This is a genomic window from Cryptosporangium sp. NPDC051539 (assembly GCF_044454545.1).
In the GTDB taxonomy this organism is placed as follows: domain Bacteria; phylum Actinomycetota; class Actinomycetes; order Mycobacteriales; family Cryptosporangiaceae; genus Cryptosporangium.
Genome location: NZ_JBITDV010000014.1, coordinates 32,887 through 139,111, shown reverse-complemented (window position 1 = coordinate 139,111; position 106,225 = coordinate 32,887). Strand labels below are relative to the sequence as shown.

Below are 106,225 nucleotides of genomic sequence, written 5' to 3'. Positions count from 1 at the left end.
GCCGAGCCGCTCGCTCCGCCGTCCGGCCACGACCCGCACGTGATCGACGCCCAGCGAAGCGCGCAGCTCGAGCGCGATGTCCTCGTCGTAGCGCCGGGTGTAGGGGTCGTCGGAGACGAAGACGACGGCGAGCGTCTTCGAGTCGAGTACCGCCTTCGGGCCGTGGCGGAAGCCGAGCGCACTGTCGGCGTAGGCCACGATGTCGCCCGCGGTCAGCTCGAGCACCTTGAGCGCGCCTTCCTTCGCCAGGCTCTGCAGGGCTCCGCTGCCCAGGTAGACGATCCGCTGGTAGCCGCGGGTGGCGAGCTCGCGGGTATCGGCGTCGCGGGCCTCGAGCACACCCTCACCGGCCAGGGCCAGCGTCTCCATGGGCGCGCCCCCGACCAGCGCGGACCACGCGGCCAGCACCATGCAGGTGTAGCTCGACGTCATCGCGAAGCTGCGGTCGTTGGACCCGGCCGGCATCAGCAGCACGTGCGAGCTCGCCCGCGGCCCGTGCTCGCGGGCCAGCAGCCCGTCCGCGTTGCACGTGACGACCAGGTGGTGGACGTCGGTCAGGTACTGATCGGCCAGCTCGGTGGCCGCGGCACTCTCCGGGCTGTCACCGGATCGTGCGAACGAGACGAGCAGCGTCGGCACGTCCTCGGCCAGGTACCCGGCCGGGTTCGAGACCAGGTCGGTGGTGGCGATCGCATCCACCCGGCGGTGCAGGTGACGGGCGAGCTCGGGGGCGAGCAGCCCGCCGGCGAACGCCGACGTCCCGGCACCGGTGAGGACGATCCGCAGGTCGGGGCGGGCGAGCAGGGGCGCCAGGAACGCATCGGCCGAGGAGGTCTCCACCTCCCGCCACAGCCGGGGCTGCTGCCAGATCTCGCGCTGCGTCGCGTCCGCGCCGGCCGAAGCCTGCTCGGCGCCGATCGTCCCGCTCATGCGACACCCACCGGGGCGGCGAACGAGTCGAGGAACGGCGCGTGGGCGACGACGGCGTCGTCGAGGACGGCGGCGGCCGTCGCCGGGTCGGGCACCAGCGGATCCAGCGCCAGCGCCTGGAGCGCGAGCGCGCGGTCACCGGTCAGCGCCGCCGACACCGTGAGCTCCTGCTGCTCCGCTCTCGCGGTGAGCACCGCGGCGATGGCCGGGGGCAGCGGTCCGACCGCCAGCCCGGTAACTCCGGCCGCGTCTACGACGGCCGGCACCTCCACGACAGCGGTCGATGGCACGTTCGGGATCTTCCCTTCGTTGGGCAGGTTCACCGCGAGCTCGTAGCTCGGTTTGCCGGTGGCGATCGACGCCAGGATCGACGCCAGGCGTTCGGCCTCCTGGTCACGTGAGGTGTCCAGCGGCACACGCCCGTCGGCCTGGGCGTGCAACTGCTCCCAGAGCGACGCCTTCTGGCCGATGTAGCGGATCGTGTCGTCCCGGCCGGGCTGCAGGCCCCAGGGCAGACGGTCGCCGTCGGCGCCGCGCAGGTACCAGGAGAAGAACTCCGAGACGTGCCGGTCGCCGGGCGCCGGATAGAGCCCGAGCGTGCGCAGCAGATCCGCGGAGACCTGCTGGTGGACGCCTTCCCCGGCCTTCGGTTCCCCGGCCCTGGCCGCGACCAGTTCGCGCAGCCGCGGGTAAACGTCGACCGGGCCGTGGCGGAGGTCCAGCAGCCAGCACAGGTGGTTCAGCCCGGCAAACGTCGCGCGCAGCTCGCCGGCCGGGATCTCCAGGTCGCGGGCCAGCGCGCCGAGCGTGTGCATGGTGCCGTGGCACAGCCCGATCACCGGTTGCCCGGTCGCGCGCGCGATGCCGCGGACGTTCGCGGTCAGCGGGTTGCTGTAGTTGACGATCGTGGCGCCGGGGGCGAGCTCGGCGACGTCTTCGGCGATCCGGACCAGCTCGGGGACGTGCCGGATCGCCCGCAGCACACCGCCGGGGCCCACGCTGTCACCGACGGTCTGGGCGATCCCGTGCTTCGCCGGGATCGCGAGGTCCGCGTTCCACCCCTCGGCGCCCCCGACCGCGATCGTCGTCGTCACGAACCGGGCGCCCGGCAGCGCTTCGCGCCGGTCGGTGTGCGCTTCGAACCGCAGGTCGGAGCCGTGTTCCGCGGCGATCCGCCGACCCAGGCGGGCCATCGTGCCGGCCGCGTCCGCGTCGAGGTCGACGAGGTGCACCGTCGCGCCCTCGAACGCTTTCGTCGACGCCAGGTCGGTCATCAGCCCGGGCGTGAAGACGGTGCTCCCCGCTCCGATGAGGACGATGTTCACTTCGCGCTGCCCGCGAGCAGGCCGTTGACGATGTACCGGTTGAAGACGAGCGCCACGACCGCGGGCACCGCGATCGCGATCATGCCCGCCGCGCTCAGCAGCGTCACCGGAACGACGTGCCGTCCCTGCAGGGACGCGATCACCACGGTGAGCGGCTGCGTGGACGTGTCGGTGGTCAGTACGAGCGGGAACAGGAATTGCGCCCACGCGAACAGGAACGTGATCAGCGCGGTCGAGATGATGCCGGGCCGGGCGAGCGGCAGCATGATGTGCCAGAACACCTGGAGCCGGTTGGCCCCGTCGATCAGCCCGGCTTCCTCGATGCTGGCCGGCATGCCGGAGAAGTAGTTGTGCAGCACCCAGGTGGCCAGCGGCAGGAACCCGGAGACGTACACGAGCACGACCCCGGTGTACGTGTTGACCAGGTACAGGTCCGACATGATCCGGTACAGCGGGATCAGCGTCGTGTAGGCCGGGAACGCCATCGTGATCAGCACTCCGTAGAACAGCAGCGTGTGCCCGCGGAACTTCATCCGGGCGAACGCGTACGCGGCCAGTGCTGCCAGCACGACCGTGACGATCGTCGCCGCACCGCACTCGATCACGATGTTCAGCAGCGACGACCGGATGCCGGTCGCCACGTCTCCGCTGCCCGAGAGAAGCGCCTTGTAGTGCTCCAGCGTCGGGTGCAGGGGCACGTACTGGGCGTTGGCCGCGCGGGCGTCGCCCTCGGTCTGCAGGCTGATCTTGAACGCCCAGTAGATCGGCAGCACCGACCACACGACGACGAGCAGGACGCCGATCGGGCGGACCCAGCGCCTCATAGCTCCACCCTCCGGTAGACCGTACGAACCACGCCCAGCGAGATGACCAGCGTCGTGAGCGTGATCAGCAGTGAGAGCGCGTAGCCCTGGCCGAAGTCGAGGTTCTGGAAGCTGATGTAGTACGTCTGCATGGTGACCGACGCGCCGGTCGTCGCCGCCCCGTTGAGCACGAACGGCTGGTCGAAGACGTTGAGCGTCGCGATGACGCCCTGCACCATCGAGACCGCGATGCCCGGCCGGGCCATCGGCAGCGTCAGGTGCCAGAAGCTCCGCCACGGCGAAGCGCCGTCGATGACCGCGGCCTCGTACAACTCGTCCGGGATCAGCTGCAGGGACGCCAGGATGAGCAACGCCGACAGCGGTGTGATCTGCCAGACCTGCACCAGCTCGATGAGGACGATCGTCAGCAGGTGGTTCTGGCCGAGCAGTACCGCACCCTCGTCGGCGCCGAACGTGTGCATGACGCTGGCGATCAGCCCGGCGTTGGGGTCGAAGATGTTCAGCCACAGAATGCCTTCGACGACGCCCGGCAGTGCCCAGGGCAGGATCAGCACCGCGATGACGACGCTGCGGCCCCGGAACGGACGCTGGAGCAGCACGGCCATCCCGATGCCGAGGACGGTCGAGAGCGCCACGCCGATGACGACGTAGAGCCCGGTGTTGCCCATGCTCGACACGACCGCGTCGTTCTTGAACATCCGGGTGAAGTTGCCGAAGCCGTCGAAGCGGGTCGGCGGATCGAGCGCGTCGACCCGGAAGAACGACTGGATGATCGTGAACGCCGCCGGCACCAGCGCCAGCAGGATGATGAAGAGCGTGACCGGCGCGACCAGCGCGTAAGGCAGAAGGTCGAACCTTCTCGACTTCCGCTTCGGGGCCGGCTCCCGGCCCCCCGAGGCGGTCTCAGCCGCCTCGGGGGGCAGGGTCGAGCGCATCGTCACGAGCCGTTGGAGAGGTCGTTAGCGGTGTCGCTCATCGCCTTCACCGCCTGCTCGACGGTCTCGGAGCCGGCCGCCGCCGCGTGCAGGTGCGTGTAGACCGCGTTCGAGAACTTCGAATACCAGGCCGGAGCGCCCTCGGGGAAGACCGGCTTCGAGGTCTTCAGCAGTGCGGCCAGCTGGTCGCCGCCGATGAGCTTCCCGCCGGTGGCGAGCTTCTCCACCGCCGAGAGGTGCGACGGCAGCGCGTAGGACGCCCACGCCTTGTCGGGACCGTTGAGGCCGGCGAACTCCGCCTGCCGGTCGGAGTCGGTGAACCACTCGATGAACTTCGCCGCGGCCTTCGGGTACTTGGCCGTCTTCATGATGCCGACGCCGTCGGGGTTGCTCAGGTTCGCGGCCGGCGCGCTGGTGCCCGGCGTCGCGATGTACTGCACCTTGTTCACCACCGACGAGGAGTCCGGCACGTTGTAGAGCGTGCCGACCAGTCCCGAGTAGTCGGAGAACGTGCTGGCCACGGTGCCCCGCGCCATCAGCGTCTGCTCGCCCTGCGAGTCGGAGACGTTGATGTTGCCCGGGGGGACCAGGCCGTTCTTCAGCGCGTCGACCATCCACTTCGCGGCCTTGTAGCCGGGCGTGCTCGGGTCGGTGAACTGCGGCTTGCCCTTGCCGTCGAGGATCGTGCCGCCGAACGCGTTGGTGGCCTCGTACCAGTAGGTCGAGAGGCCCTCCGCGGCCGCGAACGGGATGTTCAGCGGGTACTTCACCGTGCCCGACGACTTGATCTTCTGCAGGGCGGCGGTGTACTCGTCCATCGTCTTCGGCGCCGGGTCGGCACCGGCCTTCTTGAACAGGTCGGTGTTGACCGTCGTCACCATGAACGACGCGTCGTAGGGAATACCCACGACGTGGTTCTGGTAGGTGAACGACGCCAGCTGCGGCATGTCGGCCTTCAGCGGGTCGGTCTTGACGTAGTCGTCGATCGGGTAGAACCAGCCGAGCTTGCCCAGCTCACCGACGCGCGACCAGTCGACGTCGGTCGCGTCGGCGAAGTACGTCTTGGCCGTGGCCGCGGCCGAGATCTTGGTCTGCAGGCTGTCCCAGTCGATGTTCACCCAGTTGACCTTGATGCCGGTCTCTTTGGTGAACGAGTCGAGCGCGGCCTTCGGCGGCGGGTCGGCGGCCAGCGCGACGTTGATCGTCACGTCGGTGTCCTTGTCCGACGGGGCGTTGCCGCCACCGCCGCAGGCCGCCGTCGCCAGGAGTGACAGGCCCAGCACCGCGGCAAGCGTGGGCGCCCGCCACCGGCCGGCGCGACGGGGGATCGACCTACGCATGGTGCCTCCTGCGATATTTGGCTGCTTCACAGCGTCCGGCTGCCTGGCAGCCCAGCCGAGATGCGCGTTGAGGGTTGCGCATCTGCACGTCATCGGATGCGCGATATTGCGCGATGAGGCCAGAACGTACTGCTGTCGAGCGTAAAGAGTCAACGATCATGTCGGTCCGCACGAAAGTGCGCAATCTCAGTTGCACGAATGCGCAAAGCCGGTCATTCCCTTTACAGTGGCGTAGTGCGGAAGGCTCCCCGACTTAACGCGATCCTCGAGCGGATCAACGACTCCCGCAGCGTCGACGTCGTCGACCTGGCCGGGATGCTCGGTGTGTCCGAGGCGACGATCCGCCGTGACCTGCAGTCGCTGAGCCGCAGCGGGCTACTCGTCCGCACGCACGGCGGGGCGATCGCCAACGACCTGGACGCGGAGATCCCGACGCAGATCAAGGCGGCGCGGCGGCAGACCGAGAAGTCACGGATCGGGCAGGCCGCGGCCGCGCTGGTGCCCGATGGCGCGGTGGTCGGAATGAGCGGCGGCACGACGACGCTCGAGCTCGCCCGGGCGCTGACCGGCAGGCAGCGGATCGCGATCGTCACGAACGCGCTGAACATCGGCTCGGACCTGATCGGCCGCGCGGGCCTGCACCTGGTCGTGATCGGCGGCGTCGCCCGGCCGTCCGGAGAGATGGTCGGGCCGGCCGCGGAGGCCATGCTCGGCAACTACCACCTCGACATGGCGTTCATCGGCGTCGACGGGCTGACCGCCGAGCACGGGTGCACGACCTACGACGAGATGGAAGCGCAGACCGACCGGGCGTTCCTCCAGCAGGCGTCGCGTGCGGTGGTGCTGGCCGACCACTCCAAGCTCGGGCTGGTGCGGTTCGCGCAGATCACCGGGCTGGCGAACATCGATCAGGTCGTCACCGACCGGGCCGCTCCGGCCGATCAGCTCGACAGTCTCCGCGCGGTCGGGGTGGACGTCCTCACAGTCTGACAGTCTCGGCTCATGCATCGCCACCCGACCGCTCACCCGAGCTCTCGCACCGACCACACCCGCACGGTGCCGTCCTCCCCCGCACTGGCGAGATAGTCGCTGCTGGCCCCGAACGCCAGCCCGTACACGGCGCCCTCGTGCCCAGTCAGCGGCGGCACCAACGCCGCGCCGGTGATCGGATCCCACACCTGCACGGAGCCGCTCTCGTCCCCGGTGGCCAGCGTCTGCCCGTCGCGGCTGAACGCCACCGCCAGCACGCCGTGGCCGACGTGCAGCACGTGACGCAGCGTCCAGCCGCCGGGCGCGGGCTGCCAGATCTGAGCCGATTCGTCCGCTCCGCCGCTGGCCAGCAACGGCTCGGTCGGGCTGAACGCCACCGAGTTCACCTCGGCGCCGTGGCCCTTGATCACACCCACGGTGGTCTCCGCCTCCACCACCACGACCGTGGATCCGAGCGCCTGGGCCAGCTGATGTCCGTCCGCGCTGAGCGACAGCGAACGTACCGTCGTACGGCGGGTCGCCGTCCAGATCAGCGGAAAGCCCGGCTTCGACGCGTCCCACAACCGGACCAGCCCGTGCTCGGTTCCCGCGGCGATGAAGGTGCCGACCGGCGAGGCCGCCAGCGCCAGGACGGAGTCCAGGCCCTCCGAGTTCAGCTGCCCGACCGGCCGCTGGTCGCGCACGTCCCAGAGACGGAGCTTGCCGTCCAGGCTCCCGCTGACGATCGTGCGGTCGTCCGCCAGGACGGCGACCGCGGTGACCGCGCTTTCCGGCACCCGGAACGGCACGGACAGTGGCTGTTGGTTCCGCAGGTTCCAGACCCGCACGGTCCCGTCGTCCCCGCCGCTGACCAGCGCGCCGCCCACCCGGCTGAACGCCACCGACCGCACCGGAGCCAGATGCCCGGTCAGCGCGAACAGCTGCCGCGGATCCGATCTGGTCGCCGGCCGCGATACCGGTACCGGCGGCGACCGCCTCAGGCGACCACTGTCGGCCAGGTCCCGAGGTGTCGGACGCCGTGCCGCCGCCCGTTCTCCGGACCGCGGCTCGTCACCCGTCGCCGCCGGCTTCAGGCGACGCACGAACCGGGGGCCGGGCAGGCGCCCGCCGCTCACGTCCTCCCGGTGCAGCCGCCGGACCCGCATCGGCACCGCGCACTCTTCCAGCAGCAGGGGGAACACCACCTTGCGCAGGTCGAGCGCATACTCCAATTCGTCCATCACCCAGTCGGACCCCACCGCCGCCGGGCTCAGTACCACGATCAGCCCGGCACACGCCTCGATCCGGCTCTGGATCACGGTCGAGAACCGCTCACCGACGATCAGCTGGAAATCCCACCACACCGGCACGGCCGCGTCCTCGAGGTGCGCCGCGAGCTTCTCGACATAGGACCGGTCGCTCCGGCTGTAACTGATGAAGAACAACCGTGCCCCCACCCGCCGATCGTCGGGGACTCAGTCTGCCCCCAACCGCGGGTCCGAGGTAGGGCTCACGCCCCGGTCAGGATGACGCTCTTCATCGACTCCAGCAACGCCACCACATCGGCCGGTGCCTTCGCCGGGGAGCCCGCGTCGTACGGCGGCTGGGGGTCGTACTCGATCCCCAACTGCACCGCCTGCGCGATCATGTCGTCCGACACGCGCCCGACCAGCGCCAGCGCACCTCGGCTCCGGGCGCCCGGCTGAGCACCTCGTACGGCCCCACCGCGTCCAGCGCGGTGAACTCCGGGTATCGCACGGCGCGCGAGCGCCTCGACGCTCAGGTCCTCGGCCGGGTGGTCGGCGATCCACTGCTGCACCTCGCGCAGCCGGGGCCGGTCGGCGAGTTGCGCCGACAGTTGTGTGCTGAACTGCGCCTGGTTGCCGGGACGGCGCAGGAACATCACCAGGTGCCGCGCGATCGTCAGCGCGGTCTCCCGGCCCAGGTCCTCCTCCACCAGCGCCAGCGCGAGATCGATCCGGGCGGTGACGCCGGCCGACGTCGACAGCGTGCCGTCGCGCACGAAGATCGGGTCGGGATCGACGCTGACGTCGGGAAACCGCCGCGCGAGCGCACCGCAGACCGACCAGTGGCTGGTCACCCGCCGTCCGGACAGCAGCCCGGCCTCGGCCAGCAGCAACGCACCGGTGCACACCGAGACCAGCCGGGTGGCGGCCGCTGCGTGCTCGCGCAGCCACTCCACGACCTGCGGGTCGGGCTCGCGCGTGCCCTGCCCGCCGGGCACCACCAGCGTGTGCGGCACCGCCGGTTCGCACCGGCGAAGACCTCCAGCGGACCACTCACGTCGATGCTCTGGAGGTCGTCGAACAGCACGAACAGCACGGTGCGCATGTCTTCAGCCTGGCGCCCGGCCCCCACGGCAGCAACGTCCTCCTTCCCACCCTTCCGGACATGCCATGGTGGGTGGATGAGCGTGCTGATCATCGGCGCCGGCCTCGGCGGCCTGTGCCTGGCCCAGGGCCTCCAGCGCCACGGCATCGACGCCACCGTCTTCGAGCGCGACGCCTCTCTGACGGCCCGGCCCCAGGGCTACCGCCTGCACGTCGACAGCCGCGCCGACGACGCCCTCCGGCAATGCCTGCCGCCCGACCTCCACGACCGGTTCCGCGCCACGACCAGTCGGCCGAGCACCCGCATCACGGTGCTCTCCGAGCAGCTGCGCACGCTCAAGGTGATCGAGGCCCCGCCGGGTTTCAGCACGTCGGTCGACCGGCTCACGCTCCGCGAGATCCTTCGGACCGGACTGCGGGACCTGCGCTTCGGCTCCCACTACACCCACTACGAACGTCTGGCGGACGACAGACCGCGCGCCCATTTCGCCGACGGCACCACCGCCGACGGCGACTACCTCGTCGGCGCCGACGGCATCGGCTCGACGGTCCGGGGCCAGTACCTCCCGCACGCGGAGATCGTCGACACCGGCACCCGCTGCGTCTACGGCCGCACGCCGCTGGCCGTCGTCGAAAACGACCTGCCGGCCCCGCTCTGGGACGGCTTCTGCCCGGTCACCGACCGCCGGAAGCTCGGCCTGGCCCTGGGCATCGTCCAGACGATCAGCGAGAACTACGTGATGTGGAGCCTCTCCACCCAGGAAGACATCCCTCGGGGCAAGAGCCCGGCCGAACTGCACGCCCTCGTCAGCGAACGCCTCCGCACCTGGCACCCGACGCTGCGCCGCCTGATCCAGGAGGCCACCGTCGAGGCGACGTTCGCGATCGGAATCCGCACGTCGGTGCCGGTCGAGCCCTGGACACCGAGCCGGGTCACACTCCTCGGCGACGCCATCCACGCGATGCCGCCGTCGCAGGGCTCCGGCGCCAACCTGGCGCTGTTCGACGCCGCGCGGCTCTGCACCCAGCTCACCGCCGAGGATCCCTCGATCGGCGACTACGAGGACGTTCTGCGCCGCGTCGGCTTCGCCGCCGTCCGGGCGTCCCGTGACGCCGCCCGCGGCCGCGGGTTCTACCGGTTCCTCCGCTGGGCGACCAGCGGCAGGTAGACCTCGTCGACGATCTCGATCAGGACGTCGTCCGGCGCGCTGGTGACGCCCTTGGTGACGAACTCGTTCCGTAGCAGGACGATCGCCACGGTCGCCACCCGCGGGTGCAGCGCCTCCGGGGCGGCCTCGCCCCGCGCCACCGCGCGCCCGACGATCACCAGCCAGGTCGCGGCCGGCTCCCCCGTCCGGTCGGGGGACAGCTGCGCCAGGAGATTCGGCGCCCCGCCCGCCGCCGCCATCAGTTCCCGCAGAATCGCGCCGAGCGGCGACGCCAGGTACCGGTTCGCGCGCCGCAGCATCTCCAGTGCGTCGTCACGGAGGCTGCCGGTGTCGGGCGGCTGGATCGCCGCGGTCATCTGCCGGTACGCGGCGACGCCCAGCGCCAGCCGGTCGGGCCAGCGCCGGTAGATCGCGTTCTTGTTCGTGCCGGCCCGCTGCGCGACCCGGTCCATGGTCAGCGCCGCGAAGCCGGACTCGGTCAGCTCCTCCACCGCCGCACGCAAGATCGCCTCTTCCAGCGCCGCACCCCGCCGCCGGGTCTGCCTTTCCATGCTCACCTTCGATCCGTTAAGGTACTGCCAGTACCCTAGTTAGGAGAACTCGTGCGCGCCAAGGGAATCACATACGACACCGGCTGGGTTCGCTACGGAGCCAACTCACTCCCGACGTTCGACCCCGGCCGGGTCGCGAGCGACCTTCAACTCATCCGCGACGAGCTGCACTGCAATGCCGTCCGCATCACCGGAGGGGACGCCGGGCGTATCGACACGGCCGCGAGCATCGCGGTCGACCTCGGCCTCGAGGTCTGGTACTCGCCGTACCCACTGGACCTCCCGCAGGACGAGATCCTGACGCTCTTCGCCGACTGCGCCGAACGGGCCGAGAAGCTCCGCCGTCGGGGCGGCGAGATCGTGTTCGTCGCCGGGGCCGAGCTCACGCTGATGTGCCCTGGCTTCCTGCCCGGCGAGACGTTCCACGACCGGATCGCCCCGCTCGTCGGCCGCGACCCGCAGATGCCTCAGCTCATCGAGACCGCCTCGGCCCGCCTCAAGTCGTTCTTCGAGTCGGCCGTACCGCTCATCCGCGAACGTTTCGGCGGCCAGGTCACGTACGCGTCCATTCAGCTCGATCGAGTCGACTGGGCGCCGTTCGACCTCATCTCGATCGACCTCTACCGCACGGCCGAGATCGCCGACCAGCTTCCGGCCGGCGTCCGCACCTACGCGTCGATGGGCAAGCCACTGGCGATCACCGAGTTCGGTTGCGCCACGTTCGAGGGCGCGCGCGACCGCGGCGCGCAGGGGCTCGAGATCGTCGAGTACGACGACGAGACCGGCGTGCCGCTACGGCTCGACGGCGACTACACCCGCGACGAGGCCGGTCAGGCCGAGACGATCGCCGAACTGCTGGAGATCTTCGAGGCCGAGGGCGTCGACTCCGCGTTCGTGTTCCTGTTCGCGCTCCACGACCACCCGCACCGTCCCGGCGGTCATCCGCGCTACGACCTCGACCTGGCCAGCTACGGTATCGTCCGGGTGCTCGAGAACCAGCCCGTGCCGTGGACGCCGAAAGCGGCGTTCGGCACGATCGCGGACCTCTACGCCAGAGCGTGACGCTCGGCGAACGCCGACAGCTGGTCGAGCTGCTCGTCGAGCTCGCCCGACGGGTTCACGACCAGCCGGGTCACTCCGGCGTAGGCCTCGAGCCGGTCGGGCGTCAGCTCGACGCTGCCCCAGCGCGTGTACTCGAGCGTGTCCGGATCGCGACCGGCCTCTTCGGCCGACGAACGGACGAGCTCCCACCGGGCCGCGATCTCGTCGGGAGGCCCGCCGCCGGGAAAGTACCCGTCGCCCCGTGCGCCCGCGCGGCGGGCCGCCGGGCGGCTCGAGCCGGCCACGTGGATGGGCAGGATCGCCCCCTCGTACGGCTTCGGGTAGACGCAGACATCGTCGAACGCGAAAAACCGCCCGCGGAACGTGACGCCGTCCGCGTCGCCGCCCCAGAGCAGCCGCAGCGCGTCGATCGCCTCGTCGGCGCGACGGCCGCGGCTCGCGAAGTCGACTCCCATCGCGTCCGCCTCGCCGGGCAGTGACCCCAGCCCGACCGTGAGCAGGCGCATCCGTCCCCGCGACAGCGCGTCGATCGTGGCCAGTCGCTTGGCCAGCACGATCGGGTGCTGGTAGGGCAGCAGGAGCACGGCCGTGCCGAGCACGATCCGCTCGGTGGCCGCCGCGACGAACGACAGCACGTCGAGCGGGTCGGCGACCGCCAGCGTCGTCGGCAACTCGTTCCCGTAGACGGATGCTCCCGGGTAGAGGACCAAGTGCTCCGGAACGTACAGCGACTCGAACCCGCACGCCTCGGCGTGCTGCGCGAACCGGATCAATCGTCCGGGATCCATGCCCTGAGCTGCAGTGTTGTAAGCGACGCCGAATTCCACGGCTCGACGCTAAACCCTGCCGTCGGCGTCAACGCCAGGCCAGCGCGTCCCCGACGGCAGCCCCACTCGTGCGCGGCGGCCGGCCACCACGACGCGATCCGGCCCGAGGCTCCGCCCGCCTACAGTGGAGAAATGCGGCGAATAGGCGCCCCGCTCGTGTTACCCGCAGCCGGACTGACCTTCCTGATCGCCGTCGGTTCGGCCATCCGCGGCTTGCTCCTCCTGTTCGACAGCATCGGCCTGGACCAAAGCTCCCCGCTGGGCACGCTCCAAGCCTGGATCCTCGGCCTCGGCCTCGCGGCGGCCGTCGTGGTGACCACCGTGCTCACCGTCGCCGTGGTCAAGCTGGGGGGCAGCTTCTGGATCATCGTCACCGCATTCATCGGGCTGGCCCTGTGCACGGTCCCGCTGTACTGCCGGGACACCACGATCGACGTCACCCGAACCGGCTTCCACCGGGCGCACTACCGGTTCGACAGCCGCGATTTCCGGATCTACAACGGCACCGGCGGGCCGATCACGGTCTGCGTCGGCACGAACGGCCGGTGCGCTGCCGACGCCGACGCGCTGAGAGCTCCGGGCCGCCGCATCGGCCCGGGTGAGGTGGCCCGGATCGACTGGCCGACCGGCCGCACCGGCGACCTGACGCTGACGATCGTGCGGCCACCCGCCTCGATGAGCCGCCCCGGCACCCGCCTGACGATCGACGAGCCCCCGAAGTCCGACAACGATCCGCCCGACTACCAGCCGCCACCGTTCCAGCCCCCGCCACCGATACCGGGCTACCCGATCCCCCTCCGCTGAGTCGCGCCATCCAGGAACTCGAGGCGGTTACCCACCGCGTCGGTCGTGTGGAACCGGCGGCGGCCCGGGATCTCGCGGGGATCGGCCCAGGTCACCGGCTGTCCGGCGGCGGTCAGAACGGCCGCGACGGCATCGACGTCGACGACGAACGCCGGGTGCGCTTTGCGCGCCGGCCGGAAGTCGGGCTCGACGCCGACGTGCAGCTCGCCGCCTCCCGGCACGGCGAACCAGCAGCCCCCGCGCGCCGCCAGCAACGGCGGCTTCGGCAGCTCGTCCCAACCGAGCACGCCGGCATAGAACTCCCGGACCCGACCTTCGCTCCCGGCCGGACACGACACCTGCACGTGATCGATCACAGTACGATCGTACGGCTTCCGGCCCGACTGTCGCGAAGCGAACGTTCCGGCCGTCACCGCGCCGAACGATTCCCACCCCGATCGGCGGCAATCTGATGGCACACGGGGAACACACCCCGACCACGATCTTCGGAGGCTGGACGACATGAGCGGCTGCTACGACTACGACTACTCGTACGACTGCAACGACAACTACGACTACGACTGCCGCCCGCGTCGGCGCCACCACCGCAAGCACTACAACGACTGCTGGGACTACAGCTACTGCAACTGATCTCCCGAGAAGCGAAGGCCCGGAGCGCGAGAGCGCCCCGGGCCTCTTCGTGTGCGGCCTCAGGCACGGACGGCGAACAGCTCGTCGATCCGGCCGAGGAACTCCCGCAGGTTCTGCTCGGTGGTCAGCTCCCGCGCCTCCGCGACGGTCAGCCACCTCAGCGCGGCGTCCGCTTTTTCCGGGCGGACGTCATCCGGGGTACCGGTGGCCAGCACGAACCGGACGTCGGCGTGCTCGTGCCCCGGCTCGTCGCCCCGGGCCGCGACCGGTACCACGACGACGTGCCGCAGCGACGCGTCCGGCCAGGGCGCCAGGTCGGTCAGGCCGGTCTCCTCGCGGCCCTCGCGCAGCACGATCTCGAGCGGATCCGTCTCACCGGGGTCGGCGTGACCACCCACTTGGAGCCAGGCCTGCTGCCTGGCGTGCCAGCGCAACAACACCCGACGGGTCGGCGGATGCACGACCAGAGCCGACGCGGTCACGTGCAGGGCCGACGCCCTCGTCCAGGGGTCGTCACTCCGGGCGACCGCGATCGCGCGCGACACGTCCGCGGTCTGCGGGCGATAGCCCTCCAGCAGCGCTACTAGTGAAGACACCCGCCCGATCCTGCCCTACCGGGCCACGCGCTGCGCGAAGTGCCACCGGTGCCCCTCGACGTCGAGCGCCTCGTACCTCCGGTCTCCCCAGAACATCTCTTCCAGCGGGGCCACGATCCGCGCCCCCTCCTCCCGGGCCCGCCGGTAATGCGCGTCCACGTCCGGCACGTACACGTTGAGCATCGCGGTCGGTGCCCCCAGCTCCGCCGGGCTGTGCAGCCCGTGCCGCTGTTCACCGGAGCGCCCGATCATCACGACCCCGTCACCGATCTCGAGCCACGCCAGCATTCCGTCCGGGTGCTCCATACGTGACTCCCTGCGCTCGACCAGTCCGAACACCCGGGTCAGGAAATCCAGGGCGGCCCTCTCGTCCGCATAGGCCAGACGGGGGTGGATCGACGGCATCGGCCGGTGCACGACCTCGCCGCCGGCGAGCGCCGACAGGAGGCGCGCCTTTCCGCGGGCCAGGACCTCCGGATCCGGAGGATCGTCCGGCAGCACCCGGTCGGGCCGGGACCGGCGCAGCGGTTCCAGGTCATCGGTCACGACTCGACCCCCTCGGTCAGGCGCGCGCGGGCCCGGTTCAGGCGGGAGCGCACCGTCCCGACCGGCACGTCGAGCGCGAACGCGATCTCCTCGTAGCTCAGCTCCTCCCAGGCGAACAGCAGCAACGCCTGCCGCTCGCCCTCGGGCAGCGCTTCCAGCGCGTCGAGCACCCGGGGCCAGAGCGCGTCCGCGTCGGCCACCGCCACGGCCCGATCGGCCGGATCCTCGACCGGCACGGCCGAGAGCCGGGCCATCGCGCGCAGGCGCCGCGCCTCGCTGCGGTGGTGCTTGGCCACCAGGTTCGCGGCGATCCCGTACAGCCACGGCCGGACCTCGCCCCGGCTCGGATCGAACGTCTCACGCCGCTCGAACGCGATGCGGAACACCTCTCCCAACAGGTCTTCGGCCTCGGCCGGCCGGACCCTCCGAGCCAAGAAGCGCAGCAGCGACGACCCGTGCTGGTCGAAGAGCTCCGCGACGTCCATACCTGGTTCTCTCCCGATCGCGGGGTCCCGGTTCGCGAACCCGTCGGACGCTACGGGAAAGAACAATTCATGCGCGTCTTTCGAATCATGCCGAACTTGCCGGTGGCCGACATCGAGGCGGCGAAAAGCTTCTACACGGACTTCCTCGGGCTGACGAACGAGGACTTCAACCTGGGCTGGGTCGCCCGGTACACGTCGCCGGACGGCGAGGCGATCGTCCAGCTGGTCACCCGGGACGCGACCGCGCCGGTGGACTCGGCGGTCTCCGTCCACACGTCCGACGTCGAAGAGGCCTACGCGGACGCGCAGCGGCGCGGCTACGAGATCGTGAAGCCGCTGACGACGGAGCCGTGGGGCGTGCGGCGGTTCTTCGTGCGGGCGCCGGACGGGACCGTCCTGAACATCGCCCACCACGACAGCTGACGCAGAGGGTCAGCTCACGTACCAGGGTCGGCCGGCGGCTTCGCGGGCCAGGGCCAGGCACCGGGTCTGGCGAGCGTCGAGCTCGGGCATCGACGCCGCGTCGAACCACGCGACCTCCACCGACTCGTCGTCGTTCACACGGGCCTCGCCGCTGACGAACCGGCAGCGGAACGCGACGTCGAGCCAGTAGACCTGATCGCCGTTCGGCAGCACCTTGAGCGGCATTCCCTCGACCGACACCAGCCGCTCGACCACCGCGACCACGGCCGTCTCCTCGAACGTCTCCCGCACCGCGCACGCCGCGGGCTGCTCGCCGGGCTCGAGGCACCCGCTCACGAGCGCCCAGGTCCCGTCGTCCGACCGGCGGGTGAGCAGCACGCGGTCGTGCGGGTCGAGCACGACGGCCGTGACCCCGGTCAGCGGCAGCGGATCCTGCCCGATCTTCGAGCGCAGTTCGACGATGAAGTCCGGAATTGGCACGACCCGACCTTACGGCGACGCCCGGGCTCGCATCGGCCGGAATCCGTTGGAAAAGGCGACCCACCCCTGCTTGCATGGGCGCATGGTGTCCACCGAGCATCTCCTGGCGTTCGCAGCGATGTCGTTCGTGCTGATCATCGTCCCGGGGCCCAGCGTCCTGTTCGTGATCGGGCGGGCGCTCGCGCAGGGGCACCGGGCCGCGCTCACCACCGTCGCCGGCAACTCGCTCGGGTGTTACGTGCTGATCGCCGCGGTCGCGTTCGGCATCGGGTCGATCGTCGAGCGCTCGGTGCTCGTGTTCACGATCCTGAAGCTCGCCGGGGCCGCGTACCTGATCTACCTGGGCGTCAAGGCCTGGCGTCGACGCCGCTCGCTGCAGGCCGCGTTCGCCGGGGCCGATGCGCCGCGCGGTGCCCTGCGCACGTTCGGCGAGGGGTTCACGGTCGGTGTGTCCAACCCGAAGACGATCGTGTTCTTCGCGGCCGTGCTGCCCCAGTTCGTCGACCGGGGACAGGGGCACGTCGCCACACAGATGCTGATCCTCGGCCTCGTCTTCACGCTCATGGCGCTGACCTGCGACGGCATCTGGGGCCTGGCCGCGTCCACGGCCCGGGACTGGTTCGCGCGCTCACCCCAGCGCCTCTCCATGATCGGAGGCATCGGCGGTCTGACGATGATCGGCCTAGGAGTAACCGTCGCCGCCACCGGCCGCAAGGACTGACGGCTCCTGCGTGTCCGCGGCCACCTCGAGGGCGGCCCGGACGAAGGCGGCCACGGCCGGCGAGTGGGAGTCGGCCGGCCAGGCGACGGCCAGCGTCGACGGGGCCAGGTCGGTGACCTCCCGGTAGGCGAGACCGGGCCGTGCGTGCCGACGGGCCAGCGACACCGGCAGGAACCAGACGAGGCTCCCGACCTCCACCAGGCTGAAGATCTGAGCCAGGTCGCGCTGCGGCCGCGCCGGCGGGAGCCGCAGCAACCCGCCACCGCCGGCGTCGGTCCCGTCCGGCAGCAGGCGCCCGGCCAGGTCGGCCAGCGCCAGCGACGTCCGGGCCGCCAGCGGATCGTTCGCCGCCAGCACGACCACCCGTGCCTCGGTCAGCAGCGGCTCCAGGTCGAGGCCCGGCTCCTCGGGCGGAAGCCAGAGCAACGCGACGTCGGCCCGGCCCTCGCGCAGGGCGGGCGCCTGCTCTCCGCGTCCGCCCATGAGCAGTTCGACCGGCCGGGCCGACGGGTCACGTTCGAACAACGCGAGCATCCGCGGCAGCAGGCCGCCGTCGTAGTCGGCTTTGAACGCCAGGCGCAGCCGAGGTTCCGACCGGCCCGCGTTCCGCGCCCTCCTGCCGGCCGCCTCGACCGCTTCCAGCGCGGTCCGGGCGTCGCCGAGCAGCGTCTCACCCGCGGACGTCAGCGCGACCTGACGGGTCGTCCGCTCCAGTAGCTGCACGCCGAGCTGCCGCTCGATCTCCCGGATCGCGCGCGACAGCGGCGGCTGCGCCATCCCGAGCCGCTCCGCGGCCCGCCCGAAGTGCAGTTCCTCGGCGACGGCGACGAAGTACCGCAGCTGCCGGACTTCCAGGTCACCCATACCGCCAGGGTATCAATTGCCCCGCCAATCGGTCCTTCAGCACACGATCGAGGACTCCGTCAGCTCAGTGCGTCGAAGACGACCTCGGCCCGGTCACGGCGGCTCGCCAGGTCCGCCGCCGCGTCCGCGAGCTCGTCCGGATCCAGCGTCGGGAGGCCATCGCCGACCGCGGCCACTGCGGCGCGGTGGACGTCTCCGCGCTCGACGAGACCGCCGATGACGATCGCGCCGGCCTGGACGCCGGTGCCGGCCAGGGCCGCGTTGAGCGTGAGCGCGTACGTCCGCACCGCGGCCGACGCGGGTGCCAGCGCCCCGATCATCGGCAGCGGGACGACCGCGCTGAGCCCGGCCACGTACAGCAGGGTCCCGGATCCGCGCTCGATCATGCCGGGCAGCACCAGCCCGGTCAGGTCGACCGCGGGCCGGACCGTCGTGCGGACGGCCTCGTCGAGATCCTCGGCTCCGATCTGGAGGATCGGCGCCGGTCGCGCAGCCGGATCGGCGGCGCCCGGCCCGTAGTACAGCACGCCGATCGGCCCGAGCCGTTCGGTCACCGACTCCACCGCGGCCCGAGCCCGGGCCGGATCGGCAATGTCCGCCGCGACGGCCACGGCCTCGATGCCCTCGGCCCGCAACGAGCTCAGGTAGCCGCCGTGGCGTTCCTGGTTCCGCGAGATCAACGCGACCGGACGTCCCTCGCGCCCGAACCGGTGCGCGATCGAAAGGCCCAGTCCGGGACCGGCTCCGACAATCAGAATGGGTTCCACGAGCACCACTGTCGCCGCCGCCCGAGACGCCCGGAAGAAGGCACTTCGATGTCCGGTAGGAACACCGTTGTTAGTTCCCTGCCTGCGCGGGTTCCCCTCGCCGACTACGAGGCCTGCCCGGTGACGGAGGTCTTCCGCCGCTTCGGCGACAAGTGGACGCTCGTCACGCTGATGCTGCTCTCCCAGCGGACGCACCGGTTCAACGAGCTGCAGCACCGGATCGAGGGCATCAGCCAGCGCATGCTCACCCGGACGCTGCGGGGGCTGGAGTCCGACGGCCTGGTGCTGCGCACGGTGCACCCGACCGTGCCGCCGTCGGTGGAGTACTCGCTGACGCTGTCCGGGCGAGATCTGCTCGGACCCATCTCGGCGATCGCGACCTGGGCCACCACGGGGGCGACCGCCGAAACCCCGGGATGAGTCGCGCTCGGCCCGCCAGCCCGTCGCGAATGGACCGGCGAATCCCGCGGTCCGCCGGAGTCATGCCCCCTCAGTACCCCTGGACGGCCGGCGTCAGTACCTCGATGCACCACTGGCGGAACGTCGTCGGGGTGCTGTTCTCGCGCGTGCGCACGACCGCGGAGTCCAGCCCGTCGTTCTTGGCCAGCGCCATGTCGAGGTAGGCCTGCGCCATCGGCTCGGAGTTCCCGTTCTTCGACATCGTCGCCTTGAACGCCTCACCCGGGACCTGCTGGTAGCGCACCGGGCGTCCGAGCACGTCGGAGATGATCTCGGCCATCTGGTCGAACGTGATGTCCTCGGGGCCGAGCACCGGCACCTCCTCGGATCCCGTCCAGGACTCGTCGAGGAGCAACCGCGCCGCGACCGCGGCGATGTCCCGGGTCGCCACCATCGGCACCGGCATGTCCGGCCGTGACGGCCCGAAGAACGCGCCCTGCGTCGCGATCGCGCCGGCCTGCCGGATCGTGTTGTCCATGAACGACGGCATGGTCAGGGCCCGGTACGGCACGCCGGTGGCCGTGATCAGGTCGTCCATGGCGAGCGTCGCGGTGACGTGACCGGCCCGCCCGGCGACGGCCGTTCCGCGGCCCAGCGCCGAGATGCCCACCACCCGGCCGACGCTCTTCATCGCCGCGATCCCGGCCTGCGCGAAGCCGGAGTACGCGTCGGATACGCTCGCTGCCTGCCTGTCCGCCGGCACCAGCCAGAACACCGCGGAAGCCCGGTCGAACGCCTCGTCCACGACGTCCGCGTCACGATGGGAACCACGGACGACCTCGACCCGGTCGAGAACGCCCGGCGCGAGCCGGGCCGGGTCACGCGCGATGACGCGCACCGGCGCACCGGCGTCGAGCAGGTCTTGCACCAACTGGCCGCCGATGTTTCCGGTCGGAGAAGTAATGACGATCATGCGCCCAGTCAACGTGCGTCCGGCGCGAACCGGAAAGACCGACTTCGACGCCATTGAGACCGTGCCGGTATCAATCCCGCAGGCGGTCGTCGTCGTCCTCACCGCGCTGTCGCTCACCCGGGCCACGCGCTGTTACCGCCGGGTGGCGGCGTAGGACTACGGTTCCCGGCATGGCCAAGAAGACTGTGTTGCTCCTGACCGCACTGGGTATCGCCGCAACCGCCGTCGCGGTGTTCGTCGCGCGCCGGCGGGAGGAGCAGGAGCTCCTCGACAGCGGAGTGCTGCCGCTGGAGTACGGCGCCGAGCCCATTCTGGACTCGGTTTCCGAAGAACGCTGAGAAGCTGCCGATCGGTTAGTGCCAATCGCTGATCTGCGCGTCGTCGGGGGCCGGGCGGCCGCGCCCCACCCAGCGCACGGTCCCGGACGGATCGAGCTCCTTGACCGTCAGGTCGAACCCGCCGACGTCGCCGAACTGGAGGATCAGCCGGCCGTCCTCCGTCGTGGTGTCGCGCGTCCACCAGCCGGCCAGCCCGTCCGTCGTGGCGATCGCGCGGTAGACGTCGTCGAGCAGGGCGACCACGCCGACCCGGTGCAGGATGTCAGCCATCAGAACTCCTTCGTGGAAATCGCCTGACTGCTCCTCGATAGCAACCTTTGGTTGCGCATGAACGTACCCGACACCCGCGATACGCAACCTTTAGTTGCAGAACGCGCGATCGACGTTCGGGGAGCTCGGGCCTAGTCTGCTCGGCATGGTGTTCTGGCAGCTGACGATCAACGCGCAGGATCCTGCCCGGCTGGCCCGGTTCTGGGCCGAGGCGCTGGGGTTCTCGCCGGCGCCCCCCGCGACGCCCGACACCCCGTGGAACCGGCACTACCGGTCACGCCTGGGCGACCGCACCGCGTTCGAAGACCGCATCTTCGACCCCGAGGGACTCCGGCCACCGATCTGGTTCCAGCCGACGTCCGAGGCCGCGCCCGGCCCCAACCGGCTCCACCTCGACCTCTACCCGACCGAGCGGGACGCCTCGCTGCCCCAGCCCCGCCTGGTCGAGATCGTCGACACCCGGGTCGCCGAACTGGTGGCGCTGGGCGCCTCGGTGGACCACCGGGTCAGCTCGGACGACCCCGAAGACCCGTACTACTGGGTCGTGATGCACGACCCCGAAGGCAACGAGTTCTGCGTCAGCTGACGCCGCCGGTCGTCGCTCCGGTCTCGCGTCCGTCGCCTCGGACCGGATTCAACCGGAGAGTGGTCTCCGCCGCCGCGTCCCCCACCATCCGATCCACCGATCCCGGCCCGTAGTGCCCGTACTTGGCCGCGTACGCGTTGTCGACCTCCGCCCGCAGCAACTCCCCGACCTCGTCGACGAGCACGTCCGACACCAGCCCCGGCACCCGGACCCGTGCACGCCCGGCGGCGACCGCGCCCCCGTACCAGCCGGTCGCCCGCCGGTACCAGGTCCGCACGAACACCTGCCCGCCCGTGCTCACGGCCCAGATCGGAACCCACCGCTCCCGAACCGCGATCTCCAGCTCCTGGGCCCGGCCGATCAGCCCCAGCGCCTCCGCGGACCACGTCTGCATGATCAACCGCCTCTTGGTCTACGCCTTGCGTGCCGCGATCTGAATCAGGTTCCCGCAGGTGTCGTCGAAGACGGCGGTCACGACCGGCCCCATGTCCACCGGCTCCTGCGTGAACACCACGCCGAGCCCCCGCAGCCGCTCGAACTCGGCCTGCACGTCGTCGACCCCGAACGACGTGAACGGGATCCCGTCCGCGACCAGCGCCTCCTTGAACGGCCGGGCCGCCGGGTGCTCGCTCGGTTCGAGCAGCAGTTCGACCCCGTCGGACTGCTCCGGCGACACCAGCGTGAGCCAGCGGTGCTCGCCCATCGGAATGTCGTCCTTCACCCGGAACCCGAGTACGTCGGTGTAGAAGTGCTCCGCCTTCGCCTGGTCGTCCACCAACACGCTGGTGATCACGATCTTCACGGTTGCCTACTCTCCTCGGAGTCGAGAGGCCACCGTTCGACGATGGCCCGTAGCGGCGACGTGTCGAGGCGGTGGTACTTGTACCGCCCCTCTCGCCTGGTAGTGACCAGGCCGGCCCCCTCGAGCACGTCGAGATGCTGCGAGATCGCCTGCCGGGTCGAGTTCAACCCGTGTTTCATGGTCAGCCGACCGCAGATCTCGAAGAGCGTCTGATCGTCCCGTTCACGCAGCTCATCGAGGATGGCGCGGCGCGTCGGATCGGCCAACGCCTTGAACACGTCCGCCACGCGGCCCACGATAGGCAAGCACCCACTTGCCTGTCAACGGGAGGCCCTGCTGGCGACCCTGCTAGCCCTCCGAGACGATTCCCAGTTCCCGCAGGCTCGTTGCCGAATCGACGATCGTCGATTCGAGCTCGCGCGGACGCCAGCCGAGCGCCCGGGCGCGGTCGTTGTGGATGATCGGGCGTGGCAGGTCGTCGCCGGGCGCCTCGGACGCGGGCACCCGCGTGGCCCCGAGCCGCCGCGCCAGCACCTGGCCCACCTCCAGGAAACTCGTCGTCGGCCCGTCCGCCACGGCCAGGATGCGCTTCCCGGCCGCCTCCGGCGCGGCCATCGCCAGGATCTCCAGCGACGCCACGTCCCGCACGTCGACGACGCCCATCCGCGCCCTCGGCGCCACCGGCATCGTGCCCTCGAGCATCGCCTTGATCAGGTACATCGACGACCCCAGCCGGGTGGTCAGCGTCGGCCCGAGAATGAACGTCGGGTTCACCACCACCAGCTCCGTGTCGCCCAGCTCGAAGTCCCACGCCGCCCGTTCCGCGACCACCTTCGACCGCGGATACACCGCCAGCCCGGGCTGGTCGGGGTCGGTCCAGTCGTCTTCGGTGAACTCCGCGCCGGGCTTCGGCGTGTATCCGACCGCCGCGAACGACGACGTCAGCACGACCCTCCTGGCACCCGCGTCGCGCGCGGCCCGCAGCACCCGCACCGTGCCCTCCCGCGCCGGGACGATCAGCTCGTCCGGGTCGTCCGGCTGCTCGACCGGGATCGGCGAGGCGACGTGATAAACCTCGTCGCACCCGGCCACGGCGCTCGCCCAGGCGTCGTCCGACTCCAGTTCGGCCACCACGACCGGCAGGTCGTGGTCGGCGACGCCACCGCGGCGGATTGCCGCGCGCAGGTCCGCCGACCGGTCCGACGACCTGACCGTGGCGCGGACCGGCTGCCCCTTCCGCAGCAGGGCAGCGATCAGTTGCGTACCGACATAGCCGGATCCACCGGTAACCAGTGCTGTGTTCATACCGAAAGAATTCGCCGCTCCCCGCCGCACAGCGAGTGGCCCGCTTGTCGTAGGACTGCCAGGACCAGGGAATTCACCCCCGGTCGGCGATCATCACCGGGCTGTGACGCAGCGACAACTCCCGCCGCACGACCAGGCCCAGCTCCGCCGCGACCTCGACCAGATCGATGTCGGCCACGGCCCCGAAACCGTGACGCGAGAGCAGCGACGCCATCTCCGTCGGCGTCCACGTCGATCGCCACGGTTCGTCCCGCCAGACACTCGCCCGCCCGGTCGACCGGGCCACCGCCCGCGCCACCAACCGGCCCAGCGCCATCCCGCGCCCGGGCGTCTGGAAGTTCACCACGAGCCGGCTGCCGGCCGCCGAGCATCCCGCGATCACGCCCACGGTCGCCTCGACCTGTGCCGGGGTGAGGTACGGCACCACGCCCTCCCACACCCAGACCGTCGCGAGTTCGGGCCGGTGCCCGGCGGCCGCCAGCGCCGCGTCCAACCGGTCGGCCCGGAAGTCGACCGGGACGAACACCGGCGGCTCGCCCTCCAGCGGCGCGCAGCGACGCCGCTTGTCTTCCTGCGACGCCGGCTGATCCACCTCGTACACCGCGCGCCCGGACAGCAACCGCCAGGCCCGCCCGTCCAGCCCCGCGCCCAGGATCACCACCTGAGGCGCCTCGCAGGCCCGAACCGCGTCGTCGATCGCCACCGTCCGCGCCGCCATCAGCTCCGACGTCCCGAGCACGGTTTCGTAGTCGATGCGCTGCGCCCACGGCCGCGGCACGGCACCGTCGCGCACCCACTGCACCGGCTCCCGCTCGTCCGGGCGGAGCAGCACCCACGCCGTCGGATCGGCGAACCGGCCCACCGCGAGGCGACCGTCCGCGGCGGCCCGGCCCTGACAGACCTGCACCGCGGTCCGGCTCGCCTTCAGCGGCTCCGCCACGAGCACCTACCCCTGTGAATTGAACTTCGAGCCCGCACGTCCGTCGAGTCCCTACGGACGAGGTACACGACACAGGGGACTCGAATGCCTGAATTCGACTATGTCATCGTCGGCGCCGGCACCGCAGGCTGTGTGCTCGCCGCGCGTCTGTCGGAGAATCCGGCCAACGAGGTCCTGCTCGTCGAAGCGGGCAGACCGAGCGGCCCGGAGGCGATCAAGACCTGGTACCTCTGGCCGACGCTCGCGGGCTCCGACATCGACTGGTGCCATTGGACCGAACCCCAGCCCGGCCTGGCCGACACGCGCCTGCTCCTGTCGCAGGGCAAAGTGCTCGGCGGATCCAGCGCGACGAACGGCACGATGCACGTCCGGGGCAGGCCCACCGACTACGACGCCTGGGCCGGTTTCGCCCAGGGCTGGGACCACGCGAGCCTGCTCCCGTACTTCCGCCGCAGCGAAACCGCGTCCACCGGCAACCCGGAGCTCCGGGGCACGGACGGTCCGATGCGGGTCGCGGCCCTTCCCCTCCGCACCGAGCTGGGCGAGGCCCTCCACCGCGCCGCGATCGACGCCGGTTACCCGGAGACCGACGACCTCAACGGTGCCCACCCCGACGGCGTCGGCCGGAACGAGCACAACGTCGTCGCGGGCGTCCGCCAGAGCGCCGCCGACGCCTACCTCGGCCCCGCACGCGACCGGAAGAACCTCACGGTGCTGACCGACGCGACCGCCCGCTGGCTCCAGTTCGCCTACCGGCGGTGCACCGGCGTCCTGCTGCAGACCGCCGACGGTCTGCAGAGCTTCAGCGCCCGGATCGAGGTCGTCGTCGCCGCCGGTGCGATCGGGTCGCCGCACCTGCTGATGGCGTCCGGCATCGGCCCCGCCGATCACCTCACCGAGCACGGTGTCCCGGTCCTGGTCGACGCTCCGCAGGTCGGCAGCAACCTCTACGACCACGTGCTCTCCGGAGTCGTGTACCAGTCGCCGGACGAGTCGAGCCCGCAGCCGCCGCAGACGTTCGTCGTCCGGCCGCCCGGCGACGCCGGCGGACCGCACCACGGTGACGTCCTGATGGTCTGCGTCTCGGTGCCGAACCACTCACCGGCGCTCGCCGGACCGATCAACGGGTACACGATCGCGTTCGGCCTGATGCGGCCGCTGAGCCGCGGCACCGTCCGCCTCGCGAACGCCGACCCCACCCAGCGCCCGCTGGTGAATCCGCGCTACCTGAGCGTCCGGGAAGACATCGACCGGATGATCCAGGGGCTCCGGATGGCACGCGAGGTCGGCGACCAGCCGGCGCTCGACGCCTGGCGCAAGGAGGAGGCCCTCCCGGGCCCCGACGTGCAGAACTACGACGACTGCCTCCGCTACCTGCAGCGATCGGCGACGCCGTTCTTCCATCCGGCCGGTACCTGCCGCCTCGGCGACGACCCGAACTCCGTCGTGGACGGTGAGCTCCGGCTCCGGGGCGTCGAGGGCGTGCGGGTGGTCGACGCCTCGGTCATGCCTGCGCCGATCTGTGCGAACACGAACGCCACGGTGCTGGCGATCGCCGAGCGGGCCGCCGACCTCATCGACGACTCCCGTGTCCGGCCCGGACCGACCCCAACCCGGCATTAAAACGTTTCAATCGACGGCCGCGAGGCCGTTCCGCAGCGCCCGTAACGCATAGTGAGCGCGAGATTTCACCGTCCCGACCGGCACGCGCATCCGCGCCGCCAGTTCCTCGGCCGTCAGCCCTCGCATGTGGAGATCGACGAGAACGCTGCGGTGCGCATCCGACAACCGGCCGAACGCGTGCTGCACGGCGTCGTTGACCACGGCGGCGTCGGAGGTGTCCTCGGCTCGCCCGAGGTGTTCCAGATCGAGGACCGGTGTCTCGGTCGGACGGATCTGCCGAGCCCGGACCGAGTCGATGAAGAGTCTTCTCGCCACGGCAAACAACCATCTGCGCTGATTGTTCTCGTGTTCCGGCAGGCGGTCCACGTGCTGCCACGCGCGGAGCATCGTCTCCTGCAGCATGTCCTCCGCGGTCTGCCGGTCACCCCGGTTGAGCTTGAGCAGATACCGCAGGAGGTCACTCGAGTGTGTCGCGTGCAAGGCGTCGATCCGCGTATCGGGGAGGGACATGCGGCCGACGCTAGAAAGGCCCACTGCGTTGCAACTGACACGGAACTGACAGAGGAACTGGCGCCTTCGGCCCTATGCTCTGGGGCAGATGGTTACGCTGAGCAACGTGCCGGCCGAGAGCAGACCCGAGGTTTACTTCACCGTCCTCGGACCCGTCCGGCTGTTCCGTAACGGTGGAGAACTGGCCGTGGGCCCTGGCCAGGAACAAGCCGTGCTGGCGATGCTGCTGGCCCGGGCCGGCAACCCGATCTCGGTCGCCACGATGATCGATGCGATCTGGAGCGACGCTCCTCCGGCCAGCGCGATGAACGTCATCCAACGGTCCGTCGGCCGGATCCGGCGACTGCTGGAGCCCGGCCTTCCGCACCGCGCGAGCGGGCAGTGGCTGCTGCGGTCCGGCAACTCCTACCGGCTGGTGCTCGACGAGAACGAGTGCGACCTGCTGCGCTTCCGCGCGCTGGTCCGCCGCGCGAAGGAGACCACCCACCCGCTGAAGGCAACCGTCCTGCGCACCGAGGCGCTCGCGCTCTGGGACGGCACCTGCGCCGCGGGCGTCGAGTCCTCGGTCGAGGCCGCCACGGTGTTCCGCGCGATCGACGCCGAGCGTTCGCAGGTGGCGATCCAGGCCGCCGAGGTCGCCGCCGCGTTCACCGGCGCGGTGCCCTCCTACGACCTGCTCCGCGTCCTGCGGGCCGCCGTCGCCGCCGATCCGTTGAACGAACTGCTGCACGCGGCGCTCATCCGCTGCCTCACCGCGGCCGGCCATCGCGCCGAGGCGCTGGGCCTGATCCAGTTCCTCCGGCAGCGTCTGGCCGACGAGCTCGGCATCGGCCCCGGTCCGGCACTGCGACAGGCCCATTTGGACGTCTTACGCTCCGACGATCTTCCGATGCAGGTACCGGCTACCGTGCGTCCCGCGATGGTGCCGGCCGAGCTGACGACGTTCAGCGGCCGCACCGCCGAGATCGAGCACATCGACGCCTCGGTCGCCGACCGGCCGGACGCGGCGATCGTGGTCATCCACGGCATGGGTGGCGTCGGCAAGACCACGCTCGCGGTGCGCTGGGCCCGGGGCAACGCGCACCGGTTCCCCGACGGCGAGCTCTTCGTCGACCTGCGGGGTTTCGGGCCGGAGGGGCGTCCGATCCCGCCCGCCGAGGCGATGGTGCCGCTGCTGAACGCGCTCGGGGTACGCGCCGCCGAGGTGTCGCCGAACGCCGACGAGCGGTTCGCGCTCTACCGTTCGATCCTCGACCGCAAGCGCGTGCTGCTGATCGTCGACAACGCCCGTGACGAGGAGCACATCCGCCCGCTGCTGCCGCCCGGCCGCGGTTCGCTGACGCTGGTGACCAGCCGCAGCCGCCTGACCGGGCTGGTCGGCGCCCAGGGCGCGGTCCCGGTCGCGCTCGGCGCGCTACCGGTCCCCGACGCCCGGGCGATCCTGCGGCGGCGTCTGCGGGTCTCGCTCAGCGAGGACGACAAGGCAGCGGTGGACGAGATCGTCGCGCAGTGCGGCGGGCTGCCGCTGGCGCTCAGCATCGTCGCGGCGCGCCCGCTGAAGGACCCATCGCTCACCCCGCGCACGGTGGCCGACGAGATGCGGGCGAGCGCGTCCCGGCTGCGCGTTCTCGACGGTCGCGACGCCGGGGTGCGCGCGACGCTGCGCTGGTCGTACGAGGCGCTGTCGCCGCCGGCCCGGCGCGCCGTGCGGCTCGCCGCCGTGCACCGCGGCTTCGAGGGCTCGTTGCACCTCACCGCCAGCGTGTGCGGCATCCCGCTGGAGGAGGCGCAGCGCCTCACCGACGAGCTGATCGGGGTGCGGTTCCTCGACGAGCCCAGCCCGGGCCGCTATCAGGCGCACGACCTGATCGGCCTGTTCTCGTTCGAGATGTGCATGGAGGACGAGACCGACGCGAGCCGCCGGGCCGCCCGCGGACGGCTGCTCAGCTGCTACCTGGCGAGCCTGGCCGCCGCGTCGGCGACGGTCGGCGGCGAGATCGGCCCGCTCGACCCGCCCGAGCCCGGGGTGACCCCGCTGACGTTCGACGACGCGGCCACCGTCCGCGATTGGTTCGCGGTCGAGCGTCCGCAAATCGTGCTGACGCTCGACGACCTCGGGAAGCACCCACCGGGTTCGTGGGAGGCCGACCAGTTCGACACGCTGGCCGGCGCGCTGTCGCGGCTGGAAGCCGTGCTGGCCGCGCTGCCGGTCAGGTGATCGGCACTTCGTGGTTCGCGCGGAGCACCCCGAAGGGGTCGACGCGCTTGCGGATCTGCAGCAGGGACTGCCAGGCGCCGGGGTCGAATCCGGTGGACGGATCGACGGAGTGCTGGGTGAAGCTCAGGTAGTTCCGTCCGTTGGTCCAGGGCTCCATCGCGTCGATCGTGCGGTCCTGGTCGAAGATCGTGCGCTCGGCCTGCGGTCCGACCCGCACCCCGCCGGCGAGCAGCAGGAACTGACCGTCGATCCGGTTCAGCACGCCGCCGCCGGGTGCCGGCCGGCCGAGCGCGCCGCCGAGTTGACGCAGCTCGGCGGTGACCACCAGGGAGCTGCCCGCGGTGACCTCCAAGAGCTGTCCGACCGCGGCCGGCGGCAGCTCGCGCAGCAACGCGGAGCGCACCCCGCCGGACGACGGGCCCTCCGGGTCGTGGTGCAGCCGCGAGAGCGCGCGGGCCGGCACCCGGCGGAACGTGTCGAGCTTCGGTTCCAGCGCCCGCAGCGGGGCCAGGAGGCGCTCGGCCTCCCGGTCGTCGCCGATCACCGCGCCGTCGATGATCACCAGGTTGCGGCCGCGCAGTTGCTCGGGGAACTGCGGTACCAGCGGATACTGCACCTGCCGATAGGCGGTGGTGACGGCGTCGGGCGCCTCCGCCGTCCACTCCACCCAGCGCGGCAGGACGCGTCCGGCCTCGCGCAGATCCCAGACGAGCATCCCGGCGTAGGCCGTGCGGAGCCGTTCGAGCTGGAACTCCACCGCGGTGACCAGCCCGAAGTTGCCTGCGCCTCCCCCTCGTAAGGCCCAGAACAGCTGCGGGTCGTGGATCTCGTCGGTGCGGACGAAACTGCCGTCGGCGGTGATCAGCTCGACCGCGGTGACCGCGTTGGAGGCCAGGCCGAGCGCGCGCCCGTACCAGCTCACGCCGCCGCCGAGCGTGTAGCCGACGATCCCGGTGTCGGGGGCCGAGCCGTGCAGCGCGGCGAGCCCGTGCTCGCCGAGCATGTCGACCAGCGGTCCCCAGATCGCACCGGCGCCGACGCGCGCGATTCCGGCCTCGGTGTCGGCCTGATAGCTGTTCAGGAGGTCGGTGCGGACGAGCACGGTGTCGCTCAGGTCGCCGAACGGGTACGCGTTGTGGCCGGTGCCGAGCGGTGCGACCCGCAGTCCCTCGGAGGTGGCCAGCCGGATCATCACCGCCGCTTCGGCACGCGAACGCGGAAAGGCCACGGCGGCCGGGCGGAGCTCGGCGGCCAGCGCCCAGGTCCGGCAGGCCTCCGCGTACTCGAGGTCGGCCGGGCGGTAGATGTGCCGGTCCAGCGTGCCCTGCATCAGCGGCTCTCGTTCTTGGTCAAGGGGGTCACACGTGCGACGACGGCCGGCTCGCCCCAAAGTTCAACGCGCAACTAAACTGGGTGTGGAGCGACTGGCGGCACGGGGATGGGAAACCATCGGGGAGCCTCGTCGCGGGAGTCGACCGCCTGGGCCCCGCGCTGAGGGAGTCGTATGTCTGCCCGTCTGCTTCCCGGCGGTCCGGTGGCCGAGGCCGTGCTCGCCGACGTGTCCGACCGGGTCGCCCGCCTGCGCGAACGCGGCGTGATCCCGTCCCTGGCCACAATTCTCGTCGGCAGCGACGACGCGAGCGCCGGGTACATCCGCATCAAGCAGCGGCAGGCCGCCGAACTCGGCTTCGCCTCACCCCACGACCATCTTCCGGACGACGCCACCCAGGCCGATCTCGAGTCGGCGATCGCTCGGTACAACGACGATCCGGACGTCCACGGGCTGCTGATCCAGTACCCGGTCCCGAAACACCTCGACTACGACGCCGCCCTGCTGACCGTGAACCCGGACATGGACGTCGACGGCATGCACCCGCTGAACGTGGGACGGCTCTCGGTGGGGCTGCCGGGTCCGCTGCCGTGCACCCCGGCCGGCATCGAGGCACTGCTGGCGCACTACGAGATCCCGGTGTCGGGGCGAGAGGTCGTGATCCTCGGCCGCGGTGCCACGCTCGGGCGCCCGCTGGCGATCCTGCTCTCGCAGAAGCGCCCGACCGCGAACGCGGCCGTGACCGTCGTCCACACCGGAGTGCCGGATTGGCAGCGGTACACCTCTCGGGCCGACATCGTGGTGGCGGCGGCCGGGGTGCCCGGCATCCTGCGGCCGGAACACGTCAAGCCCGGGGCGGTCGTGATCGGCGCCGGGGTCCGCTACGAGGGCCGCCGGCTGCTGCCCGACGTGGACGAGGCCTGCGCCGAAGTGGCCGGAGCCATCACCCCGCGAGTCGGCGGGGTAGGCCCGACCACCGTGGCCATGCTCTTCCGCAACGCGGTCCAGGCGGCCGAAACGCTCAGCTGACGAGCCGCCCCGCGGAGACGAGCGTGCCGGCCTGCTTGAGTTGCTGGTGGATCGGTACGACCTCCATCGTCTGGACGCCGGTCAGGGAGCCGATCCGGTCGGTCGTGAACTCGAACAGTTCGTCGAGGTCGCGGCAGTGGGCGACCGCGTGGAGGTTGTACGGCCCGCTCACCGCGGCGGCGAACATGATCTCGGGCTCCCGCGCCAGCGTCCGCCCGACGGTCTTCACCGCCGACGGGTGCACGCGCAGCCACAACACCGCCAGGGCGCGGTACCCGAGCGCCCCGGCCGCGATCTCGACGTCGACGTGGACGACCCGACGGGCGACCAGGGCCTCCAGCCGGCGGGACACCCGGCCGGGGGTGAGGTCCGCGGCGGCGGCGAGATCCACCAGGCTCGCCCGGCCGTCGACGGCCAGCAACCCGAGCAGCTTCCCGTCCGCGGCCGTGAGCAGGGCCGGGTCTTTCGCGACCACCGGAGCCTCGACGAACGGGCCGCTGTCGTCGCTGCCGAGCGCCGCTTCCTCGGCCGGGGTCAGCACCCCTGTCAGCGCCGCCCAGTAGTGCCCCCGACCCCCGACGAACTGCCGCAACATCGCGAACGCCTGGACGTCGATGACGGCGGCGATACGCGGCAACCGGCGGCCGAGCAGATCGTCGCGCTGCTCCGGCGTCCGCGACCGTACGGCGCCGGTGATCTCGGAACCCGCCGCACTCAGCGCCACCCAGCTGACGTCCTCGCGCTTCGCGAGCGCGTCCGCGATCGCGGCGACGCTGCCCGGGCGGCAGCGCAGTCGCACCAGCCACTTGCTCTGGCCGAGCGCCCCCGGATCGACGATCCCGGCGACGCGGACGACACCGTGGGCGCGCAGCCGGCGGTAGCGGCGGCCGACGGCCGCCTCGGTGAGGCCGAGCGCGGAGCCGATCGCGGCGAACGAGGCTCGCGGGTCGATCTGCAGCGCACGAATGATTCGCACATCCTCGGCCTCCAGCTGTACGGATTCAGCCATCGTGTCCTCTCCGAGAAACGTATTCAGACAGTGTGGCGTCCTCCCGGCCCGGCCGTGGAAACACTGGAACCATGTCACCCACAGTTCTGATCGTCGGAGCGTCCCGCGGGCTCGGCCACGCGATGGCGGCCGAGTTCGCCGGCCGCGGATGGAACGTCATCGGCACCGTCCGCGACGCCACGACACGCACACCCCTGCACGACCTCGACGTCACGGTCGAGGAGCTCGACATCAACGAACCGGCGCAGATCGCCGCCCTGCACGAGCGGCTTCCCCGGCTCGACCTGCTCTTCGTCAACGCGGGGACGACCAGCAGCGAGGACGTGCCGATCGGCCAGGTCTCGACCGAGGACTTCGTCACGGTGATGGTCACCAACGCGCTCAGCCCGATGCGGGTCATCGAGGCGCTGGAAGACCGCGTGACCCCGACCGGCCTCATCGGCGCGATGTCGTCCGGGCAGGGCAGCATCACGAACAACACGACCGGCCTGCGCGAGGTCTACCGCGGCAGCAAGGCCGCGCTGAACATGTTCATGCGCAGCTTCGCGGCCCGGCAGTCCGCGACCGAGCGTGCGTTCGTGCTGATGGCGCCGGGCTGGATCCAGACCGCCCTCGGCGGGCCGGGGGCGCCGTTCACGATCGAGGAGAACGTCCCGAAGATCGTGGACGTCCTGGAGTCCAAGCGCGGACGCCCCGGCCTGGAGTACCTCGACTACCAGGGCAAAACCGTGCCCTGGTGATACCCGGCGGGGTTGGCGAGAACCCGGCGGTGATTGGCGTTCCAGCCACTGGGCTCGGCCGAGCTCCCACCCCACGATGGGAAGCGAGCCAACCGAGGGAGCCTTGATGCACGTCCAGATCGTCCTCTACGACGGCTTCGACCCGCTGGACGTCATCGCGCCCTTCGAAGTCCTGGCCGCCGGGGGCGACCTGGTCGACGGCGACCTCTCGGTCGAACTCGTCGCCGAGACCCCGGGCCCGGTCACCAGCGGCACCCGCGGCCTGACCCTCACCGCCACCGGCGTGCTGGACCCGTCCGAACCCGGCTACGTCCTCGTGCCCGGCGTCAGCGGCCCGATCGACGCGGACCCCGACGACGGCATCAACACGATTCCCGTCCTGCTCGCCCGTTTCGGCGAGACCGAGGCGGTCGGGCGCCTGCGGGAAGCACTCGCCAACCCCGGCGTGACGGTGGCCACCCAGTGCGGCGGCTCGCTCGCGCTGGCGATGGCCGGGTTGATCGAGGGCCGCAACGCGGTCACGCACGTCCTCGGCCTGGACCTGCTCGAAGCCACCGGCGTCCACGTCGTCGCCGCCCGGGTCGTCGACGACGGCGATCTGATCAGCTCAGGCGGCGTCACCTCCGGCCTCGACCTCGGGCTGCACATCCTCGAACGCGAATACGGTCCGCGGGTGGCGCACGCCGTCGAGAAGCTCTTCGAGTACGAACGCCGAGGCACCGTCTGGCGCGACACCGGCCGCACGCCGGCAAAGGTCTGAGCCGCCATGCCTCTGGACGGGGCTCCCCTGGACGGGGCTTCCCTCGACGAGTCCTCCCTCCCCGGTGTCTGGGACCTCACGATCAAGACGCCGATCGGCTCGATCGCCGCCGTCTACACGTTCGTCGAATCCGGAGTCACGATCACTGGATCCGCCGCGGGCGCCACCGAAATCGTCGAGCTGCACGACATCACCTCCGACGGGCCCATCGCCACGTGGCGTCAGTCGATCACCAAGCCCATCCGGCTGAACCTGCACTTCGACGTGCGGGTCACCGGGAACACGCTCACCGGCCACTCCCGAGCCGGCCGCCTCCCCCGCAGCCCGGTCACCGGCGTCAAACGGTGATTTGTCTCCTCAGTGTGTGGATGTGACCGGAAAGATCCGATCCCCCCTTCGGCCGACCACTCCTGCTCGCCTCCGGCAGGTTGTTCACCAGGCCCAGGAGGTTCGTGCCGGTGGGCACCAACGGACGCCGTGCGTCGTACTCCGACACCCCGTCGAGCTTTCCTACCAGGGCATCCCGGCCCTCCTGCAGGTACTTCTGCAAATCTGCCTTCGGCTCATCTGACGTCACGCCGGTGAGCGTGCCAGCATCGGTTCATGCCGGATCCGATCTTCGACCACCCCCGGCTCGTCGCCGTCTACGACGCCCTCGAAGGCGACCGCCACGATCTCGACGCCTACGAGGCCCTGGTCGCCGAGCTCCAGGCCACGAAGATCCTCGACATCGGCTGCGGCACGGGCGTCTTCGCCACCCGGCTGGCCGCCGCGGGCAGGAACGTCACCGCCATGGACCCGGCTCCCGGCTCGATCAACTACGCCCGGAACCGGCCCGGCGGACAGCTCGTCAACTGGGTCCGCGGCGAGATCCGCGACGTCCCCGGCAGCGGCTTCGACCTCGCCACGATGACCGGCAACGTGGCGCAGGCGATCACCGACCCGAACAAGTGGGACAAGACCCTCACCGGCGTCCGCCGGCTGCTCCGCTCCGGCGGCCACCTCGTGTTCGAGACCCGCGACCCGGACCTGCGCGCCTGGGACCTGTGGACCCCCGAGCTCACCGACCGCACCGTCGAGGTCGACGGTATCGGCCCGGTCCGGACCTGGACCGAGGTCGTCGACTACGCCCGCCCACTGCTCACGTTCCGCACGTCGTGGGTCTTCCCCGACGGCGCGGTCCTGACGTCCCACTCCACGCTCCGGTTCCGTCCGCGCCACGAGCTCGAAACCACCCTGCGGACGCACGGCTACCGGCTACTCGACGTCCGGGACGCCCCGGACCGCCCCGATCTGGAGTGGGTCTTCATCGCTCAGAAGCCGTGATCCCGGCCCCGACGGCGGCCAGGAGTTGCAGCTTGTCGTGGCTCTCGCTGCCCGGAATCGCGGTGTAGACGAGCAGCGAGTGCGACTGGTCCGGGTCGACCAGTCGCTGGCAGGTCAGTTCCAGTCCGCCGAGCTCGGGATGGACGAACCGCTTGGTCTCTTGGGGCCGGATGCCCACCTCGTGCTCGCCCCAGAGCGTCCGGAACTCGCCGCTCTCGGCCAGCAGGAGCTCGACGAAGTGCGCCGCCCGTGACCCCGGGCCGCGCATCGTGGCGATCCCCCGCAGTCCCGACGTGAACATCCGGGAGAGAAACGCGTGGTCCTCGGGCGCGTACAACGCCCGGGTCGCGGGGTCGGTGAACCAGCGGTACCCGATGCTGCGCGACGGGCCGGTGTACCGGGTCGTGTCACCGGTCAGCGCGACGCCGAACGCGGTCTGGCGCAACGTCTCGCCCAGTTCGGTGACGATCTCCGCGGGAGTGTCACCGAGCCGGTCGAACACCCGCAGCAGCCCCGGGCTGATGTGGTCACCCGCCGGCCCCCGGGTGGGCGGGTTCTGCCCGGCGAGCCGGAACAGGTGGTCGCGCTCGTCCAGCGATAGGTGGAGTCCCTGCGCGATCGACGCGATCATCTGCTCGGACGGCTGCGGCCCGCGCTCCCGCTCGAGCCGCGCGTAGTAATCGGTGGACATGTGACAGAGTGCCGCGGCTTCCTCCCGCCGCAACCCGTTCGTCCGCCGTCGCTGCCCACGCGGGAGCCCGACGTCCTCGGGCTGCAACGACTCCCGCCGACGCCGGAGGAACTCGGCCAATCCGGTCCGATCGATCACGATTAGTTTCTACCGTCCGGTCTCCGCCGTATCCACGACCTACCGATCCGTGGATAACCGCTCGCACGCGAAAAGGCCCGGCCGAAGCCGGGCCTTTTGCATGTGCCGGTCGAGGCGCGCAGGGCCTACTGGGCGCGGGGCCTACCGGGCGCGGCGCCTACCGGGCGCGGCGCTCAGAGCGCGCGGCGGTGACCACGACGGCCGTAGAAGCCGGCGGTCAGGGCGACACCGACCGCGGCGAGCACGATCTGGAAGACCAGCTCGATCCAGTCGAAGCCCTTGGTGTCCGCGACGCCCACGCCGCGAGCGATCGCGGTACCCAGCAGCGCAGCCACGATGCCGATCACGATCGTGAGCCAGATCGGAATGTTCTGCTTGCCCGGAACGACCAGGCGCCCGAGCGCTCCGATGATCAGACCCACAACGAGAGCAGTGATGATGCCGGTGACGGTCACGGCGACTACCTTCCTTTGTCTCCCCCGCCGCAATGATTCGCAGCGACCTGGACACTGGATCCCCCGGAAGACCAAGGAATTAAACGAGATGTGATCTACCAGCAATCACGTTTACCTCGTCAGCCGAACGAGCCGGCCACGTAATCCCCGGCTGGCTGCCGGATCATCACGTTGAGCCGGTTGAACGCGTTGATCAACGCGATGTTCGTGACCAGCGCGACCAGTTGCTCCTCGTCGAAGTGCTTCGTGGCGTCGGCCCACACGTCGTCGGAGACCCCACCGGACGCGTCCGCGATGCGGGTGCCCTCCTCGGCGAGTTCGAGCGCGGCGCGCTCGGCCTCGGTGAAGACCGTGGCCTCGCGCCAGGCGGCCACCAGTAGCAGACGCTGCGCGGTCTCGCCCGCGGCCAGCGCTTCCTTGGCGTGCATGTCGGTGCAGAAGCCGCAACCGTTGATCTGGCTCGCGCGCAGCCGCACGAGCTCCATCGTCGACTCCGGCACGGTCGTCTCGGTCAGCACGCGGCCGGCCGCCGACAGGTGCTTGATGATCTGGCCGGCGACCGGATTGCCGAAGATGTTCAGCCGAGCGTCCATGACTGGCTCCTCAAAGATCTTTTTCGCGGACGCTCACCAGACACCGCCCACCGCGCAAACGTGACACCGCGGCACCACCTGGCTGCAGATGATCTGCGCGCTGCTGATCTTCCGGACGCCACGACTGCCCGCACCGCTGACTGGCCTCTCGCCGTGGGTCGACATGCGACTGCGCCCGATCGACGACCTCCGCGCGGAGCTGGACCAGCAGCGGCACCGGCGCTTCCTCAAGACCCACACGCCGCTCGACGGCCTGCCCGCGGCTCCTGGCGTCACCTACCTGGTCATCGGACGCGACCCGCGGGACGTCGCCGTCTCCATGGACCACCACCGCGCCCACCTCGACGACCACCGCATCCGCGCCCTGCTCGGCGAGTCGACCGAAACCCCCGCTGCGCCTCCGACAGTTGATCAACGTCGACGCATCCTGCGCTGGATCAACGATGAACGACCTCCGACCGTCAACCTCGATTCGCTGCGGAGCGTCGTCGCGCACCTCGACCAGGCCTGGTCACGCCGCCACGACCCGGCCGTGGTCCTGCTCCACCGACCGGCAGGCGTTCTTCCGATCCGGTCAACCGGATCAGTGGCGCACGATCCTCACCGACGAGGACGCCCGGAACTACTCCACGCTGCTCGGCCGCATCGCGTCACCCGGGCTAGTTCAGTGGCTCGAACGCGAGGTACGCGGCTAGCCGTTCGGTGAACTGCCCGCCGGTGGTCAGGCCCACGTACCCGTCCGGCCGGATCAGGAACAGCGCCTCTTCCCCGGCGTCCACGTCGTAGATACGCCGGACGGCCGACTCCCCACGTCCGACCGGGACGAACGGAACCCCAACGGCGGTGCAGGCGACTGCGGCCTCATCGCCGAACGCGACGGCGACGAACTCCGACCGGCGCGCGAACAACCGCCCCGTCGGGAGCGAGGCGTCCGGCGCCCGGTCTCCGGCCCGGACCGACCGCGACGGGGCCCGGAAGTCCTGGCTGAGCCGACACCCGCGGTACCCGGTCCGGAGCTGGAAGACGTCTGACATCTCTCCTGCCATCAGCTTCTCCGCGAGCGGCCGACGCTCCTCTTCGTACGTGTCCAGCAGGCTCTCGGCGGCCCCACCGCCTCCACGCAGGCAGCATGCTCAGCTTCGACCCACCCGAGCACACCCGCCTACGGCGATTCCTCACGCCGGAGTTCACGGTCCGCCGGATCCGCGCGCTCGAGCCCCGGATCCGCCGCTTCCCGGGCCTGCGCGAGGTGCGCGCCGAGTTCCGGGCGTCTCACGCGATCTTCAATCTGGCGAGTTGCGAGGTGTCGTGGTGACCACCGGCCAGCGCGTGCGCGTGCGTGCCGACCGCGGCGTCTGCATCGGCGCCGGGCTCTGCGTCGTCGCCGACGGAGGTGTCTTCGACCAGGACGGGGACGGGCTGATCGTGGTGCTCGAGGCCGGCCCCACCGACACACCCACGGTCAGGCAGGCGATCAGGACCTGCCCGTCGGGGGCGCTGCGCATTGACGAGAACCAGAGCCGCGACGAACGGCGGGTAGGACCAGCCCATCACCAGCACCCCTCACTCGCAGAAGACCTTGACCGTGGCGTGGGCCTCGTCGACGTCGACCACGAGGTCGTCGAGGTGTTCGACCAGGTCCTCGATGTGCTGCGGCTTGAGCGCGGTGAGGTCGATCGGCACCCCCGACTTGCTCAGCTCTTCGTTGGCCCGGAGGAGCGCCTGCGGCGGGATCAGGCTCGTGATCCGCACGCCCGCGCGCAGCAGCTGAATCGGGACCCGGACGTTGATCCGGCCGGACCCGCCGTCGGAGTGGTCGTCCACCATCACCCGCAGGTACTTCGGCCGGGGTTTGGCGGCCCCCGCCGGGGCTTCGGGCTCGGCCCGTTCGAGCGCGGCGATCAGCCTTTCGGCCTCGTCCGCGGTGATCTTCCCTTCCGCCAGCATCTCCAGGATCTGACGGCGCTGTTCGTTCATGCTTGCTCTCCTTACTTATCGGACGCTGACGAGCACGGCCGTGCGGCCTTGCTCGATTTCGAAGCGGACGCCGGGCAGCGCCCAGAAGAGCTGCCCGGCACTGCGGAGCGCGCCCAGCGGGTTGATGCCGAACACCCGGCACGTGATCAGCCCGCCGACCACCGCGATCACCAGCAGCGGTGACAGCACCAGCAACAGCGGCAGAATCGGGACGTAGAGGCGGTGCCAGCGACGGCCGGCCCGGCGGTGGCGCACCGTGATCAGGTTCGGGATCATCGCCGCCGCTCCAGTTCGGCCAGCGCCTCCTCGGCGTTGATCTCTCCCCGGCGCAGCCGGTCGACGACGTCGGCGCCGCTGGGGGCCGGGTTGACGTCGACGAAGTCGAGGTGCTCGGAAATGCGGTTGAGCCGGGACTTGATCGTCGGGTAGCTCACCCCGAAGATCCGTTCCATCTCCTTGATCGAGCCGTGCGCGCGGACGAACGCGGCGACGAAGACCTGGTCGTCGGCGCTGAGTTGAGCCAGTTGCGGCGGATCGAACTGCCCTTCGACGGCGATGCCGCTCTCGGCGAGCCGGACCCGCTCGACGACGAATGACCGCCCACCGGTCAGCTCGGTCAGCTCCTGCCAGTCCACACCCAGCTCCTTCGCCGTCGGCGCTCCGCTACAATCAATTTGTACATTAAGATTCTCAAGATCTCAACGCTCGCCGCTCAATTTTCTTGATTCGGCCTCATCGAAGTAGCGGGCTTCCGCCCGAACTGATCAACGCGCGCCGCCACGACGCCGAGCGCTCGACCGGACTCACTCCCGCCACCCACCGGCCCGAACCGGAAGAGTCCGGGTCCCGCGCCGGACGCGCCCGCCCCGGCCGCACCCCTGCCATTCACTCCCCGCGCCCACGCCGACCCGCCCAGGCGATTACGCCCGCGTCAAGCCCCCGGCTAGCGTCGACCGCATGCTCGCCGGAACCCACGTCCGCCTCCGCGAAGCGACCACGCACGACGCCCCGGCCCTCGCCGAGATCCGCGCCAAACCCGAGGTGTTCCACCGCTGGGGCCCGTTCGACGCCGAAGACCTCGCCGACGACGACGTCGAGATCCTGGTCGTCGAGCACGAGGGCCGCACGGTCGGCGCGATTCAGTGGAGCGAAGAGTCCGACCAGGACTACCGCCACGCCGGAATCGACATCTACCTCGACCCGTCGATCCACGGCCGCGGCCTCGGCTCCGACGCCGTCCGCACGCTCGCCCGCCACCTGATCGACCGCGGCCACCACCGCCTGGTCATCGACCCCGCCGCCGACAACGAGCCTGCGATCCGGTGCTACGCCAAGGTCGGCTTCCGACCGGTCGGCGTCATGCGTCGGTACGAGCGCGGCCCCGACGGCACCTGGCACGACGGGCTCCTGATGGACCTCCTCGCCGAGGAGCTCACCTGACCCCCAGTGCGTCGACCGCCAGCCGTCGCGCTCCTTTCTTGTACATTCGGCCGTGCCTTTCGATTACACGACGATCCCCACCAAGCGCTCCGCGTCCGGGATCTTGTTCACCGACGACGACGGCCGGATCCTGCTGGTCGAACCGACCTACAAGCCCGAATGGGAAATCCCGGGCGGCGCGGTGGAGCTCGACGAGTCCCCGCGTGCGGCGGCCCGCCGGGAGGTGAAGGAGGAGCTGGGCCTCGTCGTCGAGCCCGGCCGCCTGCTCGTGGTCGACTGGTCACCGGCCCACGGCGACCGGACCGAGGGCTTCATGTTCCTCTTCGCCGGTGGCCCCCTCAGTACCCCGGACATCCGCCTGCCGGCCGACGAGCTCCACAGCTGGGCCTGGTGCACTGCCGATCAGGCGGACGTTCGTACCTCACCGCCGCTGGGCCGCCGCATCCGTGCCGCGCTGGCCGCCCGGCAGAGCGGCGACACGCGGTACCTGGAGGACGGCACGGTCGTCGGCGAGGCCTGACCGGCCCGCTCCACGCGAGTGTTCGCAACCGAACGTTCCGGCCGTCGCAGCGCCGAACGAACACGGCCCCGATCAGCGGCAATCTGATGACACACGGGGAACACACCCCGACCACGATCTTCGGAGGCTGGACGACATGAGCGGCTGCTACGACTACGACTACTCGTACGACTGCAACGACAACTACGACTACGACTGCCGGCCGCGTCGTCGCCACCACAAGAAGCGCCACTACAACGACTGCTGGGACTACAGCTACTGCAGCTGAGCACGTAGATAACGACGAGGCCCGGAGCGCTGGTTCGCGCTCCGGGCCTCGTCGCGTTCGGCACCCTCGCTCGCCGAACAACCCGAGGACGCCGCCCGACCACGCGCCCCTGGGGCCGGACACAGCCTGACCCGGCGCGGCCAGGGTGTGTTCCCCGTGTGCCATCAGCTTGTCGCCGATCGGGGCGGCGTTCGTTCGGCCCGGCGACGGCCGGAACGTTCGGAACGTTCGGTTGCCAACACTGCCTCAGCTCAGGGTGGCGGTGGCGGTGCGCAGCTCGGCCAAAGCGGCCAGGGCGTAGTGAGACAGGGGTTTACCGTCGTCGTGGGCGGCTTCGGACCACTGGCTGAAGCCCTGCTTGAACGCCAGAACCCCGATCTCGGCCGCGAGATGCGCCGTCGGGCTCGGCAGCCCGCGCTCGACGAGCGCGGCCGTCGCGGCGGCCGCGAGACCGACGGTCTTGAGCGCGTCCCGCTCCTGCAGTTCGGTGCTGGCCGCTACGGCGGCCTTGATCCGGGGGCCGAGCTCGCGGCTGGTCTGGCCCATCTCGCTCGAGGCGCGTTCGAGCCCGGCGGCCACGGCATCGAGCGGGCCGGCGTCGGCCGGCGCTTCGCGGATTCCGTCGGCGAGCAGCGTGCTCAGGGTCTCCTGGCCGGCGACCAGCACTTCTCGCTTGTCGGCGAAGTGCCGGAAGAAGGTGCTGCGGGTGATGCCCGCGCGCTCGGCGATCTGCGCCACGGTCGTCGCGTCGTAGCCCTGCTCGGTGAACAAGTCGACGGCGGCGACGACCAGTCGCTCGCGTGCTCCCGGTTCCCATCGCGCCATGGGTCCATTCTAGGTGATGCGACACCTGTCTCATCATGGGTGTAGCGTGATGCGACAGGAGTCCCATCACTAGGAGAACCCGATGCGCGTTTTTGTCACCGGCGGTACCGGCACGATCGGCTCGGCCGTGGTCGCTGAATTGCTCGGCAACGGCCACACCGTGCTTGCGCTCGCCCGGTCGGACGGTTCCGAACGGACCCTGAAGGACGCCGGAGCCGAGGTGCTGCGCGGTGGTCTGGCCGACCTCGGCGTGCTCCGCGACGGCGCCGCGCAGACCGAGGGCGTCATCAGCTTGGCCTTCGGCCGCGACTACAGCACTCCGGACGCTCTCGCGGCCGGCATCGCGGAGGAGCGTGCCGCCATGACCATCCTGGGCGAGGCGCTGGTGGGCAGCGGACGGCCGATCGTCGTCGTTTCCGGGACGCCGTGGGTGCCCGGCCGTGCGTCCACCGAAGCCGACCCGACGTCGACCGACGGGCCGGTGGGCGAGCGGGGCCGGTCGGTGAACGCGATGCTGGAGCTGGGGTCGCGTGGCGTACGCGCGACGGCGGTGCGGATGCCGCGGACCGTGCACAACCGGGGTGAGGGCGGGTTCGCCGGACTACTGACCCGCGCCGCCCGTGCGTCGGGGGTGGCCGGCTATCCCGGCGACGGGACGCAGCGCTGGCCGGCTGTGCACGCACTCGACGCCGCGGTGCTGTTCCGGCTGGTGCTGGAGTCGGCGCCGGCCGGGACGGTGTGGCACGCGGTCGCCGACGAGGGCGACGCCGTGCGAGATATCGCGGAGGTCGTCGGGCGTCGACTCGGCCTACCCGTGCGGGCGGTGCCGGAAGAGACGTTCGGACCGTTCGGACCGATCTTCGCCCTGGACCAGCCGGCGTCGAGCGTCACAACGCGCGAGGCGCTCGGGTGGCAGCCCAGTCACCCGGCGCTCCTCGCCGATCTCGAGAACATTCAGCCTTGACGGTGCGCCCCGCCCTCGGGAGCAACTCGAGGAAGGCCGCGAGCCCCTTCGGTATGCGACCAATGTTCGCATTGGGTAGCGAATGAACTTCGGGGTCGTTCGCTCGTCGTCGCTGGTATGACTTCGTTGAACAAGCAACCACAGCGGGCCCTGATCACTCCCCGTTACGTGCCGTACGCGGCCGTCCCGGTCGCGCATCCACCGCACCGAGGACCGCGGCGAAAACTGCTACGGCGGTTCCTGCCCACCCGTCGGACGGCGCTCTGATGCGGTCGACGCTGAAGCAGTACGTCTACCGTCCGGGAGACGCCGAGTACGAACAGGTCTCCGGCCTCGGACCGGCAGCGGTCGCGTTTCCGCGGTCGCCGGCCGAGGCCGCCGCGGTCGTCCGGACGGCCACCGTCGAGGGCCTGCGGGTGGCGCCGATCGGGTCGGGGCAGAACACCGGCCCGTTCGGAGACCTCAGCGACACCGTCCTCGTCCGGACCGGCTACCTGAACACCTACGACTTCAACCGGCGGATCGCCCGGGTCGGTGCGGGGGCGACCTGGGGTCCGCTGGTCGACGTGCTCGGGAAGCGCGGGCTGGCCGTGCTGCACGGCTCGTCGCCGGACACCGGAGTGGTCGGGTACACGCTGGGCGGCGGCGTCGGCTGGTACGGGCGCGCGCTCGGGCTGGCCGCGAACACGGTGGCCGCGGTGGAGCTCGTCACCGCGGACGGCGGCCTGGTCCGGGCCGACGAGAGCCACGAGGCGGAGCTGTTCTGGGCGCTGCGCGGCGGCGGTGGAGGCAACTACGGCCTGGTCACGGCGCTGGAGCTGCGTCTGGAGTGGATCCGGAACGTGTACGCCGGAATGCTGGTGTGGGATCTGCGGGACGCGGAGCGGGTGCTGCCGCAGTGGGCGGAGTGGGCGGCGAATGCCCCGGATGCGGTCACCACCGTGTACCGGCAGGTGCAGTTCCCGGTGAGTCCGGACATTCCGGAGGCGCTGCGCGGGCGGCGGCTGGTGATCATCGGCGGGGCGGTGCTGGCAAGCGACGGTGAGGCCGAGCAGATGCTCGGGCCGTTGCGACGGTTGCGGCCCCGGCTGGACACGTTCCGCCGCGGACCGGCGCGCGAACTCGTCGAGATGCACGCCGACACACCGGCCCCGGGCGGTGTTCAGTCGGTGCTGCTGCGTGAGGCGCCTTCGGTCGACCGGTTGCTGGCGGACTCCTCGTTCGAGTTGCGGCAACTCGGGGGTGCGCTGAGCCATTCCGCCCCGGACGCCGGGGCGCTGGACCAGCTGGACGGCCAGTTCCTGCTGCTGGCCGACGAGCGGACGGTGGAGGCGATGGCTCCGTGGGCGAGCGGCCAGAACTACCTGCCGTTCACGCACCGGCGCGTCGACCCGGCGACCGGCTTCGCGCCCGAGGTCTGGCCGTTGCTGCGCCAGATCCGCCGCCGGGTCGACCCCTCCGGGGTCTTCCGCGCCAACCACGAGATCCCGCTCTAAGTCAGCGGCCTCCGCCGGACCAGGACCCGGCGACGCGCGATCCGCCATCCCTCCGGCCTGCGCTCGACGACGTCTTCGTAGACGACGCTGCCCGCGGTGCCGTCCGCCCGGACGCCGATGCCCTGGGAGCGGACGAGAGCCCGGTCGTCGCCGTCGGCGGTGACGACGGTGTTCGTGACGTGGTGCCCGACCGGGTGTTCGACGCCGGGGTCGGGCGTGCGGAACAGGTCGAGCCCGGTCACCGTGCCCAGCCCGAGGTCGGTGAGGTCGTGGACCACGTCGGCCGCGAACACCTCCTCGATCCGTTGCATCTCGCCGGCGTCCACGAGGTGGCCGTGCATGGCGATCAGTTCGATGATGTCCAGCCGGTCTTCGACGAGCATCGTGTGTTCTCCGAGCTATCTGGGGACTTCCCCGTTTAGGGGCTCGGCGGTAGATTACCGGGGAGTTCCCCACTTCGAAAGAGGGTTGATGGCGCGAGCACAACGGGCCGACGCGGTCCGCAACGCCGACGCGATCCTCGCCGCCGCCGAGCACCTGTTCTCCGAGCGCGGCCCGGACGTTCCGTTCGACGAGATCGCGCGTCGGGCCGGCGTCGGCAACGCCACCCTCTACCGGCACTTCCCCACCCGGAGCGACCTGCTGGTCGCGGTCTACGGCGACCAGGTCGCCGAGCTCTGCCGCCGCGCCGACCGTCGGCCTGACGGCCTCCCGCCCGAAGTGGCGCTGTTCGATTGGCTGGACGAGTTCGTGCTGCACGTCGTCAGCAAGCGCGACCTCGCACTCGCCATCACCGAGACCGCCGACGGCCGGCGCAGCGCGTTGTTCGAGCAGTGGCACGCGACGATCAGCGCCACGGCGGCCGGGCTGCTCACCGCCGCGCAGGCCGGCGGTGCGGTGCGGCCCGAGATCACCGCCCGCGACCTGCTCGCGCTGCTCAGCGCGGTCGCCGTGGCCGGTACGGACGCGGAGCACGCGCGCCGGCTGCTGGGGATCGTCCGGCACGGGCTGGAACCGTAGGCGCGGACCGGGCTGTCGGGGTGGTCGTTCATGCCCGCTGGCGCTCCTCACGTTCCTGGACCAGCTCGGCCACCGCGCTCGGCAGCGTCGTCTCGAAGTCGATCAGCTTCACCCAGGTCGGCGTCACGACGATCCGGACCATCCCGTCGTACAGCGACCGCACCTCTTTCTCCCACTCCACCCGCTGCTCGGCCGTCATCTCGTAGGACCCGTTCATCTGCAGGTACTCCTCCGGGATACCGTCGACGACGTCCAGCTCGGCCCGGCCGCGGATGAGCAGGATCTTCGGCGGATGGACCTCTGTGTCGATCGTCAGCGCGACCATCGGGTTCGCCGCCAGCGCCGCGAGCTTCGGCGCGTTCTTCGATGTGCACATCACGACCTCCGTCCCGTTCCACGTGAACGCGATCGGGACGTTGCGCGGCGTGCCGTCCTTCGCGACGTACGCCAGCCGGGTCAGGTCGCGGGCCAGCAGCTCCCGGCTGTACGGGCGGTTCAGGATCCCGGCGATCTCGTTCTGCTCCATCGGGGGCGCTCCTTCGTCGTAGTCGCTCCCGGGACGGAACCACTTCGACGTTCTCGACATCCGGTGCGAAGTACATTCGCCGCGTGCCAGACTTCAGATCGTTCCAGCTCAAGCTGGTCGTCCTCGAGCAGCTCGTCGACGACGAGCTCACCGCCCGCCTGCGCGCGCTCGCCGGGGACGCCTACAGCTACGGCCACTACGAGCCGGTGCCGGAGAGCGAGCGGCTCCTGCGCGGTCTGGACCTGCCGGACGAGCGGCTCGCGGGCGTCACGTCGCTGGTGTTCGACGGTGGGCTGGCGATCTACGACCTGCTCACCCCGGGCTGGGACGGCGAGTCCGACGAGCTCGACACGACCGATCTGACCGACCTGGGGTTGCTGCGGAACCTCGAGGAGTTCGTCGTCGTCTCGATGATCCCGGACGAGGTGGACGTCACTCCGCTGCTCGCGCGGCCGAACCTGCGCCGGGTCCACTGGCGGCGGATCGCGCGCGACGAGGCGGTGGCCACCCAACTGCGCGCCCGCGGTGTGGAGGTCGGTCCCGGCTGACCGAGGTCCCACGACGCGAACGAGCCCGGAACGCGTTCGCGCTCCGGGCTCGGACAGTGCTCGGGTGTCAGCTGCAGTAGCTGTAGTCCCAGCAGTCGTTGTAGTGGCGCTTCTTGTGGTGGCGACGACGAGGCCGGCAGTCGTAGTCGTACGAGTCGTTGCAGTCGTACGAGTAGTCGTAGCAGTCGCTCATGTCGTCCAGCCTCCGCAGTATCGGCCAGGGTGTGTTCCCCGTGTGCCATCAGCTTGCCGCCGATCCGCGATCCGCTCGTTCGGCCCCACGACGGCCACAACGTTCGCTTCCCGACACTGTCGGATCGCGCCGATAGCGTTCGTAGTCACGATGAGACAGCCCGCCTCCCGGAGGAGCCAGCCATGAACCAGTACCTGCTCGCGGTCCAGCTCGACGAAAGCACGCTGCCGGAGACGGCCGAGGAGTTCGACGCCCAGATGGCGCGCACCGGCCAGGTCAACGACGAGCTTCGTGCGGCCGGGGCGTGGGTCTTCGTCGGCGGCCTCGCCCCCGCGCAGGCGAGCAAGGTCGTGCGGCCCGACGAGGGCACGACTCTGGTGACCGACGGCCCGTTCGCCGAGACCAAGGAGCACCTCGGCGGCTTCTGGGTGATCCGGTGCGACGACTTCGACCAGGCCGTGTCCTGGGCGCAGAAGTGTGCGCTGGCCTGCGGAAGCCCGATCGAGGTACGCCCGTTCAACGACCCGGCGGAATACCGGGAGAACCTGTAGTCGGCTCCGGCCCGTTCACCGGCCTTCGTCACCGCGGTCGTGGAGGACCTCGCGGGCCTGCTCCGCGGCGCGCAGCAGGTTCTCGGTGACGAAGTCGAGGAACCGGGCGATGTTCTCCAGCCGGACGGCCGCGGGCGTACCGGCGCCGAGTACGCCCACGCCGGCCCGCGCCACCTCGACCAGCAGTTGCCGACACTCGAGCGGAGCCTTCGCTTCTCACCAGGCGACCACGCCCTCGTCGTCGAAGAAGCCTCCCCGCGGGCCGTCGTCCGGCAGGGTGGCGAGCCGGATCGCGATCGCGGCACCCTGATCCGCCGTCCGGGACGAGGCGAAGCCGGTGAAGTCCGTCGCGACATAGCCCGGGCAGCACGCGTTCACGATCACGTTCGTCTCCGCGAACCGGCGGGCGTACTGCACCGTCACGCTGTTCAGCATCGACTTCGACGGCGCGTACGCCGCCATGACCGGCCCGGTCCGCAGCGCGAGCGACCCCATGTTGCTCGACACGTTGACGATCCGCGGCGACTCCGCCTGCCGCAGCAGCGGGAGCATCGCGTTCGTCACCCGCACGACGCCGAACACGTTCGTGTCCAGCACCGTGCGAACCACGTCGAGGTCGAGCGTCGTCGGGTCCTGCGCGCCGCCGTCCGTCCGACCGCCGATCCCCGCGTTGTTCACGAGCACGTCCAGTGTTCCGGCCGTCCGCTCGAGGTCCGCCGCCGCCGCGGCGACCGAATCGTCGGAGGTGACGTCGAGCGCGACGCCGAACGCCTCGACACCCGACGCCCGCAGACGCTCGACCGCCTCCTCGCGCCGTGCGGAGTTCCTCGCCCCCACCGCGACCGTGTAACCGAGCGCCCCGAGGCCCTGCGCTATCGCCAGGCCGATTCCCTTGTTCGCGCCGGTGACCAGCGCAGTCTTCGTCACGCCGTCCATCGTCGGCGCCCTACCGGCCGGGCGTCCAAAACCATCTCAGTACGCTGTGATACTCACCGGGTATTACGCTCGGTCTCGTGGACGACCTCGAAACCCGCGAACTCCGCTATTTCGTCGCGGTCGCCGAAGAACTGCACTTCGGGCGCGCCGCCGGTCGGCTCGGGATCGCCCAGCCACCCCTCTCCCGGGCGATCAGCCGCCTGGAGCGACGGCTCGACGTCCAGTTGCTCGACCGCAACCGCCGCGGAGTGGCACTCACCGACCCCGGCCGGGTGCTCCTCCGCGAGGCCCGTACGGCTCTCGACGCGGTCGCGGCCGCGGCCCGCCGGACCCGCCGCGCCGCCGATCCGGCGCGTCCGCTGGTGCTCGTCACGAAGGCCGGGGCCTCCCACGAACTACTCCAACGCCTTCTGGACGCCAGTGAGGCACCGGTCGAGGTGCTGCTCTGTGAAGTCGGCGAGCAGGCCGGGCTGCTCCGCAACGGACGCGCCGACGTCGCGCTCATGCACCGCCCGGTCGACGACCTCGCCGGGTTCGACACCGAAGACCTCGTGACCGAAGGCCAGGTCGCGATCGTTCCCGCGGCCCATCCGCTCGCCGCACGCGAGAAACTCACGCTGGCGGACGTCAGCGACGTCCCTGACCTGCCGATCGCCCGCTGGCCCCGGCTCGACGGGTCGTACCCGGACGGGCCCGGACCCGAGGTGCACACCCAGTCGCAACTCGCCCAGCTCGTGGCGCTGGGCCGGACGCTTCTCGTCATACCCGCGTCCAGCCGGGCCTGGCAGTGGCCCGAGCACGTCGCGGTGCCGGTGATCGACGCGCCCGACATCACCACGGTGATCGCCTGGCCGTCGAACAGTCACTCACCCGCGATCGCGTCGCTCGTCCGCTCGGCCGGCCGGGCTCTGCCCGCCGGGACGGCGTCCGAATGACAAAAGACCGCCGGGGTGCCTCGGAGGCACCATCCGGCGGTCGAGCGGTCGATCAGACCTTCTTCTGGTAGGCGCGGAGCGCCAGTGGCATGAAGACCGCCACCAGGCCGACGCACCAGGCCAGCGTCCACCAGATGTGGTTGCCGACCGGCTGGCCCAGGAAGAGGGCGCGCATCGAATCGACCAGGTGGGTGATCGGGTTGAGCTTCACGAAGCCCTGCATCCAGCCGGGCAGCGCCGAGAGCGGGACGAACATGGTGGACGCGAAGCTCAGCGGCAGGACGGCCAGGAACATGATCCCCTGCACCGCGCCGGAGGTCCGGGCCTTCATGCCGACGAACACCGACACCCAGCTGAGCGACAGCGCGAAGACCACCGCGAGGGCGGCAGCCGCCACGGCGGCGAGCGGGTTGGCGTGGATCCGGAAGCCCATCGCGTAGCCGACGGCCAGCGTCGAGATCGTGACGATCACGTACCGCACGACGTCGCCCAGTACCGCGCCGATCAAGGGCGCCGGGCGCGGGATCGGAAGCGACCGGAACCGGTCGAACAGACCCTTCTCCATGTCGACGTTGAGGTTCACGCCGATCGCGATCGCGCCGGTGGCGATGCTCTGGGCGAGGATGCCCGGCAGGAGGAGCTGCAGGTAGTCGTGGGTCGTGCCGGAGATCGACTTACCGAAGATGTAGACGAAGATGACGAGGAAGATCGCCGGCTGGATCGTGACGTCGATCAACGCTTCTGGCGTGTGCCACGTCTTGATCAAGCTGCGTTTCATCAGCGCTACCGAGTGCCTGACGAGGCGGAACGGCTTGCGGGTGCGGGCCGCCGGGACGGCCTCACGGGCGGTGTTGGGGCTGGTCAGAGTCGTGGTCATGCCGCGACCTCCTTGGTGGTGTCGTCGGCGGAGGCCGTCCGGCCGGTGAGCGTGAAGAAGACCTCGTCGAGGCTCGGGAGGTGCAGCGAGAGCTCGGTGACCGGGATACCGGCGGCGGCGAGGCGGGCGACGGTGGTGGTCATGGCGTCGTCCCCCTTGACCGGGACGGCTAGCACACCCTTGCGGATCTGGTCGGCCGCGGCGCCCGCGGAGACCTCGTTCAGGATCTGCGCGGCGAGCTCGAGGTCGGCGGAGTTGCTGGGGCGCACCTCGAGGGTCGAGCCGCCGACCACCCGCTTGAGCGCCTCGGGCGTGTCGTGGGCGATGACCACGCCGTGGTCGATCACCGTGATCTCGTCGGCGAGGGCCTCGGCCTCTTCGAGGTACTGCGTGGTGAGCAGCACGGTCGAACCGTCGCGGACGAGCGTGCGGACGACGTTCCACATGTCTTCGCGCTTGCTCGGGTCGAGGCCCGTGGTGGGCTCGTCGAGGAAGATGACGTCCGGGCGTCCGACCAGGCTCGCGGCCAGGTCGAGGCGGCGGCGCATACCGCCGGAGTAGGTCTTCGCGGAGCGGTTGGCCGCGTCCGTGAGGTCGAACCACTCCAGCAGCTCGGCGGCCCGCTGGCGGGCGCCTTTCTTGCCGAGGTCGAGCAGGACGCCGAAGAGCTCCAGGTTCTGCCGGCCGGTGAGGTCCTCGTCGACGGACGCGTACTGGCCGGTGAGGCCGATCGCCTCTCTGACCTGCTGCGCGTTGCGGACGACGTCGTAGCCCGCGATGCGGGCCGAGCCGCCATCCGGGCGGAGGAGGGTGGACAGGATGCGCACGGCGGTGGTCTTGCCGGCGCCGTTGGGACCGAGGACGCCGAGGATGGTGCCCCGTTCGACGGCGATGTCGACGCCCTGCAGCGCTTTGGTCGCGCCGAAGTTCTTGATCAGGCCGTCGGCCTCGATCACCAGGTCTGTGGTCATGAGGAGAACTCTGGAGGTCGCCGCTGCCAGGACGCTGATACGGCGCTGACAGCGCCGCTGTCAGCGCTGTCAGGCTCTGTTGCCGTTCCGTGGCCAGAGCGGAATCGTCAAGCCGGCGGGCACGTCGTCGGCCGAACCGGTGTACCGGGCCATCGAGGTGTGGGTGGCCCAGGCGAAGTAGTCGTACAACGACTGCCGGACCGGGCCGGTGAACCCCGCGTCGGTCAGTGCCAGGTCGAAGCACTCGATCGCGCGGCGATCCATCTCCTCGTGCGGACCGTTCCCGCTGTGCATCCGGACGACCGACGTCTCGTCGCCGTACGTCGACGAGTACCGGGGTGGCCCACCCAGAGCCTCGGCCCAGTACGCGGCGAGGCGTTCGGTGTGATCGGGGTGGAAGCCGTGGCTGAACGCGTGGCTCACCACCTCATCGGCAAGGACCCGCTCGTGCCAGGCCGCGGCCAGGCGGACCAACCCGTCGTCGCCGCCCGCTTCGTCGTACACACTCGGCATGGGTCGAGCATGCCTCACGAGACCAGAACACCGCCGGACGCTCTACGAGTCGGGTACGAGGTCGCGCGGAAAGGCCCGGAGCGCGGGGTGTGCGCTCCGGGCCTTTCGACGGCTGGGCCGTTCAGTCGCCGAGTGACGAGAACTCGCCCCACGAGTCATGACGCTTCTTGCCGAAGCGGCGGCGACGAGGCCGGTAGCAGTCGTTGTAATCCCACTCGTCGCACCGGTGGTACTCCTTGTGGTAGCTACCGCTCATGTCGTCCAGCCTCCTCGCTCGTTTTGCGGAACTCTCCGTGGAGCCCCGTTCTGGTACAAGCATGGAGCCAACCGACGGCGCGCTCGATCAGCCCGCCAACGGCCGCAACGTTAGCTGGCCAACACTTCCCCTCGGGAAGGCAGCCCCGCTCCGGTCAGGCGGCGGCCGGCGGGACCATCGGGCTCGAGTACGTGGCCCGCTCCTCGCTCGGCATCAGGATCCACAGGATCGGGTAGAGGAACAGGATCTGACTACCCGGGATCAGGAACAACGTCAGCAGGAAGAGGGCTCGAGCGGGCCACGGGTCGAGGCCGATACGGGCGCCGAGGCCGGAGCAGACACCACCCAGGAAGCGCCCCTCCCGCGGACGGACCAGACCCTTGGAGGCGAGGTAGCGGTGGACGTCGTTCATGGTGTGGGCTCCCCTTCTAGTGCGTCTTTCCTGATGCCATCACTGTGCGGCTCGGAGGGGGTGCGGCACATCGGGTGAGTCCCTGCCCCGCCCCCGGAGATCCGACTCCGGGACCACCCCGACGCCCCGGACCGCCGGGCCGGAAAGCCGCACACGACAAAGCCCCGGAGTGCTGACCAGCACTCCGGGGCTAGGGATCAGCTGACGGTTCAGCTGCAGTAGTTGTAGTCCCAGCAGTCGTTGTGGTGACGGCGCTTGTGGTGGTGGCGCCGCGGGCGGCAGTAGTCGTAGTCGTCCCCGCAGTAGTCGTACTCGTAGTCGTAGCAACCGCTCATGATGGTCAGCCTCCTGATGTGGTGTCCGAGGGCCTGTCCCCCGGTGCACCACCAGGCTCGCGCCGAATCCCCGGCGGCTCGATCGGCGCCGCTACGGGCGGACGGTTCGATTGCTGACACTCCGTGTGTACAGAAAACCCCACAGCAAAGAACCCCGGAGCGCTTCCGCGCTCCGGGGCCCTCTCAGCGACGTGGATCAGGGGATACGGACGATGATCGGGCCGCCGTGGTCCCAGCAGTCGTCGTAGCGCCGGCGACGGCGCGGCCGGCAGTAGTAGTCGCCGTCCCGGTGACGCTCGACCAGTCCGTACTCGTGGTTGTAGCCGCTCATCGGGACCACCTTCCTGGTTGTCGGGGAGCCTCTCTCCCGTCCACCACCACTCTCACTTGGATGACACGACAACTTGCTCAGCGTGACGACTCTCCGCGCGTACGGACGCCGACACTCCACTTTCGCCGATCGACGGCAGCCACTGCAGCCGGCGGGGTAGCCACCAGTTCGCCCGGCCGAGCAGCGTCATCGCCGCCGGGACGAACACCAGCCGGACCACGGTCGCGTCCAGCAGAACCGCGACGGCCAGGCCCAGGCCGATCATCCGCGAGAACGGCGAGGGCGCGGCCACGAAGGCCAGGAACACCGACACCATGATCAGGGCCGCCGACGTGATCACCCGGCCGGTCGACGCCAGCCCGCTCGCCACCGAACCGACCGGGTCCCGATCGGCGTCGTAGGCCTCACGGATCCGCGACAGCAGGAAAACCTCGTAGTCCATCGAGAGTCCGAACAGGACCGCGAAGAACAGCGTCGGCAACGGCGAGGCGATCAGCACCTTGTCTTCGATGCCGAACCAGCCCCACTGGAACACCGCGACCACCACGCCGTAGGCCGCCCCGATCGACAAGAGGTTCATCAGCACCGCCTTGAGCGGCACCACGACCGAACGGAACACCAGCAGGAGCAGCAGGAACGACGCGATCAGAATCGCGCCGACGAAGATCGGCAGGGTCCGGTCGAGCTGCCGGGTCAGGTCGTCAGTCATCGCGGTGAGACCGGAGACCGCGACGTTGTCCGGCACTTCGTCCCGGATCCGTTCGAGGGTGTCCGAGGTCGCGGTCGCCGACGGTTCGGTCCTGGTGAGCACCCGCAGCACGACCGTGTCTTTCGACGGTGAGGTGACCGGCTCCCCGACCGACGCGATGCCGGGATCGGCCGCGAGCTGCCGCGACAGCGCCGGGATGTCGGTTCCGCTCCTCCGCAGGTCGACGACGATAAGCAGAGGGCCGTTGACCCCGGGGCCGAAGCCCTCGGCGAGGAGGTCGTAGGCCCGGCGGTGACTCGTGGTGGTGGAATCGCTGCCGGCGTCGGGGAAGCCGGTCCGCATGCTCAGGGCCGGGGCGGCCAGCGTCAGCAGCGCGAGGGTCGCGGCGACCAGATACCGCACCGGGCGCCGCGACACGTGCCGAGCCCACCGCCCCCACCCCGACCCGGAAGACCCGGCCGCACCGGAAGACCCGGCCGCACCGGACGCACCGGCGCGCCGGGAAAAGCTCCGACCGAACCGGCCGCGGTCGATCCGGTCACCGAGCAGCGCCAGCATCGCGGGCAGCAGCGTCAGCGCCGCCAGCACCGCGCCCAGCACGACCAGCGCCGTACTCACCCCGACCGAGATCAGGAATCCGAGACCGGTCAGCGTCAGCGCCAGCATCGCGACGACGATCGTTCCGCCCGCGATCAGGATCGACGTCCCGGCCGACGCCATGGCGTCCCCCAGTGGGTCCTTCGACCCGGACGAACGGTTCTCGCGATACCGCGACACGATGAACAGCGCGTAGTCGATGCCGACGCCCAGCCCGACCATCGCCGCGACGGTCGGCGCCGCCGTCGACACGTCCATCCCGTTGGCCAGCAACACGATCCCGCCGAGTCCGGCACCGACCACGAGCAGCGCCAGCACGATCGGTACCAACGCCGCGACCAACGACCCGAACGCCACGACCAGGATGATCAGCGCGGCGACGATCCCGACCCCTTCGGCGCCCGACGACGGCGTCTCGGAGTTGATGAACGCCGCGTCCCCGCCCAGCTCGGCGCTCATCCCGGCCGACCGCGCGGGCTGCAGTGCGTCCAGAATCGCAGTGAAGGGGGCAGTCCCCAGTTCGCCGGCCGGTGCGTCGAACGTGATCTCGGCGTAGCCGATCCGCCCGTCGGGCGAGAGGGTACCGGCCGTGAACGGATCGGCGACCGCGGTGACGTGCGGGACGTCGGCGATCCGCGCGACCGCGGCGGAAACGGCCGCTCGATCCGACGCCAGACCCTCCGGCGCGGAGAAGACCGCTACGGCGGCGCCGTCCGCCGCGGCCGGGAACCGCTCTTCGAGCAGCTTCATCGCGCGCTCGCTCTGGCTTCCCGGCGCGACGAAGTCGTCGGCGAACGAGCCGCCGACGGTGCCGGCCAGTCCGAGAAGTACGACGGCCGCGACCGCCCAGGCACAGATCGTGATCCACGGTTTGCGGGCGCTGGCCAGTCCCAGTCGCCGAGTCAGCGTGTTCATGGCCAACAGAGTCGGGATTCCGGCTCCGGAGATCGCCCGGCGTGGGACGGGATCGTTCGTCCCCCCAGCGGGGGAGACCCGGACCGAACACCCTCGCCCTCAGACGGATGACGACGGCGTCACCGCAGCTCTACCGTGCTGGGAATGAACCTCACCGGCCCGTTCGCACGCTGGCCGCGGACGTCCGACGCGCTTCTCGCGCTCCTGCTGGCGTTCGGCGCCGCGACGCTTCGGGACACGCAGTCCGACTCGGCCGAGTGGCGGTCGCTCGGCGACGTCATGCTCGCCGTCGTTCCGGTCATCGCGGTCGCGGCGGCCGCGCTGTACTTCCGCCGGCGTGCGCCGCTGCTGGTGCTCGGGATCTCACTGGTCGGATGGGCACTGCTACTGATTCCCGACGAATACAGCCTCTTCCTGATCCCGCTGGTCGCGTTGTACAGCGTCGCGAAGTACGAACCGAGCCTCCGCCGGTCGCAGCTCGGCCTCTACGCGGTGTACGCCGTGCTCGTTCTCGACGGTCTCGTCCGCGGCACCCCCTGGTTCGAGGTCGGATTCGGCGTCGTCGTCCTCGCGATGATCTTCTACATCGGACGCCAGCTGCAGCTCCGCGAGGAGCGCGCCGAGCAGCGCCGTCGCCAGCGCGCCGACGAAGCCCGCCGGATCGTCGCCGAGGAGCGCACACACATCGCCCGCGAACTGCACGACGTCGTCGCGCACCAGGTCAGCATGATGACCGTGCAGGCCGGTGCGGCCCAGGCCGTCGCCGACAGCGACCCGGAGAGCGCTCGCCAGGCGATGGCCGCGGTCGAACAGGCCGGCCGCCAGACCCTCGACGAGCTGCGGCACCTCCTCGGCGTACTGCGGCCGGAGACCGGGCGCAACGGCTTCGGCCCGGTTCCCGGCCTGACCGATCTGCCTCGGCTGATCGAGCAGGTCGCCGCGGCCGGCCTCGACGTCCGACTCGACGACGGGCTGCGCACGGAGCTACCGACCCGGGTGCAGCTCTCCGCCTACCGCATCGTCCAGGAGGCCCTGACCAACGTGCTCAAACACCGCGGCCCCGGCACCCGCGCCGACGTGCGCCTGACCGAGAGCGGCGGCGACGTGACGATCGAGATCGTCGACAACGCCCCTCCGGGGCCGCTCCGTCCGCAGCACAGCGGCGGTCACGGCATCATCGGCATGCGCGAACGCGCGACCCTGCTCGGTGGCACGCTCGAGGCCGGCGTCCGTCCCGAGGGTGGCTTCCGCGTCGTCGCCCGCTTCCCGATCGAGGGGGTACCGGCATGATCAGCGTCGTCGTCGCCGACGACCAGGCCCTCGTCCGCGGCGGGTTCACGATGATCTTGCGGACGCACGACGACATCGCCGTCGTGGCCGAGGCCGGCACCGGTCTGGAGGCCATCACGGCTGCTCAACAGCATCATCCGGACGTCATCCTGATGGACATCCGGATGCCGGAGCTCGACGGGCTCGAGGCCACCGCCCGCATCCTGCGCGACGCCGACTGGCCGGTGAAGATCCTCATCCTGACGACGTTCGATCCGGACGAGTACGTCTACCAGGCGCTGCGGGCCGGAGCCAGCGGCTTCGTGCTCAAAGACATCCCACCCGCGGAACTGGCCACCGCGGTGCGGACGATCGCCGGCGGAGGCGCACTGATCGCCCCGTCGATCACCCGGCGCCTGATCAGCAAATTCGCCACCCAGCGGGGTGTCAACAGCGCGGTGGCCGATCGGGTCCACCGCCTGACCGAACGCGAGCGCGACATCGTGGTCGCGGTCGCGCGCGGCGCCACGAACACCGAGATCGCCGAGGAGCTGTTCGCCGGCCCGGCGACCGTGAAGTCACACGTGTCGAGCATCCTCACGAAGCTGGGCCTGCGCGATCGGGCGCAGATCGTCGTGTTCGCCTACGAGAGCGCCCTCGTGGCGCCCGGAGCCCACGACATCGGCCACTGACGCGCGTGTCATCCGGTCGGATCCGGGAAGGAGACACGCCTATGACACTGGTGAGCTCCGGTCACCTGGTCGCCGCGCACGGCCAGGGCCTCAAACAGGTCGGGGAGTTGCTCCTCGCGTTCGGATTCACCGCGCTGATCGGCCTGGAGCGCCAGCTCCGCGGCAAGGCCGCCGGCCTGCGGACGCAAGCGATCGTGGGCACGACTTCGGCGCTGATCCTGCTGGTCAGCAAGTATGGCTTCGGCGACGTGCTGGTCACCGGCAAGGTCACGCTCGACCCGTCCCGGGTCGCGGCCCAGATCGTGTCGGGCATCGGCTTCCTCGGCGCCGGGCTGATCCTCACCCGCGGCGGCTCGGTCCGCGGGCTGACCACCGCCGCCGCGGTGTGGGAGTCCGCCGCGATCGGCATGGCTGCCGGCGCCGGATTGCCGCTGCTGGCGGGCGTGGTCACCGGTCTGCACTTCGTCACGGTGTTGGGCTTCAGCTGGCTCGCGAGCCGGTTGCCCGGCAGCCGAACGGATGCCGCCCGCGTGCGGGTCTCCTATCGCGACGGTCAGGGCACGTTACGTGGCCTGCTGGCCACCGGCACGACCGGCACGTGGACGGTCACCGGCGTGCGGTTCACCGAGGCGGAGGAGAACATCGCCGCGGAGCTCGACGTCGTCGGTGGCGGCAGCGTCGACGAACTGCTGGCCCGCCTCAGCGAGGTCCCCGGCGTCGCTCACGTCGAGATCGTCAGCGACGAAGAGTTCGACTGAAGAGCTTCCGCACCTGCCGCAGTGCCTCGTCGACGTCGGCCGCGTCGTAACCCTGACGCACCGAGGCGAACTCGCTGGACGAAATGCTGACCGGCACCGGTCCGCCGTCCATCGCCGCCTGGATCTCGTCGAACAACCGCTCGACCTGCCACGGGTTGTACCCGGGGCCATAGGTCCGCGGCCGGAAGCTCGCCCGCAGCTCGCGCACCGCGATCCGGTCGTCCTCGGTGAACGACCCCTCCGCGGGAGGCGGCGCCGGCGGCACGTCGACTTCGTCCGGAACGAACTCCCGCAGGTTGCGGTCGGTCACCAGCAGAAGATCTTCCCGACGACGTAGCGCAGCCGCGATGTGCAAGGACTCGCGCCGGGTCGCCGGCGACTCGTGCAGGCGGCGGATCTCGGTCACGATCGCCGTCTGCTGCGCCAGCCCGAGCTCCGGCGCATCGAGCAACTCGCGCATGTTGGTCACCGCCGACGGTGCCGGCGGTTCGGTCGGCAGCGGGTACGGCAACGGTGGCGACGCCGGTAACTCGCGTAGCGTCCGGGCCAGCGCGAACGCCGCCGCGGCCGTGCCCGAGCTGAAGTCGATCAGCTGCCGCTCGGCGATCGTCGACGGCAGTGAGTGCGGTTGTTGCACCTCGAGCAACAACGGCAGCAACGGCTTGCCGAGCGCCAGCGCGTAGTCCCACTCGCGCCGGCACGCGGTCGAGCTGATCGAGGCCCGCGACACCGCGGCCACCAGGACGTCCGCCCGGCGGATCCGCCGCAGGATCTCCGGCCACCACTCGACCCCGCCGGCCAGCTGGCGATCGAACCAGACGTCGTGCCCGAAGTCGCCTATTCCGTCGGTCAGGATGCGGATCCGCGCTTCGTCGGAACGCGCATAAGAGAAGAAGATCCGCACGGCCGCTCAGCGTACCGACCCGCCGAATCGCGACTAATACCGGGCGATTCGCCGGAAAAGGTGTTGCCTATCCGCGTCACCCGTCCGACGTCCCCGGAGGCACGCGTGCGCCCCAAGACCCTCGCCGCCCTCACCACTGCCGCCGCGCTCGTCGCGGGAGGCGCCGCCACCTACGCCGCTCGCGCCGACAACGACGCGCCGCGCGCCCGCAGCGTCATCTTCATCAACGGTGACGGCATGGGTCCGGCGCAGCGCGAGGCCGCACGCCTCAAATACCACGGCTTCGACGGCCGGCTCGCGATGGACAGCCTCCCGGTCTCCGGTCAGTTGACCACCAGCCCCGACGACCCGATCAGCGCGATCACCGACTCCGCCGCCGGGGCGACCGCCTGGACGATCGGCAAGCGCACCTACAACGGCGCGATCGGCGTCGACGTCCACAAAAAGGCGTGGCGGACGCTCGGCCGGCAGGCGAAAGACGACGGAAAGGCCACCGGGCTGGTGACGACGGCCCAGGTGACCGACGCGAGCCCGGCCGCGTGGTTCTCCAACGAGGAGTCGCGGACCGCGGAGGACGACATCGCACGTCAGTACCTCGAGGTCAGCAAACCGGACGTGATCCTCGGCGGCGGCGAGGACTGGTGGCTCCCGGCGAGCAACCCGGGCGCGTTCCCGGACCACGGCGGCGAGGAGAGCAAGGGGACGAAGGGCAACCTGATCGCCCAGGCCCGGCGGGACGGCTACCGGTACGTGTCGTCGGCGTCCGAGCTGCGGGCCGCGCCGGCCGACGGCAAGCTGCTCGGGCTGTTCGCGAACGAGGAGATGTTCCAGCAGCGCGAAGAGGGCAAGGGTGACGTCTACGACCCGGTGGTGCCGCTCGCGGACATGACGTCGAAAGCGCTCGACACGCTCTCGAAGAGCCGGAACGGCTTTTTCCTGTTCGTCGAGGAAGAAGCGATCGACGAGTTCTCGCACCACAACAACGCGACCCGGATGCTGCAGGCGATGGGCGAGCTCGAAAAGGCCGTCGTGGTGGCGAAGGCGTATGCCGCCGAGCACCCGGACACGCTGCTGGTCATCGCCGGTGACCACGAGTGCGGCGGGCTCACCGTCGAGGACAACGCGAAGACCGACGAGTCGGGCAGCGGAGTCTCGCGTGAGGACGGGCCGTTCCCGGTCGCGCGCAGCCCGCGCCGGTTCAGCCTCGACTGGACGACGACCGGCCACACCGGCGTGGACGTCCCGGTGACCGCGACCGGCCCCTACGCGACGCAGTTCACCGGCAAGCACCCCAACACCCACGTCCACGAGGTCCTCGCCGAGATCCTGTGACCTCCCCCGTCCGCCTCGGTTAGCCCACGTCTCGGTCGGGTCGTTTGTCCATGCAACGAATTCAAGCTCCGTTCATGCGGACGCAAGTTCCTGTGGTTTCACGAGGTGTTGCCTGTGCTGTGGTCATCACACAGGAGGATCCGTGGAGAACAAAGGACTGCGCTGGCTCGCCGGCTCGGTTGCGGTAGTCGCCGCCGTTGGTGCTGCCACCATGACCGTGGGCGCGGCCGACGCGAACGGCGGCCGCCCGAAGGCCAAGAGCGTCATTTTCATCAACGGCGACGGCATGTCCGCCGCCCACCGCGAGGCCGCACGCCTCGCGATGACCGGCCTCGACGGCCGTCTGGCGATGGACAGCCTGCCCTACTCCGGCCAGCTGAGCACCAGCCCGCACGACCCGAAGACCGCGATCACCGACTCCGCCGCTGCCGCCACCGCGTGGGCCACCGGCCACAAGACCTACAACGGCGCGATCAGCGTCGACGTCAACAAGAAGCCGCTCGCGACGCTGGGCGAGCAAGCCAAGAAGGCCGGCAAGGCCACCGGTATCGTCACGACCGCCCAGGTCACCGACGCCAGCCCGGCCGCCTGGTTCTCGCAGACCGTCGACCGAGGTCAACAGGACGACATCGCGCGTCAGTACCTCGAGGTCAGCAAGCCCGACGTCATCCTCGGCGGCGGTGAGGACTGGTGGCTGCCCGCGGGCACCCCGGGCGCGTTCCCGGACAAGCCGGCCGAGGACCCGACCGAGGCGAGCAAGGGCACCAAGGGCGACCTGATCGCGCAGGCCAAGAAGTCCGGCTACACCTACGTCACCTCGGCCTCGCAGCTGAAGGCGGCCAAGGGCGGCAAGCTCCTGGGCCTCTTCTCCAACGAGGAGATGTTCCAGCAGCGCGAGGAGGGCAAGGGCGACATCTACCGCCCGGTCGTCCCGCTCGCCGACATGACGTCCAAGGCGCTGAGCACGCTGAAGACCGACAAGGACGGCTTCTTCCTGTTCGTCGAGGAAGAGGGCATCGACGAGTTCTCGCACGAGAACAACGGCGAGAAGGTTCTGAAGTCGATGGCCGAGCTCGAGAAGGCCGTCAAGGTCGCGAAGGCGTACGTCGCTTCACACCCCGACACGCTGCTGGTCATCACCGGTGATCACGACTGCGGTGGCGCGACGGTCGAGGCCGCGGAGGACACCGCGGACGAGTCCGGCGACGGCATCTCGAAGGAAGACGGTCCGTTCGCGATCGCGAACAGCCCGCTCAAGTTCACCATCGACTGGACCACCAGCGGCCACACCGGCGTGAACGTGCCGGTCACCGCCTCGGGCCCGTACGCGTCGTCGTTCACCGGCGAGCACGCGAACACCTACGTGCACGAGGTTCTGTCGAAGATCCTCACGAAGTAGCTCGTCGTCTCGAGGGCCCGGCCGGCGTATTCACCGGCCGGGCCCTTTTTGTGCCGCTCGCCCAGCGGAAGTGGTTGAGGAAGCGGTAGCCGCCGGTCGCGGTACGGAACGGGCGGGCCGCGTCGAGGATCGTCGGCACCGGGCCTTCTTCACCCAGCAGGATTCCGGCAATCAGGGCTTCGTCGTCGGGCACTTCCCACGGGACGTCGACCAGTCCGGCGTTGATGTCTCGAACCCCGGCGTCGGCCAGCAGGTCTTCGAGGCCGCCGGGGAGCCGGAGATCGCCGTCCTCCAGCGGCTCTCCGGCCAGCGCGGTGTTGATCACGTCGAGCTCGTTCCGCGCTCGCTCGGACCAGTTCGCGACGATCACGGACCCGCCCGGCACGGCCACGCGCACCATTTCCGCGGCGGCGGCGTCCGGGTCGTCGGCGAACTGGAGCGCGTTGATCGCCGTCACCACGTCGAACGTGGACGCCGGCCACGGCAGCGCCTCGGCCCGGGCCACCCGGACGTCCGCATCCGGCGCGGCGCGGCGCGCCAGCTCGACCATGGCCGGCGAGGAATCGGCACCCGCCGCGGACGCCCCGCGCCCGATCGCCGCGGCGAGAAACCGGCCACTCCCGCACCCGACGTCGAGCACCCGGCTACCGGCAGCGAGCCCGGCGAGCTTCCAGAGCGGCGCGGCCAGGGAGCCCCACCAGCGATCCCACTCCACCGCCACCGGCGACCAGTCGTCGGTCACGTAACGGTGACGGCGATGCAAGTGACCGGCGGCCGGTTGATGCGGAACACCTTCGTGGCCAGGTTCGCGACCGCCGACATCCAGTACTTCTTCGCGATGTAGCCGCGCACCCGCGGGATCTCCGAGTCGTCGAGCAGCTGGGCGGTGCCCGACGCCGTCGCCGCGCCCGGCGCCTCTTTGCCGCGGAAACTGCACACCGTGAGCTGCACGGCCGGGTTGTTCCGGATCCGCTTGACCTTCCAGGCGCCCGCGTCCGAGATCATGTACACCACACCGTCGACATAGGCGTGCCACACCGGGGTCACCACCGGCGTGCCGTCTTTTCGATACGTCGTCAGGTTGACGTACCGCCCCTGACCGATCTGCTCCGCGACGCTCATCCGTGCAGGTTAGACCGCCACGGCCCCCGGAACGTCAGCTAGGTTGAACCACACCGGAATGCCCCGTTCGCGAGCGATCGCCACGTCCTGATCGGCGCCGGTCGACTCCCCCGGCAGTCGCAGCACACCTTCGCAGCGCTCCAGCAGCCGTTGCGCGCTCGGGTACATGATCTGCCCGGCGATCGGATCCGCCGGGCCCGTGCCACCCGCCCCGCGGAGCACCGGTAACGCGACCCACTCCCCGATCATCGGCACGTGCCCGGCCTGGAACAGTGGCCACGCGGCCTCCTCCAGCCGGCGGAGGTTCGCCTCCATCAGCGCGGGATCGTCGCCGGTGCCGGATCGGTAGGGACCTGCAATCAGGATCATCATGCGAGGTACGCTACGTGCAAGATTGTGAACAAACAAGAAGGAGCATGAATGCTTGCCGCTCAGCGTCATGAGCTCCTGCTCGGCCGGCTCCGCACCGACGGCCGGATCGTGGCCAAAGACATTGCCGCTGAGCTGGAAATCTCTGAAGACAGCATCCGCCGGGACCTACGCGAACTTGCCGCCGCCGGGCTGTGCCAGCGCGTCTACGGAGGGGCACTCCCGGTCTCGCCCGCCGTCGGCGACCTGACAACGCGCACAAACGTGCAACCAGATTCCAAGCAGCGCGTCGCCGTCCGGGCCGCTCGGCTCATTCCGCCGGGCGGCACCGCGATCCTCGACGGGGGCACGACCGCGCTCGCCGTCGCGAAGTCCCTGCCCGCTGACCTCCGGGCCACGATCGTCACCCACAGCCCGATCGTCGCGTCCGCGCTGATCGACCACGCGGGCGTCGAGATCCACGTCATCGGCGGCCGGATCTTCAAGCACTCCGCCGTCGCGTGCGGCGCGGCCGCGGTCGAGGCCGCGTCCGGTCTCCATGCCGACGTGTTCCTGATGGGCGTCACGGGCGTGCACGCGACCGAAGGACTCACCACCGGTGACGCCGACGAGGCCGCGATGAAACGCGCGCTCTCCCGCCGGGCCGCCGACACCTACGTGCTGGCCAGCGCCGAGAAGATCGGAGCCGCGTCGCCGTTCACGGTGCTCGGGCTGAACGACGTGGCCGGCATCGTCACCGACGTCGACACCGCGAGCCTGCGCGAGATCGCCGACACCGGTGTTCCGATCGTGCCCGCCTAGAGTTGCGTTTCGAGGTACTCGCGCTCGGCCGCGTTGTCGGTCTGCGTCGCGGCCTCGCGGTAGGAGTCGCGCGCCTCGCGCAGACGGCCCAGCCGACGCAGCAGGTCGGCCTTGGCCGCCGGCAGGTAGTGGTAGCCGGTGAGTTCGCCGGTCGTTTCGAGCGCGGTCAGTTCGGCCAGACCGGCCGCCGGTCCGTCCACCATCGACACCGCGACCGCCCGGTTCAACGCCACGACCGGCGTCGGCCACACGCGGTACAGCGCGTCGTAGAGCGTCCGGATCTGGGTCCAGTCGGTGGAGTCGTAGCTCGGCGCCTGCGCGTGGAGGGCCGCGATCGCGGCCTGCAGGCTGAACCGTCCGGCCGGACCCGCGCGCAGGGCGCTCACCACGAGACGGTCGGCCTCAGCGATCAGGTCGCGGTCCCAGATCGAACGGTCCTGTTCGGCGAGGCGCACGAGCCGGCCCTCCGGCCCGACTCGGCTCCCTTCTCGAGCGCGGTGGACGAGGAGCAGCGCGAGCAAACCGCCGACCTCGGGCTCGGCGGGGAGCAGCGCGTGCAGCATCCGGGCGAGGTCCACCGCCCGTTCGGTGAGGTCGACGCGGAGCAGCGCGTCGCCCGACGGCGCGGTGTGCCCGGCCGTGGCGAGCAGGTGCACCACGGTCAGCACCGCGTCGAGCCGTTCCGGCAACTCGGCGGTGCTCGGTACGCGATACGGGATCCGGGCGGCAGTGATCTTCTTCTTCGCCCTGGTGATCCGCGCGGCCATCGTGGCCTCGGAGACCAGGAACGCCGAAGCCACGTCCGGGGTGCTGACCCCGCAAACCATCCGCAGCGTGAGCGCGACCCTGGCCTCGATCGAGAGTGCCGGGTGGCAGCAGGTGAAAACGAGCCGGAGCCGGTCGGTTTCCGGCTCCGGATCCTCGCCGATCAAGAGAGGCAGCTTCGACTCGAGCGTCTGACGGCGGGCGAGTGTCGAGAGCGCCTTGTTGCGGGCGGCCGTGGTGAGCCAGGCGCCGGGCCGCTCCGGGATGCCGTCGCGCTCCCAGGCGGTCAGCGCCGCGACGTACGCGTCTTGAACGCTTTCCTCGGCGACGTCCAGGTCGCGGGAGACGCGCACCGTCGCGGCGAGCACGCGGGCCCACTCGCGGCGGTGCGCGTCGGCGATCGCCTGAACGACGCTCAAAGCACTTGGAAGTCGACGAGCGGCCTGACCTCGACGCCACCCTCGACGATCGGGGTCAGGCGCGCGAGTTCGAGGGCGTGATCGAGATCGCGCGCCTCCATGATGAAGACACCGGCCAGCGCCTCCTTGGTCTCGACGAACGGCCCGTCGGTGAGTAGCCCGCTGCGGATCACGGTGGCGGTCGTCGGGTCCTGGAAGCCGAGCCCGGCGACGATGCGGCCGCCTGCTTCGGCGACGCGAGCCGGCAGATCCAGGTGGGCCCGCATCACGTCGGGCGGCAGGTTCTCGGGCGCCACGGCCTCGTAGATCAACACGGCGTACTGCGGTGTCGTCTGCTGGTTCATGCTGCCCAACCCTTCCAGCGCGCGGTTTCGGCCGCCGGGTCGGCGTCCGGATGGAAAAGGTGCAGTGAGACGCCGACCGAACCACCCCAGTGGTCGCGGCCGAAGACCGCGACCAGCGAATTCTCCGTCCGCAGCCCGAGGAAACGGGACGCGCGGTAGAAGACGTCGGCGGCGGGGGTGTCGAGGCGGTCGCGGATCTCGGCGAACGAGCCCGGCAGCTCGGCCTCGGTCCGGCGGGCGTCGCGGCCGGCGAACGAGCGGAGGTACTCGGCGAGCAACTCGCGGTAGAACGCGGTGTGCTCGGCGCACTGCTCGTACTCGACCGGGTCGTCAGCGTAGGAGCCGACGTGGAGGTAGCTCGCCTTGGTGCCGCCCGGGACCGCTTCGAGGTGGTATTCGAGCTGGTTGTACCAGCCGTCGTCATCGTCGGCGCGGGTCCGGAAGAGGTGGCCGGGCTGCCAGGCGGTGACCCGGCCACCGCGCGCGGTGAGGCCCTTTTCGGTGCCGCCTTCGCGGGGCTCGTACGTGATCGGCCACAACCAGCCCGCCGACCGCCGGGTGATCGCGTCGAACACCGTGTCCGGGTCGGCTGGGAAGACCCGCTCCCAGCGCACGTCCTTCGTCATCGAGGTCTCCGTTCGTTGTTCGCTCTTGTACTGGCGACCAACGGAGTCCGCGGAAATCGACAACGTGCCCTCACCAGTTTCTGCGCCGGCGATCTGGATGCGGCCGCGAGGGCAGGTGGTCAGGACAGGTGAGGGCCGACGATCGCGGCGACCTTGATCCGGACGACGGACGGCTCCGGCGGCGGACCGGTGCGGTCGGCGAACAGCAGGTGACCGGCGCCGATCAGCATGAACGCAATCGTGTCGACGTCGGCGTCGGGCTTGATGCGGCCACCGTTCCGCTCGGCGTCGAGGTACCCGGCGATGATGTCGGCGGCATCGGTGAGCACCGGCACCCCGGCCGGCCAGGTGTCGCGCAACCGGGCCCGCAGTCCGTCGCGGAACGTCACGAGTGCGACGGTCGCCACCGCGACCGAACCGAACAGCCCGATCAGCGCCTCGGCGAGGTTGTCGACGACCCGGCCACTGCCGGTCGCCTCGCGCAACGCGGCCGCCTTCGGGTCCATCCGGTGGATCCGATCGAGCACGAACTCGGCCAGGAACGTGTCGAAGTCGGCGAAGTGGCGGTGCAGCACACCCTTGGCGACGCCGGCCTCGTCGGTGATCGCGCGGCTGGTCAGCGCACTCGGTCCGGCCTGCAGGAGCACCCGCCCGGCGGCGTCGAACAACTGCTCGCGCACGTCGCGGAGCGCTACGCCGGTTGGCACTGGCCGATCGTAGCCGGTTCGACCCGAGTGGGCACTTGCCCACTAGAGTGGGCGCATGCCCACTCCGCCGTCCCACGAAGCTCGCTGGATCGCCGAATCGTTCGGCGCCGACGCCGACCGCTACGACCGCGCGCGCCCCCGATACCCCGACGCTCTGATCGCCCGCATCGTGAACACCGCACCGGGGCCCGACGTCCTCGACGTCGGAACCGGCACCGGCATCGCCGCCCGCCAACTCCGGGAGGCCGGCTGCACGGTCCTCGGCGTCGAGATCGACGCGCGGATGGCGGCGGTCGCGGACCGCCACGGCATTCCGACCGAGGTGGGCGCGTTCGAGACCTGGGAACCGGCCGGGCGCACGTTCGACGCGGTCGTCGCGGGCCAGACCTGGCACTGGATCAACCCGTCGGCGGGCGCCGCGAAGGCCGCCACCGTACTTCGTCCCGGTGGACTCCTCGCGCTGTTCTGGAACGTCTGGGACCCGGCCCCCGAGGTCGCCGACGCGTTCGGCGCGGTCTACCGCGAGGTCCTGCCCGACTTGCCGTTCAAGCCCTGGGCCCGGCCGGCGGCGTCCGAAGCGTTCTTCGCTCCGGCCGAGAACGGCCTGCGCGAGGCGGCGGCCTTCACCGGCGTCGACCACTGGCACTTCGGCTGGGAGCGGACCTACACCCGAGACGAGTGGCTCTACCTGGTGCCCACGTCCGGCGGCCACAGCACCCTGCCCCCGGCCCAGTTGGACGCTCTACTGGCCGGCATCGGTGCGGCGGTCGACGCGATGGGCGGAAGTTTTGTTCTCCGCTACCGCACCGAAGCCCTCACGACGACCCGGACGGGGTGATAGGAGGACAGTCATGTCATATCCCCCGCCGCTCTATCCCGGTGACACCGGAGAGCTGACCGCCACGTACCGGAGCTCCGACACCCGGCCCGAACTGACCTACCCGAACGGCAACACCGTCCACTACCTGGCGACGCACGAGACGACCGGCGGGCTGTTCGGCCTGTACCGCTGGGAGTTCGGGCCGGCGCGCAGCGGGCCGGATCCGCACTTCCACCGCTCGATCGCCGAGTCGTTCTACATCCTGTCGGGCACCGTGAAGATCTACGACGGCACGCGCTGGAACGACACGACGCCGGGCGACTGGGTGCACGTCCCGGCGGGCGGCGTCCACGGTTTCCGCAACGAGTCCGGCGAACCGGCGTCGATGCTGCTGCATTTCGCGCCGGGCGCTCCGCGCGAGGACTACTTCGAGGGTCTCCTCCGCCTCGGCGGGATGTCGGACGAGGAGAAGGCCGAGTTCTACGCCGAGCACGACAATCACTGGCTCTGATCGTCGAGCGCGGCGTAGGCCGTCGTCCAGAAGTCCTGGTAGACGTTCGACCGCAGCGGGAACTGGGCGCGCTGGGTGAGCAGGATGCCGACCAGGTCTTCCACCGGGTCGATCCACATCGACGTGCCGAGGCCCCCGTCCCACCCGAACTGCCCCGGTACCGCGGCACCGCCGGTTCGCCGGATCGTGACCCCGACGCCGAAGCCCCAGCCCCGGCTCGGCCAGTAGCCGGGGAACCAGGGCGAGGACGCCTTGATCTCGGGTGTGAGCTGGTCGGTGGCCATCGCCTGGACCGAGGTACGGGACAGCAGCCGCTCGGAGCCGTGACGGCCGTGGTTGCGCAGCAGCCGCGCGAACGCGAAGCAGTCGTCGACCGTGGACACCAGGCCACCGGCGCCGGAGCTGAACGTCGGCGCGTTCCGCCAGGCCGATTCGGCGCCGCCGGCGTCTCGCAGCGTCAGGCCGTCGGCGGTGGCCAGGTAGCTGGCCGGCAGGCGGTGCAGTTGTTCGGCCGGCACCGAGAAACCGGTGTCGGCCATGCCCAGCGGGGTGAAGACGCGCTCGCGCAGGAAGCCCTCGAGCGACCGGCCCGACGCCCGGGAGATCAGAACGCCGAGCACGTCGGACCCGGTGTTGTAGGTCCAGGATTCGCCGGGCTGGTGCGCCAGCGGCAGCGTGCCGAGCCGGCGCAGCCACTCGTCGTGGTCGAACGAGGTCTCCGGCTGCGGCATGCCGGTCAAGGCGCCCAGCTCGGTCGCGGCCTGGACGAGCTTGGCCCCGGCGCCGACCAGCATGCCGAAGCCCCAGGTGAAGTTCAGCAGGTCGCGCACGGTGATCGGCCGCTCGGCCGGCACCGTGTCGTCCACATCGGCGTCGAAGTGGCGCAGCACCCGACGGTCGGCGAGCTCGGGCAGCCACTGGTCGACCGGCTCGTCGAGCCGGAGCACGCATTCCTCGACCAGCATCAACGTCGCGACCGCGATGATCGGCTTGGTCATCGAGGCGATCCGGAAGATCGCGTCGCGCCGGATCGGCGCGCTGCCCTCGAGGTCGACGTTTCCGATGACGTCGACCACGACGTCGTCGCCGTGCGCCAGCAGCGTCACGATGCCCGGCGCGTACCCACTGGCCGAGTGCCCCGCGAGCACGTCGTGCATCCGCGCCAGCCGACTCGTCGAAAGTCCCATGCGAGGTGTCTACTCCGCGGGTACGACAAACACGGCGCCGATCCGGGCGAGTTCTTCGACTGGATCGGCGTCCTCCTGCAGTGGCCGGCCCAGGTGGTCGCGGTCGCGTGCGCCGCGACGGCGATCCGGGAGGCCTGGTTCAGCCGAGACCGAGTCCTCGGCGACCCGTCTCGTTGAGGTCGTCGACCGAGTACCGGTTGGGCCAGGTCCGCTCGTAGTGCTCCTCGGGGAAGTCGCTCGGGCTCGACCCGGTGACGAACGCCTCGCGGACGGAAGCCGCGTACCGCTCGTTGCGCGGGCACCACGGCGCCGCCGGGATGTACATGACGTTCCCCCACCCGACCTGGTCCTCGACCGGCGCGACGCTGTGGATCATGTCGCAGTGCCACCACACGGAATCGCCGGCGGCGACGTCCGGAATCCCGGTCAGCGCCTCGATCAGCAGCGGATGCCACCGCGAACCCGCCGGGAACACCTGGTTGACCGCGACCCCGCACATCTCGTCCTCGGGCACGTCGTCGAGCAACGGCCGCAGCATCAGGTAGGCCATCGCCGCCGGGATCGGCACGGTGTGGAGAACACCCTGGTCGTGGGCCATGTCCGAGAGCGCGGTCCAGCCCTGGAACGTCCGGAACACCGAGCACATCGTCGAGCCCGGATACTGCGGGCCCGCCGTCCGGTACGCGGCGTCCCACGGGTCGTACTGCTCGACGGTCCCGTCGAACAGGTGCCGGAACGCCTGCTGATACGCCTCGGTCATCCACAGGTCGAGCGTCCCCGGATCGAGGTGGGTGCCGAGCCCTCCGGAGGTGGCCCCCGGCGGGCGCCGGCGGATCCGGTCCGGATAGAGAGAGTCCCGGTCCGGGTCGAACCACTGCACGCCTTCCGACGCGTGCGTCCACCGCCCGTTCAAGAATTTCTGGACGTTACTCATGCGGACGCTCTGCCGCGCCTGCATCTGCGCCGGTGACCAGTAGATCGGGTAGATCTCGGGCTTGGAGCCGACGCTGCCGAAGAAGTCGTCGCCGGGGCCACGGTAGTTCTCGAAGAACTGATTGCTCTCGACGTACTCGACGATGCCTTCGTCCCAGGCGAGGGCCTGCTCGCGCGGGAAGTGGCCGCGCACGACCAGGCAGCCGCGCCGCTTGAGCTTGGCCACGGCTTCGGGGCTGACCGTGCCGGCCTCGATGTCGGCGTAGTCGATGACCGGCCAGACCTGTTCGCCGCGCGCTTTTTCCGCGCGGATGGCGTCCACCTCGGTCTGAATGCGCTGCTCGACGGCGGCGAAGACGTCCTCGACCGTGCGGCCGGAGGCCGCGATCCGCGCCCGGAGCGCGCGCTTGATCTCGCGGGTGGCCGCGGGGAGATCGTCGGGCGCGTTCTCCCAGTGGGGCAGAGCGGCGGTTCGGTCCGGGGGCTCGACAGCGAGGGTCATCCGAGGCGCTCCTTCTAGATAGGGCTCCTTACTTGTATAAGGGGTCGGATCCTTCTAGGCAAGGCTCCTGACTAGAATCGGCACCGTGGACAAGCCGTCGCTGGAGTTGCTCCGCACGATGACCGACGAGAACGTGCTGCGGACGCTCATGCGGCACCGGCGCCTGACCCGGGCGGAACTCGCCGCCGCGACCGGCATCTCGAAACCGACGGTGGGCGAAAGCGTGCGCCGTCTGGGCGAGGCCGGCCTGGTCGTCGACACCGGCGAACGCACCGCGGGCGGCCGGGGCCGGGGCCGAGTCGGCACGTACTACGCCCTGGCCGCCGACATCGGTACCGCACTGGCCGTCAGCGTCGCCCCCGAGGGAGTCGTCGCCGAACGAATCGACGCCCACGGCGAGGTCGTCGCGAGGGCCGAGGAGGCGGTCGCCCGCCCCGCCCGGCCCGAGGACGTGGCCGCCGCCCTCCGGGACGCCGCCACCGGCACCGGGGGCCCGCTGCCCCGGCTGGCCGTGGTGAGTGCGGCGGATCCGGTGGATCGGGCCAGTGGGCGGATGATCCATCTGCCGGACTCGCCGTTCCTGCTCGGCGAACTCGACCCGCACGACGTACTGGCGCCGTTCGTGACCGGCCCGATCATCGTCGACAACGACGTGAACTGGGCCGCGCGGGCCGAGCGCGAGGACGCCCGCGACTTCGCCTACCTGTTCCTCGGCGAAGGCCTCGGCGGTGCGATCGTCAGCGACGGCGAAGTTCGCCAGGGCGCAGGCGGGCTGGCCGGCGAGATCGCGCACCTGATCACGGTCGGTCCGCACGGCCGGGCGACCCGCCTGATCGACGTCTTCGACGACCTGGGCCTCCGGCAGGCCGACTCCACCGCCATCGACGTGGACCGCCTCCTCGCCGCGATCGCCGCCCCTGCGGCGGCGGACGCGCAGCGCGTTCGGGAAGCGCTCGGCGAGGCCGTGGGTGGCGTCGTCGCGGCGATCGTGGCTCTCACCGACCCCGCGTACGTCGTGATCGGCGGTCCCTGGGGCACGCACCCCGCGATCCTCGCCGCGATCACGTCCGCCACCACGGCCCAACCCCGGCACGTCCCGATCCGCGCCGCCCGCCGCACCGACGAACCCTCCCTGACCGGCGCCCGGCTGGACGCCCTCGACCGGCTCCGAGCCGCGATAGTCCAGACCTGACGTCAGCCCGTGAACACCGCCGCCTTCGCATCGGCCGCTATTCGGTCGAGCTGGGCCTCGCTCAAGCCGACCTCCGCCCGAGCCACGTCGAACTCCCCCGACAGCGTGATCACCGACGTCCGCGGATCGTCCGTACACAGCGCCACCGGCACTCCCGCGGCGAGCAGCCCCCGCACCGGGTGCTCGCCGTAACTCGCCGCCGCACTCGTGTGCACGTTGCTGGTCAGCGCCACCTCCAGCGTCACCCGGTGCGAAGCCAGGTATTCGAGCAGCGCAGGATCCTCCACCGACCGCACCCCGTGCCCGATCCGCTCCGCCCCCAGGTGCCGCACCGCGTCCCACACGCTGAACGGCCCGGCCGCCTCGCCCGCGTGCACGGTCACGTGCAGCCCGGCGTCGCGGGCCCGGCCGAACGCCCGCGCGAAGTCGGCCGCCGGCACGCCGGCCTCGTTCCCGGCGATGTCGATCGCGCAGAACACGTCCGGCCGCGCGAGCAGCGTCGACACCTGGTCGTCCGCCCGCGCCGGCCCCAGATCACGCAGGAGCGTCCCGATCAGCCCGACCGAGAGCCCGGCCTGCTCGGCCGCCGACCGCACGCCGTCGGCCACCGCGTCGACCACCGCCTCCGGGGCCAGCCCGGTCTCCTGCCGGATGAACCACGGGCTGAACCGCACCTCGACGTGGTCCAGCCCGTCCGCGGCCGCGTCCTCGACGCACTCGCGCCCGGCACGGTGCCAGTCGTCCAACCGGGGGAACGCCGACGGTGCCGCGTCGACCTTCGCCAGGTACGGCAGCAGGCCGCCGAGCGGCCCGTGCGCCACGAGCAGATCCTCCGGATCCGGCGCGGACGCCAGTGGGTGCCCGTCGCGGCGCGCGAGCTCGAGCGTGGTCGCGACGCGCAGCGTCCCCTCGAGGTGACGGTGCAGGTCGATCAGCGGACGCGAGGCAGACATGCGGTCAATGGAACACCTTGAGTCCGACGACACCGCACACGACCAGCAGCAAGCAGAAGACGCGGGCCAGGCTCGCCGATTCCCCCAGCGCGACCATGCCGACGATCGCCGTGCCGACCGCGCCGATTCCGACCCAGACCGCGTAACCGGTGCCGATCGGAATGCTGCGCAGCGCGTAGCCCAGCCCGCCCATGCTCAGCAGAAGCGCAACCACGAACGTGGCGGACGGAACCGGCCGGCTGAACCCGTGGCTCTTCCCGAGCGCGATGGCCCAGACGGTTTCCAGCATGCCCGAGACGATCAGAACGACCCACGCCATGACGGCTCACCTCAACGGCGGTCGTCTTCGCAGGCCGGGTACGACACGCAACTCGTCCGGGATAGCCGCGTATGCGGCTTCGGGGACGAATTCTACCGACGATCGGCAGCGACGGCGGCTTCGTAGGCCAGGAAAGTGTCGACGACCATACGTGACCGACGCGATTGCCGCCACTCTCGGCGAACACCATCGCGCCGGCACGACGATCGAGTTCGTCGGCGCTCCCGACGGACGTACCGCGGTAGCCGGGAGCATCGCCTCCTCGTGACCGGCAGGCTACTGCGTCCACGGATTCTCGAGCAGGTCACGAAGCCGCGAGGCATCGTCGTCGAACGTGAGGTACCGGATCGGCAGCGCGTTGATGTCGGCGATCCCGGCGATGTCGGAAGGCAGCCGGTCGGCCGAGGGCATGTCCGCTTCGTCCACCGTCACCGGAACGATCGGAATCCCGCCCTCCAGCGCCATCCGCACCTCGGCGCGGACCATGCTCGTCCGCAGCCAGTCCAAACCTGGACCCTCACCAGTCCACTCCTGGCCGATGACCAGCACCATCACCCTCGTTTCGGCCATCGCGGCACGGATGGCGGTTTGGAAGTTGACGGCCGGCCGAATGGACTCCACGTCGTAGAAAATCTGACGGTCGGGCAGTAGCAACCTGAGGCGGTCACGAATCCGGCCGGCGATGTGTCGCGCGTCGGTGCGACGGTAGCTGAGGAAAATCCCCCCGCGCGCCGCATCGCGCGACGAACGGCGATCCGGAGGCGAGTGGCCGACGAGTGGGGCAACCGGCTCCGGCGGGGAGGCTCCGCTGAACCGCGCGCACAGTGCACCGACCCGAGCCGATTCGCTCACCCATTGACGGGACAGACCAGCGGCTCGATCGATGGCGTCCCAGAGGTCCCGGGTCGAGCTCTCACTGCGCGCGCCGGGCATCCAGAGATGGAGCAGGTGATCGGCGAAGGGCCGGAGACGATCAGCCGCCTGCGGACCGGCGTCGGCATCCATCCCGCTCCGGTCGATCGTCGTCAACAGGGTGGTGAGCAACCAATCGTGCAACGCCAGATCCGCGCAGAACTCCGCGGCCAGGTCCGGCGTGAGATCAGCGTCGCGTAGACGGACGGTTCGGAGGCCATCCGACTCGAGCGAGAACTCGATCTCGGTCGCGCTCCGCTCGGAGTGCTCCAACGTCCAACGCATCTGCGTACGAGCCGTCCGCAGCGGCGGCGATCTCCGCAATGCCGGAGACGTCTGCACGGCGCTCAGCACTCGACCGCTGATCGCACCGAGATTCGGCGAGGCGTCAACGCGGTCGGCCCAGGACGACACCCCGCGCCGAGTGCCCGCCACCTCGAGAACGCCGGGTCGCGAAAGGTAGTAGGACCACGGCATGCGACGCGAGGCGTCGGCCGTTGCGACTGCGGCGTGCGTCGAGGACTGGATGATGCGGCCGCCGGTGATCGAGACGGCGGTGGCCGACGTTCCGATCACCCGGGGCCGCGGGCCGTGCACGGTCCCGAGCAGGCAGTCGACGCCGGTGAGGACGGACGGAGAAACGGCGTAGGAGATCGGACGAGAACGCGTGCGGACGCTTCGGCCGGGCCAGAGTCCGAGCAGCTCGACGGCGAACGGCAGCGGCACGGCCGTGGGGTGCTGCAAGAGCCCGGTGTGTACCTCGCCGAGTGCGCGCATCAGGCATCACCCCGTTCCGCCGTCGAAGACGTACGAGACGCGATCGACGATCTGCGCCGGAATCGGCAGGCGCTCGCTTTCGCTACGCATCCGGATCCCGTGTTCGACGTCGTCGTCGGTCGCGACCTGCTCGAGGATCACCCGAACCGCGTGTGCGTCCTGCAGTTGGCGAGGCGCCAGGAACGACAGCGTCCGGTAGGCCGCGAAGGGTGCGGCTCCGGGATCGAGCTGGATGATCGCCGGGAGGCCGTCCCACGCGGCACCCGTTTCCTCCGGCTCCCACGGGACCGGCACCGCGACCCGGTTGCCGCTGTGGCGTAACGCGCCGAGGCGGAGGAGTTGGGACACCGCCGCGAGAAACGCCGTCGACCAAACCCGGTGGCCGTCCTTCTCCGACCACAGCTCGGCGTCCATGAAAACGGAGTGGCGACGTGCCGCGGTCTGGCTGGGCGGCTGCCAGGCGGCACTGGGCCCCATCGCCTGTCCTATGCCGCCCGACGGTGACCGAGCGCCGTTGCTGAGCCAGCCGGACTCGGTGACCGGAGGCCGGCTTCCGTCGGTCCCCGGCACCGGCTCCGGCACCAGGCCGGCGAGGACCAGCTGCGGGAGGTTCACTCCGTCCGCGTCGACGAGCCGTGCGCTGCTCACCAGGTAGTCGATCGAGAGGCCTGCGCCGGCGGCCGTGTCGCGCAACCGGCGAATCACCTCGTCCGGGAACGTCGGGCCGCCCGGGCCGTCGCCGATGACGACGCACGTGCTGACCCGCGGCCGCAGCCCCTCCCGGACGGCAGCGATGGACTGCCTCGCGGTCTCCATCCACGGGCGGATCCGCTGGAAGACGGCCTCGATCTCGGAGTCGCTCCGCGCGAAGTCCTCGGCCCGGAAGGAACCGAGTTGAACGGATAGATGGGCCAGTGGCACGGCGGCGAGCCGACGCTCTCCGCTCGATTCCCGGAACGCCACCTCGACGTCGCTCACGGCGCCTCCCAGGCGGCATCGTCGGAGAGCCTGGCGGCCAGTGCTTCGTAGGCCTCGATGATCGCCGGCTGCGCTATCCGACGCGTCAGCACGTCGTCGTCGACGATCACTTGCTCTACCCACTGCAACATCGGTTCCTGCGGAATCGAGGCGATCCTCGTCGACCGGCCGAGGCCGACGCGGGCCGCGAATTCGTGCAGAGCGCCGTCCCGCTCCGCCTGCCAGGCAGCGAACGCACTGGTGGCAGCTGCGGCCTCCGCACCCTCCGGCCGGACGACGGCGGCCGACACGAAACGCAGGGCTCGTTCGAGCCGGGAGGGATCGTGCCCGCTGAGCCTGCTCTGTTCCAGTAGGCCGCGGCCACCGAAGACCAACCCGGACGCCGCCCGGAGATGCTGAGCGGTCCAACGGTGGAAGACCAGCCAGCGCCAGGTCACGTTCCGGAGCTCAGCGGACGCGCTCGCCGCGAGGACCATGTCGGCGGTGTACGAGCGCCCCGCGCTCAGATCGACCAGACAAACGTCGAACTCCTCGTCGGCCGCGAGCAGCAACTGCGTACAGCGCCGGACGACGTCTTGCGCCGCGAAGAACTCGCCGCCTCCGGCGTCGCCAGGGGCCAGGACGAGACGGCCGGCCCCCGCCGGCCGCAGCCGCAGGTCGCTCCGATCGGATGCGGACCAGACGTCCACTCGCTGGAAGTCGGCCGACTCGCCGAGCAAATAAGAGTGCAGACCTCCGTCGCTGGTGCCGAGCGCGACCTTCGACAGCGAAAATGTCGATCCGGCGGTAGGAGACCCGAAATCGAAGTCGAGGTAGCACACGTCTGTGCCCTGCAGCGCAGCGCGGTAGGCGACGTTCGCCAAAGTGACCGACCGTCCGGAGCCGCCCTTGTCGGCGGTGGCGAAAACGATCACGTGAGCATCGTGTCGCACCCGGCCAAGCGCGGAGGCCACTAGCCGCCGGTGACCTCCGTTCGGCGGAAACGGAAGCGCACGACTTGCGCTGAGCGACTAACGTATAACTCAGCGCAGCCCTGCGGAGGAGAGCGAGAGCTCACGGGCTCGCGCGGCGTCCCGGCACCACCGGGGGCGGCGACCACAGCGGTCAGCCCCGGGCGCAGCAGATTCCTGACACGTACACCGTGCCGGGGCTCTGGTGCCGGGGGAGCCAGGTCCCGGAGGAAGGACCCGGGACCTTGACCGCCCTCGAACTACTCGCCGCCACCCTGGGGCTCTGCGCCTCCGCGCTGACGTTCGCCGCCGAACTACTCCGCCTGTTCCGCTCGCGTCACGCGAGCGGGACCGTGAGGCAGAAGGGGTGCCCGGCCGGGTCGGCGAAGACCCGGAAACCCTTGCCCTCGCCGGGCAGCCTCTCGGCACCGAGCTCGAGCACCGCCGACTCACCGGCGTCGAGGTCGGCGACCTCGATGTCGAGGTGCGCCTGCTGCGGATACGCCGGATCCGGCCACCGGGGCGCGGTGTACTCCCTGACCTGCTGGAACATCACCGTGGCCGAGACGCCGTTCCGGTCTTCACCGGTGAGCAACGCACCCTCCGGACCGTCGTACGACACCTCCATGCCCAGCACCTCGCCGTAGAACCGCGCCAGCCCGGACGCGTCGGGCGCATCGATCGTCGGCGCGAACAGCTTCATCGCCGGGCCGATGCCATCGGCTTGGCACAGGTCGAACGGGTGCCCGGCCGGATCGGCCAGCGTGATCCAGGTCGGGCCGTCGGCGAGCCGGGTCGCGCCCAGCTCCACCGCACGCTCGGCGGCGGCCTCGTGCCCGTCGATCTGCAGGTCGAGGTGGAACTGCTGCGGGTGCAGTTGCCCCGGCCACTGCGGCGGGACGAGGTCGGGAGCGAGCTGGAACGCGACTTCGGCGCCCTCGGGCGTGCGGACCGTGATCCAGCCGGGCTCTCGGCCGACGATCTCCCAGCCGGCGAGCTCGGCGTAGAACGCGGCGAGCTTCTCGATGTCGGGCGCGTCGATCGCGACCATTTCCAGACGTCCGGCTCCAGTCATGCGGCCATCCTGCCCCGGCCCCCCGACAAAACCTATGCAGGCGTCCGGACCAGCACCAACGCCACGTCGTCCTGTCCCTGGGCGGCCGCGTTCTCGATCAGCTCGTCGGCCAGCTTCTCCGGATCCTCGGCCCCACGGGCAGTCAGGAACTCCCGCAGCAACCGCATCCCCTCGTCCACCGGCAATCGCCGGTGTTCCACCAGGCCGTCGGTGTGCAGGATCAGCGACGAAGCCCGCGGCAGACGCGCGTAGTGGTCCCGGCGCGGCCGGTCTCGCGCCACCCCGAGGAGCACGTCCGTCCCCGGCAGCATCACCGCGGCCTCGTCCGGCGTCACCAGTGTCGGCGGCGGGTGACCGGCGTTCGACCAGGTCAGCATGTACGAGCCGTCCGGCGCCGGGTCGACGTAGGCGAGCAGCACGGTAGACAGCCCGCCGACGCCCAGCATGTGCGCGGTCCGTTCCAGCCTCCGCAACACCCACGACGGCGACTCCCGGCGATCCGCGATCAGCGTCCGCAGCATCGTGCGGAACTGACCCATTTGCGCGGCGGCCGCGATGCTGTGCCCGACGACGTCACCGATGACGAGCGCCAGCCGGCCGTGATCGAGCGTGATCGCGTCGTACCAGTCGCCGCCGACGTGGTTCTCGTGGTGCGCCGGTGCGTATCGCGCCACCAGCGTCAGTTCGGGATGCGACGGCAACGGCGTCAGGAGTGCCTTCTGCATCGTGGCGGCGGCCGTACGCCGGTCGTCCAGCACCGACGCCCTGGTCACCGCCTGTGTCACGTATCCGGAGAGGGCGACCAGCACGGCCTGTTCGGACGAGTCCAACTCGTACTCGGTCGCCCAGGCCAGCGTCAACGCGCCCAGCGCCCCGCCCGCCGAGGGCAGCGGCACACTCGCCGACGCCTGCCAGCCCATCTCCTCGAACGTCGAGAGCGCGTCCGGTGTCTCGGAGGCCACCGCGTCCAGCGACGGCAGCAGGACCAGGCTGCCCGTCGATGCCGCCAGCGCGGACGGCGTCCGCTCGGACGAGCTGTACCGCAGCCACCGCTCGGCCACGCGCGACGGGAGGAACTGCTGGGAAGCCAGCACGACCTGACGCCCGGTCTCCAGGAGCGACACACCGACGTACGCCGGAGCCAGTGCGTCAGTCACCAGGTCCCGCACCGCGACGACGATCTCCTCGAGCGTGGTGGTGCCGCCCAGCGCCTGCGACGCGTTCAGCAGCAGCCGCGTCCGCGCGAACTCCCGCTGCGTCTGGAAGTTGGCGATCCGCAGCCGCAGGCTGTCCGAGCAGGCCGCGGCGAGGTCACGCAGAGCCCACAGCTCCCGTTCGGTCCACTGCCGGGGCGACTGGTCGATCGCGCACAGCGACCCCAGCACCTGCCCTTCGGCGTCCGTGAGCGGCATCCCCGCGTACCCGACCACGCCGAGGTCCTCGATCGCCAGGTTGCCCCGGACCCGCGGGTCCTCCCGGGCGTCGACGACCACCAGCGGCGCCGCGGTCGCCACCACGTGCTGGCAGAACGAGTGGCTCAGCGGCGTCTCGCGGTCCTGCGCCCACGGATCGCCCAGCCCGCACGCGCCGGGAAAGAACTGGCGGTCGCGATCGACCAGCGAGACCAGCGCCACCGGTACGCCGAGCACGGTCCGCACCATCTCGGCGAACCGATCGAACATCGGGTCGGCCGCGGCGTCCAGCCCGGTGCGATTGAGCGCATCCAGACGCCCGGGGTTACTCAACGCACACAGCAGCCATGCCGGAAGTGTACGAGCCCTACCGCTGAACCGCCTCGTGAGAGAGCGCACCCCAGAAGTCCCGGTACAGGTCGGAGCGGAGCGGCATTCCGGAACGCTGGGTCAGCAGTAGACCGATCGTCTCGGTCGCCGGGTCCACCCAGAGTGACGTCCCGAGGCCGCCGTCCCAGCCGAACCGCCCGGACTCCGCCACCGCCACCCCGAACCCCCACCCGTACGGCTCCAGGAATCGCGGCGGGGCGACCGCCAGCTGATTCGACGTCATCTCGGCCACCGAGGACCGCGTCAGGAGCCACTTCCCGTCGAACCGACCGCCGGCCAGCAGCAACTGCGCGAACGCCAGCAGGTCCGGCGCGGTCGAGACCAGCCCGCCGGCCGCCGACGGGTACGTCGGCCGCTCCCGCCACTCGCTGCCCCACGACCCGGGGTCGTACACGTGCAGGTCTCCGCCGCGCGGGTCCGGCGCATACGCCGGCGGCACCCGGTCGAGCTTGTCCGTCGGCACGACGAACCCGGTGTCCACCATCCCGAGCGGGTCGAACACCCGCTCCTGCAACAGCTGTTCCAACGACTGTCCGGACGCCCGGGAGAGCAGAATTCCCAGCACGTCCGCCCCGAGGCTGTACGTCCATCCCTCGCCCGGCTGGTGCAGCAGCGGCAGCGAGCCGACGCGGTGCAGCCACTCGTCGGGGCTGTCGGAGTTCTCCGGGATCGGCGGCCCGTTGAGCACCCGCAACTCGTTCGCGGCGCGGCGCAGCGGGGAGTCGCCGCCACCGAAGAACAGTCCGAACCCCCACGTGTTGGACAGGAGGTGCCGCAGCGTGATCGGCGTTTTCGCGGGCTCCGTGTCGTCCAGATCAGCAGTGAGGGACCGGAGGACGCGCGGGTGCCCGAGCTCGGGCAACCAGAGATCGACCGGGTCGTCGAGACCGAGCCGATCCTCCTCGGCCAGCATCAACGCGGCCACCGCCACGATCGGCATCGTCATCGCCCCGATCCGGACGATCGCGTCGGCGCGAAGCGGCACCGCGCCCTCCACGTCGGCCGCACCGACGACGTCGACGCTCACCTCGCCGCGCCGGCTCACGACCGCGATCACTCCCGGCGCAAATCCGGCGTCGACGTGGACAGCCAGAACGTCCGGCACACGCTCACCCATCCGCACAGCTTCTCAAATAATCCGGCCCGCCCTTGACTAGATACCCCCCAGGGGTATCTTGGAGCCGTGAAAACCACTTGGTCGATGGCCGCACAGGCCACGTTGCACTGCCTCACCGGCTGCGCGATCGGCGAGGTCCTGGGCATGGTCGTCGGCACCGGGCTCGGGCTGCACAACGCGGCGACCGTGGTTCTGTCGGTCGTTCTCGCGTTCGTCTTCGGCTACGGGCTGACGATGCGCGGTGTGCTGAAGGCCGGTCTCACGCTCCGCCAGGCGTTCGGCGTCGCACTGGCGGCCGACACGGTGTCGATCGCGGTCATGGAAATCATCGACAACACGGTCGTCGTCACGGTTCCCGGCGCCATGGACGCCGGGCTCACGAGCGTGCTGTTCTGGGCCTCACTGGCGTTCTCGCTGGTCGTGGCCTTCGTCGTCACGACGCCGGTGAACTACTGGATGATCGGCCGCGGCAAAGGCCACGCGGTCGTGCACCAGTACCACCACTAAGCGTCGACGAGTTCCCGCTCGTCCTCGAGCTCTTCGTCGAACTCCGGCGAGTCGTCCGGACGACGGCGCACCACCACGGCGGCGGTGGCCAGCACCAGCGCGAACGCCGCCGCACCGAGCCCGGCCATCATCCCGGGATGGGTCGGTACCGCCGACGGACGCCGCGGCTGCTGCATGACGTACGGCGTGCGCAGCGCCCGCACCCGTTCCGCGATCACCTGGCCGGCCGTCACCGCGACGTTCTCCGCCACTGCCTTGTCGCGCGCGGTCGCGGTGATCGTGATCGCACCGCCCTGACGCGAGACCGCCATCGTGACCGACATGTGGTCGGCCTGCGCCTGGGTGAGACCGGCGCGCTGCGCCACGACGCTCTCGAAGTCGGGCGACGTGGACACGTACGTGAACGACGGCACGATCCACCCGCGGGTGAGCAGGTCTCGCTGGTACGAGGTCAGCCAGTCGTTCGTCGCTGACGACGGCGCGGCCTGGGTGTCCATCTGGGCGTTCCAGGTCGTGGGCACCGCGCGCACGACCATCGCCGCGGCGAGCACTGCGACCAGGCCGGCCACCGGCAGCAACACCCGCGGCGCCCACTTCCGGACGTCCACCGGGTGCTTGGCCCTGGGGACGATCACGAACGCGGACTCCGGCGCCGCCTTCACCGCCCAGCGCACCCGCACGTCGAGCGCCGCCGCGGTCGCCGCCAGCATCAGCAGCACGCGGAGGTCCGACAGGTGCAGGAACACGCTGGCGCCCAGCCAGCCGATCAGCCCGGAGGCGACCCCGACGGCCAGGAGGTGCTCGGTGCGGCGGCCGATCGAGCGCGCGAGGTTCGAGACCCGCCACGACACGAACAGGATCGAGCCGAAGAAGATCGCCCACGCGGCGAGCAGCACGAGGCCGCCGTCGGCGGCCTGCTCCAGGTAGAAGTTGTGCGCAGCGACCACGATCGTGACCGGATCGCCCTGGTTGGAGTAGCGGTCGTACTGCGGGAACAGCGTCCCGTACGTGCCCATCCCGTGCCCGAACGCGGGGCTGTCGAGGAACATCCGCCAGGCCGCTTCCTGCAGCCGCGCCCGGGTGACCAGTGACGGGTCGGCCGCCGCGATGTTCGACGACGCACCGACGTCGGCGAGCGTCGCCAACCGGCTGCCGACACCGCTGATCGGGATCGCGACGATCAGCAGCACCGGCGCGTACGCCAGCATCCGCCGGTGCTTCGGGCCGGCCATCACGAACCAGAGCGCGATCGCCGGCATCACCGCGAGGAAGCCGCCCCGGGACTGCGTCAGGAAAATGCCGCCGAGGAGCGCGAGCGTGCAGCCGACCCAGAACAACTTGGTCAACCCGCGATTGATCGCCCACAGGCTCAGCGCGAGCGGCGTCACCAGGACGAGCGTGCGGGCCCAGAAGTTGACGTCTCCGGCGGTTCCCGAGTGCCTCGGGGTCAGCGCGCCGTCTTCCAGCGTCAGAGGCACGTTGCTCAGGCCGTGGAGGTTCCCCGCGTTGTGCAGAACGAATTGGTGGACGAGAGTCAGCGCGGCAATGATCGCCAGTCCGGCGACCACGGCCGACAACATCGCCTTCCACGAACCGGTCGAGCACAGCAACGCATAGATCAGCGCGAAATACACCAGACCGTTCGCGTAGTCCATGAACAGCGTCCAGCTCGTGGCCGGGTCGGCCGAGTTGAACATCGTGACGAACCACGCCGCGACCAGGATCAGCAGCGCGGTGAGCACCGGCGACCAGCCGACCTTGAGTTTCCCTTGACGCCACAGCACGAACAACGCGAGAAGAACGAGCCCCAGCATCGGCTTGAACGGACTCGGCAGGCCGTTGGTGGTGAGGACGCCGTTGAGCCCGGTCGCGTCGAGCAACACGGCGACGACAAGAATGATCGTCGGCCGAAGCAGGGCAAAAGCGACGAGAGACGCACCGACGACGCCGGCCGCGACGAGACCAGCGATCGTGGATACCACAATGCTCCCAGAAGCTCTTGCGAAGGGAATTGACCTGCGATTAGGCCGTGGCCGAGGCTACCTATACTTTCAAGCTCCCGCCCACTGAACCACGTGCCGGGGCCGTAACGTAACGGACCCACGGCCAAGATTTGATGTCCCGCGAGGCGGCCGCGCGGTCGTAACGAGGGGAAGCCGGATGGCGGAATCCGCCCAGGTCAGGCGAGCGGTATATATCACCACGACCGAACCCGAGCCGCGCTCTTACGGCAAGCGCGTGGTGATGGGCGGCATCCTCGACTACCTCTGCGACACGCTCGGTGACGACAACGTCGATCTCATCCTGATCGCCAAGCCCGATGTCGAGATCCGCCCGACCCGGTACCGGATGCACGTCGTGGCCAAGCCGCGCGCGTCCGAACAGGTCCGGTCGTTGGTGACCCGGGTGGCCGGCGGGCCGCACACGTCGATCCAGGAGGCCGCGGTGTACGCGCCGCGGATCGCGAAGGACATCGCCGAGCTGCTGTCGTCGATCGACGCCGACCTCGAGGTGTGGGACACGATCCGCACCGGCCAGTACGCGGCCGGGGTGCCGCGTCGGCGTCGTGTCCTCTACGAGGACGACCTGTTCTCCGAGCGCTACAAGACGATGCTGCGCGAGATGAACGGCCCGAGCAACCGGCAGATCAACCCGCTCGGCGAGTTCCACAAGATGCTGCCCGGCCCGGCCCGGCCGCTGCTGTCGCGCAAGTCGGTCTACCGTCCGCTGCTGCGTCTGGAGTCCCGGCTGGTCGGCGCGTCCGAGCGCAACCAACCGGCCGAGTTCGACGCGACGCTGCTGGTGAACGACGAAGAGACGAACCGGCTGCGCGGGTTCACCGGCCGGTCAGACATCCACACGCTGCTGCCGATGCTGCCCGAGGTGCCGCTGCGCGACCGCGCGCCGGTCGGCGGCCGGTTCGCGTTCCTCGGCGGGCTCGACTACGCGCCGAACGCGGACGGACTGGCCTGGTTCCTGGGCAACTGCCGCGAGCAGGTGCTGGCCGCGCTGCCCGAATTCGAGCTGCTGGTGATCGGCAAGGGCACCGAGGTCGGCGTCCCGGAGGCCGCGCCCTGGGGCGACCACGTCAAGTTCGTCGGCTGGGTGGACGACCTGGGCGAAACGTTGTCCGGCTGCTCGGCCCTGCTGTCGGTGCTCCGAGTCGGCAGCGGAATCAAGATCAAGGTGCTCGAGGCACTGTCCCGGTCGCTGCCCGTGGTCGCCACCGCCTACGGCGTGCAGGGCACCGAGGTGAGCGAAGAGAACGGCTGCCTGATCGGGTCGACGCCCGACGAACTCGCGGCCCTGCTGGCCCGCGCCGCCGATCCGGGTACCAACCGGAAGCTCTCCGCCGCCGCCCGCGAGACCTGGGACAAGCGGTTCGCCCCGGACGTCATCCGCCGCAGCTACGACGCCTTCTTCAGCTAGCCCCCGACCACCGCGGAGGGCCCGCCCCCGAGTAGGCCCGGCCGCCGGTGGTCCCGGCGGCCGGGCCGCCGGCGCGGCCTACGCGGCGGCGGGCTCGGGGGCCCGGTTGCCGCGGTTGCGGACCGCGCCCAGCACGCCCTGCACCTCGCGCCGAGCGGTCAGCCCTCCGACCACCGCGATCACCGCACCGCACACCACGGTCAGCAGCAGCAGCGACCAGAACGAGTTCTCCGGCAGCACCGAGCGCAACGGAAGCCCGACGACCGCCACCGCCGCACCGGTCACGAACCCCGGCGCGAGCGTCCTCAGCATCGACACCGCCGAGACGCCGGTCACCCGGATCGCCATCGTCACCCGGATGATCGCGTAGACGATCTCGAAGCCGATGTGCACGGCCGCGACCGCCGCGATGCTCGTGTGCGCCGCGAAGCCGAACGCGATCGTCACCAGGATCGTCGCCGGGACGTCGAGCACGAGCAGCAGGCCCGGCCGCCCGAGCGCCGAGAACACGTCGCCGCTGGCCCAGCCGAGCGACTGGCAGGCCAGCGCCAGCGAGACCAGGGCCATCGGGACGATCGCCGGCTCCCAGGTCGCCGAGAACACGACCGGGATCGCCAGCGGCGCCAGCACGGCCAGCGTCACACCGGCGGCCAGGCCGAACAGTGCCACCAGCCTGGTCGCGCGCAGCATCGTCGCCCGGAGCCGCTCGATCCCGTCCTTGCGGGCCCGGGCGTAGACCGGGAACGCCACCGTCGTGAAGATCCACAGGACGTTGGCGATGATCAGCTCCGGCAGCCGGTAGCCCATGCCGTAATACCCCAGCGCGGCCGAGCCCAGGATGCTGCCGATGAACAGGTAGTCGACGCTCGACCGGAACGACCCGAGCACCCGGACGCCGGTCACCGCGCCACCGAACGAGACCAGCGTCTTGATCCGGGCCCACCGCAGCCGGAAGTCGGGCCTGATCGGCACCAGCGACCACATGATCAGCGTGCAGACGGCCTCACCGGCGATGATGCCGAGCGCGATGCTCCAAGCGCCGAATCCGGTGAGTGCCAACGGAACTGACACCGCGACACGAACACCAGCACGTGTCAGATCGGCGACAGTCCGCTTCTTGAACTGCATGTCGCGCTTGAGGACCGCATCGTTCACTTGACTCGCACCACGGAACAGCGGATAGAGAAAAAGCGCGGCGAATATAGCGGTCTGGTCCGATTCGCCGAATAGCCGAGCGATGAGCGGAGAGGCGGCAATTCCTAGCACGCAGATAGATGCGCTCAGCGCAAGATTCAAACCTGCCGCGAGCCGCACCCGTTCGTTAATTCCCCGTTCTTGTTCGTACACGAGTGCGTAGCCAACGCCCAGGTCAAGGGCCGCGTCGAAGAACGTGATGATCGTCAATCCGGCGGTTACGAGCCCGAAATCCTCCGGAACCAAAAGGCGCGCCAGCAACGCGGTGAGCGCCAGTACCACCAGCCGGTTGCCGCCCCATGCCAGGGTGGTCCAAAGGAATCCCCTGGTAGCAGCGCCACTCAGACTCGGCTGAACGGGTGGTTCAACACCCTCTCTTCCGGGGTCACGCATGTCCATAGGGTCCTCATAAGCGCCCGGCTGCTGCACGTTTCCTCCCCCGACACGGCTGAATGTCCCATTCGCGCGGCGTCCTACGCCGGACTTCGGGCGATCTGTCGGCCCGGGAACCGTGCACCATCCGCATGCTAACGTGGGCCCCGAAACTAACACCCATGCCTATTCGCTCGTCCTTGTTGATGAGCCCGGCTAATCGCGTCCACGGGTGGGAGCACAATGGTTCGAGTACTGACGCTCGTCGACGCGTTTCGGTTGGGTGGAGCCGAAACGCTGATCGCGCAACTCGGTCGTGTCGCGGGCACGGCCGGGTTCGAGATGGACGTGCTCAGCCTCTCGCCGCCGTCGGAAGAGCACTCGAAGCTCGAACCGCTGTTGCGTGAATCCGGTCTGACGCCGCGGTACCTCGGGGTTCGCCGCACGCTCGATCCGCGCGCGCCGCGCCTGCTCGCGAACGCGATCAAGGAGTCCGGCGCGGACGTCGTCCACGCGCATCTCGAGATGGCGATGACGCTCGCGGTTCCGGCCGCCAAGATGGCCGGGCGCAACGCGATCTGCACCTGGCACCACGTCCACCGGGCCCTGCCGGGGCGCGCGGCCTGGCGGGAGAAGCTCGCGGTCGAGGTCTCCAGCCGCGCGTACCGCACGATCTTCGTCTCCGAGGCCTCCCGGGTGTCGTTCGCGGAGAAATACCGCGCGGGTAAGCCGGTCCCGAAGAACTGGGTCGTCGTCCACAACGGGGTCGACCTCGCACACTTCTCTCCCGGCCCGGCGCTGATGCCGCCGGAGTTCGGCGTCACCGGCAGGCCGGTCGTCACCGTGCTGGCCGCGCACCGCGACTTCAAGGGCATCACGCACGCGGTCGACGCCTGGCCGAAGGTCCGCGCCGCCCGCCCGGACGCTCGGATGCTGCTGGTCGGCTCCGGCAACGAGACCGAGAACCTGCGCCGCCAGGTCGACGAGGCCGGCCTGCAGGACGACATCATCTTCGCCGGCGCCCGCTCCGACGTCGCCGAGATCCTGCGCGCGTCGGACGTCGTGCTGCTGCCCTCGACCTACGGCGAGAACCTGCCGACGGTGCTGATCGAGGCAGCCGGGTGCGCCCGGCCGGTCGTCGCCAGCCGCATCGGCGGCATCCCCGACATCGTCGAAGACGGCGTCACTGGTCTGCTCACGCCGCCCGGCGACGCGAACGCGGTCGCCGACGCGCTGATCTCACTGCTCGACGATCCCTCCCGCCGGGCCGCGATGGGCGTAACCGCCCGTTCACACGTCGAGCAAAATTTCGACGCCGTTAACTGGGCGAAACAGCTACGCGGGCTCTACGAGCAGGCCGCGGCAGACCGCTCGGTCGGGACCGTGGCGTGACCGCTCCGGCCCGGCCCCGTGTCGTCGTCGTCGCGGAGGCCGCCCCGATGCGGGGTGGCATCGCCACGTTCGCCGAGACGATCACCGCCGACCCCCGTCTGGCCGCCGACTTCGACGTCCAGCTGCTGAACACCGCGCGCACGGCCACCCGGCAGGGCGGCAAGCTGGTGTTCTCCAACATCACGCACGCACTGTCGGACGCCTGGAAGACGTACAAAGCGGCCCGCAAGGCCGACATCATGCACGTCCAGCTCGTCGCCGACCCCGGTCTGCCGACGATCCGGGCCGCCGCGCTCTGCCTCGCGGCCAGGGCCGGCACCCGCGGTGTCATCGCACACTGCCACTCGGCCGTCGGCAACGCCGGTCGGCCCGAGGTCGCCGACTACAGCGCCCGCGACCGGCGGATCCTGCGGATGGTCGGGGTGAGCGCGCTGGTGCTCACGGTCTCCGACGCCGGCACCCGGACGCTGCAGCAGATCCTGCCCAAGACCCGTGTCGAGACCGTCGACAACGCGGTGGAGGTCAGCAGCTTCGACCTCGCGCGGCTCGAAGCCGACGTCCCCACCGTGCTGTTCGTCGGCGTGGTGTGCGCCCGCAAGGGCGTCGCGGAGCTGGCCGCGGCCGGCGCCGCCCTGCGCGAGCGGGGTGTTCCGTACAAGTTGGTGTTGATCGGCGGACAAGGCCCGACACCAGATGACGAATATGCGCGGGTCACCGCAGCATTGGACGAAGCGGGCCTGTCGGACTCGGCTGTGGGTCCGGAGTACGGTGAACAGGTCCGCGCACGCCTGCGTCACAGCGACGTGTTTGTGCTCCCGTCCTATCTTGAGGGCCAGCCGATGGCCATTCTCGAAGCGATGGCCAGCGGCCTACCGGTCGTGGCCACCGCGATCGGTGCGGTACCGACGATGATCCGGGACGGCGTTGAAGGCCGGGTCGTCGAGCCGGGTGACGTGTCCGCGCTCACCGCGGCACTGGAAGACGTCCTGACGTCGAAAGAACGGCGTCAGGCGATGGGAGCAGCTGCCCGAAAACGAGCCGAGGAGCGGCATGACCTGCCAATACTTAGTGCTCGACTTGCGGCTGCTTACCGGTCAGTGCTGACTAAGACACGTAGCCGGGCACGCAGGGCGCAGCCGAGCACCGAAGATGGGACGTCAAGTGAGTGATTTCCAGCCGCTGCGGCGCAGCTTGCAGATCGCTGCCGTCGCGGCACTACTCGTGCTGGTCGCCGGTGTGGCATTCGCGCTGACGCAGCAGGGACGCTACAAGGCGGAGACCTCGCTGATCGTCCTCCCCGCGAGCACTCTGGACGCCCAGTCCCAGGCCAGCTTCCTGGAGACGCTCAGCCGGGGTCAGGTCACCGCCACGATGGCCGAGGTCGCGCAGAGCGGCCGGTTCGAGACCGAGGCCGAGAAGGCGCTGGGCCTCTCGGCGTCGGAGGCCGAAGACACCACGGTCACGGTCACGGTCGTCCCGTCCACTTCCGTACTGCTGATCGACGCCGAGGCCAGTTCTCCCGAGGTCGCCGAGCAGCTCGCCGACCGTACGGCCGCGCTCAGCGGCGCGTACCTCCAGTCGATGATCAAGCCGTACACGGCCAGCCAGGTGCGCCCGGCCGAGGGCACCGCCTACGCCGCCGGTACCGCGACCTGGGTCGTCCTGGCCGGCACCGTGATCGCTGCGCTGGCCGTCGCGCTCGCCGTCCAGCAGGCCGCCTACCAGGTGCTGCAGGCTCGCCGGTCCAAGCGTCGGCCGCTGCGCCGCCCGGCCTACTCGGCCGGTGTCCCGGCCACCGGTACCGCCGCCCCGATGAACGCCGCGAGCCCCGCCACGGCGAGCCCCGCGAACGCGGCCGCCGCGACCGCGGCCGCCCAGTCGGCCACCACGCAGACGGTGACCACCCCGGTGGTCGTCCCGCCGAGCGTGGCCGCGCCGACGGTGACGTCGCCGACGGTCGCGCCGCCCGCGCCGGCCAAGCGTCCGACCGCGAAGGGCACTGCCAAGCCGGTGACCAACGGCTTCTCGGCCGAGAAGAAGGCCGCCGACCAGACCACTACCGACGCCGCGTCGACGAAGACCGACACCGAGTCCGACACCACGAACGAGAGAGTTCTGTTTTCGTGACCGCTAGCAATGCCGTCGGAGCAACGTCGAACGAAGCTTCCGACTCCGCACCGCTGACGATCGTCCTGGTGGAGTTCCTCCCCAGCGGGGGCATGTTCCAGTTCAACTTCATGCTCGGTGAGGCACTGGCCTCGCTCGGGCACGACGTGACGCTGCTCACCGGCCCGGACCCCGAGTTGTCGACGAAAGTGCCCGGTTTCACAGTCCGTTCCTACTTCCCGACCTGGCATCCCGGCGCCGATACCGGCGAGGCCAACGTCTTCCGCAAGATCCGCCGGGTGTTCCGTGCCGCCCGGCTCACGTACTCGTGGATGAAGCTGGTCCGCTACGTGCGTCACGAGCGTCCGGACGCCGTGCTGCTCGGCGAGATGCGGTTCGCGCTCGACAGCTGGTTCGCCGTCCGTCTGGCGAAGCGCAAGCGGCCAGGGACGATCCTCGGCGAGGTCGCCCACAACCCGACGCCGTACGACGTCAGCGGCGACTCCGACAGCGTCGAGAAGTCCGACCCGACGACGCAGCGGGCGCTACGGGCCGCTTACCAGTCGTTCGACCTCGTCCTGACGCTAGGCCCCGGCCCGCGTGACGACCTGGTCAAGGCGTACCCCGAGGTACGGCGTACCGCGGTGATCGGGCACGGCGAGTACTCCGCGTTCGCCGAGGAAGCCGCGCAGACGCCTGGCGCGAGCACGACCCCGCCGCGGATCGTGTTCTTCGGCACCTGGACGCGCTACAAGAACATCCCGATGCTCCTCAGCGCGTTCGCCAAGATCCGCGCCGAACGGCCGGACGCCGAGCTGGTCGTGGCCGGCCCGGTGATGGCCGACATGGACCTGGCCGCGGTGGTCAAGCAGGCCGCCGACATCCCCGGGGTCGATTTGCGGCCGGGATACGTGGCGATGGAAGACGTGCCGGTGCTGTTCGCCGGCGCGCGAGTCGTCGCACTTCCTTACGAAATCGTCAATATCAGCGGTGTTGTGCATATGGCGTATACGTTCGCCCGGCCGGTGGTCGCGACCGACGTCGGCTCGATGCGCGATGTCGTGATCGCCGGCCAGACCGGATTGCTCGCCCAGCCCACTCCGGACGGATTCGCCGAAGCTCTTCTTGCCCTTCTTTCCTCTCCCGCCGATGCGGAACGGATGGGGATCGGGGGATACGAGTTCATGAAGAGCGAATTGTCCTGGGAAAGTGCCGCAGAACGGGCTGTAGAGGGTTTCCGAGCAGCACGATCCGACAGCGTAACCCGCGGAAGCAACTAGCATCATCTACGCATAGCGGTCAGTCGGGCGACGCCAGGCAGCGGTGATGACGATCCGTCACGCTCCGGTAACACAAACCATCCGTCCGGAGTGGAACTCTCATCCGAGCGGCCAGAAACATAGTCAGATAGCCGACGGTCAACCCGCCTCATGACAATTTAGCCTGGTCACAGCCCGAGAATGGAAGTCAGGCGCCGAGCCACGTATTGTCGGCGCAGGGCGAACTACCAAATCGAACGAATTGTGACGGCATCATTACGCGTCACAGCGTAATCGGTGCATTACGTACTCGAACATTGCGCACGTGCTTCGTGCGTGTTCCGAATTGTCGGACCGGTTTTCCAGGGGTGGGAAATGGCGCAGGCGACTGGCGAACACCCGGTGATCGACGTCGAAGTCGACGTCGATCCATCCGGCGAGCTCATCGAGCCCTCCGCCCCATCGCGTCCGGCGGCGGGCCCGATCAAGCGGAACCTGCGGCGCCTGACGCCGCATCTGAAGGCCTGGTACCTCGTCTTACCGATCGACCTCGTCATGCTGTCGATCCCGGCCGTCTGGTCGCCGGGCAACTTCAAGGCCGTCCTCTCGATGGCCGTGCTGAGCGTCGCGCTGTTCGCGACCGGTGGCCGCTACCGCGCCCGGCTGCACCTGAGCATCCTCGACGAACTGCCGATGCTGGTCGGCCGTCTGTTGACCGCGGCGGCGATCGTCGCCGTGATCACCGCGCTGCGGCACGAAGACACGATCATCCTCGGCAACTTCCTGCGGGCCGCGACCGCAGCGATCGGCCTGGTGATCCTGGGGCGCTTCTTCACCGGCCAGGTCATCCTGCTCGGACGCCGGGCCCGGCTGGTCGCGCACGGCACGGTGCTGGTCGGCACCGGCGAGGCCGCGATCGAGCTCACCGACCTGCTCAAGCGCTACCCCCAGTACGGGCTGCGGGTCGTCGCGCACGTCAGCGACGCCGGCCCGGTCGCCGGAGTCGACGTGCCGTGGCGCGGTGGGCTCGACCAGCTCGACAACGCGATCCGGGTCACTGGCGCCGACGTCCTGCTCGTCGCCGACACGTCCGACGACGCCCGCCTGGTCGATCTGGTGCGTCGCCCCCGGGCCGCCCGCTGCGACCTGCTCGTCGTCCCGCGGATGCGGGAGTTCCACACCCAGACCGGGCTGCCCGACCACATCGGCGCGATCCCGATCATGCGGATCCGCCAGCCTCGGCTCAACGGCCCGATGTGGCTGGTGAAGCGCGGTGTCGACCTGTTGTTCGCGTCGGTCGCGCTGATCCTGGTGAGCCCGGTGCTGGCGCTCGCCGCGCTGGCCGTCCGCCTCGAGGGCGGGCCGGGCGTGCTGTTCAAGCAGCAGCGCATCGGGCTCGCCGGGCGTCCGTTCATCCTCTACAAGTTCCGGTCGATGCGGCCGGTGAACGAGGCCGAGTCGGCGACGAACTGGTCGATCGCGCAAGACAACCGGGTCGGCCCGGTCGGCAAGGTGCTGCGCCGGACGTCGATGGACGAGTTGCCGCAGCTCTGGAACATCCTGCGGGGCGACATGACGATCGTCGGGCCGCGTCCGGAGCGTCCGTTCTTCGTCGAGCGGTTCTCGGCCGAGCACCGGCGTTACGCCTACCGGCACCGGGTGCCGGCCGGGTTGACCGGTCTCGCACAGGTCAGTGGCTTGCGCGGCGACACCCCGATCTCCGACCGGGCCCGCTTCGACAACTACTACATCGAGAACTGGTCCCTCTGGCTCGACGTCAAGGTCTTCATCCGGACCTTCATCGAAGTCCTGCGCGCCGGCGGTCGTTAAGTGGGCGGCCCGGGTCAGAGCAACTGGGCCGCCGCGGTGCCCTGCTCAGGCTAGGTGAGGGCGCAGGAGTTCTGCGGTGTCCAGTTGGGCTTGAACGCTGGCTTGGACGTCGGCGCCCAGGCCGAAGAACGTGTGCGGGACGCCGGGGTAGCGGCTGACGGTGGCCGGGACACCGGCTTCGGCCAGTCGCGCCGCGAACAGCTCACCCTGGTCGCGCAGCGGATCCCGGTCGGCGGTGATCACGTGCGTCGGCGGCGCGGCCGCGAGCGTCTGCGCCGGCGCGTCGAGCAGCGCGAACCGCGGGTCGAGCGCGTCCGCCGGGTCGGCGAACAGGTGCATCAGGAACCAGTCGATCGCCGGCCGGTCGAGCAGCGCCGCATCGGCGGAGTCCAGCATGGACGCCGTGTCCTGCGACGCGGTCGTCACCGGCGTGATCAACAGCTGGGCCACCGGACGCAGCCCCGGCGGCATCGCCAGGCACGCCGACGCCACCATGTTCGCTCCCATCGACTCACCGGCCGCGACGACCTGCAGCGGATCCCCGCCCAGGTCGGCGGCGTTCGCCAGCGCCCACTCCAGCACGGCCCGCACGTCGTCGTGCCCGGCCGGGAACGGGTGCTCCGGCGCGAGCCGGTAGTCCACGCTCAGCACGACGCAGTCCAGCTGATCGCAGAGCGCCTGCGCGGTCGTGTTCTCCGCGACCCCGACGACTCCGCCCCCACCGTGCGCGAACACGACCACCGGCAGCGTCGCCTCGACTCCGGCCGGACGGAACACCACCACCGGCACGCCGTCGATCGTCCGGCGCTCGGCCGGGTCGGGCACCGGCGCCGACACGACGTTCCGGAACGTCGGTTGCTGGCGTGCCTCCGCGGGCGTCAACAGGTCGGGCGAGCGCGGCTCGAGCCGCGCGTACGCGTCCACCACCAATTGGGCGTCGTGATCCAGCAGGCCGGACGCATCGGTGGCCAGCAGTTCGTCCCGCTCGGACGACTTGTCACCGAGGAGCCCGTCGAACACCGACGTCACGGCGGCCACCAGTCGCGACGGCCCGGCTCCGTCCGGGTTGACGTGTGCGGGGGCGGAACGCCGGGCCTCGTAGTAGTCCCGGCCGAGCGCCTGCACGTCGGCGCCTGCTCCTCGCAGCGCAGGCAGCAACTCGCCCTCGATCTGAGCGACGTGCACGCGGGTGCCCTCGATCAGCCGGAGGAGCGCTTGCTCGAACTCCGGTTCACCCGGCTCCGCGGCGTCCAGCACCGCGAGCCGCTCCTTGCTGGCGTGCTGCCCCGCCCGCACCTCGTCGAGGATCGTGGCGATCGGCCGAGGAGCGGCCGGAACGATCACATCGGGGGCGATCGTGCTGGGTCCTCCCCGGGGAGGAGAAACAGGTTCGACCGCGGCGCCGGGCCCTGCGGTGGCGAGCGCGCCGGCGGTGGTGACCGGCCCGGCGTAATCAGAATGTCTTTGCAGTTCGGGCAGGATCACCTGATCCATGCCGGCGAAGATCAGCGAACAACGGCGAATCAGCTGGTCGGCGAGGGTCCGGCGGTAGCCGGAGCCGGTCTCCAGGTGCTCGAGCAAACGCAGCACGGCGGCGTGGTCGTCGGCCACGGCGCGGTCGACGTCGCCGGGCAGCGTGGGATACGGCAGGGTCATCGTGTCCTCTCTCTGCCGGATGAATTGCCAGATCGCTACCCGCCCAGCGGGTGAAACATGTGTCCCGCCAGTGTGGGGTAAGCCGGGCAGGAGGGTCAGAAGAAAGGGGCATCCCCATGGTCACGGTCGCAACGTTCAACATTCAGCACGCGCGGACCGAAGAGGGGACGGTCGAACCGCAACTGCTCGGGAAGGCCTGCGCGGAGCTCGGCGCATCGGTGATCGCGCTGCAGGAGGTCGACCGGTGCACGACCCGCTCGGGGGGTACCGACCTGACCGCGCTCGCCGCCGAACAGACCGGGATGCAGTCCTGCTTCGGCGCCGCGATGGAGATGGAGGGCGGCGAGTACGGCAACGCGCTGCTGGTCGACGGTGATCTAGGGGATCGCGAGGTCGTGATCCTGCCGCAGACGTCCCGGTACGAGGGCGCCGAGCAACGAGTGGCCGTCCTCGCGCACGTGCACACCGCCGGCGAAACGCTGTCGGTGGGGGTCACGCACCTCGACTTCCGGCCTGCACTGGCCGAGATCCAGCTCGCGGCCGTGCTCGACGTGCTGCGCCGTCGGCCGGGTCCACACCTGCTGATGGGAGATCTCAACCTGCCGCCGTCGGTGGTGGTACCGGCCGTGGAGGACGCCGGCTGGAGCGCGACGGCCGGGCTGAACACGTTCCCGCTGCGGCACCCGGATCGGACGATCGACTACGTGATCACCCAGGGGCTGACCGTGGAGTCGTTGCGCACGCGAATCCTCCCGGTGGGCGACCATCGGGCATTGGTCGCAACCGTGACGCCCTCGCGTACTGCGCTCGAGTAGTAACGCTGTTACGGTTCAGCTGACGGTCGCTACCTTCAGCTGACGTGGGTTGGTGGTCGGCATCTAGAGCGAGGGACCACCCCAATGGCCTCACTGCACCAGAACCGCTCGAACACGGATTCTGTCCAGGTCGCACTACACGGCGAGATCGACATGGCGACAGCCGGAGACGTCGTGACCGCGGTCGAGGACGCGCTGGTACCGCTGGTGCCGATCACGATCGACCTCTCCGATGTGCGGTTCATCGACGGGCGTGGCGTCACCGCGCTGGTGCGGGCGCGGGCGTCGGCGGCAGCACTGGGGTCGGCGATGGAGCTGGTGAACCCGCAGCCGACCGTGCTCCGGATACTGCAGATCACCGGGCTACTGCCCTAGCGCGCCAGCTCGCCGGTCTCGGTGAGCTCGCGGGCGATCTCGACCAGCTTGACGTTGGTGTGCTGGCTGGCCCGCACGAGCAGGGCGAACGCCTGATCGCCGGTGACCTTGTGCCGCTCCATGAGAATGCCCTTGGCCTGGCCGATCAGGTCACGGGCGCTGACCGCGAGCGAGAGCTGCTGCACCTTGCGGGCGTCTGCCATCGCGACCGCCGCGTGCGCGGCGAACAGCAGCCCCACGTCCTCCGACTCGTCCGAGAACGCATGCGGCTCCCACGCGTACAGGTTCAGCGCGCCGAGGTTGTCGCGCGCCACGTACAACTGGAACGACAACATGCTGCGGACGCCGAGGTCGGCGGCTTTGCCGATGAACGTCGGCCACCGGGACTCGGCTTCGGTGTCGGCGACCCGGATCGTGCGCTGGTCGAAGAGCGCGGTCAGGCAGGGCCCCTCGGCGGTGTCGTACTGGGCCTGATCGACCCCCCGGACAAGGTCGTCGGTGGCGGCGGCGGTGTGCACCTCGCGCCGGCTTTCGACCTCGGAGATGCCGGCGTGGACGGCACCCGGGACGGTCTCGACCGCGGCGACGACGATGTCGTGCAGAGTCTGCTCCGGATCGTCGGCCTGGAGTTCACGGGCCAGCTCCGACAGACGCATCGCCAGCACGTTCCGGCCATCGGGGCTGCGATAGCTCGCGGACGGTTGGCCACGGCCTTCGTCGGGCATCCGGCTTCCTCGCTTCACCACGGCGCGGTTGCCCGGCAACATTACCGCAGAAGCACGGTGGGTCACCGACGACGAAGCCGGGCGAAACAGCGCCGGCCCGGGATCCCCCGGGCCGCGAGAGCCTGCCTGACCTGAGCGAGCGTCAGGCGGTCCTCGGGGTTGCGAGCCATCATCCGCAGCAGCACCGGCCCCAGCCAGCCGGCCCGTTCCGGCTTCCGCGCCGTCCCGCACGCGGGTGCCATCAGCGTGGCCCAGGGATCCTCACCGGTGAACGCGTGCTCGCCCTCGACCGCGTAGTACAGCGTCGCGCCGAGGCCGAACACGTCGACGGCGGGCACTGGTGGGTCGCCCTTGACCTGCTCGGGAGCCGCGTACCCGGCGCTGCCCTTGGCTGCGTGGCAGGTCTCGCCGTCTTCGCGGGCTCCGTGCCACTGCGCGATCCCGAAGTCGGTGAGCCAGGGGTGGTCGTCCTGGGACAGCAGCACGTTCGCCGGCTTCACGTCGCGGTGGATGATGCCCTGCCGATGAGCGGTGTCCAGTGCCTGGGCGAGGCCGTCGCCGATCCGGGCGACCGTGCCGACGTCCAGCGGCCCGTCGGCGACCACCCGCTGCTGCAGCGTCGGGCCTTCGACCGCCAGCATCACTATCCACGGCCGGCTCCGATGCTCGACCACGTCGTAAACCGGGACGATGTGCGTGTGGCTCAGTGCCGCGACCGTCCGGGCCTCCGCGAACCCGGCGGCGGTCAGTCGCGTCGCGCCGGCGGAGTCCATCGGTGCCAGGCGCACCTCTTTGATCGCCACCGACCGCCGCAGCAGTTGGTCCCGGCCGAGCCAGACGGCCCCCATACCGCCTGCGCCCAACTCGCGTTGCAATTCGTAACGTCCGGCGATCATCCGCATCGGTTCCCCCACCAAGTGCGCGACCCTTACACCCTCATTCGGGACGTTAGGCGGATCCCAGACTGGTTTAGCCCGCCAAGCATTGATTTCACGGACAAACTAGGTTGCCTTAAGTAGGTGCTTCCCACCGTTATCACCCGCCCCATCCGTCCCGCGGAGGAACTGGGACCGGCCGCTGGGCTCAGGCCAGTGGTAAGGGGTGACGGAGCACGCCTTCGCCGGTGATGCGGCCGGTGAGGGTGCGGGCGAAGTCGACCGCGTCGAGTTCGACGATCTCGCCCGGGTCACCGGGGTCGCGGACGAACTTGCCGCCGGCGCTGCCGGTCAGGCGCAGCGTGAACCGCTCACGGTGGGTGGTGGCCCACTCGGCCACCAGATCGGCGATGATCCGCCCGTCGTGCTCCGGACTGGTCTGCGGATCGCGTCCGATCGCGCGGGCGATGTCGAGCCGGTGCATCCAGACGTTGCGGGTGAACCCCGTGCCGTACAGGTACTCGACCGGCTTCCATCCGAACTTCACGCCGCCGACCTGACCCAACGGCAGGATCCGTAATCCCTGGACGAACGACGGGATGCGCTGGCGAGCGTGCAGTGCCCGATAGGATGCGGCCGCCCAGAGATCCGGGAGTGCCTCCGGAAGCAGTTTCGCCCCGTCGGCGAGCTGAGCGGCGTCGGCCCGGTCGCGCCAGCGCTTTTTCCCGCTGCGGCGTCCGGCCCGGACCTGACGGACCAGTTCCCGCGGTGAGGCCTGCGCGTACGCCGACCCCAGCACCTGCACGACCGTCGTCCGGACGTCCCGGTCCTGGTAGTCGGTGACGCAGGCCCACTCGCCCGGATCGAGGCCGGCGATCAGCGTGTGGAAGCGGTCGTGCTCGGTGACCGTGAGGTCCATGGCCTCCGCGTGATCGATGCGGGCCAGGGCACTGATCGGCGTCTCGACGTCCGGAGCGCTCATGATGGTCATGTAAGTGGGTAGCAGGGACGCGCCGCAAGAGGCCTGTCGATTCGGGGCGGCGCCGTTCGTCTAAGCAGTACTTCCACCGGACGGAGACCGACATGGCCCAGTACCTGCTCAGCGTCTACCAGCCCGCGGGCGGCGAGCAGCCGTCGCCGGAGACGCTCGACGGCATCATGCAGAACCTCGGCAAGCTCCAGCAGGACATGAAAGACGCCGGAGCGTGGGTGTTCTCCGGTGGACTGGAGGCGCCCGAAACCGCGACCGTGCTGACGACGACCGGCACCCTCCGGCCCGACGGCACGCTCTCCAGCGACGAGGTGCTGCTCACCGACGGCCCGTTCATCGAGGCCAAGGAGTACCTCGGCGGGTTCACGATCATCGAGGTCGACGACCTGGACGAGGCCTTGCGCTGGGGCCGCCGCACGGTCGCGACGATCGGCCTCCCGATCGAGGTCCGCCCGTTCTTCCGGGTCGACTCCTGACCGTCCTCGACACCGTCTACCGGGCGGAGTACGGGCGGGTGGTGTCCGTGCTCGTCCGCGTCTGCGGTGACGTCGACCTCGCCGAGGAGTGCGCTCAGGACGCGTTCGCGGCGGCGCTGGAGAAGTGGCCCGGCGACGGGGTTCCGCCGAGCCCGGCCGGCTGGCTGATCACCACGGCCCGCAACCGGGCCATCGACCGGTTGCGGCGGGAGAGCACGCGGTACGCCCGGCAGCGCGCCGCGGTGCTGCTGACCGACGAGTCGCCGTCCGAGGAGGTGGGAGCGGTGCAGGACGACCGTCTGCGTCTGATCTTCACGTGCTGCCACCCGGCGCTCGCACCCGCCGCTCGGGTCGCGCTGACGTTGCGGCTGCTCGGCGGGCTGACCACACCCGAGATCGCCCGCGCGTTCCTGGTGCCGGAGCCGACGATGGCCGCCCGCATCACCCGGGCGAAGAAGAAGATCGCCGCGGCCCGGATCCCGTACCGCGTTCCACGTGAAGCAGACCTCCCCGACCGTCTGCGCGGGGTGCTGGCCGTGGTCTACCTCGTGTTCAACGAGGGCTACACGGCGCTGGTGCGCGACGAACTGAGCGCGGAGGCGATCCGGCTCGGGCGGCTGCTGGTCGAGCTGATGCCGGACGAGCCCGAGGCCCGTGGGTTGCTCGCGCTGATGCTGCTGGCCGAGGCCCGTCGTCCGGCCCGCACGGATGCCGGCGGGTGTCTCGTCCGCATCACCGAACAGGACCGTTCGGCGTGGGACGCGGAACTGGTGGCCGAGGGCCACGGGCTGGTGCGCCAGTGCCTGCGCCGGGGGCAGCCCGGGCCCTACCAGGTGCAGGCGGCGATCGCCGCCGTACACAGCGACGGACCGTCACCCGACTGGACGCAGATCCGGCGGCTCTACGACCAGCTGATGACGATGACCCCGACGCCGGTCGTCGCGCTCAACCGCGCGGTCGCGGTGGCTGAGGTCGACGGTCCCGCGGTGGCGTTGGAACTCGTGGACGGCCAGCCGCTGGGCGAGTACTACCTGTTCCACGCCGTCCGTGCCGATCTGCTGCGCCGTCTCGGCCGCGCCGGTGAGGCGGTGGACGCCTACCGGGCGGCGCTGGCGCGCACCTCGAACGCGGCGGAGCAGGAATTCCTCCGGACCACGATTCACCAGTGCGCGCGGGAGGCCAAACCGATCGCGTAGGCCTGCCACCAGACGCCGGCCTTGGGAGCGCCGAGGCGGCAGGCCCCGTCGGAGAGGCCGATCGTCTTGATCCACAGCGACGCGTCGAGCAGCGGGTCGTTCGTGGTCGTGGTCGGACGCGGGCCGAGCGCGCGGCCAGGCGGATTGCACCAGGCCTGGGTGCCGGTCCAGGGCCCGTTGCCGTTGCGGCTGACGTCGATCACGAAGTGGGCGCCGTCGGAGGCGTCGGAGATCTGACGGCCGTAGTCGAGCTCACCGTCGGTGGTGCGGAAGTTCGCGACGTTGAGCGCGAAGCCCGCGGTCTGGTCGAGACCGGCCTGCTCGAGTCGGGTGGCCATCGTGGCGGCCGGTTTGAACGCACTGTGGCCGGCGTCGAGGTAGACGGCGATGCCGGATTTGGACGTGAGGCGGGAGACCGCGTACCGGAGCATCGCCAGGCGGGCGGATTGGCGGGCGGCAGTGAGGCAGTCGAGGTGCGGGAGCGCGTCCGGTTCGAGGACGACCGCCACCCGGCCGCCGGCCAGGCCGGCCGAGACCTGGTCGATCCAGGCCCGGTAGGCGTAGTCGCTCTTCGCGCCACCGGCGGAGTACCCGTGGCAGTCGCGGAACGGGATGTTGTAGAGGACGACCGGCAGCAGCGCGTTGTTCTTCTTCCTGGCCGCCGCGACCAGGGACGCGGCCTGGGTGCGGGCCTTGGCCGGGGTGAGCCAGTCGCCGAACCAGACCGCTTGGGGCTGGGTGGCGATCTTGCTCAGCAGCGTGCGGTCGCGGGCCTGCGACTTCGGGGTCTTCCCGAGCGCGACGGCGGCGGAACTGCCGGGGGCGGTGAACAGAGTTCGGCCGCGGACGAGCGTGCGCTGGGCGTCGGGGGTCGCGGCGGCGAGGCTCACGAGGGCGGTGGCTTCGGTCTTGGTGAACGCGTAACCGAGCGTGTCGGAGGTCGGCGCACCGGCGCCGAGCGTGGCCAGTCCGAGCGTGGCCGCGGCTAGCACCGTCATTCGCCGTCGCCTTCGCATGTCGTGTTCATCGGCGTGGCGGCGGGTGGGTTGAGCGATTGCGCAGGTGGGAGTGGTAGAGGTGCGGGCCGGGTGCGGGCGGCCGGAACAGCGTGGGTTCGGGATGCGGGCGTCGAAATCGAGGGGGCGACCCCGACGCTCCTTGGAGTTTTCATGACGACGCCCGCCGCGCCCGAGCCGCTCGCCCTCCCCGCGGACGCGGCCGCCGCTTCTTCTGCCGCCGCTTCTGGGCAGGTGCCCGTTGACGTTGTTGCCCCGGAGTTCTTGGGGTTGGTGGACGCCGACTCGTCGGCTCTGCCGGCAGTGGTGCCGGTGCCGCCCGCCGTGGCGCCGGTTTCGCCGGCCGTCGTGGCGGCCGTCGCGCCGGTTTCGCCGGCCGTCGTGGCGGCGGTGGCGCCGGTTTCGCCGGCGGTTCGGATCAGGGGGTCGGCGGCAGTGCCGCCGAAGGTGGCCGCGTCGCCGACGGTGGCCGCCGGGGGCTCTGACGGTTGGGACCGGGGAGCCGCCGCGTACCCGCCCGGCTACGGGCGGCCGAGCATCCCGCCCGGGGCCGTCCCGACCTTCGACCCGCCCGGCTACGCGTTCCCCAACGCGCCCTGGCCCCAGGTACCGCCGCTCTTCGACGGCCCCAAGGCCTGGCCGGTCGCCGTTTTCACCGTCTTCTTCGGCATCTTCGGCGCGATCTCGGCCGCCCGCCGCGCCGGCGACGCGCGCGCCCTCGGGCTGCCCGTCGGCCGCTATTGGGGCGTCTTCGTCGGCGCCCTGGTCGGCAGCTTCGCGATCTGGACGCTCGTGTTCGGCCTGTTCGTCGCCATCGAACTGCCGGCGTACCTCAAGTCCGTCTCGACGATCATGACCACCACTCAACTCGAACAGGAGCTCGAGGCCAGCAGCGCCGCCGGGGTCGCGGTCAACGACGCCGCGTGCACCGAGGAGTCCGTCGACCCCGACGGCACCGGCTTCTACGAATGCCAGATCGCGTTCGACGACGGCGAGAACCTCGCCTACCGCATCACGGTCAACGACGACGGCACCTGGTCCGAGACGCCCGTGAACTAGTTGACTGTGCGTATGGGTGGCATCCTCTTCGTCTGCACGGCCAACCAGATCCGGTCCCCGTTCGCCGAACGGCTGATGCGGGCGGCTCTGTACGCCCGCTTCGGCCGAGCGGCGGACGCGATACCCGTGACCAGCGCGGGCACGCACGCCATGCCCGGGCGTCCGATCTGGCCGGAGGCCGCCGCCGAGCTGGCCCGACGGGGCGTCGATGCGGCCGGGCACTCGTCCCGGCCGCTCACGCCGTTGATGGTCCGGCGATCGTCGCTCGTGCTCACCGCCGACCGCGGGCACCGCGCCCACGTCCTGACCCTCGTCCGCGACGCGCACGTGTTCACGCTCCGGGAGCTGGCCTGGCGCCTCGCCGACGCCGGCCCGGCCGACGTACCGGGCGAGCACTTGGCCGACCGGCTCGACGCCCTCCCGTACCTGGTCCGGGCCGGTTCTCCGGACCTACCACCCGACCTCGACATCGCTGACCCGGTCGGCGGCCCCGAGGCCGGGTTCGTCCGGGCCGCCGCCGAGATCGAGCAGGCCCTCGCCGTTGGGCTCCGCGTCCTGTAAGAGAGATTGCGGTATTCGTCGGAATTCGGCAGCCACCCGGAAATGCGACGACCGTCACTGCCGAAAACCGACATCATCCGTAAGCACAGAAATGCGCTGAGCGCAGCCTGCGGGACAGGTTCGCGGGTTACTCTCCCGGTAGTTCCGCCCGGCCCGATCCACGGCCGCCGAGCGCACTTCTGCCACAAGGAGAACCGCCGTGGAGGCCGCCCCCGCATCTCAGGCTATCGAGGTGATAACCAGTCGTTTGGCGCGAGGGGACGCGAACCCGGCAGAAGTGGAACTCAACGACGCATCGGAACCGCTGATCAGGGTGGTTACCGATCGCTTGCTTCTCAGTGACGTAGGACGCGGGGCCTATCAGCGAATGACCGAGCAACCGACGGACGACGACGCCAAAGACGAGGCAATTCGAACGCTCCAATTCGAATTGGACCGCGACCACGCGTTCGCAGCACGCATTCAGGCACTGCTGGCCGGAGAAGAAGACCCGGAATTCGTCGATTTGGACGAACCACCGGTAAAACGTTCCAGCTGGAGCTGGATTCTCGGCGGTGCGGCAGTACTTCTTATCATCGGTATCGCAGCAGCTGCGGTTCTCGCCTATCCGAAGGCGAGCAAATCCGGAACGCCGACCGTGGCCCCCTCCCCCTCGCCCTCGCCGTTCGGACCGACCTGGAAGGTCGCGGCCGACGTCGACGTCAAGGCGAACGACATCAAGTTCGACCGTCAGTACGGCGACCTCTTCGCCACCGCCAACACCGACGGCACGATCACGCTGTTCAAGGTCGGCCGCAAGTCCCGGCTCGCGCGCTTCGACTCGACGATGGGCGCGATGACGTCCAGCGCCCAGGACCTCCGGTCCCTCGATTTCAGTACGGACGGGAAACGGCTGGTCGCAGGCGGTATGCGCGGCTCGGTCGAGATCTGGAACCTCGACACCGGCAAGCTGGTCAGGAAACCGTTCGGCGCCGGCCGGATGGGCGTCATCAACGGCGTGTCGTTCTCGCCCGACCGCAAGTCGGTGGCGACCGCGAGCGCGGACGGCACCGTCCGGCTCTGGGACGCGTCCAACGGGCAGCAGATCGGCGACCCGATCACGACCGCTCCGGAAGGGTCGACGTACAAAGTCGCGGCGACCGGAGTGGTGTTCAGCCCGAACGGCAAAATGCTCGCCACGCTGTCGGACGACGGTTCGGTCGCGTTCTTCGACGTCGAGTCGCACGAACGCATTCGGCAGGCGGATTCGCCGTCCACAACCGTCGGCACGGTCGGCGACGAACTCGTCTACCGCCCGGACGGCCGGGTGGTCGCCACCGTGAGTGCGTCCGGATTGCACATGTGGGACGCGCGTACGGGAAAGACGTTGAAGGCGCCGAAGACCGATTCGATCGGTGCGTTCGCGTTCCGGCCCGACGGCAAGATGCTCGCCAGCGCCAGCATCGCCGGCCCGGTTCGTCTCTACGACCCGCAGACGCTCCAGCCGGTCGGCAACCCACCGCCGGGCGACTTCCGATTCGTCGACTCGATGGCGTTCAGCCCCACCGGCAAGTACCTCGCCGCCGCCGAGACCGACGGCAAGGTCCGGGTCTGGAGTACGTGAGCCGCTGAGCCGGGGCGCCTCGTCCGCGCCCTGGCTCAGCGTGTGCTCGCGGTCGCCTCCACCGCCAGAACCGAGGCGAGCAAACCGGGGAAGCGGTCGTCGAGGTCGTCGCGGCGCAGGCTGACCAGGCGTTCGCGCCCATGGGCGACGTTCCGGATGATGCCGGCCTCGCGCAGTGTCTTGAGGTAGTGCGACCGGGTCGACTTGGGGATCTCGCCGCCGAGCGTCTGGCAGCCCACCGTCTCCATCGGCCCGTCTGCGAGTTGCCGGACGATCGCCAGCCTCGACGGGTCACTCAGCGCGAACAGCACGTCGGTGAGGACGAGGTTCGCAGCCTCCGGGTGGGCGAGTTCACGTTCGGCCATGGTTCCAGAATACTTGAACAGTTGAGAACGCCGACGTAGCGTTCCTTCTGTTCGAGAATCTTGGAACGGTTAAGGAGGGTCCCGTGCCTCGGCGCATTCTGGGCTTCTGGCTCGTCGCGCTCGCGCTGTTCATGTTCATGGCCGCGGCCAGCGCCCCGTCGCCGTTGTACGTCGTCTACCAGGCCAAATGGGGCTTCTCGACGCCGATGCTGACGGTCGTCTTCGCCGTGTACGTGGTGGCGCTGCTGGTTGCGCTGGTCACCGTCGGCCGGCTCTCGGATTATCTCGGCCGACGTCCGGTCCTGTTCGCCGCGCTCGTCGTCGAGACGATCGGCATGGGAATCTTCTTGCAGGCCGACGGGCTCGGCAGCCTGATCGTCGCCCGGATCGTGCAGGGCCTGGCCACCGGCGCCGCCACCGGCACGATCAGCGCGACCCTCGTCGACCTGCTGCCACCCGGCCGGGCTCGCCTCGGCGCGATGATCAACAGCGCGGTCCCTCTCACCGGGCTGGCGCTCGGTGCGCTCGCGTCCGGTCTGTTGGTGCAGTTCGCCGGGTCGCCGACCACGCTAGTGTTCGCCGGTCTCACCGCCGTCTTCGGCCTGCTCGCACTGCTCGTGCTGGCACTGCCGACGACGATCGCCCGGCGTCCCGGGGCGCTGGCCGCGTTGCGTCCGCGCCTGGGCGTGCCCCGGCCGGCCCGGGCCGCGTTCCTGGCCGCGTCGCCGGTCCTGGTCGCGACGTGGGCCATGGGTGGGCTTTACTTGTCGCTCGGTGCGTCGCTCACGGCGGGCGTTCTCGGCGTGCACAACCACGTCGTGGCCGGCCTGGTCGTCACCGTCCTCGCCGGTGCCGGTGCGATCGCCGGAATCGTCGGCAGCTCGCGAGACCCGGGCCACGTCATGACCGTCGGCGCGGGGTTGCTGGCCCTTGGCACGATCGGCTCGCTGATCGCGCTGCTGGACGCCTCGGCACCCGGGTTCTTCGTCGGCTCGGCAGTCGCCGGTGCGGGCTTCGGTGCCGGCTTCTTGGGAGCCTTCCGGTCGCTGTCGTCCCTCGCCCCGCCGGACGAGCGCGCCGGCCTCTTCGGTGCGGTCTACGCGGTGTCGTACCTCGGTTTCAGCGTCCCGGCCGTGATCGCCGGGGTGCTCGCCCCCCGGATCGGCCTCCGAGACACCGCCGTCGGCTACGCCGCCGTCGTGGTGGTATTGGCCTCAGCGGTAGCCCTCCCCCGCCTGCGAGCCGGACGCACAGCGGCCGGACGCACAGCGGCCGGACGCACAGCGGCCGGACGCAACCCGGTCCCGGTCGCTGCCCCGGCCTGCCCCCGAAAGCCTGCGCCCGCCGAGTGACCCACCCCGCCGCCCGGCTTGCCCGACTACCACCCCGTGCCACCCCGCCTGAGATGCACAGCGGACTCACCCGGGGACGGCCCGGCGGATACATCCCGCCGCCGGCCGCCCGGCCGAGTCCCCCAGCGGACCCACACGACGGATGTGCCCGGCGGCACATTCCGCCGCCAGCCGCCCGGATTGCCCCAGCGGATCCGCCCGACGGCGGCGCCCGGCTTGCCCGACTACCCCGCCTGAGCCCCCAGCGGACCCGAACGACGTTCACGCTGGCCGCGGTCGCCGCCCGGCCGGCCCTCGGAAGCCGGGCGCCGCCGCCTGACCCACCTCGCCGCCCGGCTGAGCCGCCCGTTCGAGTCCCCCACCGGACCCGCGCGATGGTCACCCGGGCCGCACCCCCGGCCGGCGCGTTCGACCCCCGACGCCGACGGGCCCGCTCCGATGCCCGACCGAACCTCGGTGAGGATGAGCCGCGCCCGACGTTGACCTCCGACCTCATTGCCCGGCGCGAAGGTGTGCGCATCCTCCCCCGCCTTCACCAAGGCAAGCTGCAGGGCCGCGAGGCGCCGAGGCCGCAGCCACGAGCAGGCCGCACGCCACGCCGGAGGCCGCGAGGACGCCGATGCCGCGGGGCGCCGAGTCCGCTAGCCACTGGGCGCGGCCGAGGCCGCGAACGGGCACGGCCGGGGTCTGAGCCGCGAACGGGCACGGCCGGGGTCTGAGCCGCGAACGGGCACGGCCGGGGTCTGAGCCGCGAACGGGCACGGCCGGGGTCTGAGCCGCGAACGGG

Annotated in this window: 124 protein-coding genes, 5 pseudogenes and 1 riboswitch (1 of these 130 cut by a window edge); of the genes and pseudogenes, 54 read left to right on the top strand and 75 right to left on the bottom strand. The window is 70.4% G+C overall.

The features are described 5' to 3' along the window. The 5 genes in view from ACIBZJ_RS35980 to ACIBZJ_RS35960 are tightly spaced (at most 2 nt apart) and all read right to left on the bottom strand, a layout consistent with a single transcriptional unit that may run on beyond the window. Positions 1–930 carry the 5' portion of an SIS domain-containing protein gene (locus ACIBZJ_RS35980; RefSeq protein WP_395937806.1) on the bottom strand. 195 nt of this gene lie to the left of the window's left edge, so 930 of the gene's 1,125 nt are visible here — the first part of the coding sequence; its start codon is at positions 928–930; the stop codon falls past the left edge of the window. After that, entirely contained in the window at positions 927–2,255 is a 1,329-nt protein-coding gene (locus ACIBZJ_RS35975; RefSeq protein ID WP_395937804.1) for a hypothetical protein, read from the bottom strand. The genes ACIBZJ_RS35980 and ACIBZJ_RS35975 overlap by 4 nt, the downstream gene beginning before the upstream one ends. Further along, on the bottom strand, positions 2,252–3,079 hold the full coding sequence (locus ACIBZJ_RS35970; protein ID WP_395937802.1) for a carbohydrate ABC transporter permease: 828 nt from the start codon (positions 3,077–3,079) through the stop codon (positions 2,252–2,254). Before ACIBZJ_RS35970 ends, ACIBZJ_RS35975 begins: the two co-directional genes overlap by 4 nt. Beyond that, positions 3,076–4,014 carry a carbohydrate ABC transporter permease gene (locus tag ACIBZJ_RS35965; protein ID WP_395937800.1) on the bottom strand — a complete coding sequence of 313 codons (939 nt, stop codon included), beginning with the start codon at positions 4,012–4,014 and terminating at the stop codon, positions 3,076–3,078. Before ACIBZJ_RS35965 ends, ACIBZJ_RS35970 begins: the two co-directional genes overlap by 4 nt. Before the next feature lie 2 nt (positions 4,015–4,016). After that, a complete protein-coding gene (locus ACIBZJ_RS35960) occupies positions 4,017–5,354 on the bottom strand; it encodes an extracellular solute-binding protein (protein WP_395937798.1) in 1,338 nt (445 codons plus the stop codon). A 234-nt stretch (positions 5,355–5,588) separates the two neighbouring features. Between ACIBZJ_RS35960 and ACIBZJ_RS35955 the strand changes: the two genes are divergently transcribed. Continuing rightward, a complete protein-coding gene (locus tag ACIBZJ_RS35955; protein ID WP_395937796.1) occupies positions 5,589–6,344 on the top strand; it encodes a DeoR/GlpR family DNA-binding transcription regulator in 756 nt (251 codons plus the stop codon). 32 nt (positions 6,345–6,376) lie between these two features. On the opposite strand, the gene ACIBZJ_RS35950 is transcribed toward ACIBZJ_RS35955, so the two are convergent. From ACIBZJ_RS35950 to ACIBZJ_RS35940, 3 genes and pseudogenes are all read right to left on the bottom strand, one after another. Continuing rightward, the gene (locus ACIBZJ_RS35950; RefSeq protein ID WP_395937794.1) at positions 6,377–7,780 is read right to left on the bottom strand and encodes a toll/interleukin-1 receptor domain-containing protein; all 1,404 of its coding nucleotides are present in this window, start codon (positions 7,778–7,780) and stop codon (positions 6,377–6,379) included. A 211-nt stretch (positions 7,781–7,991) separates the two neighbouring features. Then, a pseudogene (locus ACIBZJ_RS35945) lies at positions 7,992–8,081 on the bottom strand (DJ-1/PfpI family protein); the annotation flags it as partial. Between the two features lie 250 nt (positions 8,082–8,331). Next, positions 8,332–8,568: pseudogene (locus ACIBZJ_RS35940) on the bottom strand (DJ-1/PfpI family protein); the annotation flags it as partial. Between the two features lie 183 nt (positions 8,569–8,751). Between ACIBZJ_RS35940 and ACIBZJ_RS35935 the strand changes: the two are divergent. Beyond that, a complete protein-coding gene (locus tag ACIBZJ_RS35935) occupies positions 8,752–9,843 on the top strand; it encodes an FAD-dependent oxidoreductase (RefSeq protein ID WP_395937792.1) in 1,092 nt (363 codons plus the stop codon). On the opposite strand, the gene ACIBZJ_RS35930 is transcribed toward ACIBZJ_RS35935, so the two are convergent. After that, positions 9,807–10,394, bottom strand: coding sequence for a TetR/AcrR family transcriptional regulator (locus ACIBZJ_RS35930; protein ID WP_395937790.1), 588 nt, complete (start codon positions 10,392–10,394; stop codon positions 9,807–9,809). The two genes, ACIBZJ_RS35935 and ACIBZJ_RS35930, sit on opposite strands and share 37 nt — an antisense overlap. Positions 10,395–10,445: 51 nt before the next feature. On the opposite strand from ACIBZJ_RS35930, the gene ACIBZJ_RS35925 reads away from it, so the two are divergent. Continuing rightward, positions 10,446–11,456, top strand: a complete 1,011-nt coding sequence (locus ACIBZJ_RS35925; RefSeq protein ID WP_395937788.1) for a hypothetical protein — start codon at positions 10,446–10,448, stop codon at positions 11,454–11,456. Here ACIBZJ_RS35925 and ACIBZJ_RS35920 read toward each other — a convergent pair. Beyond that, positions 11,441–12,283, bottom strand: a complete 843-nt coding sequence (locus ACIBZJ_RS35920) for an LLM class F420-dependent oxidoreductase (protein ID WP_395937786.1) — start codon at positions 12,281–12,283, stop codon at positions 11,441–11,443. The genes ACIBZJ_RS35925 and ACIBZJ_RS35920 overlap by 16 nt on opposite strands. Before the next feature lie 132 nt (positions 12,284–12,415). On the opposite strand from ACIBZJ_RS35920, the gene ACIBZJ_RS35915 reads away from it, so the two are divergent. After that, a complete protein-coding gene (locus tag ACIBZJ_RS35915) occupies positions 12,416–13,087 on the top strand; it encodes a hypothetical protein (RefSeq protein WP_395937784.1) in 672 nt (223 codons plus the stop codon). On the opposite strand, the gene ACIBZJ_RS35910 is transcribed toward ACIBZJ_RS35915, so the two are convergent. Further along, positions 13,066–13,443: a glyoxalase gene (locus ACIBZJ_RS35910; protein WP_395937782.1), complete on the bottom strand. Its 378-nt coding sequence runs from the start codon at positions 13,441–13,443 to the stop codon at positions 13,066–13,068. The two genes, ACIBZJ_RS35915 and ACIBZJ_RS35910, sit on opposite strands and share 22 nt — an antisense overlap. 145 nt (positions 13,444–13,588) lie before the next feature. On the opposite strand from ACIBZJ_RS35910, the gene ACIBZJ_RS35905 reads away from it, so the two are divergent. Continuing rightward, entirely contained in the window at positions 13,589–13,717 is a 129-nt protein-coding gene (locus ACIBZJ_RS35905) for a hypothetical protein (protein ID WP_395937780.1), read from the top strand. 59 nt (positions 13,718–13,776) lie between these two features. Here ACIBZJ_RS35905 and ACIBZJ_RS35900 read toward each other — a convergent pair whose 3' ends face one another. From ACIBZJ_RS35900 to ACIBZJ_RS35890, 3 genes are read right to left on the bottom strand one after another with little or no spacing between them, the layout of a single operon-like run. After that, complete coding sequence (locus ACIBZJ_RS35900; RefSeq protein WP_395938144.1) at positions 13,777–14,322, bottom strand: NUDIX hydrolase; 546 nt, start codon at positions 14,320–14,322, stop codon at positions 13,777–13,779. A 6-nt stretch (positions 14,323–14,328) separates the two neighbouring features. Continuing rightward, on the bottom strand, positions 14,329–14,859 hold the full coding sequence (locus ACIBZJ_RS35895; RefSeq protein ID WP_395937778.1) for a VOC family protein: 531 nt from the start codon (positions 14,857–14,859) through the stop codon (positions 14,329–14,331). Continuing rightward, positions 14,856–15,344, bottom strand: a complete 489-nt coding sequence (locus ACIBZJ_RS35890; RefSeq protein WP_395937776.1) for an RNA polymerase sigma factor — start codon at positions 15,342–15,344, stop codon at positions 14,856–14,858. The genes ACIBZJ_RS35895 and ACIBZJ_RS35890 overlap by 4 nt, the downstream gene beginning before the upstream one ends. Positions 15,345–15,413: 69 nt before the next feature. Here ACIBZJ_RS35890 and ACIBZJ_RS35885 point away from each other — a divergent pair, with 69 nt between their 5' ends. Continuing rightward, complete coding sequence (locus tag ACIBZJ_RS35885; RefSeq protein ID WP_395937774.1) at positions 15,414–15,767, top strand: VOC family protein; 354 nt, start codon at positions 15,414–15,416, stop codon at positions 15,765–15,767. Between the two features lie 9 nt (positions 15,768–15,776). Here the strand turns inward: ACIBZJ_RS35885 and ACIBZJ_RS35880 are convergent, their stop codons facing one another. Next, complete coding sequence (locus ACIBZJ_RS35880; protein WP_395937772.1) at positions 15,777–16,247, bottom strand: NUDIX hydrolase; 471 nt, start codon at positions 16,245–16,247, stop codon at positions 15,777–15,779. Positions 16,248–16,329: 82 nt separating this feature from the next. On the opposite strand from ACIBZJ_RS35880, the gene ACIBZJ_RS35875 reads away from it, so the two are divergent. Beyond that, the gene (locus ACIBZJ_RS35875; RefSeq protein WP_395937770.1) at positions 16,330–16,968 is read left to right on the top strand and encodes a LysE family translocator; all 639 of its coding nucleotides are present in this window, start codon (positions 16,330–16,332) and stop codon (positions 16,966–16,968) included. Here ACIBZJ_RS35875 and ACIBZJ_RS35870 read toward each other — a convergent pair. Further along, positions 16,930–17,832, bottom strand: a complete 903-nt coding sequence (locus ACIBZJ_RS35870) for a LysR family transcriptional regulator (protein ID WP_395937768.1) — start codon at positions 17,830–17,832, stop codon at positions 16,930–16,932. The genes ACIBZJ_RS35875 and ACIBZJ_RS35870 overlap by 39 nt on opposite strands. 59 nt (positions 17,833–17,891) lie before the next feature. Further along, positions 17,892–18,599, bottom strand: coding sequence for an SDR family NAD(P)-dependent oxidoreductase (locus tag ACIBZJ_RS35865; RefSeq protein ID WP_395937766.1), 708 nt, complete (start codon positions 18,597–18,599; stop codon positions 17,892–17,894). Between the two features lie 48 nt (positions 18,600–18,647). On the opposite strand from ACIBZJ_RS35865, the gene ACIBZJ_RS35860 reads away from it, so the two are divergent. Further along, entirely contained in the window at positions 18,648–19,019 is a 372-nt protein-coding gene (locus ACIBZJ_RS35860) for a winged helix-turn-helix transcriptional regulator (RefSeq protein WP_395937764.1), read from the top strand. Positions 19,020–19,089: 70 nt separating this feature from the next. Here ACIBZJ_RS35860 and ACIBZJ_RS35855 read toward each other — a convergent pair whose 3' ends face one another. Further along, positions 19,090–19,971: an NAD(P)H-binding protein gene (locus tag ACIBZJ_RS35855; protein ID WP_395937762.1), complete on the bottom strand. Its 882-nt coding sequence runs from the start codon at positions 19,969–19,971 to the stop codon at positions 19,090–19,092. On the opposite strand from ACIBZJ_RS35855, the gene ACIBZJ_RS35850 reads away from it, so the two are divergent. Both ACIBZJ_RS35850 and ACIBZJ_RS35845 read left to right on the top strand, forming a co-directional pair. Next, entirely contained in the window at positions 19,970–20,125 is a 156-nt protein-coding gene (locus tag ACIBZJ_RS35850; protein WP_395937760.1) for a hypothetical protein, read from the top strand. The two genes, ACIBZJ_RS35855 and ACIBZJ_RS35850, sit on opposite strands and share 2 nt — an antisense overlap. A gap of 16 nt (positions 20,126–20,141) precedes the next feature. After that, positions 20,142–20,309: a hypothetical protein gene (locus ACIBZJ_RS35845; RefSeq protein ID WP_395937758.1), complete on the top strand. Its 168-nt coding sequence runs from the start codon at positions 20,142–20,144 to the stop codon at positions 20,307–20,309. A gap of 15 nt (positions 20,310–20,324) precedes the next feature. Here ACIBZJ_RS35845 and ACIBZJ_RS35840 read toward each other — a convergent pair whose 3' ends face one another. Then, positions 20,325–20,579 (bottom strand): hypothetical protein, encoded by a 255-nt coding sequence (locus ACIBZJ_RS35840; RefSeq protein ID WP_395937756.1) that lies wholly within the window; start codon positions 20,577–20,579, stop codon positions 20,325–20,327. Positions 20,580–20,724: 145 nt separating this feature from the next. Between ACIBZJ_RS35840 and ACIBZJ_RS35835 the strand changes: the two genes are divergently transcribed. Further along, positions 20,725–21,165, top strand: coding sequence for a VOC family protein (locus tag ACIBZJ_RS35835; protein WP_395937754.1), 441 nt, complete (start codon positions 20,725–20,727; stop codon positions 21,163–21,165). On the opposite strand, the gene ACIBZJ_RS35830 is transcribed toward ACIBZJ_RS35835, so the two are convergent. From ACIBZJ_RS35830 to ACIBZJ_RS35810, 5 genes are all read right to left on the bottom strand, one after another. Next, the gene (locus ACIBZJ_RS35830) at positions 21,158–21,559 is read right to left on the bottom strand and encodes a DUF2255 family protein (protein ID WP_395937752.1); all 402 of its coding nucleotides are present in this window, start codon (positions 21,557–21,559) and stop codon (positions 21,158–21,160) included. The two genes, ACIBZJ_RS35835 and ACIBZJ_RS35830, sit on opposite strands and share 8 nt — an antisense overlap. Positions 21,560–21,577: 18 nt before the next feature. Beyond that, a complete protein-coding gene (locus tag ACIBZJ_RS35825) occupies positions 21,578–21,967 on the bottom strand; it encodes a VOC family protein (protein WP_395937750.1) in 390 nt (129 codons plus the stop codon). Then, complete coding sequence (locus tag ACIBZJ_RS35820; RefSeq protein ID WP_395937748.1) at positions 21,964–22,263, bottom strand: ArsR/SmtB family transcription factor; 300 nt, start codon at positions 22,261–22,263, stop codon at positions 21,964–21,966. The genes ACIBZJ_RS35825 and ACIBZJ_RS35820 overlap by 4 nt, the downstream gene beginning before the upstream one ends. 52 nt (positions 22,264–22,315) lie before the next feature. Next, positions 22,316–23,272 carry an NAD-dependent epimerase/dehydratase family protein gene (locus ACIBZJ_RS35815; protein ID WP_395937746.1) on the bottom strand — a complete coding sequence of 319 codons (957 nt, stop codon included), beginning with the start codon at positions 23,270–23,272 and terminating at the stop codon, positions 22,316–22,318. 73 nt (positions 23,273–23,345) lie between these two features. Then, complete coding sequence (locus ACIBZJ_RS35810) at positions 23,346–24,212, bottom strand: class I SAM-dependent methyltransferase (RefSeq protein ID WP_395937744.1); 867 nt, start codon at positions 24,210–24,212, stop codon at positions 23,346–23,348. 84 nt (positions 24,213–24,296) lie between these two features. Here ACIBZJ_RS35810 and ACIBZJ_RS35805 point away from each other — a divergent pair, with 84 nt between their 5' ends. Continuing rightward, positions 24,297–25,835: a GMC family oxidoreductase gene (locus tag ACIBZJ_RS35805; protein WP_395937742.1), complete on the top strand. Its 1,539-nt coding sequence runs from the start codon at positions 24,297–24,299 to the stop codon at positions 25,833–25,835. A gap of 6 nt (positions 25,836–25,841) precedes the next feature. Here ACIBZJ_RS35805 and ACIBZJ_RS35800 read toward each other — a convergent pair whose 3' ends face one another. Beyond that, the gene (locus ACIBZJ_RS35800) at positions 25,842–26,345 is read right to left on the bottom strand and encodes a sigma-70 family RNA polymerase sigma factor (protein ID WP_395937740.1); all 504 of its coding nucleotides are present in this window, start codon (positions 26,343–26,345) and stop codon (positions 25,842–25,844) included. Positions 26,346–26,433: 88 nt separating this feature from the next. On the opposite strand from ACIBZJ_RS35800, the gene ACIBZJ_RS35795 reads away from it, so the two are divergent. Further along, complete coding sequence (locus ACIBZJ_RS35795) at positions 26,434–28,563, top strand: BTAD domain-containing putative transcriptional regulator (protein ID WP_395937739.1); 2,130 nt, start codon at positions 26,434–26,436, stop codon at positions 28,561–28,563. Here the strand turns inward: ACIBZJ_RS35795 and ACIBZJ_RS35790 are convergent. After that, positions 28,556–29,893, bottom strand: a complete 1,338-nt coding sequence (locus tag ACIBZJ_RS35790) for an FAD-binding oxidoreductase (RefSeq protein ID WP_395937737.1) — start codon at positions 29,891–29,893, stop codon at positions 28,556–28,558. The genes ACIBZJ_RS35795 and ACIBZJ_RS35790 overlap by 8 nt on opposite strands. A gap of 174 nt (positions 29,894–30,067) precedes the next feature. On the opposite strand from ACIBZJ_RS35790, the gene ACIBZJ_RS35785 reads away from it, so the two are divergent. Next, complete coding sequence (locus ACIBZJ_RS35785; RefSeq protein ID WP_395937735.1) at positions 30,068–30,922, top strand: bifunctional 5,10-methylenetetrahydrofolate dehydrogenase/5,10-methenyltetrahydrofolate cyclohydrolase; 855 nt, start codon at positions 30,068–30,070, stop codon at positions 30,920–30,922. On the opposite strand, the gene ACIBZJ_RS35780 is transcribed toward ACIBZJ_RS35785, so the two are convergent. Next, the gene (locus ACIBZJ_RS35780; protein WP_395937733.1) at positions 30,915–31,931 is read right to left on the bottom strand and encodes an Lrp/AsnC family transcriptional regulator; all 1,017 of its coding nucleotides are present in this window, start codon (positions 31,929–31,931) and stop codon (positions 30,915–30,917) included. The genes ACIBZJ_RS35785 and ACIBZJ_RS35780 overlap by 8 nt on opposite strands. Positions 31,932–32,002: 71 nt before the next feature. Here ACIBZJ_RS35780 and ACIBZJ_RS35775 point away from each other — a divergent pair, with 71 nt between their 5' ends. From ACIBZJ_RS35775 to ACIBZJ_RS35765, 3 genes are all read left to right on the top strand, one after another. After that, a complete protein-coding gene (locus ACIBZJ_RS35775; protein WP_395937731.1) occupies positions 32,003–32,671 on the top strand; it encodes an SDR family NAD(P)-dependent oxidoreductase in 669 nt (222 codons plus the stop codon). 106 nt (positions 32,672–32,777) lie between these two features. Further along, entirely contained in the window at positions 32,778–33,431 is a 654-nt protein-coding gene (locus ACIBZJ_RS35770) for a DJ-1/PfpI family protein (protein ID WP_395937729.1), read from the top strand. A gap of 6 nt (positions 33,432–33,437) precedes the next feature. Continuing rightward, positions 33,438–33,779 carry a hypothetical protein gene (locus ACIBZJ_RS35765; protein ID WP_395937727.1) on the top strand — a complete coding sequence of 114 codons (342 nt, stop codon included), beginning with the start codon at positions 33,438–33,440 and terminating at the stop codon, positions 33,777–33,779. A 76-nt stretch (positions 33,780–33,855) separates the two neighbouring features. On the opposite strand, the pseudogene ACIBZJ_RS35760 reads toward ACIBZJ_RS35765, so the two are convergent. Further along, positions 33,856–34,008, bottom strand: a pseudogene (locus ACIBZJ_RS35760) (DUF664 domain-containing protein); the annotation flags it as partial. Between the two features lie 26 nt (positions 34,009–34,034). Between ACIBZJ_RS35760 and ACIBZJ_RS35755 the strand changes: the two are divergent. Beyond that, on the top strand, positions 34,035–34,757 hold the full coding sequence (locus ACIBZJ_RS35755) for a class I SAM-dependent methyltransferase (RefSeq protein WP_395937725.1): 723 nt from the start codon (positions 34,035–34,037) through the stop codon (positions 34,755–34,757). Here the strand turns inward: ACIBZJ_RS35755 and ACIBZJ_RS35750 are convergent. The 3 genes from ACIBZJ_RS35750 to ACIBZJ_RS35740 form a co-directional block, all read right to left on the bottom strand. Then, positions 34,738–35,586 carry a helix-turn-helix transcriptional regulator gene (locus ACIBZJ_RS35750; RefSeq protein ID WP_395937723.1) on the bottom strand — a complete coding sequence of 283 codons (849 nt, stop codon included), beginning with the start codon at positions 35,584–35,586 and terminating at the stop codon, positions 34,738–34,740. The two genes, ACIBZJ_RS35755 and ACIBZJ_RS35750, sit on opposite strands and share 20 nt — an antisense overlap. Before the next feature lie 173 nt (positions 35,587–35,759). Next, entirely contained in the window at positions 35,760–36,041 is a 282-nt protein-coding gene (locus ACIBZJ_RS35745) for a GlsB/YeaQ/YmgE family stress response membrane protein (RefSeq protein ID WP_395937721.1), read from the bottom strand. Between the two features lie 119 nt (positions 36,042–36,160). Then, a complete protein-coding gene (locus ACIBZJ_RS35740) occupies positions 36,161–36,634 on the bottom strand; it encodes a carboxymuconolactone decarboxylase family protein (RefSeq protein WP_395937719.1) in 474 nt (157 codons plus the stop codon). Between the two features lie 88 nt (positions 36,635–36,722). On the opposite strand from ACIBZJ_RS35740, the gene ACIBZJ_RS35735 reads away from it, so the two are divergent. Further along, the gene (locus ACIBZJ_RS35735; protein ID WP_395937717.1) at positions 36,723–37,340 is read left to right on the top strand and encodes a sulfotransferase domain-containing protein; all 618 of its coding nucleotides are present in this window, start codon (positions 36,723–36,725) and stop codon (positions 37,338–37,340) included. Here the strand turns inward: ACIBZJ_RS35735 and ACIBZJ_RS35730 are convergent. Further along, positions 37,294–37,668 (bottom strand): hypothetical protein, encoded by a 375-nt coding sequence (locus ACIBZJ_RS35730; RefSeq protein ID WP_395937715.1) that lies wholly within the window; start codon positions 37,666–37,668, stop codon positions 37,294–37,296. The two genes, ACIBZJ_RS35735 and ACIBZJ_RS35730, sit on opposite strands and share 47 nt — an antisense overlap. 95 nt (positions 37,669–37,763) lie before the next feature. Here ACIBZJ_RS35730 and ACIBZJ_RS35725 point away from each other — a divergent pair, with 95 nt between their 5' ends. Both ACIBZJ_RS35725 and ACIBZJ_RS35720 read left to right on the top strand, forming a co-directional pair. Then, positions 37,764–37,949, top strand: a complete 186-nt coding sequence (locus tag ACIBZJ_RS35725; protein ID WP_395937713.1) for a hypothetical protein — start codon at positions 37,764–37,766, stop codon at positions 37,947–37,949. Continuing rightward, positions 37,943–38,131, top strand: a pseudogene (locus tag ACIBZJ_RS35720) (ferredoxin); the annotation flags it as partial. The gene ACIBZJ_RS35725 and the pseudogene ACIBZJ_RS35720, both read left to right, overlap by 7 nt. A 66-nt stretch (positions 38,132–38,197) precedes the next feature. Here ACIBZJ_RS35720 and ACIBZJ_RS35715 read toward each other — a convergent pair. Genes ACIBZJ_RS35715 through ACIBZJ_RS35705 form a run of 3 tightly spaced genes read right to left on the bottom strand, consistent with a single transcriptional unit; the run spans position 38,198 to position 39,246 of the window. Next, positions 38,198–38,611 (bottom strand): SHOCT-like domain-containing protein, encoded by a 414-nt coding sequence (locus ACIBZJ_RS35715; protein WP_395937711.1) that lies wholly within the window; start codon positions 38,609–38,611, stop codon positions 38,198–38,200. Between the two features lie 15 nt (positions 38,612–38,626). After that, positions 38,627–38,887 (bottom strand): hypothetical protein, encoded by a 261-nt coding sequence (locus ACIBZJ_RS35710; protein WP_395937709.1) that lies wholly within the window; start codon positions 38,885–38,887, stop codon positions 38,627–38,629. Further along, positions 38,884–39,246, bottom strand: coding sequence for a DUF2089 domain-containing protein (locus tag ACIBZJ_RS35705; RefSeq protein WP_395937707.1), 363 nt, complete (start codon positions 39,244–39,246; stop codon positions 38,884–38,886). Before ACIBZJ_RS35705 ends, ACIBZJ_RS35710 begins: the two co-directional genes overlap by 4 nt. A 322-nt stretch (positions 39,247–39,568) precedes the next feature. Between ACIBZJ_RS35705 and ACIBZJ_RS35700 the strand changes: the two genes are divergently transcribed. The 3 genes from ACIBZJ_RS35700 to ACIBZJ_RS35690 all read left to right on the top strand — a co-directional run bounded on the left by ACIBZJ_RS35700 (position 39,569) and on the right by ACIBZJ_RS35690 (position 40,839). Further along, entirely contained in the window at positions 39,569–40,051 is a 483-nt protein-coding gene (locus ACIBZJ_RS35700) for a GNAT family N-acetyltransferase (RefSeq protein WP_395937705.1), read from the top strand. A 52-nt stretch (positions 40,052–40,103) separates the two neighbouring features. After that, positions 40,104–40,571: an NUDIX domain-containing protein gene (locus tag ACIBZJ_RS35695; RefSeq protein ID WP_395937703.1), complete on the top strand. Its 468-nt coding sequence runs from the start codon at positions 40,104–40,106 to the stop codon at positions 40,569–40,571. 136 nt (positions 40,572–40,707) lie between these two features. Further along, positions 40,708–40,839 carry a hypothetical protein gene (locus tag ACIBZJ_RS35690; RefSeq protein WP_395932393.1) on the top strand — a complete coding sequence of 44 codons (132 nt, stop codon included), beginning with the start codon at positions 40,708–40,710 and terminating at the stop codon, positions 40,837–40,839. Positions 40,840–41,085: 246 nt separating this feature from the next. Here ACIBZJ_RS35690 and ACIBZJ_RS35685 read toward each other — a convergent pair whose 3' ends face one another. Beyond that, entirely contained in the window at positions 41,086–41,664 is a 579-nt protein-coding gene (locus ACIBZJ_RS35685; protein WP_395937701.1) for a TetR/AcrR family transcriptional regulator, read from the bottom strand. 82 nt (positions 41,665–41,746) lie between these two features. Here ACIBZJ_RS35685 and ACIBZJ_RS35680 point away from each other — a divergent pair, with 82 nt between their 5' ends. Together ACIBZJ_RS35680 and ACIBZJ_RS35675 are read left to right on the top strand one after the other, a co-directional pair. Beyond that, positions 41,747–42,628, top strand: a complete 882-nt coding sequence (locus ACIBZJ_RS35680; protein WP_395937699.1) for an SDR family oxidoreductase — start codon at positions 41,747–41,749, stop codon at positions 42,626–42,628. A 266-nt stretch (positions 42,629–42,894) separates the two neighbouring features. Further along, positions 42,895–44,124 (top strand): FAD-binding protein, encoded by a 1,230-nt coding sequence (locus ACIBZJ_RS35675; RefSeq protein ID WP_395937697.1) that lies wholly within the window; start codon positions 42,895–42,897, stop codon positions 44,122–44,124. Here the strand turns inward: ACIBZJ_RS35675 and ACIBZJ_RS35670 are convergent. Next, positions 44,121–44,507 carry a nuclear transport factor 2 family protein gene (locus ACIBZJ_RS35670; RefSeq protein ID WP_395937695.1) on the bottom strand — a complete coding sequence of 129 codons (387 nt, stop codon included), beginning with the start codon at positions 44,505–44,507 and terminating at the stop codon, positions 44,121–44,123. The two genes, ACIBZJ_RS35675 and ACIBZJ_RS35670, sit on opposite strands and share 4 nt — an antisense overlap. 88 nt (positions 44,508–44,595) lie before the next feature. On the opposite strand from ACIBZJ_RS35670, the gene ACIBZJ_RS35665 reads away from it, so the two are divergent. After that, the gene (locus tag ACIBZJ_RS35665) at positions 44,596–45,144 is read left to right on the top strand and encodes a TetR/AcrR family transcriptional regulator (RefSeq protein WP_395937693.1); all 549 of its coding nucleotides are present in this window, start codon (positions 44,596–44,598) and stop codon (positions 45,142–45,144) included. Between the two features lie 28 nt (positions 45,145–45,172). Here the strand turns inward: ACIBZJ_RS35665 and ACIBZJ_RS35660 are convergent, their stop codons facing one another. Next, on the bottom strand, positions 45,173–45,670 hold the full coding sequence (locus ACIBZJ_RS35660; RefSeq protein ID WP_395937691.1) for a pyridoxamine 5'-phosphate oxidase family protein: 498 nt from the start codon (positions 45,668–45,670) through the stop codon (positions 45,173–45,175). Between the two features lie 83 nt (positions 45,671–45,753). Here ACIBZJ_RS35660 and ACIBZJ_RS35655 point away from each other — a divergent pair, with 83 nt between their 5' ends. Further along, positions 45,754–46,218 (top strand): DUF6892 domain-containing protein, encoded by a 465-nt coding sequence (locus tag ACIBZJ_RS35655; protein WP_395937689.1) that lies wholly within the window; start codon positions 45,754–45,756, stop codon positions 46,216–46,218. A 67-nt stretch (positions 46,219–46,285) separates the two neighbouring features. On the opposite strand, the gene ACIBZJ_RS35650 is transcribed toward ACIBZJ_RS35655, so the two are convergent. Beyond that, positions 46,286–46,411: a hypothetical protein gene (locus tag ACIBZJ_RS35650; protein WP_395937416.1), complete on the bottom strand. Its 126-nt coding sequence runs from the start codon at positions 46,409–46,411 to the stop codon at positions 46,286–46,288. A gap of 182 nt (positions 46,412–46,593) precedes the next feature. On the opposite strand from ACIBZJ_RS35650, the gene ACIBZJ_RS35645 reads away from it, so the two are divergent. Further along, on the top strand, positions 46,594–46,962 hold the full coding sequence (locus tag ACIBZJ_RS35645) for a YciI family protein (RefSeq protein WP_395937687.1): 369 nt from the start codon (positions 46,594–46,596) through the stop codon (positions 46,960–46,962). Between the two features lie 15 nt (positions 46,963–46,977). Here the strand turns inward: ACIBZJ_RS35645 and ACIBZJ_RS35640 are convergent. Together ACIBZJ_RS35640 and ACIBZJ_RS35635 are read right to left on the bottom strand one after the other, a co-directional pair. After that, positions 46,978–47,145 (bottom strand): annotated as a pseudogene (locus tag ACIBZJ_RS35640) (MarR family transcriptional regulator); the annotation flags it as partial. Between the two features lie 33 nt (positions 47,146–47,178). Then, on the bottom strand, positions 47,179–47,898 hold the full coding sequence (locus ACIBZJ_RS35635) for an SDR family oxidoreductase (protein WP_395937685.1): 720 nt from the start codon (positions 47,896–47,898) through the stop codon (positions 47,179–47,181). 77 nt (positions 47,899–47,975) lie between these two features. On the opposite strand from ACIBZJ_RS35635, the gene ACIBZJ_RS35630 reads away from it, so the two are divergent. Then, positions 47,976–48,833, top strand: coding sequence for a LysR family transcriptional regulator (locus ACIBZJ_RS35630; RefSeq protein ID WP_395937683.1), 858 nt, complete (start codon positions 47,976–47,978; stop codon positions 48,831–48,833). Between the two features lie 52 nt (positions 48,834–48,885). Here ACIBZJ_RS35630 and ACIBZJ_RS35625 read toward each other — a convergent pair whose 3' ends face one another. The 8 genes from ACIBZJ_RS35625 to ACIBZJ_RS35590 form a co-directional block, all read right to left on the bottom strand. Further along, the gene (locus tag ACIBZJ_RS35625) at positions 48,886–49,710 is read right to left on the bottom strand and encodes an ABC transporter permease (protein WP_395937681.1); all 825 of its coding nucleotides are present in this window, start codon (positions 49,708–49,710) and stop codon (positions 48,886–48,888) included. Continuing rightward, positions 49,707–50,681 carry an ATP-binding cassette domain-containing protein gene (locus ACIBZJ_RS35620; RefSeq protein ID WP_395937679.1) on the bottom strand — a complete coding sequence of 325 codons (975 nt, stop codon included), beginning with the start codon at positions 50,679–50,681 and terminating at the stop codon, positions 49,707–49,709. Before ACIBZJ_RS35620 ends, ACIBZJ_RS35625 begins: the two co-directional genes overlap by 4 nt. A gap of 69 nt (positions 50,682–50,750) precedes the next feature. Further along, positions 50,751–51,194: a group II truncated hemoglobin gene (locus ACIBZJ_RS35615; protein ID WP_395937677.1), complete on the bottom strand. Its 444-nt coding sequence runs from the start codon at positions 51,192–51,194 to the stop codon at positions 50,751–50,753. A 121-nt stretch (positions 51,195–51,315) separates the two neighbouring features. Next, positions 51,316–51,450: a hypothetical protein gene (locus tag ACIBZJ_RS35610; RefSeq protein ID WP_395937675.1), complete on the bottom strand. Its 135-nt coding sequence runs from the start codon at positions 51,448–51,450 to the stop codon at positions 51,316–51,318. Positions 51,451–51,604: 154 nt separating this feature from the next. Further along, positions 51,605–51,862 carry a PspC domain-containing protein gene (locus tag ACIBZJ_RS35605; protein ID WP_395937673.1) on the bottom strand — a complete coding sequence of 86 codons (258 nt, stop codon included), beginning with the start codon at positions 51,860–51,862 and terminating at the stop codon, positions 51,605–51,607. A gap of 209 nt (positions 51,863–52,071) precedes the next feature. After that, complete coding sequence (locus ACIBZJ_RS35600) at positions 52,072–52,197, bottom strand: hypothetical protein (protein ID WP_395937671.1); 126 nt, start codon at positions 52,195–52,197, stop codon at positions 52,072–52,074. 196 nt (positions 52,198–52,393) lie between these two features. Continuing rightward, positions 52,394–52,528 (bottom strand): hypothetical protein, encoded by a 135-nt coding sequence (locus ACIBZJ_RS35595; RefSeq protein ID WP_395937669.1) that lies wholly within the window; start codon positions 52,526–52,528, stop codon positions 52,394–52,396. A gap of 52 nt (positions 52,529–52,580) precedes the next feature. Then, positions 52,581–54,749 carry an MMPL family transporter gene (locus tag ACIBZJ_RS35590; RefSeq protein WP_395937667.1) on the bottom strand — a complete coding sequence of 723 codons (2,169 nt, stop codon included), beginning with the start codon at positions 54,747–54,749 and terminating at the stop codon, positions 52,581–52,583. 144 nt (positions 54,750–54,893) lie between these two features. Between ACIBZJ_RS35590 and ACIBZJ_RS35585 the strand changes: the two genes are divergently transcribed. Genes ACIBZJ_RS35585 through ACIBZJ_RS35575 form a run of 3 tightly spaced genes read left to right on the top strand, consistent with a single transcriptional unit; the run spans position 54,894 to position 57,468 of the window. Continuing rightward, the gene (locus ACIBZJ_RS35585) at positions 54,894–56,039 is read left to right on the top strand and encodes a sensor histidine kinase (protein WP_395937665.1); all 1,146 of its coding nucleotides are present in this window, start codon (positions 54,894–54,896) and stop codon (positions 56,037–56,039) included. Then, complete coding sequence (locus tag ACIBZJ_RS35580) at positions 56,036–56,710, top strand: response regulator (RefSeq protein WP_395937663.1); 675 nt, start codon at positions 56,036–56,038, stop codon at positions 56,708–56,710. The genes ACIBZJ_RS35585 and ACIBZJ_RS35580 overlap by 4 nt, the downstream gene beginning before the upstream one ends. A 41-nt stretch (positions 56,711–56,751) precedes the next feature. Continuing rightward, positions 56,752–57,468 carry an MgtC/SapB family protein gene (locus tag ACIBZJ_RS35575; protein ID WP_395937661.1) on the top strand — a complete coding sequence of 239 codons (717 nt, stop codon included), beginning with the start codon at positions 56,752–56,754 and terminating at the stop codon, positions 57,466–57,468. Here ACIBZJ_RS35575 and ACIBZJ_RS35570 read toward each other — a convergent pair. Next, positions 57,446–58,372 (bottom strand): toll/interleukin-1 receptor domain-containing protein, encoded by a 927-nt coding sequence (locus ACIBZJ_RS35570; protein ID WP_395937659.1) that lies wholly within the window; start codon positions 58,370–58,372, stop codon positions 57,446–57,448. The two genes, ACIBZJ_RS35575 and ACIBZJ_RS35570, sit on opposite strands and share 23 nt — an antisense overlap. 105 nt (positions 58,373–58,477) lie before the next feature. Between ACIBZJ_RS35570 and ACIBZJ_RS35565 the strand changes: the two genes are divergently transcribed. Both ACIBZJ_RS35565 and ACIBZJ_RS35560 read left to right on the top strand, forming a co-directional pair. Then, entirely contained in the window at positions 58,478–59,704 is a 1,227-nt protein-coding gene (locus ACIBZJ_RS35565) for an alkaline phosphatase (protein ID WP_395937657.1), read from the top strand. Between the two features lie 211 nt (positions 59,705–59,915). After that, positions 59,916–61,103 (top strand): alkaline phosphatase, encoded by a 1,188-nt coding sequence (locus tag ACIBZJ_RS35560; RefSeq protein ID WP_395938142.1) that lies wholly within the window; start codon positions 59,916–59,918, stop codon positions 61,101–61,103. On the opposite strand, the gene ACIBZJ_RS35555 is transcribed toward ACIBZJ_RS35560, so the two are convergent. The 3 genes from ACIBZJ_RS35555 to ACIBZJ_RS35545 are packed head-to-tail and all read right to left on the bottom strand — an operon-like array spanning position 61,093 to position 62,594. Beyond that, positions 61,093–61,845 carry a class I SAM-dependent methyltransferase gene (locus ACIBZJ_RS35555; RefSeq protein WP_395937655.1) on the bottom strand — a complete coding sequence of 251 codons (753 nt, stop codon included), beginning with the start codon at positions 61,843–61,845 and terminating at the stop codon, positions 61,093–61,095. The two genes, ACIBZJ_RS35560 and ACIBZJ_RS35555, sit on opposite strands and share 11 nt — an antisense overlap. Further along, positions 61,842–62,225 carry a PPOX class F420-dependent oxidoreductase gene (locus tag ACIBZJ_RS35550; RefSeq protein WP_395937653.1) on the bottom strand — a complete coding sequence of 128 codons (384 nt, stop codon included), beginning with the start codon at positions 62,223–62,225 and terminating at the stop codon, positions 61,842–61,844. Before ACIBZJ_RS35550 ends, ACIBZJ_RS35555 begins: the two co-directional genes overlap by 4 nt. A 9-nt stretch (positions 62,226–62,234) precedes the next feature. After that, positions 62,235–62,594, bottom strand: a complete 360-nt coding sequence (locus tag ACIBZJ_RS35545; RefSeq protein ID WP_395938140.1) for a DUF4406 domain-containing protein — start codon at positions 62,592–62,594, stop codon at positions 62,235–62,237. A gap of 51 nt (positions 62,595–62,645) precedes the next feature. On the opposite strand from ACIBZJ_RS35545, the gene ACIBZJ_RS35540 reads away from it, so the two are divergent. Then, positions 62,646–63,395 carry a DeoR/GlpR family DNA-binding transcription regulator gene (locus tag ACIBZJ_RS35540; protein WP_395937651.1) on the top strand — a complete coding sequence of 250 codons (750 nt, stop codon included), beginning with the start codon at positions 62,646–62,648 and terminating at the stop codon, positions 63,393–63,395. On the opposite strand, the gene ACIBZJ_RS35535 is transcribed toward ACIBZJ_RS35540, so the two are convergent. The 4 genes from ACIBZJ_RS35535 to ACIBZJ_RS35520 form a co-directional block, all read right to left on the bottom strand. Continuing rightward, positions 63,392–64,579, bottom strand: coding sequence for an RNA polymerase sigma factor (locus ACIBZJ_RS35535; protein WP_395937649.1), 1,188 nt, complete (start codon positions 64,577–64,579; stop codon positions 63,392–63,394). The two genes, ACIBZJ_RS35540 and ACIBZJ_RS35535, sit on opposite strands and share 4 nt — an antisense overlap. After that, positions 64,576–64,923: a YciI family protein gene (locus tag ACIBZJ_RS35530; protein ID WP_395937647.1), complete on the bottom strand. Its 348-nt coding sequence runs from the start codon at positions 64,921–64,923 to the stop codon at positions 64,576–64,578. Before ACIBZJ_RS35530 ends, ACIBZJ_RS35535 begins: the two co-directional genes overlap by 4 nt. After that, the gene (locus tag ACIBZJ_RS35525; protein ID WP_395937645.1) at positions 64,920–65,549 is read right to left on the bottom strand and encodes an SRPBCC domain-containing protein; all 630 of its coding nucleotides are present in this window, start codon (positions 65,547–65,549) and stop codon (positions 64,920–64,922) included. The genes ACIBZJ_RS35530 and ACIBZJ_RS35525 overlap by 4 nt, the downstream gene beginning before the upstream one ends. Positions 65,550–65,668: 119 nt before the next feature. Next, complete coding sequence (locus tag ACIBZJ_RS35520; RefSeq protein ID WP_395937643.1) at positions 65,669–66,256, bottom strand: TetR/AcrR family transcriptional regulator; 588 nt, start codon at positions 66,254–66,256, stop codon at positions 65,669–65,671. Positions 66,257–66,311: 55 nt separating this feature from the next. Between ACIBZJ_RS35520 and ACIBZJ_RS35515 the strand changes: the two genes are divergently transcribed. Beyond that, a complete protein-coding gene (locus ACIBZJ_RS35515) occupies positions 66,312–67,094 on the top strand; it encodes a class I SAM-dependent methyltransferase (RefSeq protein ID WP_395937641.1) in 783 nt (260 codons plus the stop codon). Positions 67,095–67,107: 13 nt separating this feature from the next. Beyond that, positions 67,108–67,587, top strand: a complete 480-nt coding sequence (locus tag ACIBZJ_RS35510) for a cupin domain-containing protein (protein ID WP_395937639.1) — start codon at positions 67,108–67,110, stop codon at positions 67,585–67,587. Here ACIBZJ_RS35510 and ACIBZJ_RS35505 read toward each other — a convergent pair. After that, positions 67,575–68,774, bottom strand: coding sequence for a serine hydrolase domain-containing protein (locus tag ACIBZJ_RS35505; RefSeq protein ID WP_395937637.1), 1,200 nt, complete (start codon positions 68,772–68,774; stop codon positions 67,575–67,577). The genes ACIBZJ_RS35510 and ACIBZJ_RS35505 overlap by 13 nt on opposite strands. Positions 68,775–68,913: 139 nt before the next feature. Next, a complete protein-coding gene (locus ACIBZJ_RS35500) occupies positions 68,914–70,209 on the bottom strand; it encodes a DUF1479 domain-containing protein (RefSeq protein ID WP_395937635.1) in 1,296 nt (431 codons plus the stop codon). Between the two features lie 118 nt (positions 70,210–70,327). Between ACIBZJ_RS35500 and ACIBZJ_RS35495 the strand changes: the two genes are divergently transcribed. Further along, complete coding sequence (locus ACIBZJ_RS35495; protein ID WP_395938138.1) at positions 70,328–71,401, top strand: ROK family transcriptional regulator; 1,074 nt, start codon at positions 70,328–70,330, stop codon at positions 71,399–71,401. Between the two features lie 2 nt (positions 71,402–71,403). On the opposite strand, the gene add is transcribed toward ACIBZJ_RS35495, so the two are convergent. The 8 genes from add to ACIBZJ_RS35455 form a co-directional block, all read right to left on the bottom strand. Further along, positions 71,404–72,354 carry an adenosine deaminase gene (add, locus tag ACIBZJ_RS35490; protein ID WP_395937633.1) on the bottom strand — a complete coding sequence of 317 codons (951 nt, stop codon included), beginning with the start codon at positions 72,352–72,354 and terminating at the stop codon, positions 71,404–71,406. A 4-nt stretch (positions 72,355–72,358) separates the two neighbouring features. Then, positions 72,359–72,673: a DMT family transporter gene (locus ACIBZJ_RS35485; RefSeq protein ID WP_395937631.1), complete on the bottom strand. Its 315-nt coding sequence runs from the start codon at positions 72,671–72,673 to the stop codon at positions 72,359–72,361. A 14-nt stretch (positions 72,674–72,687) separates the two neighbouring features. Next, positions 72,688–72,756, bottom strand: a riboswitch (guanidine-III (ykkC-III) riboswitch). Between the two features lie 193 nt (positions 72,757–72,949). Next, positions 72,950–74,362, bottom strand: coding sequence for an SCO2521 family protein (locus ACIBZJ_RS35480; RefSeq protein WP_395937629.1), 1,413 nt, complete (start codon positions 74,360–74,362; stop codon positions 72,950–72,952). A gap of 6 nt (positions 74,363–74,368) precedes the next feature. Next, positions 74,369–75,340 carry an SCO2522 family protein gene (locus ACIBZJ_RS35475; protein ID WP_395937627.1) on the bottom strand — a complete coding sequence of 324 codons (972 nt, stop codon included), beginning with the start codon at positions 75,338–75,340 and terminating at the stop codon, positions 74,369–74,371. Continuing rightward, positions 75,337–76,254 (bottom strand): SCO2523 family variant P-loop protein, encoded by a 918-nt coding sequence (locus ACIBZJ_RS35470; RefSeq protein WP_395937625.1) that lies wholly within the window; start codon positions 76,252–76,254, stop codon positions 75,337–75,339. Before ACIBZJ_RS35470 ends, ACIBZJ_RS35475 begins: the two co-directional genes overlap by 4 nt. 373 nt (positions 76,255–76,627) lie before the next feature. After that, a complete protein-coding gene (locus tag ACIBZJ_RS35465) occupies positions 76,628–77,365 on the bottom strand; it encodes a VOC family protein (RefSeq protein WP_395937623.1) in 738 nt (245 codons plus the stop codon). Positions 77,366–77,397: 32 nt separating this feature from the next. Further along, positions 77,398–79,110 (bottom strand): GAF domain-containing SpoIIE family protein phosphatase, encoded by a 1,713-nt coding sequence (locus ACIBZJ_RS35460; protein ID WP_395937621.1) that lies wholly within the window; start codon positions 79,108–79,110, stop codon positions 77,398–77,400. A 34-nt stretch (positions 79,111–79,144) separates the two neighbouring features. Next, entirely contained in the window at positions 79,145–80,284 is a 1,140-nt protein-coding gene (locus tag ACIBZJ_RS35455; protein WP_395937619.1) for a serine hydrolase domain-containing protein, read from the bottom strand. An 84-nt stretch (positions 80,285–80,368) separates the two neighbouring features. On the opposite strand from ACIBZJ_RS35455, the gene ACIBZJ_RS35450 reads away from it, so the two are divergent. Continuing rightward, a complete protein-coding gene (locus ACIBZJ_RS35450; RefSeq protein ID WP_395938136.1) occupies positions 80,369–80,791 on the top strand; it encodes a DUF4396 domain-containing protein in 423 nt (140 codons plus the stop codon). On the opposite strand, the gene ACIBZJ_RS35445 is transcribed toward ACIBZJ_RS35450, so the two are convergent. After that, the gene (locus tag ACIBZJ_RS35445) at positions 80,788–82,773 is read right to left on the bottom strand and encodes an O-antigen ligase family protein (RefSeq protein ID WP_395937617.1); all 1,986 of its coding nucleotides are present in this window, start codon (positions 82,771–82,773) and stop codon (positions 80,788–80,790) included. The two genes, ACIBZJ_RS35450 and ACIBZJ_RS35445, sit on opposite strands and share 4 nt — an antisense overlap. A gap of 178 nt (positions 82,774–82,951) precedes the next feature. On the opposite strand from ACIBZJ_RS35445, the gene ACIBZJ_RS35440 reads away from it, so the two are divergent. Beyond that, positions 82,952–84,220, top strand: coding sequence for a glycosyltransferase (locus tag ACIBZJ_RS35440; RefSeq protein ID WP_395937615.1), 1,269 nt, complete (start codon positions 82,952–82,954; stop codon positions 84,218–84,220). 78 nt (positions 84,221–84,298) lie between these two features. Here the strand turns inward: ACIBZJ_RS35440 and ACIBZJ_RS35435 are convergent, their stop codons facing one another. Continuing rightward, entirely contained in the window at positions 84,299–85,807 is a 1,509-nt protein-coding gene (locus ACIBZJ_RS35435) for a lipopolysaccharide biosynthesis protein (RefSeq protein WP_395938134.1), read from the bottom strand. Positions 85,808–86,029: 222 nt separating this feature from the next. Here ACIBZJ_RS35435 and ACIBZJ_RS35430 point away from each other — a divergent pair, with 222 nt between their 5' ends. The 5 genes from ACIBZJ_RS35430 (at position 86,030) to ACIBZJ_RS35410 (ending at position 92,373) form a co-directional block, all read left to right on the top strand. Further along, positions 86,030–87,178, top strand: coding sequence for a glycosyltransferase family 4 protein (locus ACIBZJ_RS35430; RefSeq protein ID WP_395937613.1), 1,149 nt, complete (start codon positions 86,030–86,032; stop codon positions 87,176–87,178). Beyond that, positions 87,175–88,347: a glycosyltransferase family 4 protein gene (locus ACIBZJ_RS35425; protein ID WP_395937611.1), complete on the top strand. Its 1,173-nt coding sequence runs from the start codon at positions 87,175–87,177 to the stop codon at positions 88,345–88,347. The genes ACIBZJ_RS35430 and ACIBZJ_RS35425 overlap by 4 nt, the downstream gene beginning before the upstream one ends. Next, positions 88,340–89,305 (top strand): hypothetical protein, encoded by a 966-nt coding sequence (locus ACIBZJ_RS35420; RefSeq protein WP_395937609.1) that lies wholly within the window; start codon positions 88,340–88,342, stop codon positions 89,303–89,305. The genes ACIBZJ_RS35425 and ACIBZJ_RS35420 overlap by 8 nt, the downstream gene beginning before the upstream one ends. Continuing rightward, complete coding sequence (locus tag ACIBZJ_RS35415) at positions 89,302–90,564, top strand: glycosyltransferase family 4 protein (RefSeq protein WP_395937607.1); 1,263 nt, start codon at positions 89,302–89,304, stop codon at positions 90,562–90,564. The genes ACIBZJ_RS35420 and ACIBZJ_RS35415 overlap by 4 nt, the downstream gene beginning before the upstream one ends. Positions 90,565–90,918: 354 nt before the next feature. Next, positions 90,919–92,373, top strand: a complete 1,455-nt coding sequence (locus ACIBZJ_RS35410; RefSeq protein ID WP_395937605.1) for a sugar transferase — start codon at positions 90,919–90,921, stop codon at positions 92,371–92,373. A gap of 45 nt (positions 92,374–92,418) precedes the next feature. Here ACIBZJ_RS35410 and ACIBZJ_RS35405 read toward each other — a convergent pair whose 3' ends face one another. Continuing rightward, a complete protein-coding gene (locus tag ACIBZJ_RS35405; RefSeq protein WP_395937603.1) occupies positions 92,419–94,029 on the bottom strand; it encodes an alpha/beta hydrolase in 1,611 nt (536 codons plus the stop codon). A gap of 116 nt (positions 94,030–94,145) precedes the next feature. On the opposite strand from ACIBZJ_RS35405, the gene ACIBZJ_RS35400 reads away from it, so the two are divergent. Both ACIBZJ_RS35400 and ACIBZJ_RS35395 read left to right on the top strand, forming a co-directional pair. Continuing rightward, entirely contained in the window at positions 94,146–94,844 is a 699-nt protein-coding gene (locus ACIBZJ_RS35400) for an endonuclease/exonuclease/phosphatase family protein (protein WP_395937602.1), read from the top strand. A gap of 84 nt (positions 94,845–94,928) precedes the next feature. After that, positions 94,929–95,219 carry an STAS domain-containing protein gene (locus ACIBZJ_RS35395; protein ID WP_395937600.1) on the top strand — a complete coding sequence of 97 codons (291 nt, stop codon included), beginning with the start codon at positions 94,929–94,931 and terminating at the stop codon, positions 95,217–95,219. On the opposite strand, the gene ACIBZJ_RS35390 is transcribed toward ACIBZJ_RS35395, so the two are convergent. From ACIBZJ_RS35390 to ACIBZJ_RS35380, 3 genes are all read right to left on the bottom strand, one after another. Continuing rightward, positions 95,216–95,944, bottom strand: coding sequence for a GAF and ANTAR domain-containing protein (locus tag ACIBZJ_RS35390; protein WP_395937598.1), 729 nt, complete (start codon positions 95,942–95,944; stop codon positions 95,216–95,218). The two genes, ACIBZJ_RS35395 and ACIBZJ_RS35390, sit on opposite strands and share 4 nt — an antisense overlap. A 62-nt stretch (positions 95,945–96,006) precedes the next feature. Next, complete coding sequence (locus tag ACIBZJ_RS35385; protein WP_395937596.1) at positions 96,007–96,840, bottom strand: serine/threonine-protein kinase; 834 nt, start codon at positions 96,838–96,840, stop codon at positions 96,007–96,009. A 187-nt stretch (positions 96,841–97,027) separates the two neighbouring features. Beyond that, complete coding sequence (locus ACIBZJ_RS35380; RefSeq protein WP_395937594.1) at positions 97,028–97,801, bottom strand: maleylpyruvate isomerase family mycothiol-dependent enzyme; 774 nt, start codon at positions 97,799–97,801, stop codon at positions 97,028–97,030. 101 nt (positions 97,802–97,902) lie between these two features. Here ACIBZJ_RS35380 and ACIBZJ_RS35375 point away from each other — a divergent pair, with 101 nt between their 5' ends. After that, on the top strand, positions 97,903–98,286 hold the full coding sequence (locus tag ACIBZJ_RS35375; RefSeq protein WP_395937592.1) for a YciI family protein: 384 nt from the start codon (positions 97,903–97,905) through the stop codon (positions 98,284–98,286). Further along, positions 98,283–99,482: an RNA polymerase sigma factor gene (locus tag ACIBZJ_RS35370; RefSeq protein ID WP_395938132.1), complete on the top strand. Its 1,200-nt coding sequence runs from the start codon at positions 98,283–98,285 to the stop codon at positions 99,480–99,482. Before ACIBZJ_RS35375 ends, ACIBZJ_RS35370 begins: the two co-directional genes overlap by 4 nt. Here ACIBZJ_RS35370 and ACIBZJ_RS35365 read toward each other — a convergent pair. After that, on the bottom strand, positions 99,446–100,480 hold the full coding sequence (locus ACIBZJ_RS35365; protein WP_395937590.1) for a glycoside hydrolase family 6 protein: 1,035 nt from the start codon (positions 100,478–100,480) through the stop codon (positions 99,446–99,448). The genes ACIBZJ_RS35370 and ACIBZJ_RS35365 overlap by 37 nt on opposite strands. A 171-nt stretch (positions 100,481–100,651) precedes the next feature. On the opposite strand from ACIBZJ_RS35365, the gene ACIBZJ_RS35360 reads away from it, so the two are divergent. From ACIBZJ_RS35360 to ACIBZJ_RS35350, 3 genes are all read left to right on the top strand, one after another. Then, complete coding sequence (locus tag ACIBZJ_RS35360; RefSeq protein ID WP_395937588.1) at positions 100,652–101,557, top strand: hypothetical protein; 906 nt, start codon at positions 100,652–100,654, stop codon at positions 101,555–101,557. Positions 101,558–101,569: 12 nt separating this feature from the next. Next, the gene (locus tag ACIBZJ_RS35355; protein WP_395937586.1) at positions 101,570–102,118 is read left to right on the top strand and encodes a hypothetical protein; all 549 of its coding nucleotides are present in this window, start codon (positions 101,570–101,572) and stop codon (positions 102,116–102,118) included. A 367-nt stretch (positions 102,119–102,485) separates the two neighbouring features. Next, positions 102,486–103,721 carry a WD40 repeat domain-containing protein gene (locus tag ACIBZJ_RS35350; protein WP_395937584.1) on the top strand — a complete coding sequence of 412 codons (1,236 nt, stop codon included), beginning with the start codon at positions 102,486–102,488 and terminating at the stop codon, positions 103,719–103,721. A 35-nt stretch (positions 103,722–103,756) separates the two neighbouring features. Here the strand turns inward: ACIBZJ_RS35350 and ACIBZJ_RS35345 are convergent, their stop codons facing one another. Then, entirely contained in the window at positions 103,757–104,086 is a 330-nt protein-coding gene (locus ACIBZJ_RS35345; protein ID WP_395937582.1) for an ArsR/SmtB family transcription factor, read from the bottom strand. An 83-nt stretch (positions 104,087–104,169) separates the two neighbouring features. On the opposite strand from ACIBZJ_RS35345, the gene ACIBZJ_RS35340 reads away from it, so the two are divergent. Then, the gene (locus ACIBZJ_RS35340) at positions 104,170–105,438 is read left to right on the top strand and encodes an MFS transporter (protein WP_395937580.1); all 1,269 of its coding nucleotides are present in this window, start codon (positions 104,170–104,172) and stop codon (positions 105,436–105,438) included. Positions 105,439–106,225: the final 787 nt, after the last annotated feature.

Coding starts and splice junctions, on each gene's coding strand:
- ACIBZJ_RS35970 (WP_395937802.1), bottom strand. CDS start 3,079: ATGAGGCGCTGGGTCCGCCCGATCGGCGTCCTGCTCGTCGTCGTGTGG.
- ACIBZJ_RS35965 (WP_395937800.1), bottom strand. CDS start 4,014: ATGCGCTCGACCCTGCCCCCCGAGGCGGCTGAGACCGCCTCGGGGGGC.
- ACIBZJ_RS35960 (WP_395937798.1), bottom strand. CDS start 5,354: ATGCGTAGGTCGATCCCCCGTCGCGCCGGCCGGTGGCGGGCGCCCACG.
- ACIBZJ_RS35935 (WP_395937792.1), top strand. CDS start 8,752: ATGAGCGTGCTGATCATCGGCGCCGGCCTCGGCGGCCTGTGCCTGGCC.
- ACIBZJ_RS35930 (WP_395937790.1), bottom strand. CDS start 10,394: ATGGAAAGGCAGACCCGGCGGCGGGGTGCGGCGCTGGAAGAGGCGATC.
- ACIBZJ_RS35915 (WP_395937784.1), top strand. CDS start 12,416: ATGCGGCGAATAGGCGCCCCGCTCGTGTTACCCGCAGCCGGACTGACC.
- ACIBZJ_RS35905 (WP_395937780.1), top strand. CDS start 13,589: ATGAGCGGCTGCTACGACTACGACTACTCGTACGACTGCAACGACAAC.
- ACIBZJ_RS35890 (WP_395937776.1), bottom strand. CDS start 15,344: ATGGACGTCGCGGAGCTCTTCGACCAGCACGGGTCGTCGCTGCTGCGC.
- ACIBZJ_RS35885 (WP_395937774.1), top strand. CDS start 15,414: ATGCGCGTCTTTCGAATCATGCCGAACTTGCCGGTGGCCGACATCGAG.
- ACIBZJ_RS35875 (WP_395937770.1), top strand. CDS start 16,330: ATGGTGTCCACCGAGCATCTCCTGGCGTTCGCAGCGATGTCGTTCGTG.
- ACIBZJ_RS35870 (WP_395937768.1), bottom strand. CDS start 17,832: ATGGGTGACCTGGAAGTCCGGCAGCTGCGGTACTTCGTCGCCGTCGCC.
- ACIBZJ_RS35860 (WP_395937764.1), top strand. CDS start 18,648: ATGTCCGGTAGGAACACCGTTGTTAGTTCCCTGCCTGCGCGGGTTCCC.
- ACIBZJ_RS35850 (WP_395937760.1), top strand. CDS start 19,970: ATGCGCCCAGTCAACGTGCGTCCGGCGCGAACCGGAAAGACCGACTTC.
- ACIBZJ_RS35855 (WP_395937762.1), bottom strand. CDS start 19,971: ATGATCGTCATTACTTCTCCGACCGGAAACATCGGCGGCCAGTTGGTG.
- ACIBZJ_RS35845 (WP_395937758.1), top strand. CDS start 20,142: ATGGCCAAGAAGACTGTGTTGCTCCTGACCGCACTGGGTATCGCCGCA.
- ACIBZJ_RS35840 (WP_395937756.1), bottom strand. CDS start 20,579: ATGGCTGACATCCTGCACCGGGTCGGCGTGGTCGCCCTGCTCGACGAC.
- ACIBZJ_RS35835 (WP_395937754.1), top strand. CDS start 20,725: ATGGTGTTCTGGCAGCTGACGATCAACGCGCAGGATCCTGCCCGGCTG.
- ACIBZJ_RS35830 (WP_395937752.1), bottom strand. CDS start 21,559: ATGCAGACGTGGTCCGCGGAGGCGCTGGGGCTGATCGGCCGGGCCCAG.
- ACIBZJ_RS35815 (WP_395937746.1), bottom strand. CDS start 23,272: ATGAACACAGCACTGGTTACCGGTGGATCCGGCTATGTCGGTACGCAA.
- ACIBZJ_RS35805 (WP_395937742.1), top strand. CDS start 24,297: ATGCCTGAATTCGACTATGTCATCGTCGGCGCCGGCACCGCAGGCTGT.
- ACIBZJ_RS35800 (WP_395937740.1), bottom strand. CDS start 26,345: ATGTCCCTCCCCGATACGCGGATCGACGCCTTGCACGCGACACACTCG.
- ACIBZJ_RS35795 (WP_395937739.1), top strand. CDS start 26,434: ATGGTTACGCTGAGCAACGTGCCGGCCGAGAGCAGACCCGAGGTTTAC.
- ACIBZJ_RS35790 (WP_395937737.1), bottom strand. CDS start 29,893: ATGCAGGGCACGCTGGACCGGCACATCTACCGCCCGGCCGACCTCGAG.
- ACIBZJ_RS35785 (WP_395937735.1), top strand. CDS start 30,068: ATGTCTGCCCGTCTGCTTCCCGGCGGTCCGGTGGCCGAGGCCGTGCTC.
- ACIBZJ_RS35780 (WP_395937733.1), bottom strand. CDS start 31,931: ATGGCTGAATCCGTACAGCTGGAGGCCGAGGATGTGCGAATCATTCGT.
- ACIBZJ_RS35775 (WP_395937731.1), top strand. CDS start 32,003: ATGTCACCCACAGTTCTGATCGTCGGAGCGTCCCGCGGGCTCGGCCAC.
- ACIBZJ_RS35770 (WP_395937729.1), top strand. CDS start 32,778: ATGCACGTCCAGATCGTCCTCTACGACGGCTTCGACCCGCTGGACGTC.
- ACIBZJ_RS35765 (WP_395937727.1), top strand. CDS start 33,438: ATGCCTCTGGACGGGGCTCCCCTGGACGGGGCTTCCCTCGACGAGTCC.
- ACIBZJ_RS35755 (WP_395937725.1), top strand. CDS start 34,035: ATGCCGGATCCGATCTTCGACCACCCCCGGCTCGTCGCCGTCTACGAC.
- ACIBZJ_RS35740 (WP_395937719.1), bottom strand. CDS start 36,634: ATGGACGCTCGGCTGAACATCTTCGGCAATCCGGTCGCCGGCCAGATC.
- ACIBZJ_RS35735 (WP_395937717.1), top strand. CDS start 36,723: ATGATCTGCGCGCTGCTGATCTTCCGGACGCCACGACTGCCCGCACCG.
- ACIBZJ_RS35730 (WP_395937715.1), bottom strand. CDS start 37,668: ATGTCAGACGTCTTCCAGCTCCGGACCGGGTACCGCGGGTGTCGGCTC.
- ACIBZJ_RS35725 (WP_395937713.1), top strand. CDS start 37,764: ATGCTCAGCTTCGACCCACCCGAGCACACCCGCCTACGGCGATTCCTC.
- ACIBZJ_RS35715 (WP_395937711.1), bottom strand. CDS start 38,611: ATGAACGAACAGCGCCGTCAGATCCTGGAGATGCTGGCGGAAGGGAAG.
- ACIBZJ_RS35710 (WP_395937709.1), bottom strand. CDS start 38,887: ATGATCCCGAACCTGATCACGGTGCGCCACCGCCGGGCCGGCCGTCGC.
- ACIBZJ_RS35700 (WP_395937705.1), top strand. CDS start 39,569: ATGCTCGCCGGAACCCACGTCCGCCTCCGCGAAGCGACCACGCACGAC.
- ACIBZJ_RS35690 (WP_395932393.1), top strand. CDS start 40,708: ATGAGCGGCTGCTACGACTACGACTACTCGTACGACTGCAACGACAAC.
- ACIBZJ_RS35685 (WP_395937701.1), bottom strand. CDS start 41,664: ATGGCGCGATGGGAACCGGGAGCACGCGAGCGACTGGTCGTCGCCGCC.
- ACIBZJ_RS35680 (WP_395937699.1), top strand. CDS start 41,747: ATGCGCGTTTTTGTCACCGGCGGTACCGGCACGATCGGCTCGGCCGTG.
- ACIBZJ_RS35675 (WP_395937697.1), top strand. CDS start 42,895: ATGCGGTCGACGCTGAAGCAGTACGTCTACCGTCCGGGAGACGCCGAG.
- ACIBZJ_RS35670 (WP_395937695.1), bottom strand. CDS start 44,507: ATGCTCGTCGAAGACCGGCTGGACATCATCGAACTGATCGCCATGCAC.
- ACIBZJ_RS35665 (WP_395937693.1), top strand. CDS start 44,596: ATGGCGCGAGCACAACGGGCCGACGCGGTCCGCAACGCCGACGCGATC.
- ACIBZJ_RS35660 (WP_395937691.1), bottom strand. CDS start 45,670: ATGGAGCAGAACGAGATCGCCGGGATCCTGAACCGCCCGTACAGCCGG.
- ACIBZJ_RS35650 (WP_395937416.1), bottom strand. CDS start 46,411: ATGAGCGACTGCTACGACTACTCGTACGACTGCAACGACTCGTACGAC.
- ACIBZJ_RS35645 (WP_395937687.1), top strand. CDS start 46,594: ATGAACCAGTACCTGCTCGCGGTCCAGCTCGACGAAAGCACGCTGCCG.
- ACIBZJ_RS35635 (WP_395937685.1), bottom strand. CDS start 47,898: ATGGACGGCGTGACGAAGACTGCGCTGGTCACCGGCGCGAACAAGGGA.
- ACIBZJ_RS35625 (WP_395937681.1), bottom strand. CDS start 49,710: ATGACCACGACTCTGACCAGCCCCAACACCGCCCGTGAGGCCGTCCCG.
- ACIBZJ_RS35620 (WP_395937679.1), bottom strand. CDS start 50,681: ATGACCACAGACCTGGTGATCGAGGCCGACGGCCTGATCAAGAACTTC.
- ACIBZJ_RS35615 (WP_395937677.1), bottom strand. CDS start 51,194: ATGCCGAGTGTGTACGACGAAGCGGGCGGCGACGACGGGTTGGTCCGC.
- ACIBZJ_RS35610 (WP_395937675.1), bottom strand. CDS start 51,450: ATGAGCGGTAGCTACCACAAGGAGTACCACCGGTGCGACGAGTGGGAT.
- ACIBZJ_RS35605 (WP_395937673.1), bottom strand. CDS start 51,862: ATGAACGACGTCCACCGCTACCTCGCCTCCAAGGGTCTGGTCCGTCCG.
- ACIBZJ_RS35600 (WP_395937671.1), bottom strand. CDS start 52,197: ATGAGCGGTTGCTACGACTACGAGTACGACTACTGCGGGGACGACTAC.
- ACIBZJ_RS35595 (WP_395937669.1), bottom strand. CDS start 52,528: ATGAGCGGCTACAACCACGAGTACGGACTGGTCGAGCGTCACCGGGAC.
- ACIBZJ_RS35590 (WP_395937667.1), bottom strand. CDS start 54,749: ATGAACACGCTGACTCGGCGACTGGGACTGGCCAGCGCCCGCAAACCG.
- ACIBZJ_RS35585 (WP_395937665.1), top strand. CDS start 54,894: ATGAACCTCACCGGCCCGTTCGCACGCTGGCCGCGGACGTCCGACGCG.
- ACIBZJ_RS35580 (WP_395937663.1), top strand. CDS start 56,036: ATGATCAGCGTCGTCGTCGCCGACGACCAGGCCCTCGTCCGCGGCGGG.
- ACIBZJ_RS35575 (WP_395937661.1), top strand. CDS start 56,752: ATGACACTGGTGAGCTCCGGTCACCTGGTCGCCGCGCACGGCCAGGGC.
- ACIBZJ_RS35560 (WP_395938142.1), top strand. CDS start 59,916: ATGACCGTGGGCGCGGCCGACGCGAACGGCGGCCGCCCGAAGGCCAAG.
- ACIBZJ_RS35550 (WP_395937653.1), bottom strand. CDS start 62,225: ATGAGCGTCGCGGAGCAGATCGGTCAGGGGCGGTACGTCAACCTGACG.
- ACIBZJ_RS35545 (WP_395938140.1), bottom strand. CDS start 62,594: ATGATCCTGATTGCAGGTCCCTACCGATCCGGCACCGGCGACGATCCC.
- ACIBZJ_RS35540 (WP_395937651.1), top strand. CDS start 62,646: ATGCTTGCCGCTCAGCGTCATGAGCTCCTGCTCGGCCGGCTCCGCACC.
- ACIBZJ_RS35530 (WP_395937647.1), bottom strand. CDS start 64,923: ATGAACCAGCAGACGACACCGCAGTACGCCGTGTTGATCTACGAGGCC.
- ACIBZJ_RS35525 (WP_395937645.1), bottom strand. CDS start 65,549: ATGACGAAGGACGTGCGCTGGGAGCGGGTCTTCCCAGCCGACCCGGAC.
- ACIBZJ_RS35515 (WP_395937641.1), top strand. CDS start 66,312: ATGCCCACTCCGCCGTCCCACGAAGCTCGCTGGATCGCCGAATCGTTC.
- ACIBZJ_RS35510 (WP_395937639.1), top strand. CDS start 67,108: ATGTCATATCCCCCGCCGCTCTATCCCGGTGACACCGGAGAGCTGACC.
- ACIBZJ_RS35505 (WP_395937637.1), bottom strand. CDS start 68,774: ATGGGACTTTCGACGAGTCGGCTGGCGCGGATGCACGACGTGCTCGCG.
- ACIBZJ_RS35500 (WP_395937635.1), bottom strand. CDS start 70,209: ATGACCCTCGCTGTCGAGCCCCCGGACCGAACCGCCGCTCTGCCCCAC.
- ACIBZJ_RS35495 (WP_395938138.1), top strand. CDS start 70,328: ATGACCGACGAGAACGTGCTGCGGACGCTCATGCGGCACCGGCGCCTG.
- add (WP_395937633.1), bottom strand. CDS start 72,354: ATGTCTGCCTCGCGTCCGCTGATCGACCTGCACCGTCACCTCGAGGGG.
- ACIBZJ_RS35485 (WP_395937631.1), bottom strand. CDS start 72,673: ATGGCGTGGGTCGTTCTGATCGTCTCGGGCATGCTGGAAACCGTCTGG.
- ACIBZJ_RS35480 (WP_395937629.1), bottom strand. CDS start 74,362: ATGCGCGCACTCGGCGAGGTACACACCGGGCTCTTGCAGCACCCCACG.
- ACIBZJ_RS35465 (WP_395937623.1), bottom strand. CDS start 77,365: ATGACTGGAGCCGGACGTCTGGAAATGGTCGCGATCGACGCGCCCGAC.
- ACIBZJ_RS35455 (WP_395937619.1), bottom strand. CDS start 80,284: ATGGGTGAGCGTGTGCCGGACGTTCTGGCTGTCCACGTCGACGCCGGA.
- ACIBZJ_RS35450 (WP_395938136.1), top strand. CDS start 80,369: ATGGCCGCACAGGCCACGTTGCACTGCCTCACCGGCTGCGCGATCGGC.
- ACIBZJ_RS35440 (WP_395937615.1), top strand. CDS start 82,952: ATGGCGGAATCCGCCCAGGTCAGGCGAGCGGTATATATCACCACGACC.
- ACIBZJ_RS35435 (WP_395938134.1), bottom strand. CDS start 85,807: ATGCGTGACCCCGGAAGAGAGGGTGTTGAACCACCCGTTCAGCCGAGT.
- ACIBZJ_RS35430 (WP_395937613.1), top strand. CDS start 86,030: ATGGTTCGAGTACTGACGCTCGTCGACGCGTTTCGGTTGGGTGGAGCC.
- ACIBZJ_RS35410 (WP_395937605.1), top strand. CDS start 90,919: ATGGCGCAGGCGACTGGCGAACACCCGGTGATCGACGTCGAAGTCGAC.
- ACIBZJ_RS35405 (WP_395937603.1), bottom strand. CDS start 94,029: ATGACCCTGCCGTATCCCACGCTGCCCGGCGACGTCGACCGCGCCGTG.
- ACIBZJ_RS35400 (WP_395937602.1), top strand. CDS start 94,146: ATGGTCACGGTCGCAACGTTCAACATTCAGCACGCGCGGACCGAAGAG.
- ACIBZJ_RS35395 (WP_395937600.1), top strand. CDS start 94,929: ATGGCCTCACTGCACCAGAACCGCTCGAACACGGATTCTGTCCAGGTC.
- ACIBZJ_RS35390 (WP_395937598.1), bottom strand. CDS start 95,944: ATGCCCGACGAAGGCCGTGGCCAACCGTCCGCGAGCTATCGCAGCCCC.
- ACIBZJ_RS35385 (WP_395937596.1), bottom strand. CDS start 96,840: ATGATCGCCGGACGTTACGAATTGCAACGCGAGTTGGGCGCAGGCGGT.
- ACIBZJ_RS35380 (WP_395937594.1), bottom strand. CDS start 97,801: ATGAGCGCTCCGGACGTCGAGACGCCGATCAGTGCCCTGGCCCGCATC.
- ACIBZJ_RS35375 (WP_395937592.1), top strand. CDS start 97,903: ATGGCCCAGTACCTGCTCAGCGTCTACCAGCCCGCGGGCGGCGAGCAG.
- ACIBZJ_RS35365 (WP_395937590.1), bottom strand. CDS start 100,480: ATGACGGTGCTAGCCGCGGCCACGCTCGGACTGGCCACGCTCGGCGCC.
- ACIBZJ_RS35360 (WP_395937588.1), top strand. CDS start 100,652: ATGACGACGCCCGCCGCGCCCGAGCCGCTCGCCCTCCCCGCGGACGCG.
- ACIBZJ_RS35355 (WP_395937586.1), top strand. CDS start 101,570: ATGGGTGGCATCCTCTTCGTCTGCACGGCCAACCAGATCCGGTCCCCG.
- ACIBZJ_RS35350 (WP_395937584.1), top strand. CDS start 102,486: ATGACCGAGCAACCGACGGACGACGACGCCAAAGACGAGGCAATTCGA.
- ACIBZJ_RS35345 (WP_395937582.1), bottom strand. CDS start 104,086: ATGGCCGAACGTGAACTCGCCCACCCGGAGGCTGCGAACCTCGTCCTC.